Source organism: Fimbriimonadaceae bacterium (assembly GCA_023957775.1).
In the GTDB taxonomy this organism is placed as follows: domain Bacteria; phylum Armatimonadota; class Fimbriimonadia; order Fimbriimonadales; family Fimbriimonadaceae; genus JAMLGR01.
The window spans coordinates 171,716-285,526 of sequence record JAMLGR010000001.1; the positions used below are offsets into that span (position 1 = coordinate 171,716).

The window sequence follows — 113,811 nt, forward strand, 5'->3', positions numbered from 1 at the left end:
GGGTTCTGGCAGGAAGTGGCCGACGCGGCGCGCGCCGCCCCGCTCGACTTCCACCGCAGTCTGCAACCGGAATCCCCCGCCCCCGGTCTGCTGGTGGAGCCCTTCGACTTCCGAGGCATCGCAGGATCGCGACTGCATGGCTGGTTCGCGTATCCCGAGCACGTGCGCCGCGCTCCGGCATTCCTGTGGATTCCCCCCTACGGGCGGGAATCGCTCTTGCCGAACAGCTATGGAACACGGCCAGGCTACGCGAGCCTCAGCTTCAACTTCTTCGGGCACAGCGCGTTCCACCAGGAGGCCTACATCCCGTCCCGCGGCTATTTCGCAGAGGGCGCGGACGACCCCGAGTCCTTCGTTTTCCGGAGCATGGCCCAGGATGCGATGATCGCGGCCCGCGTGCTGCAAGCCCAAATCGAGGTGGACGAGGATCGCATCGGGGCGATGGGGATGAGCCAAGGCGGCGGCATGGCGATTTGGCTTGGGGCGTGGTTGCCCTTCGTCAAGGCTGTGGTGGCCGACATGCCCTTCCTTGGGGCGATGGGGGCCGCTTTGACCCGCAACGCCCACCGGTATCCAATGAAGGAGCTGGTGGACTATGGCGAGTCGGTCCCGCTCGGTGCCGAACGCGTGCTGAACACGTTGAGCTACTTCGATACGATGAACCAAGCCACGAGGTGCCGTGTCCCAACCCGCGTCACCCTGGGTGAGAAGGACCCCGCGGCGCGGCCGGAGAACGTCGAGGCGATCTACCACGCGCTCCCAGGCGAGAAGGAGCTGGTCCGGCTGGACATCGGCCACGACTGGGACCCCCGCATGGTCGAAGGAGGGCGGCGTTGGCTCGACCGGCACCTTCCGACCGTTTGAAGATCGCCCAAGTGGGAAGCTCGCTCTTCGATTGGGGAGGGATCGAGCGGTATGTGGCGTACCTCTCGCAGGGCCTGGCCGCGCGGGGACACGACGTCGACGTCTGGTGCCCTGCGGAATCGCCTTTGGCGCAACGCGCGACCGTCGCGGTGCGGCCCTCCGCGCTCCGGGGACAATTCCGATTCGACCGAATCGGGGGCTTTGTCCGCCTGTTTCGGAAGGGGCGGTACGACGTCGCGCACATCCATTTCAGTCCCGACTTCATCGTGCCCGCGCTCGCGGCGAGACTGCAGCGAGTTCCCCTGGTGGTCATGACCCGGCACGTCGCCTTGCCGTGGAGCCCGTCCAAGGTGCGGCGCTACCTCAGGCTCTTCGACCACATCATCCCCGTTTCCGACGCCGTCGAGAGGCGTCTGCACGAATCAGGGGTCCCAGCGTCGCGCATGACCGTGGCCAAAGCCGGCTGCGAACCCCTTCGACCCAAAGTCGGGCGCGAGGCGGCGCGCGAGGCGCTGGGGATTGCCGAGGGAGATTTTGCCGCCGGGGTGTTCGGACGGCTGGTCAAAGAAAAGGGCGTTGACGTGCTGTTGCGAGCGCAGAGCGTTCCCGACCATGTCCGCTACGAGGTGTTCGGGGAGGGCCCCGAGCTGGATTCGCTGCGCCGGGAGGCAGGCCCGCGCACGACCTTTCGGGGCTTTGTTCCCGACGTGGCCGACGCGATGAACGCGATGGATGCGATCGTCCTGCCGAGCGTCTGGGAAGAGGCGTTCCCCTATGCCGCGCTCGAAGCGATGTCGTTGGGACGCGCCTTGGTGGCGTCCAGGATCGGGGGGCTTCCCGAAGTGGTGGTCGACGGGGAGACGGGGCTCTTGTTCGACCCCGGATCCTCGCCGATGCTCGCCTCGTGTCTGACGCGTCTGGCCGGGGATGCGGACCTCGTCGCCCGACTCGGTGCGGCGGGTCTGGCTTCGCACCGCGCCACGTACGAGCTCGGCCACATGGCGGAGCGGATCGAGAGGGTCTATTTCGCGAACCTAGAACGCTGACCGAGCGTCCGCGATCGCCTTGACCTGCTCCAGCAGTTCACGGGCACGTCCCAACGGCCACTGGGTGGCCGCGTCGGACAGGGCGCGGTCGGGGTCGGGGTGCACCTCGAGGAAGAGCGCGTCGATGCCCACCGCCACGGCGGCGCGGGCCATCGCGGGAATCGACTCGCGCACCCCGCCCGTGGCCGTTCCCGCTCCACCAGGCCGTTGGGCCGAGTGCGAGGCGTCGAAGCACACGGGAACGCCGAACCCGCGCATCGTCTCGAGTCCGGGCATGTCCACCACGAGGGTGTTGTAGCCAAAGCTGGTTCCGCGCTCGGTCAGCATCGTTCCCTTGGCTCCGTAGCCGCGCAGCTTTTCGACGATGTTCTTGGTGTCCCAGGGCGCCAAAAACTGGCCCTTCTTCACGTTCACCGGTTTGCCCGTGTCGGCAGCGGCCCGGAGCAGGTCGCTTTGGCGGCAGAGGAAGGCGGGGATCTGCAGAAGATCCACGCTTTCGGCCACGAGCGCGGCCTGGTTCGGAAGGTGGAGGTCCGTGGTCGTGGGCACACGGAGATCGGCGCCCACCTTTCGGAGGATCGCAAGACCCGCGTCGATGCCAAGGCCGCGCTCCGAGCTCTCGGACGTACGGTTCGCCTTGTCGAAGGACGCCTTGAACACGTAGCCGAAATCCAGTTCTCGGCAGAGTTCCGCCATCTGTCCCGCGACCTCGTCGCACAGGCCCTGGGACTCCGCCATGCACGGCCCGGCGATCAGGACGAGCCTTCCGGCGCCCAGTTCGACCGGCCCCGCAAAGAACGTCTTCAAATCCCCGCGCCCGCCCGCCTGAGCGCGTCCTTCAGCTCCTGCGCGTTGGAAAGGTGGGTTTTGATCTCCGAGCGCTCGCCTCCCGGTTTGTGGAACACGATGTGCGGAAGCCCGACGATGTCGAACATCTTTTGCGTCTGTTTCTGATACTCGGGATCGACGCCGGTGGACCAATCGATGCGGAGGGCGATGACGTCCTTCATGGCTTGGATCGCCTCGGGTTTCTCGAAGACGTTCTTCTCGATCACCTTGCACTCCGCGCACCAGTTGGCGCTGCCATCCACGACGATGACCTTGTTTTGCTTCTTGGCTTGCTCGAACGCCTCGAACGTGAAGGGCTGCCACTGGATCTCGGACAGCGAGCCGCCGCCTCCCAACCTCGAGAGCTCCGCCTGCATGGCCGAGTGGACGCCCTCCTGCCACGCCATGCCGCCCAAGAGTCCGAACCCCAGAATCGCCGCCCCTTTGAGGCCCAGGATGAAGCGGGTGGGGCTCTCCCTGTCGAAGGCGAACAGGTAAACCGCCGACCCGACGTAGAATGCGACCCAAATCCAGGTGACGGCCTCCGGCTGCAAGTTCCTCTCAAACGCCTGCATCAGGTAGTTGAGACCCACGCCGATGACGATCAGTCCGAGCAGCACCTTGACGGTCTTCATCCACCCGCCCGCCTTGGGAAGGGCCTTCGCGCCGCTGGTCGCCGTGCCGAGCACGAGATAGGGAATGCCAATGCCGAGGCCCACGGTCGTGAACATGAGCACCGCCAACGTGGTGTCGCGCAGTTTCGCGGCCTCGGTGAAGACCGCCGCGATCAGGGGACCGGCGCACGGTGCCGCGGCCACGCCGACCAGCAGCCCCATGATCAACGCGCCCACCGGTCCGCTCCTCCCTCGGAGGTGTTTGGTGACGAACGGAGGCAGGGTCAGCTGATAGAGATCGAACATCGAGAGGGCCAGCACGATCATGAGTGCGCCCAAGAAGACCAGGAACCACGTTTGCGTGAACAGCGCTCCAAAGCTGGCGCCCGCCGCGGCGGCGATGCCGCCGGTCAGGCCGTAGGTCAGCGCGATACCCAGCATGTACATCAGCCCCAGTTGCAGGCGCGCAGCCTTGCTGTCGCCCGCCTGGTTCGAGAAGAAACCGATCGTGACGGGGATCAGCGGGTAGACGCACGGGGTGAGGTTGACGGCCAACCCGATCAGGAGCAGGAGGCCGAACAAGATCACGTAGTTCTTGTTCCGGAAACTCTGCTGGAGAAGACCGGCGAGGCCGCCCTCGGTCACCGGCTCCGGTGCCTGCGCTGCCGCCAGATCTTCCTGCGGGGGGCTGGGTTGAGGGGCCGTGACCGAACCCGCGGGAGGCGCCACCGGGTCATTTCCCGACGTTTGGTCCGGGTCGGCAGGCTGAACCGGGGGAGGCGTCGGAGCGCTTCCGACCGTCGCAGTGTCGGGATCGGTTTTGACCGGGGCCGTGTCGGAGACGGGCGGTTTGTCAGGTTGGCCAAGACTGGAACCCTTGGGAGGGGTGTCCCCGCCTTTTGGCGGAGCTGCCACCTCGGTCACCTCGACCGTGAACGGCGCCGACGCCTTCACGGTGCCGGGCGCAAAGCAGTTGTTCGCGTCGCACTGCTGGTAGTCCACGGCGACCGAAACCTTTGCCGCGCCCACCTTGGCCGGCGCCTTGAACACGACCTGGACCTCGGTTCGGCCCGAGTAGACCTTGGCCCTTTCGCCTCCCACCTCCTCGTCGTGGCCCGCGGGGTACTTGACCGAGGAGAAGACGGTTCCGGCGTCGCCTTTCACCACGACGGGCAGTTGGTAGTCCTGCGACGGGGGGTTCTGATACCCGTGGAGCCCAGGCGCGAACGTGATGACGACCGTGCCTTTGACCTCCGCACCGGGTGCGGCTTTGGCCTTGGAGAGCTTGAGTTCGACCTTGGGCGCGTCCTGCGCGCCAGCGAGCGCGGGCACCAGGACGAGCGCAAGAAGGGCGAGGTGGGTGCGAAGGCTATTCCAAAGCATGGCGGGTCACAGGTTCCAATCTTCTAAGCGGAGGGGATGCTCGGAGAGTTCCCAAGCAACGCGGTCAACCCATCATCCCGAACCACTTGCGGAGCTTGTACTTCGTCGTGTCTCGGTTGATCCGGGCGATCGCGTAGGTCAGGGGAACTTCCTTGGGACAGACCTTCACGCAGTTCTGGGCGTTGCCGCAGTTGGTGATGCCCTCTTCGCCCGTCATGAATTCCAAGCGCTCGTCCTCGAGGGTCTGGCCCACGGGATGGAGGTTGAAAAGAAGCGTCGATCCGATCGCCGCCGGGCCGACGAACGAGGAGCGTTCGTTGACCTGCGGACAAGCCTCCAAACAGCAACCACAGGACATGCAACGCGACAAAGCGTAGCGAATGTGGCGCACGTGGTCGTCTTGCGGCGGCGCCATGCCGCGGTCGAAAGAACCGTCGATGGGGACCCAGCCTTTGACCTTCTTCAGCCCCTCGAACATCCGGGATCGATCCACCAGCAAGTCGCGCACGAGCGGAAACTTGGTCATCGGCCGGAGCTCGACGACCAAGGCGTCTCCCTCTACCAAACCGACGTCGTCGATCAACGCCGTGCACGCCTGGCGCACACCGCCGTTGATGTTCATCGAGCAGGCCCCACACACCTCTTCGAGGCATGCCGCTTCCCACGTGACCGGTTCGACGAGTTGTCCCTCGGTGTTGACGGGATTCTTGCGGACTTCCATCAACGCGGAGATCACGTTGAGGTTCTCGCGGTAGGGAATCTCGAACGACTCCCAATAAGGGGCGGCGTCAGCGTCCTTTCGGCGCTGGATTTTCAGTCGGATCGTGTTCGCCATGCGCGTTCCCATGATACCGCTGGGGACGGGAATCGGGAGACGGGAATCGGGAATCGGGAATCGGGAATCTTGACCGTCTCCCGATTCCCGACTCCCGATTCCCGTCCCTTAGGCCCTCGGCTCGGCGATCAGACTCGGAATGCCGTTCAGGTCGTACGGGAGGTTGTAGACCTGGACCGCGGAGGCGCCGCTGTAGTACGGATCGGGGGCCGTGCCCGGAATGACCGCGTTTCGCTTGAGCGACTTCGCATGGGTGTCCGTGAAGTTGGCGTTGAGCACCTCGGAGTGGCGGGCGAAACCGGGGAAGTTCGTGCGGTCGAACGGCCCCGCGGGGGTGCGATAGGGGCTGCCGGCCGGAGCATCCGGATTCAGCACGCCCGCGCCCACGTAATGGGAGTCGTAGAACATGACCGTGTCGACGGGGAATTCGAGTTGCCCCTCGCTGATCGTCGGGTCGGCCCCGAACAGGTTCGGCGGAACGCCCGGATCCTCAAAGAGCGCGAAGTTCGGGGCGAGGCTCGCGATGGTGATGTTCCCTCCGGCCGCACCCGCGTTCTGAAGTCCGATTGAGGCAAGAATCTGCTTCCACTTGATCGCTTCCGGGTCCGAGGGACACTTGTAGATGTCGATGTTCTTGGTGTAGGGCATGATCGCGTCGTACATGGCGAAAACGCGCGCCCCGGTTCCAGGGACGATGATCCCCTGAATCTGGTCCAAAGAGTAGGCGCTCTGGGGGTAGACGCCGTCGTAATCGGTCGTGTACATCGCGACGGCCGTGCCGTTCTGCTTCAGGTTGCTGAGGCAGGAGATCTTCTTGGCAGCTTCCTTTGCCTGCGCGAAGACGGGGAAGAGGATGGCCGCAAGGATCGCGATGATCGCGATGACGACCAAGAGTTCGATGAGAGTGAACGCACGCTTGGAATACATGTGACTGGGAATCCTCCGGTGCGTCGCATCGGCAAGGGCCCAACCCCTGGTTGGCCTCGCACGCAACGCAAACCTCATGATAGCGCATGGTCTGAACGCTCAGGGCTTGCAAATTGCGGGAATCTTCGCAAGCATAGTATTATCTCCAGCACGTACAAGGCCATGTTGATCCAGTCGAAGCGTGGCGAGGCCCCGCGCGTTTCCATCCTTGGCATACCAGTGGACCGCGTCACGATGGACGAGGCCGTGGCGCGCATCGAGGGCTATCTGGCCGTCGATCGGCCCCACATGGTGGTGACCGCCGATTCCAGCGGCATCGTGGCGGCCCAGTCCGACGTGGAGTTCCGCGAGATCCTCCTAAGAGCCGATCTGGTCACACCCGACAGCGTCGGCATCCTCTGGGCGGCGAAGCGCTCTGGCGCGCCGATCGCGGGACGCGTCAGCGGCGTTGATCTGCTGGACTCGTTGTGCGGGCGCAGTGCGGACCGGGGGTATCGCGTCTTCCTGCTCGGCTCGTCTCCGGGAGTCGCCGAGATGGCGGCCGAGCGCCTGCGCCTGCGCCATCCAGGCTGCCTGATCGTGGGGACCCGGCACGGCTATTTTCCACCTGAGAGCGATGAGGTCGTGGCGCGCGAAGTCGCCCAATCACAACCCGATCTCGTGTTCGTTGCCATGGGCATCCCGCGGCAGGAGAAGTTCATCGCCTCCACCCTCCACCTGATGGGTGCGCGGGTGGCAATGGGGGTTGGTGGTTCGCTCGACGTCTTCAGCGGGCGCGTTCGCCGTGCGCCGAAATTGTTTCAGACGCTGCGACTCGAATGGCTGTGGAGGCTCATGCTCAACCCGCGCAAGTACCAGAAGGTGTTGAGCCTTCCCCGATTCGTTTGGATGGTGTTGCGCGACCGATGAAGATCTACACCAAGGGAGGAGATGCCGGCGAGACCGGATTGCTCGGCGGGGGGAGGATTCCGAAGAGCAGCGCCCGGATCGACGCGATTGGAAGCGTCGACGAGGCGAACGCGGCGTTGGGTCTGTGCCGTTCGTCGGCGGGCGACTCCTCGCTCCGCGCCGAGATCGAGTCGATCCAGGAGTGGCTCTTCGACCTGGGCGCGCGCCTGGCCAACCCCAATCCGCCGGACGACAGGGCCCTGGTCGCTCCCGCGGCTTCGCTCGAATCGTCGATCGACCGACAGGAGGAGGAGCTGGCTCCGCTGCGCCAGTTCATCCTTCCCGGCGGCAGCCCGTTCGCATCGCACCTCCACCTGGCGCGCACCTTGATCCGTCGAGCCGAGCGCGCGGTGTTGAATCTCGCGCGCGAATCCGAAGTGCACGACGATTCGCTGATCTTCCTGAACCGTCTTTCTGATTGGGCATTCGTCGCAGCCCGCACCGCAAACCGCGAAGCGAACGTCGAGGATATCAAATGGACCGGAAAACACCGCTCGTCATCATGATCGCCCTGCTGACCGTATCGGTCGGAGCCCAAGAGAGCGCGAAGGTCAGCGCCAGCGGGCTGGTCTCGCGCATGCTCGGCCGCTACTCGGCCGCCTCCAGCATGACGGGCACGATCCGGTTCACCCAGTCCGCCCAGCGCAACTCGGTCACGATCGAGACCACGCTCCAGTACGAGAAGCCCAGCAAGCTGTACATACGCCAGCAGCTTCGGTCGAGCGAGCCCATGACGTGGCTCGTCGTGAGCGACGGAACCCAGTTCTCCTACAACACGCCCGAGAACCTCCCCGGGGCCGCGAACCTGCCGCGCTTGGTGGAGCAGGTCAAACAGAACGACGTCACGCTCGACACCCGCGGCATCTACAAAGCCGCCGCATCGAGCATCGGCGACCGGTCCGCGCCCCTCGACATCGTCATCGGCGATCCGGACGACCTCAAGGGTCTTACGTTTCAGTGGGCAACCCTCGAGTACCGCGGCCAAGTCCTGGTCGGAGACGAGAGGCTGGACCTGATCGCCGGGCGTTGGCGGCCCTATGGGACGGCCCCGGCTCACGGGACCTACGAGATGTATCTCACCCCGTCCGGCGAACTCCGCCGTTACGTGGTCGTCGAAACGGTCGGCGCGGGCCCCGAGAACCCCACGGTCATCGAAGTCCGCAGCGTCTGGGACGTGAATCTGAAGATCGACGGCAAGGTGGATCCGGCCCTGTTCAAGGTCGTCCGCCAACCCCAATAGTTTGGACACGTCAAAACTTTTCTTTGGAGTGGCTATAATCCCCTCATGATCGGGGTCGCCAAAGGCATGCGCTTTTCAGAGGTTCGACAGGGGATGCGCGCACGGGTCGTGAGAGTCCATTCGAGTTCGCCCGAAGTGCGGCGTCTTGAAGAGATGGGCTTGACCGTTGGCACCGAATTCACCGTGGTCAAGGTCGCCCCCTTCGGCGATCCTGTCGAAATCGACCTCCGCGGGTACCGACTCTGTCTGCGGCGCAGGGAATCGGCCGACTTCGAGATCGAGCTCGTGGAGTAGCTCGTTGCCCTCCAACGCCCCTCATCTGGAAGCGGCTCGGCCGCTCGTGGCAATCGTTGGCAATCCCAACGCGGGAAAGACCAGCCTCTTCAACGGCCTGACGGGTTCCTTCCAGAAGGTGGGGAACTACCCGGGTGTGACCGTCGAGAAGGTCGTGGGCTCTCTGCGCCTGGGCGACCGGTCAGTCGAGTGCATCGACGTTCCCGGCCTCTACAGCCTGGAACCCGTTTCCCAGGACGAAGAGGTTGCCGTGGCGGTCCTCAAAGGCCTCTCGCCAGGCACTCCGGCACCCGATCTGCTCCTTTGCGTGCTCGATGCGGGCAATCTCGAGCGCAATCTGTTCTTCTTCGGGCAATTGGCTGAGGCCGGTTACCCGATGGTGGTCGCCCTCACGATGACCGACATCCTGGCGCGTCGGGGTCAAGCGATCGATACGGCCAAGCTGGCGAATCTCCTTGGGGTCGAGGTGGTTCCCGTAATCAGCCATAAGGGAATCGGCCTGGTCGAACTTCGGGAGGCGATCGAGCGCGGTCTGGACACCCCCCGCCGGGCAAACGTCGAATTCGAGTACCCGATCGGCATCGAAACGAAGGTCGCGGCACTTTGCGAACGCCTCGCGCGAGCCGGCATGGACGCCCCCAAGGCGGCCGTGAGGAAGGCGTTGCTGGCCCCTCAACCGGAATCCGACGAGGAGGGATATCCCCTGGAACTCCGGTCCGCGTTCGCGGAGGCGCGCGAGGAGCTGGAGGCCGAGGGACTCTTGCCGCCGAAGATCGAATCGTCGAGTCGCTACGGCTGGGCCCAGATGGTCCAGCGCGCGGTGGTCACCCAATCTTCGCCTGCGCGCCCATCGACCTCGCACCGTCTGGACTGGTTTCTCACGCACCGCGTCTTCGGCCTGGCCGCCTTCGCCTGCATCATGTGCGTGGTCTTCTTGTCCATCTACACCTTGGCCGCGCCGCTGATGGACGTGATGACCGCCGCCTTCGACCAGTTGGCCGCCTGGATCCGTCCACCCCTCGAAGGCGCGCCGGTCGTTCAATCCCTGCTCGCCGACGGGCTCATCGGCGGCGTGGGCACGATGCTGACGTTCCTGCCCCAGATCTGCATCCTTTTCTTCTTCATCGCCGCGCTCGAAGGCACCGGCTATCTCGCCCGTGCGGCCTTCTTGATGGACCGGCTCCTCGGCTGGTGCGGGTTGAACGGACGGGCGTTCATTCCGCTGCTGTCCAGCTTCGCATGCGCCATTCCCGGCATCATGTCCGCGCGCGTCATGCCCGATCCCAAGAGCCGTTTGGCGACCATTCTCGTGGCGCCGCTGATGAGCTGTTCGGCAAGGCTCCCGATCTATCTCCTGCTGATCGGGGCGTTCATCGAACCGCAGTTCGGTCCAATATGGGCGGGCATCGCCCTCTTCGGCATGCACCTGGTGGGCCTGGTGGTCGCCATCCCCGTCGTGTTCGTGCTGAATCGAGGCGTCTTGCGCGGGAAGCGCCTTCCATTCCTGCTTGAGCTGCCCCCGTATCAGTGGCCGAAGTGGCGAGACGTGTGGCTGAGCGTCTACTTCCGCGGCAAGGCGTTCGTCCAAACGGCCGGCACCATCATCGTCGTCCTCAGCGTGGTCATCTGGGCCCTGTCGTACTTTCCCCGGTCCGAAACCGACCTGAAGGCGTACGAAGCGAGGCTCACGGCGGAGCATCCGGAGGCGACGCCGCAAGGCATCCAGCATTCGGTGGACGAGTATGCCCTCGCCCACTCGTTCCTCGGGCGGTTCGGCAAGACGATCGAGCCCGTGTTCGAGCCGGCAGGTTTCGATTGGCGCATTTCCACCGCCATCCTGGCGGCGTTTCCGGCCAGGGAAGTGGTCGTCGCCTCTCTGGGAATCCTCTTCAATCTCGGAGGCGACGTCGATGAGGCGTCCGGCGATCTCCGCTCGGCGCTTCAGTCCGCCAGGTGGCCCGACGGCCGTCCGCTCGTCACGCCCTGGACGGCCGTCGGACTGATGGTGTTCTTCGCCCTATGCTGCCAATGTATGGCCACCCTCGCCACCGTCAAGCGGGAGACGAACAGTTGGAAGTGGGCCGCGTTCATGTTCACGTACATGACCGTGCTCGCCTACCTGTCGGCGGTGGGCATCCACCAACTGGGACGACTGTTCTAGTTTAGAATCGAATGTTCGCGCCGAAGGTCCAACCTCGGAGCGCGCCGTCGGAGCCGGTGTGGTACGAGACCTCCAGAGAGGCCTTGTCCGCCGCCCCGTAGGTGTTCAGCCCGTAGCCAACCGTGTAGCGCTGGGTGAACCCGGACTGGTCCTCGAACTCGTTGTTCCGAGCCTGGGAAGCGCTGTAGCCGATGGCGAAGCGCGTGTAAAAGCCCTTCGCGCCGATGGGTGCGTTCACGCCGATCTGGCCTCGGTACACGTAGCCGTCCGTATCGCCCCCGTGCGTCAACTGCCCCCCGAGCAGCACCGACGGCATCAGCATGATGACCGGCGCTCCCGGCGCGGGCCGTGCGAGAGGAATTTCCAGGCCGATTTCGGGGCCTTCGAGATGGACCCGTTGCGACGCGTTGTTGCGGAAGGTCTCCGTGCGGCCGTAACCGAGCGTGACCCGGAAGGGCAACGCCTTCGCCATTTGGTTGCCGCCGAAAACCTGGGCGGAAGCGGGGGCCGATGCGAGGGCGGCCAAGACGATCGCGAGGGTGGTCTGCTTCATGCGGTGTTGTTCTCCTAGGTTGGGCCCATTTCGGGAGGGCGCCGTGTGTGCCAGTCGGTCGCGCGTTGGAAGTCCCGTGCGACTCGGATGCAGACATTCTCCCTCATTGCGGGGGCGATGATCTGCCCCCCCAGAGGCGCGCCATCCTCAAAACCGATCGGAAACGCGGCCGCAGGCCAACCCAAGAGGTTCGCCGGACCGCCGTCGCCGCCCATCTTCTCGAAGGATTTCTCGAAGCCCTCCGAGAGCGGCACCGCCGCGTGGTAAAAGACCGGCGTGAAGATGCAGTCGCACTGGTCCCACACGGTGTTCGCCTTCAAAGCCTCCGTCCGAAGGCGCATGGCCCAAAGGTAGTCCACGGCCTTGGTCTCCAGCGAGGCCGCGAATCCTGCCACCTGGTGGGGGTCCCTCAACTGGTTGAGCCTCGGGCCGCGGATGAAATGCTCGTGGGCGCTCGCTCCCTCCGCATCGACGATGAGGCCGACCGCGAGGCCATAGGGCAGGTCGGGGTAAGCGACGTCGACCGTCTCGTATCCCAGGCTCCTGAACACGGACAGCGCGTCGGCATAGGCCTTCTCGCACGCCTGGGCGTCGTTGGCTTCGAATGACTCTTTCAACAGGCCGATCCGGGGACGTCGTCCCCGCATGCCGAGGGCCAACTTCTGGCTCAGGGTGCTGGGATCGTGCGGGTCGGGGCCCGCAATGGCCTGCAGAACGGTCGCGCAATCCTCCGCCGAACGGGCCAGCGGTCCGATCTTGTCGAGCGTCCAGCAGAGCGCCATCGCTCCATAGCGGCTGACACGGCCATACGTGGGCCGGAGGCCGGTGACCCCATTGAACGCGCTGGGACAGGTGATGCTCCCGCTGGTCTCGCTCCCAAGGCTGTAGCCCACGCAGCCCAGGGCGGTCGCGGCGCCCGAGCCGGTCGAGGATCCACCGGCCCAGCGGCTTCGGTCCCAGGCGCAGATGCCGGGGCCGGAGGCGCTCGCATCGGGAACCATGTAGTTGCCGCCACCCGCAAGCTCGACCATCGACAACTTGGCCACGAGCACGCCCCCCGCCTCCTGCAGCTTCGCGACCGGCGTTGCGTCGAAATCGAACACCTGGTCGTCGTGCCCCGGCGATCCCCACCTCGTCGGGATTCCCTTGGTGGCTAGGAGATCCTTGACGCCGAACGGGATTCCCAACAAGGGCCCGCGCTCTCCTCCCGCCCGGCGGGCGTCGGCTGCCTTGGCCTGAGCGATCGCGCGCTCTTCCGTGATCTCCGCCACGGCGTTGTGGGCGCGGCCGAGGGTCTCGAGTCGCCGCAGATAGTCCCGCGTCATCTCCACCGAGGAGACCTGCTTGCGTTCGAGCGCCTGCTGCAGTGCGGCGATCGTCGAGTAGGGGCCAAACATCAACGCGCCTCCTCCGTGCTTGGAACGTAGCGCGTGCAAGGTTCGCTGTTCTCCGGAAGGGCGTGCTTCATCCGCTCCTTCGATGCGTCGCGTACGGCCTTGAGCGCCCCACCGACGAGGGGTTTGGATTCCGGCGAGAACGGGGTTGCGAGCTGCTTCTCCAACTCTTCGACCTCCCCCGATTGGGCGGCGGGAACCGCGGCGGCGGCCCCGGCGACCGACGCCAGCCCTGCCGTGAGGGCCACCTTCCCAAAGCGACGGCGCGACATGCGAGACTCCATAACCCGTTCGTTCGACGTCGGCACGGAGTAACCTTCCGGCATGCAGTTGCGCTATGCGCTTGCGTGCGACTACGCCAACGTGACCAACGACGGCCGTCTCAACATCTCGGGGGTCATCGACCGTCTCTACGCGCCCCATTTTCCGGCGGTTCACCGCACCCTGTATCTGGTGGTGTCCATGGAGATCGAGCCCGAGGACGATGGGCAGGAGCGTGAAGTGCACGTCCAACTGATCGACGGCGACGCGCGCACGCTCGCGGACCTTCACGGAAAGATGCGCCTCGGACACGGGGATCGGGTCCTCAACCAGGTGCATGTGTTTCACGACCTGCACTTCATCGAACCCGGCACCTACCGCTTCAACATCTTTCTCGACGGGATCCAGGTGAAGACCTTCGATCTCGATCTGATTCAACTGCCTCAGGGCCCTCCGTCCGAGGGGTCCCCTTGATCCGCGCCCCCGAGGTCGTCGAGGCCCTGGCGCGGTTCGAGGAGGCCCTTTACCGAGCCAACGAGGTCATGAACCTCACCCGGGTGCCTCGCGGGGAGTTCATGACCCGCCACGTCGCAGATTCGCTGCTCGTCGCCGAGTTCGCGGATCGCGGGGCCTCGGTGCTCGACATCGGAACGGGGGCGGGTTTCCCCGCTTGGCCCTTGGCGGCGGTGCGTCCGGACCTTCAGGTCACCGCGCTCGACTCGTCGGGGAAGGCCACGCGGTTCCTGGAACAGCTTCCGCTACCCAATCTGACCGTGGTGAACGCACGGGCCGAAGCGTGGGGAGTGCGCGACCGATTCGACCTCGTCACCGGCCGAGCGGTCGCTCCTCTCGCCCTCCAACTCGAACTGAGCGCGGCGCCTTGCCGGGTGGGCGGGATCGTCCTTCCGATGCGGACTCCGGCCGAAAGGGAAGAGGCCGAGCGCGTTCCCGTCAAGAGGCTCGGGCTCACCCTCGAGTCCCTGGAGGAGCGCGCCGTCCCGGGGACCGACGTGACTCGGTTGCTGCCGGTGTACAGGAAGGTGGAGGCGACGGCACAAACCTACCCGCGCCCGTGGGCGGAAATGCGTCGCAAACCGCTCTAGCAGGGTGATCGAACCGCGCGGGGCTTAACCCGGTTGGTTGGACGTGTCCGCCGTGTCGGCCGGCTTGGCCCTTTCGGCCTCGTTCTCCTTTGCGTGGAGTTCTTCCTGGTAGGACTTCTCGATGACGTTCCGCCCTTCGTGAAGGCCCTTTTGAAGCTCGCCGACACCCTTTCCGACGCCGCGAAGCAACTCGGGAATCTTCTTGCCTCCGAAGAGTACAAGAACGATTACGAGGACGATGAGAAGTTCCTGGCCGCCTAATCCGAACATGTTGGCTCCTTGCCGCTGGGTAGCGATTCAGTATACGTCACGCGATGACGCACCATCGCGTTCCCGAGTTCAATCGTAAAGCCCATCAGTCGATGGAAATCTTCGCCGATCCGCCACGACCGGCCTTGATCGACTGCGAGCCCTTCACGTTCACAACGATCCAATCGCGGTGCTCGTTCATGATCATGGGGCCGGTCGCGCGGTCACGCCGTTTGAACGCCTCGTGGGCGTTGGGCGACGGTTTTTCGACTTCAAAGATCAGCGGCGTGCCCTCGGGGTCCTTGATGTCGGCCAACTTCTTTCCGCCGAGCGCTTCGTTGAACGCAATCCCGGTCATGCCGCTCTCCTGGGTGCAACCCCAGGGTTCGTCGGCCCCCATCGGTTCGATGGGACCGAGTTCATCCTTGGCCTTCTCGGCGATCTTCCGGTAGTAGGGCCTCACGTCGTCCTGCCAAGTCGCGGCTTTGGGCAGGGTTCCATCGTGCTCCTTCGCGTACTCTTCGAGGGCCTCCCGCACGTGCTCGAAAGCGATCCCGCACTGGGCCATCGGCAAGCCCTCTTTGAGTGCGAACTTGCCCACGTTGTAGAGCAGCACCGCGGGAAGGACGCAAACGCAGGCAAAAGCCACAAAGATGATCACGAGGATCAACGGCGTGTTGTTCTTCTTCCCGGGAACGGGTCCCGGCTGGGCGAAAGGAGGAGGTTGGCTCACCGTCCAATTGTACACTTGCAGGTCGTCGAACCCCACTCGGGGTGGGGCTTCTGGACCCTCCGGCCCCCAGGGCTGATCCCGCCGAAAGCGAAATCCCCGCCATGCGGGACCAGCGCCACCCGCTAAACTAACTTCTGATGACCGGATTACGATCGCTCCCCAAGGTCGATGTTCTCGCACAACACCCCGCGTTGTCGTCCTACGCACCCGCCCTGCGTGCCGAGTCGGCCCGCAAGGCCATCGCTTGGGCCAGGACAGAACTCAAGGCAGGACGCGAAGTCGCGCGCGAGGCGATCGAGGCGCGGGCGGAGGCCGAGGCGGGGCGCGCCGCCCAGGCGTCTCTCAGGCCCGTCATCAACGCCTCCGGCGTGATTCTCCATACGGGGCTGGGCAGGGCGCGGCTCGCAGCAGAGGCCGTCGAGCAGATCCGAGCGGCCAGCGCTTCGCACGCGGCGGTGGAGTTCGACCTGGCGGAGGGGACTCGGGGCGACCGCCAAGCCCACGTCGAAACGATGTTGTGCTCGCTCACGGGAGCAGAGGCCGCCCATGTGGTCAACAACGCCGCCGCTGCGGTGTTCCTCTCCTTGGCCTCGGTGGCCTCGGGGAGGGAAGTGGTGCTCTCCCGCGGCCAGATGGTGGAGATCGGAGGCTCCTTCCGGATGCCCGACATCGTGCGAAACAGCGGATGCCGCCTCGTCGAAGTGGGCTGCACCAACAAGACGCGACTGTCGGACTACCGCGAAGCGCTAGGCGAGGAGACGGGCGCCATTCTCCGCTGCCATCCGAGCAACTTCCGCATCGTTGGCTTCGTCGAAGAACCTTCGCTCGGTGAGCTGGTCGCCCTCGCCGACGAGGCTGCCGTGCCCCTCATCGACGACATGGGATCGGGTTGCCTCGTGGACACCCGGCCCTACGGGCTTCCCCATCAGCCGACGCTGCAGGAAGCCGTGGGATCGAAGGCGCACCTGGTTACTGCGAGCGGCGACAAGCTTCTCGGTGGGCCGCAGGCGGGCCTGATCCTCGGACGCAGAGAGTGGGTCGAGCGCGCCAGGCGCCACCCCTTGGCGCGCGCCGTCCGCGTCGACAAACTCACTTTGGCCGGGCTGGAGGCGACGTTGCGCCTCTACCAGCAGGGCCGCCAACAGGAGATTCCGACCCTGCGCTCGCTGGCCCGACCCTTGGACGAGGTTCGCCGCGCGGCGAGGCGACTTGCCAGGGCGTATCCCGGCGCGACCCAGGTGTCCGAGGGCCTTACCGAGGTGGGTGGCGGCTGCGCTCCCGGGATCGGAGTGCCCACCGTCCGCGTCGGGCTCCGTTGCCAAGACCCCGTCCTGCTCGCCAAGACGTTGCGCGAAGCCAACCCTCCGATCGTGGCCCGCATCGAGGACGGGCTCGTGTGGCTGGATCCCCGCACCTTGGACGACGATGAAGTCAGGCTCGCGGGGCGCACGCTGGCCGGCCTGGTGATCGCCCAATGAACCAACTGGCGCAGCTCAACGACCGGGTGCGGGAGTTCCTCACGACCTTGGACGCGCACAACCCCGGCGAGGCCGCCCATGCGCATCGGGTCAGCGTGTACGCGGTCGCCACGGCCGATCGGCTCGGTGTCCGCGAAGACGATCTGATCCACCTCAAGTGGGCGGCCTTGCTCCACGACGTCGGGAAAGTGAGCGTCGATGCCCGTCTGATGCAGAAGCTCGGGAAGCTCGACGAAATCGAACTCGCGGCCCTCCGAGAGCACGCGAGCGCCGCGGAATCGGTGATCGAAGGAACTCTGTGGCTCGTGCCCGCGGCGCCCATGATCCGACACCACCACGAGTGGTGGAACGGGGAAGGCTATCCCGATGGCCTCTCTGGCGAGGCGATCCCCTTGGGCGCTCGGATCATTGGACTGGCCGAAGCCTACGACGTCCTGGTTTCGGATGTGCCTTGGCGGAACCGGCTCGATGAAACCCTTGCTTTGGAGGAGTTGGAGCGATGCAGCGGCAAGCAGTTCGACCCGGTGGTTTTGGATGCCTTCCGCAAAATCCAACCCCTGGTTCAGCCAGCAGACCCAGCCTAGGTGGGTTCAGCCGGCCGCGGCAGGAGATGCCACGCCCGCCAGACGGGCGTGGCACCTCCCCAGTGTCTCAGCCGGCCGCGTGGATCTCGCCCGAGCCCACGATCGATCGCTCGACCTTGCCCGGATTCCCGCTGTAGGCGATGTCGCCGCTGCCTGCGATCGCCCCCTCCAGCGATTCGGTCGCGAACACCGAGACGTCTCCCGAGCCGCTGATCGAAACGTCGGCGTTCTTCGCCTTGAGACCCGAGAGGTCCATGTCGCCCGAGCCCGCAATGGAGGCGTCCACGCTGTCCGCGGTGCCGCGTACGGTGACGTCCCCAGAACCGGCGATGCTCGCCGAGAAGCTCGAGCACTTCACTCCGTCGATCACCGCGTTCGCCGAACCCTTCACGGAGATCTCCTCCAGCGACGGGGCGGTGACGGTCACCTTCAGAGGCGTGCGGGACGAGTAGGACTCTTCGCACGTTATGACGAGCTTGCCGTCTTCGACCTTGGTGATGATCTTCGGGACGATGTTGTCGTCCCCTTCGACCTTGACCGAAACCTTGGGACCGACCTTGGCGACCACATCGGTCGCCCCTTCGACGACGATCCCCTTGAAGTCGGACACCTGCCGCACTTCGCTCGCGGCCTTGCCGGAGCCTTCGATTCGAGGTCCCCCGTCGGAGATCCGGTCGATGACGTGCACCACGCCGCATCCTCCTGCCATCGTCGCAACCGCTGCCAGCGCAACCAAACTCTTGATCATTGAAAACTCCCGCAGACACAACCGGCCCGCTCTTGGAAGTTAACTGCATCGCGGCGAGATTCGCAATCCCGGCGGTCCCAAAGTCCCGGAGATCACTCGGGAGGTTCTTCGTCCGACTCCGGAGGCAACCGGTGCCCGCGCCGCTTGAGCGCGTCGCGCAGGAGAAACTCGATCTCGCCGTTGACGCTGCGCAGATCCTGCTCCGCGAGCCGCTTCAGCTGTCGCCAAAGCGGCTCGGGAATTCGGAGCAGGACGGATTTGCGCTCGGCCATGGTTCCCCTAGTACAGCGACCCTGTGTTCAACACGGGCTGCGCCGAATGGTCGCTGCAGAGCACGACCATCAGGTTCGAGACCATCTGCGCCTTGCGCTCCTCGTCGAGTTTGACGATCTCGTCCTTCTCGATGTGCTTGAGGGCCATGTCCACCATGGTCACCGCGCCCTCGACGATCTTCTGCCGCGCGGCGATGATCGCGGCCGCCTGCTGTCGGCGAAGCATGGCGCTTGCGATTTCCGGCGCGTAGGCCAGGTGGGACAACCGGGCCTCGAGGACCTCCACGCCCGCTCGCGAAAGCCGCTCGCTCAGCTCCTGCGTCAGGTGCTCGGAGACTTCCGAGGTGTTGCGGCGAAGCGAGACCGTGTCGTCTTCCGCGTCGTAAGGATAGGTCGAGGCCGAGTGCCGGACGGCCGTTTCGGACTGCATCATCACGTAGTCGTCGTAGTTGTCCACCTCGAAGGCGGCCTCGAAGGTGTCGCGAACCTTCCACACAACGATCGCCGCGATCTCCACCGGATTGCCCGATAGGTCGTTGACCTTGAGCTTCTCCCCGTTCAGCGTACGCACGCGCAGGGAAAGAGAGCGCTTGGTCATGAAGGGGTTCGTCCAGTGGAATCCGGCGGCCTTCACCGTCCCTTTGTAGCTTCCAAAGAGCAGCAGCACCTTGCTTCCGTTCGGTTCGACGATGAAGAATCCCGGGAGGGTTAGGCTCCAAAGCAGCCAGAAGCCGATCAGTCGTCCGACCTCCATCCCGCCTACCTGCCCTCCCTGATCCGCCATCTGTGCCATCGAGACAATGGACCAAACACCTCCAGCGAACAAGCCGATGCTCACCAACAGCATCAGCCATCCCGGAAGACCCCGAACCTCATACTCGTGTTTCATCTTTCTAGTAGGCTCCTCACCTATCGATATGATATCACACTGATGGCATCCGCCCGCCAAAGGACCCATCGGATTTGCGGAACCGCGGGGAAGTACACTCTTGCGCGTGACGTTCCAAGAGCTGATCCGCCGACTCGACGATTACTGGGCCGCCCAAGGGTGTGCCTTGCTTCAGCCGTTCGATACCGAGGTGGGCGCCGGCACGATGCACCCGGCAACGACGCTGAACTCGTTGGGTCCGCATCCATGGAACGTGGCGTTCGTCCAACCGTCCCGCAGACCCGCGGACGGGCGGTACACGCTGAACCCCATGCGTTCGCAGCGCTACTACCAGTATCAGGTGATCCTCAAGCCCAGCCCCGACAACGTGGTGGACCTGTACATGGGGTCACTCGACGCCCTGGGATTCAACGTGAAGCGAAACGACGTACGGCTGGTCGAGGACGACTGGGAGTCCCCCTCGCTGGGCGCAAGCGGCGTGGGTTGGGAAGTGTGGCTCGACGGCACCGAGATCACCCAGTTCACGTTCTTCCAACAGATGGGCGGAATCGACTGCAACCCCGTGTGCGCCGAGATCACCTACGGCCCGGAGCGGCTTTGCCTGATGGTCAACAAGCAGAACTCGTTCTGGGACGACCTGATGTGGAACGAGACGCTCTCCTACCGCGACGTCAACTACCAGCTCGAGATGCAGGAGAACGTCTACAACTTCGAGGTGGCCTCCACCGACCTCCTGTTCCAACTGTTCGACATGTACGAGGCGGAGTCGAAGCGCGTGATCGAAACGAAGGTCTTTTGGGACGACGCCAAGAGGATTCTCACTTCGCAGGAACCGGAGACTCAGGAAGAAGGAGCCCACGCGCTCGTCTATCCCGCGTTCGAGTTGGCCCTGAAGTGCTCCCACGCGTTCAACCTGCTCGACGCCCGCGGCGCGGTCTCCGCGACCGAGCGTGCGGCCTACATCAACCGTGTTCGCGCGCGGGTTCGGGCGTGCTGCCTCCGGTACGTCGAACAGTTTAAAGCACCCGCAACGACGTAGGGTGCGCCCGTTGCGGGCGTGTCGATGGTCCGAAAGCCCTGTCGCTCGACGCGGGTTTTTGCTACCCTAGTAGCGGGGTTACCAAATGTCAGGACAGGGTTCGACGGGCAACGTGATCGCCGCCTTGGCGAGTTTCTTCATTCCAGGCCTGGGTCAGCTGATCCAGGGCCGGGTGCTTCCCGCGATCGCATTCTTCGTGCTTGCGGGAATCGGGTGGTTCTTCCTGCTCGGATGGGTGTTCCATCTCTGGGCAGTGATCGACGCGGCCGTGTACAAGGGGCGTTAGCACCCGAATTTGGCCTGCGCGTACCCGAGCCACGCATCGGCGCGCATTTCCGATCCAGCAACACGGACCAGGAGCTCCTTGGGGGTGAAGCGCTTGCCTTGGCGGTAGATCTTCTCCGTGAGCCAACCCAGAATCGGCTTGAAGTCGCCCTGCGCCATCCCCTCTTCGGCCTGAGGAAGGTCCTGCTTCAGGGCTTGCCACACCTGGCCGCCGATCAGGTTCCCCATGGCGTAGGTCGGGAAGTAGCCGATCGAACCACGCGACCAGTGCACGTCCTGGAGCACGCCGAGCCCGTCGTGGGGAGGCGTGATCCCGAGATACCGCTCCATTTTCGCGTTCCAGGCGTCGGGTAGGTCACGCACCCGGACTTGCCCGGTCAGCACGTCGCACTCCAGTTCGAACCGCACCTGGATGTGAAGGTTGTAGGTCAGCTCGTCGGAGCCGATGCGCACCGGTCCGGGCTCCACCTTGTTCACCGCGGCGGCAAACCGCTCCGGTCCGACATCGAGCCGCCCCGGAAACGCCTCCTGAAGGAAGGGAAGAGCCCAATTCCAGAAGAAGGGGCTGCGTCCGACGATATTCTCCCAAAGACGCGATTGGCTCTCGTGGATGCCAAGCGAGATGCCGCCGCACAACGGTTGTCGATCCCACTCCTTGGGCGAATTCTGCTCGTAGAGAGCGTGTCCCATCTCGTGCAGCGAGCTGAACACAATGCCCTTGAGGTGGGACGCCGGGCGCGTGGTCATGCGGACGTCGGAGACGGAGAAGTTGGAGCAGAAGGCGTTGGGAGCGACGTCGAGCCGTCCGGATTGGAAGTCAAAGCCGATGCCCTGAAGAATCCGCTCCATCGCGCCACGGAGGACCTGGTCGTCCCAAGGTCCCTCGAGGAACGAGTCGTCCACGTTCGGTCCGGCCTCCTGAATGCGCCGCACCATCGCCGTGATCGGAGGCTGGATCGTTTCAAACATCTTCCGGGCATCCGAGGTCTTCGCCCCCTCTTCGAAGAGGTCCAGCAACGGATCGTAGACGTGCTCCTCGTAACCAAGCGCTTCGGCCGTACGCCCGGCGATGTCGAACAGGCGGGCGTAGTAGGGCTCCATCGGAGCGAAATCGGCCGCTTCTCGAGCGGCTTTCCATACCTCGTACGCCTCGGAGGAGACCGCCGCCTTCTCGACGACCAGAGCCCGGGGCATCTTCCTCTGGAGTTCGGCTTCGCGCTGCAGCACGCGAACGGTGGCCGCATCGTCGGACCCCGGCTCTGCCTCGGACGCGGCACGTTCGAGGAGCGCGGCAAGCTCATCCGAGGTGGCCAGTTCGTGGGCGAGCCGGGCGAGCTGGCCGACGTGCGCCGTGCGCGCCGCAGCGCCGCCGGGAGGCATTCCGACTTGGCGGTCCCAATTCAGGACAGCGGCCGCTTTTTGGAGTGCGTTGAGGGTGGCGTGCCGTTCGAGGAGAGAGGTCTGAGCGCTCACGTGGCGCAGTCTACCGGCCGCCCCGGCGCTAGCGAATCACGATGTTTCCGAGCACCAGATCCCCATCGACGTGGAACACATGCTCGCCCGTGGGCAAGTCGCAGCGCAGGAAGAAGTGATCGGCGACCGTGCGACTGTGGCTGTCCGTCAAGGTCAGGGTGAGGACGACCGGGGTGAAATGAAGCTGGCCCTTGGTTCGAATCGTGGCTACATTCCCCTGGACGGACAGGCTCCCCAGTCTTTCGGCGCTGACCACCACGTCCGGATAGCCCCCGTCCCCCGGGGAAAGGGGGGCATAGCCATCGAGGTCGATGCCCTCCGCGGAGAACAAAAACCGACCGGCGACCCCGCGGCCGTCGGGATTGGCGGACACCTCAAAGCTCGCGGCTCCCGCGCCGTGATGTCCCTCGAACTCCAGCTTCCCGCGACCCTCCACCTGCGGGGGTCCCGCAGCCCAAACGGCGGCGGCGACGACGCCGGCTGCGGACAACAGTGCAAGCTTTTTCAACATCAGGGCTCCCGGTGCGGATGACAGCATGATAACCCCAGATCGTTCGGTATGGCGAACTTTTCGGGGGGTCGTCTCGTTCTGCCACTGGTCGCTTCGTTGGAAAGTTGTGTGACAATGAAGGGAGTTCGTGGGGGAGAAATGTCCATTTTGAGAAGCAAACGCTTTGGGGCCCTGGTGGCCGTGGTCGGGCTGTTTGGGGCGGCGGACGCGCAGTATCCGGCGAACAACGTCGTTCTGAGGAGCCAAGTTTCGCTCAACACGTTCGGCGCCCAGTCGGGCAACGACTGCTGGGGCTACGTTTCGCCTTCGGGCCGAGAGTATGCGCTCATGGGCTGCAACAACAAGCTTGCGATCGTCGAAGTGACCAACCCGTCCGCTCCCAACTACTTCGCGTCCATTTCCCACCCCAGCAGCACGTGGGGCGACATCAAGGTCTACAAGAGTTGCGCCTACGTCGTGACGGAGACCTCCGGCACCGGCATCCAGGTGATCGACCTGTCGAACATCGACAACCACGTGGTCAACCTCGTTCGGACGTTGCCCGCCCCGGATCGATCCCACAACCTCGCCATCGATACGACCAGCGGCTTCCTCTATTCCCTCGGATCGCGTGGCGGATCGGGAACGACCACGTGCTGGGACCTCTCGGTTCCTACCAACCCGGTGCAGGTCGGCTCGGACTCGATGACCAACATCTACATCCACGACGCGCAGATCGTCACCTACACGAGTGGACCCTATGCGGGACGACAGATTTTGTTCGGGAGCGCGGCGAACTTGGGCGCGGTGATCGTGGACGTGACGGACAAGAACAACCCGAGCGTCGTTCGCACTCTGACCTACCCGAGCATCGGATACACGCACCAGGCGTGGCTTTCCGCGGACCGGCACTACCTCTACCTCGACGACGAGATGGACGAGACCGGTTCGGGTTTCACGACCCGGACGATGGTCTTCGACGTCTCCAATTTGGAGCAAGCGTCCCTGGTCACGACCTTCACCTCGGGTGAGTCGGCGATCGACCACAACCTCTATGTGCGCGACGGGTTCATCTTCCAGGCCAACTACCGGAGCGGCCTGCGGATATTCGATGCCAACGACAACCCCACCGCCCCGGTTCAAGTCGGCTTCTTCGACACGTATCCGCCGAACAACAGCACCGGGTTCGACGGCGCGTGGAGCAATTTCCCCTTCTTCCCGAGCGGCACGGTCATCATCAGCGACATCAACCGGGGCCTGTTCGTGGTGGACCCAACGCAAGCCGTCACTCGGTTCGAGGCGCCCACGTCCTATCGGGTACTTCGAGGCATTCCCGTCCAGGGCAACCTCGCCTCGCTGGTCTCCAGCGACGATTCGTACCTCCAGGTGCGCCGCAACCTCGCCGCCGACGAGATCGGCCACGAAATCTGGGTCCAGGTCGAGGGTAGGGCTGTGACGGAGCATCCGAACTCGGTCGCCTTCGTGCTCGAGGCCCGCGCGCAGGCAAGTGGATTCCGACAGGTCCTCGAGTTGTTCGACTTCTCGTCCCGCACGTGGGTCCAGGCGGACGTCCGCTTCGCCGGAACGAGCGACCAGACGATCACCGTCCAGGCGCCCGGTGGTCAGAGCCGGTTCGTCGAACCCGGAACGCGCGCGGTGCGCGCCCGCGTCGGTTGGACGAACGTGGCGGCCGACGTCGCCCAATCGTGGTCCATCTGGATCGATCGCGCGGTCTGGAAGATCGTGCCTTAGAAGCGAGACCCGTTCAGCCGAGCACGCTGAACGGGGTCATGTCGCCCAGCACTTCGTTGGACTCCCCGAGATGGAGCATCTTGGGCGTCACGGGCTCGTCGGACAGGACGAAGGCGGCGATGACCACCCGGTCGCCCGGCGAGAAGTGGTGCGCCGCGCCGCCGTTCATGCCGACTACGCCTTTCGGCCCGGCAAAGGCGTACGTTTGGATGCGGCTGGTGTGATCCACGGCCCAGACGTGCACCAGTTCGCCGTCCTCGATCCCAATCTGGGCGAGGAGGTCGCCATCGATTTCGATGCTGCCCACGTAATCCGGGTTCGCATAGGTCACCCGTGCGTGGTGCAGCTTCGCCTTCAGGAGTTGCTTGAGTTGCATCGACAGTTCTTTAGACGTTCACCGGCGCCTTCGCGCTCGGTTCGATCGCCGGCTCGGTACGTTCGGACGCCTCGGATGCCGAGTGCCTCCGAGGACGTCGGAACCAGGCGGCGATCGCGCAGCCGATCGCCAAGATACCCGTCCCGACCCAGACAAGGATCGTCATCGGCTTGTAGAAGAGCTCCACCGGGTAGGCCGGGCGCTCGCGGTGCAGTTGGATCAACGCGCTCCGGCTCGCCGCATCCATGGCCTGCATCGAAACGAGAACGCCCTGGCCCGTCGAGGCGAAGTGGGGAACCAATCCGCTCTGGGTGAGCTCGAGTTCGGGAGTCACCTCGGCCGAGAGCCCCTCGCCCGGCGCCTCGACCTTGATACGGGCTCCAAAGCGCGTTCCGGGGACGCCGGGCGCGCCCGTGGTCACCATCTCTTCGTACGTGACGCTCAGGCCCGAGAACTGCTTGGTCTCGCCTGGTTTGAGCATCTGCGGCTCCCCGATGTCGAACTCCTCGCTCCGCAGCGTGAAGTAGATGTCGTGCGAGAGGGTTTGGTGGATCGAGGGCCAGACCATCTGGTTCGGCGTCGCTTCGGGAGACTCGGTGTTGCGGAAGTAGAAGAGCCCTGGATCGGCGACGAACTCCTCGCCGTGCCCGCGCAAATCGAACAGCATCTTGTTGTTGCGGTCGAAGAGGAAATCCGACGGGTCTCCCTTTTCGATGGAGCGGCCCTTGTATCGGATCACGTACCCCAAGGCCGACCCCGCGCCGTCCTTTTCGACCAGCACGACCTGCGACTTCTGCTCAAAGCCTCTGGAAACGACCAGCCCCGCCATGAGCACGGCGACGCCGACGTGCGCGAGAAAGCCACCGGCCGAAGAGCGTCCGCGCTTCCAGAGCGACCCCAGGCGCCACAAATTGGCCGCGGCGGCAAAGATGCAAAGGAAGGCGAGGAACAGCACCCACGGCTTCAACGGAACCTGGACGCCTGCGGGAAACGCCACGGTGTCTCCGTTGTACGCGCCGGCGGTCCAATCGGAGCGGTTCATCGCCAGCATGGCCAACCCGATCGTCGCGATGGAGATGCTGAGGACGTTCACCATCTCGCCCAAGGTGGCGCGAAGGGGTTTGGGACGCCATGACAGGAACGGCCCGATCGCCATGAGCATGAGGATCGGCACGAAGAACCAGGAGAGCACCAAGTGGTAGATGTGCTCCTCCACGACGCGGGGTTGGCGTCCCGTCAGGGCCATGAACAGCGGCACGCTCATCCCGATGGCGGTCGACGCAGCCATCGCGCTCAGCAGAAGGACTCCCCAGCGGTAACCGGCCTCGCGATGAACCCCGTCGCCCGCGAGCGGTTTGGCCTCGCTGCGCACCGTGCGGCCACGCACGACCCAAAGGGCCAGGTATCCGAGGAGCGACACGAAGAAGAAGCCCAGCAACACCTTGTGGGCGGTGCTATCCATCTGGGCGAAGCTGTGCACGCTCGCGTCGGCCAGGAACCCGCTCCTCGTGAGGAACGTGCCGTAGACGAACGCGAGGAAGGGAAGGCCCGCGAACAGCAGATTCGTCCCGCCCCAACTGGACCGGGTGCCCTGCACGATCAGGCCGTGGATGAACACCACCAGAAGGAGCCACGGCACAAAGCTCACGTTCTCGACCGGATCCCACATCCAAAAGCCGCCCCAGCCGAGCGTCTCGTAGGCCCAGAAGCCACCCATGCAAAGGCCGACACCAAGCAGCCCCACCCCCGCGATCGCCCAAGGCCGAACGCCCGCGATCCAGGTCGAGGTGCGCGGGCCGACCATCGCTGCGACCGCCCAGCAAAACGGCACGGCCAAACTCCCAAACCCAAGGAAGATCGTGGGGGGGTGGATGACGACCCAGTAATTCTGCAGGGAGGGTGTGAGCCCAGCGCCGGTCGGCGGGACGAGGTTGCCCGCTTCCGGAATCAGGCGAAACGGCGTCTCATAGGCGAGGATGCCGCAGAGGGCGCCCAGAAAGAGGGCGAAGGGGATCGTGAACCAGCGACGGTGCTCCCCGGTCCGGGGCGCGGCCAGGATTCCGAAGAGGGCCGACGTCGTCGCCCAAAGCAGGAAGCTGCCCTCTTGGCCCGCCCAGATGCCCGCGATCTTGTACTTGAGCGCCGTGCTTGCGTCTCCGCGCGAAAACACGTACTGGTACTGGAACTGATCGCCCGCAAACAGCGAGCCGAGGCAGAGGATCGCGCCGAAGACGGTGAAGCCGCCCAGCGTGAACGCCCATCCCCCGAAACGCCCGAAGCGCGCGTGTCTGGGGGCGAGGAGCCAAAAGAGAATCGACGCGGCGAAGAGAGCCAGCCCGGCAAGGACGAGAACCCGACCAGCGGCACCTGCGAAAACCGACCACGCGGGCGCGGTCGGCCACCCAAGGTGCCCAAACTCGCCCACCCGTTAGGCCTTTTTCTCGCCTTCGTAGCGAGACGGACACTTGACCAGCATCTTGTGCGCCTTGAAGACGCCTTCCTTCATCGAACCCACCACGACGACCTGCTTGGCCTCGTTCAGGTTCGAAACGGCGCTGCCCCGATACTCGACCGGTGCCTCGTTGCCTTCGGCATCGCGCACCCGGAACTTCAGAACGCCCTGAGCCATCTGGTTCTCGAGGGATCCGGGAATGATCTCGCCGGCGAGATGGAGGCTCTCGCCCGAAGCGGACTTTGCCTGGGCGACGGTCACATAAGGACTTGCATTGGTGACGAAGGCCGCGACCAGACCTACGATGGCCAGCAACGCGACGACACCGGAAACGATCGCTCCTGTACGGTTTTTCATCGGCTCCTCATTTTAGTCTACGACGGGGGCGCCGCGCTACGTTCTCGGGAACATTCACAGGTTCGCCAGGCGTTGATTGGAATCGAATCGGATAGAATGGACCGTCCCGATGCAGATCTCACGCTCCTTATCTCGAATGACCGCCGGCACCGCCCTCTTGGGCGTCTGCGCGTATCTGGTGTTCGCCCAGGGCGGCGCGGGGACGCCCGCACCGGCGGCCACCCGCCCCGATTGGGGCGTTTTGAACCTGCAGACCAACGTCGGCAGCTTTCGCATCACCGGAACGAAGGACCCCGCGGAGGGTCGTCTCGAAATCCAGTTCACCGGCTCGGTCCTGGTGAGCCAACTCGAGCCCAACGGCACGGTCACCGCGTCCGAGGGGCTGATCAAGGAGTACGACGCCCGAGACCGGAAGGTGTTCTTCGGAACCGGCAAGCTCGTCGTCGAAGGGAAGTTCCGCAAATTCCAGTGGTTTGGCCGGGACATGCAGGCCCGTTTCGTCGGCAAAGGCATCTTCTTGATGTACGGCGAGTTCGACAAGAACCTGGATACGGGCACGTACTGGTACGACGGCAATCCCAAACGCTTCCCCTGGGGCCAGGGCGGACGCACGTTGGCGATCCCGAACGAGGGGGCCAACGTGATCAAGCCGGTTCCCCGCGACCAGGCGGGCGGCGGCGGCGGCTAGGTGCTTCGGCAGACCTTCCTCCACGTGCCGGGCATCGGCCGCAAGATGGAGAGGTCGCTGTGGGAACAGGGCTGCGACGATTGGGATTGTCTGCTCGCCCATCCCGAGCAGTACTCCTTCGGCACGGCTGCGCGCAACGACGTCGTTCGAGAAATCGAACGCTCGCGCCAATGCCTTGAGGAGGGCGTGCACCAGCACTTCCGGCAACCCCTGGGATTGGGGGAGGCGTGGCGCGCCTTTCCCGAGTTTCGCGATCGTTGCGTCTACCTCGACATCGAGACCGACGGCTCGAAGGGCGGCGATTCGGTCACGACGATCGGCATGTGGGACGGGCGCGCGTTCCAGTGTCTGATCAAGGGGCGCGACCTGGAGGAGTTTCGGGACCGCATCAGCCACTATTCGATGATCGTGACGTTCTTCGGGGCCGGCTTCGATCTTCCGGTGCTGGAGCAGCGATTTCCCGGCCTCGTGTTCGACCAGATCCACCTCGATCTCTGCCCGGCGCTGCGCAAGATCGGCTACCGCGGCGGACTCAAGAACATCGAGCGCGTGCTCGGCATTCCGCGTGCGCCGGAGATCGAGCACCTCACGGGTCTCGACGCCGTAAAACTCTGGCGCGCACACCAGTGGCGGGGAAGCGAACGGGCGCTCGAGACCCTGATCGCCTACAACAAGGCGGACGTGGTGAACCTGGAACGGCTCGCCGAGTTCGCTTACGCCCGCCTCCGACGCGACACGCTCGGCGTGGTGCAGCGCACGCTCATTCCCCCTTCCGGGGACTAATTGATATAATAGGGGCGTCAGGTTTCTGTTAGGGTCCGACTGAGTACGCCGCCACGGCTGTCTGAAGTTGAAGCCGAACCGCAAACCGAGCAAACGGGGCTTGGCGGCCTCGGGAGGATTCAATGGCTAACAAGTCGCTATACGTGGGCAATTTGCCCTATTCGTGCACCGAGGCGGACCTCTTGGAAGCGTTCGGTGCCTACGACGCGAGCACGGCGCGCGTGATCGAAGGCCGTGGATTTGGATTCGTCGACGTTCCCGCCGAAAAGGCGGACGACGCGATCGGCGCCATGCACGGTTCCCAACTGGGCGGGCGCACGCTCACGGTCAACGAGGCGCGTCCGCGCGACAACGACCGCGGGGGCGGTGGCGGCGGTCGTGGCCGCTGGTAATCGCTTGACCCGCTTGGTTTGAAAAGGCGCCCCCATCTCTGCGAGGAACGGGCGCCTTTTGCATACCCAAGGCTGGGCATTCACGCCCGTTGAGCGGGCGTGGCACCGGCATCGACCTGCACGCCCGTCGAGCCGCTACACGTCTTCGCCGAACGGCCAGGTGGGCAGTTGGTGCTTCAGCGGGCGGTCTTCCCGGTAGCCAAGCTCGTACTCGGCCTGAACCACGGTGTGGATCTCGTGGGTGCCCTCGTAGATCATCGCCCCGCGGGAATTCCTGAAGTACCGCTCGACGGGGAACTCGTCGATGTAGCCGTAGGCCCCGTGGATCTCGACCGCGTCGTTCGCCGAGCGGAATGCGTTGGCGCAGTTCACCCACTTGGCGAGGCTGACCTCGCGCGTGTGGCGAAGACCCTGGTTCTTCATCCAACCAACCTTCTCGTAAAGGAGCCGGCCGATGTCCCGCGACTGCACCATGTTCGCGATCATCTGCTGCACAAGCTGCTTGCGCCCGATCTCCTCACCCGAGACCTTGCGGGAGCGCGCGTAGGGCACGCACGCGTCGAGGCACGCCTGCACGATGCCGACCGCCCCCGAGGCGACCGTGAAGCGCCCGTGATCCAACGCGGACATCGCGACCTTGAAGCCGTCGCCCTCGTCCCCGATTCGGTTCTCCGCGCCGACGCGCACGTCCTCGAAGAAGATCTGACCCGTGTTGCCCGCCCGCACGCCCAACTTGCCCTCGAGCGGCTTGCTGTGAAAGCCCGGCATCGTTCGATCGACGACGAACGCGGTCAAACCCGCTGCCTTGGACTTGGCCTCGGGGTCGGTGACCGCGACCACCAGGAACTGATCGGCATAGTCGGCAAGGCTGATCCACGTCTTCTCGCCGTTCAGAACGTAGCTGTCTCCATCGCGGACGGCCCGGGTTCGGATGTTGACCGCATCCGAGCCGACGTTGGGTTCGGTGAGGCCGAACGCGCCGAATCGGTCGCCCTTGGCCAGAGCCGGCAGCCATCGGTGTTTCTGCTCGGACGTGCCCCACTGCATCAGCGTCAGACAGTGCAGTCCGCTGTGGACGCTCATGAACACACGCGCGCTCGTGTCCCCGCGCTCCAGCTCCTCGCACACGATGCCAAGGGAGATGTAGTCCGTGTCGGAGCCGCCGTACTTGGCGGGAATCGAGATTCCCGTGAGCCCCGCCTCCGCCAACTTCTCAAGCTGGGATCGGTCCGACGAATGGTTGCGGTCTCGTTCGCGAAGTCCCGGCAGAATCTCTTGGCGCGCGAACTTGAACGCGCTTTCGCGCACCAGTTCGTGCTCGGGGGTGGGCTGGAAATCCATGTTCGGATTCTACCGGGAGCCCCTCCCCTGAAAACGAGAAGGAGGGTGGGAGTCGCTGTCGAAACTTTCTCGGGATAACGCCATGTACTACACCGTGATGAAACGACTCTTGCTGTTCGCAGCGCTCCTCCCCCTCGCCGCCTTTGGCCAGAACAACCCGTTGCTTGGCGGGACCGACAAGTGGTCGTCGGTGCTGACGAACCTCCCCGCGCGGAACCTGGGACCCACGACGATGGGCGGCCGGATCACAGACATTTCGGTGTACGAGAAGGAACCGCGCATCTTCTACGCAGGCTCCGCATCCGGTGGTCTTTGGAAGACGGTGAACGGCGGCATCACGCTTCAACCCGTGTTTGAAAAGGAGGTCGTTGCTTCGATCGGGGCCGTTGCCGTGTGCCAGACCAACCCGGATCTGGTCTGGGTCGGGACCGGCGAACCCACCAGCCGAAACTCCTCGTCGTGGGGTGCTGGCGTCTTCAAATCGGAGGACGGAGGCAAGACCTGGAAGATGATGGGGCTCCCGGAATCGCGCCACATCTCCCGAATCGCGATCGATCCACGGAACCCCGATACGGTGTTCATCGGAGCCCTCGGTCAACTTTGGGGCGCGAACGAAGAGCGGGGCCTGTACAAGACCACCGACGGTGGGAAGTCGTGGAAGAAGGTGCTCTCCGTGGACTCGAACACGGGCGTCGTCGACGTCAAGATCGACCCGTCCGACTCCAAAACCCTCATCGCGGCCACGTGGCAGCGGCTGCGATTCCCCTGGAACTTCATCAGCGGCGGCCCGGGAAGCGCAATCTGGAAATCGACCGACGGTGGCGAAAGCTGGCGGAAGGTCACCAAGGGCCTTCCGACCGATACGCTCGGCCGCATCGGGCTCGACTTCTTCCGCAAGGACCCCAAGATCGTGGTCGCCACGGTCGAGAGCAAGGAGGGAGGCGGCTTCTACAAGAGCAAGGACAAGGGGGAGTCGTGGGCGAGGCTGTCCAACACGAACCCCCGCCCGTTCTACTTCAGCGTTCCGCGCCAAGACCCGCAAGACGAAAACCGGGTGTACGTCGCCGCCGTCCAGCTCTACTCCAGCGACAACGGCGGGGAGCTCTTCCGCACGATGAGAACGAGCGTTCACGTGGACCATCACGCGATGTGGATCGACCCCAACGACAGCAACCACATGCTGATCGGCGAAGACGGCGGCCTTGCCCAGACGCGCGACCGCGGGGACACGTGGGAACACCTCAACATGCCCGACATCGGGCAGTTCTACGCCGTGGCGGTCGACATGCGCAAGCCCTACTGGGTGTACGGCGGGCTGCAGGACAACGGCAGTTGGGGAGCGCCCACCCAAACTTCCCGCGGCGGGGTCTCTTACTTCGACTGGATCAACGTCGGCGGTGGCGATGGGTTCCACGTCCAGGTCGATCCCGAGGACTGGGCCACGGTCTACTCCGAGAGCCAGGGCGGCGCTGTCGGGCGCATCGACCTGCGTGGCGGGTTCCAACGGTCGATTCGGCCGCGAGGGCAGCGCAACGAGTACCGCTTCAACTGGAGCACCCCATTCATCATCTCGCCTCACAACGCAAAGACGCTCTATCTGGGCGGCAACAAGCTGTTCAAGTCCGTGGACCGCGGCGACAACTGGAACACGATCAGCGACGACCTGACCACGAACGACCCCGAGAAGCAGAAACCCGGGGAAGGAAGCGTCAGCCCCGAAGACACGGGAGCGGAGCGGCACTGCACGATCATCACGATCAGCGAGTCGCCCGCCAAGCAGGGGCTTCTGTGGGTGGGGACCGATGACGGCCTGGTCCACATCTCGCGGAACGACGGCGTGAGCTGGGAGAACGTGGTCGGCAACATTTCGGGCCTCCCGGCGAACACCTGGTGCTCGCGCGTGACGGCGTCCGCCTTCGAAGAGGGCCGCGCCTACGCCACGTTCGACGGACACCGCTCGAACGACTACAAGCCCTATGTGTACGTGACCGAGGATTTCGGCAAGACGTGGAAGAGCCTTGCGGGCACGCTGCCCGCCGTGGGTTCGACCTACGTGATCAAAGAGGGCACGCAGAACCCCGACCTGTTGTTCGTGGGAACGGAGACCGGGTTGTTCGTGTCCCTCGACCGAGGGGAGAACTGGACGAAGTACGCCGGCTTGCCGACCGTTCCCGTCCACGACCTCGTGATCCACCCGCGCGAGCTCGATCTTGTGATCGGCACGCACGGACGGAGCATCTGGATCGTGCCCGTGGGCGCCCTCGAGCAACTGACGACCGCCGCCAGGGAGAAGGACGTCGTGCTGTGCAAGCCCGCCGACGTCTACCTCATGGGGCGAACGTCGCGCGGAGGAGACTTCGACGGCGACCGCCTGTTCGTCTCCACCAACACGCAGCCGGGAACGATGATCTGCTACTACCTGAAGGCCGAAGCCACGGGGGTCAAGATCAACATCTCGGATGCCGCAGGCAACTCGGTCGCGGATCTTACCGGCACGGGAGCCGCGGGGCTCAACGCCGTGTCCTGGACGGGGCGCGGAAGGCGGGGATTGGCTGCGGGGGACTACCGGGTCACCCTGACGGTCGGTGAAAACACCTTCCTCACGAGCGTCCGTGTCGAGGATCTCGGCCCCCTCTCGGGCGACGAGGAGTAAGCCGCCCGAAATCTTGGCCTTACCCCCCGCCTAGTTCGGGGGGTTCTCTTCGTGGTCCAGCGTTGCAGGAGGTCGGGGCATGCTGACCGGGGGCCGTGGCCGCTGGGTCGCCCGCCCGGTGCTCGCCTTCTCGCGCACGTTGCGCCGGGCGGCGCGCTCCTCGGCGCCCGGCGTGACGGGCCAGAGGGTCTGGTCCGCCCAGTAGCTCTGGAGGAACTCCGCCCAGACACGCTCGTAGGTTCCCACAGTCTGCTTTGCTATCCGCTCCCAGTTGAAATCCGTTTGGAGCCGCAGTTTGGCCGCCTTCGCAAGACGGGCGGCCCGCACGGGGTCCTCCAAAACCCGGAGAATCGCCCAAGCGAGGGATTCCGAGTTGTTGGCGTAGCTTAACGTGCCGGTCTCGTCGTGCAGGACGACCTCGCTCAACCCGCCCGCGTCCGAGGTCACGACGGGCGCGCCGGCGGCCATCCCTTCGAGAGCCACGATCCCAAACGGCTCGTAAAGGGAAGGGAAGGCCGCGACGTCCGCGATCCGATACACCTGGTGCAGCGACCGGTTGGCCATGAAGCCGGTGAACAGCACCTTCTCCTTGAGCCCGTACCAGCGGACGAAGCGCTCGAACCGCTCTCTATGACCGCCGCCGACGATCAGGAATTTGGTGTTCGGTTCGCGCGCCAGCACGGCGCCCGCGGCGTTCAGGAGGTTCTGAATCCCCTTCTCGCGAACAAATCGGCCGACGTACACTACGATGCGCTCCTCGGGAAGGGCGAACTTCGCCCGCCACGCGGCCCGCTCGGCCTCGGTCCACTCGAACTCGAACTTCGAGGCGTCCACGCCGTTGAAGATCACATCGACCTTGTCCGCGGGGCAGGAGAAGAGCCGCTCCACCTCGCCCCGCATGAACTGGGAGCAGACGATCACGCGCCAAGCCTCGTAGGTCAGCCAGTACTCCTGCTCGTGGATGTACCGCTGGGTATCGTTGTGCACCCCCTGGTTCCGGCCCTCCTCGGTCGCATGGACCGTCGCGACCAGCGGCAGGCTGTACTCGTACTTCAACTCGCGGGCGCTGTCGAGGGAGAGCCAATCGTGCGCGTGGAAAAGGGTCGGCTCGCCACCGGGGCGGAAATCTTCCAGAAGCCGCCGGACGCGCCGCTCGGTCGCCGCGTTGAGCAACTGGATCTCGTGGATGAAATCGTTCGGCTCCTCGTCGAGGTGCACCCGATGCACATGAACCCCGCTGGGTTCCACCTCCTCGTCCGGCGCGAGCGGCGTCTCCTTGGTGACGACGTGCACGGAAACCCCTTGGGACTGGAGCTGTTGCGACAATTCGTAGACGTGCGGACTGATCCCCCCAACGATTCGGGGCGGGTACTCCCAAGAGAGCATGATCACGCGCATCGGCCTTCTCCATCGGTCAACGGTGCGCGCATCGGCTGATTCTACCGGGACGAAGCGGCCTCACTCCGACTCCTCTTCCTCCCTGAGGCTCCCGTGCCGGTAGGCGTAGGCCCGCGACAACTCGACCCCGAAGAAGAAGAGGGAAGCGGAGAAGTACGTCCACAACAGCAGGGCCACCACGGCGCCGGCCGCCCCGTATGCGGCGGAGAAGTTCGAATACTGGAAGTAGAGGGAGACAAGGTGCCGCCCCACTCCGAACCCAAAGGAGACCACCGAGGCGCCAAGCGCCACGTCCTTGAACCGAAGGGCCGGCGCAGGCAATGCCCTCAGGAACAGCGCGAACACCACTCCCCAGAAAGCCAACCCCGCCAGGAAGCTCACTCCCCGGTACAAGGGGAAGGAGGGATCGAGATACGTCCTGGCATGGGAGACGGCCACCGCAAGCGCCGCGTCCAAGCTCATCCAAGCCACCAGGATCACGCCCATCAGCAGCACGATGACGATCGCAGCGAGGCGTTGAAGGGCAAACCCCTTGAGCCCGCCACGCCGGTCGAACGATCCCCAGATCACATTGGTCGCTTCGTGCAGGTGGCCGAACATGGCGGAGGCTCCCCAAAGCATCACGGGCAGGCTGATCAGGGTCGCGGCAAGACCCGTGTGCTGAGAGGCGGTTTGGACGATCAGCGTGTGCAGGAAGTCGGACTGGGCCTTGCCGAACGACTCGCTCACCATCTCGAGGACCGCGTTGCGCACGGTCGCCTCGTCCATGAACATCGAACCCACGCCGATGGCGACCAGCAGAAGCGGCGAGATCGAGAGCAGCGTGTAGAACGTAAAAGCCGCCGCCATGCGGTTCGCCCGATGGCGGCCATAGCCCTCTCCGGCATCCAGGAACACGCCGACGAGGGGGTGATCGGCGACGCTCACGGCCCTTTGGGCGCACCGCCCGCGAGGAGGTCCCTCCCGGTCGACTTCGGCGGCGGCGGAATCCCCATCCACTTGGCCAACGTCGGGGCGACGTCGATCTGTCTGGCTCCCGCCAAGACCGTGCCCGCCGGCACCCCGCCGCCGGACAGGTACAGAATCGCCTTCATCTTCGGCCTCATCGGCCAAAAGCCGTGCGACCCCGCACCGATGGCCGAGCCCTTCTGAACCAGGACGTCCGCAACGCGCGACGAGGGATAGTAACCGGGCGCGAACTCGAGGTAGAGGTCTCCCCCGAGCGGGCCGCCGCCACCCCATTGCGCCGCCTCCTCGCGCGTCCAAACGTGCGTGACGATGGGCTCCTGCGTCGCAGGGTCCCGGGCTGCCAGCAGGGCCTTGGCCGCCTGGTCGAGCAGCTCCGTGCGTTCTCCCGCGGGAACGATGCCGCCCTTGCGCTCCTCTCCGTTCACGACGACGAAGAAGTCGCCGTACGGCGGCGCGAAGACGCGCGTCTGGGCCAACTCGACGTTGTTGGTGATCGTTCGGACCATCAGCCCCGCTTTCTCCAGGGCGAAGTTCACGTTGAAGGTGCGGCCCGTTCCCACCATGCCGTGGTCGCTCACAAGGGCCACCATCGTGTCGCGGTCGACCGCGTCGAGCACGTCGCCCAGCCAATCGTCCTGCAGCATGTACACCTGCTCGTAGAAGGGCCAGATCTTGGCCGCCAACTCCGCGTTGTGGGAGGGGCTGTCAGGGTCCAGAATCCCCATCCACGTGTGGCCGGCGCTGTCCGTCATCGGCGTGTAGTGGGTCAGCAGGTCGGGCTTCCATCGCTTGAGCGCGTAACGGGTGCCCCGCTTGAGGAACTCGCAGTCCAGCCGCACCATCTCGACGACCCGCCGTTCCGCCTCGCCGTCTCCCCCGTTCCACAGGGGCTTTCCGAACATCCCGTTGGCATAGTCGCGGAACATGTCGTCGTGGAATCCGCCGTAAACGTCGGTGTAGCTCTCGATCTCCTCCGTCGTCGCCGCGCCTTGCAGCGCGCTGGTCTTCCGCTGGTAAAGCTCGACCTTAGAAAGGTCGGAGGCCATCGAGAAGAGCCGGAAATAGACGTTCGCCGACATCCCGTCCTCGACGACGTGGAAGGCTGGACTCCAAGCGTCGAGCTTTGTGCTCGCGGGAACGGGTTTGAGGATGCACTCCCCCCGATTGCTGCGACCCGAACGGTTGTGCTGCCGGACCAAGATCGAATCGTAGCCCTGAACCGGGTCTTTGGGATCGTCGAAGAACAGGAAGAAGAACTCCTCGGCCCCGAGCTTTAGGCTGATCTCCCGGTAAGGCCCCTGTCCCTTCGGAAGAGAGGGCCACGACTCGAGCGGAACGACTTGCTTCGAGGCATCGAGCATCTGGCCGGGAAACAGCGGGTGTTCAAACCCTGAAAACGACACGTAGTTCCCCGCGGGCACACCCGCGGCCTTCAGTTCGGCGACGTACGGGTCCTCGGGGTAACTCTGCGTCGCCGACAGAACCACCACCTTCTTCCCAGCCTTGGCGGCCGTGAGATAGATGGGCTCGGCAAGCAACGCGGCCGAGCTGAACCCCGATTGCGTTTCGAGCTGCGTGTGTTCCGACTTGGGAAGCAGAGGCACGCTGTTGCCGGTCACGCCGTTGACATCGCCCCAAGTGCCGGTGAAGATGGCCGCGTGTCCCACGGCCGTCTTGGAGGGAAAGGCCGCGATCATCGACTCCGCGTGCGCACCCTGGCCCATCATCCGCGCGACGTTTGGGAGCTTGCCCTCTTCGAGAAGCCGATCGACGACCCAATCTGCGGCGCCGTCCCAAGAGAGAATGACCGCCTTCTTTTGGGAGAACGCGACGGGCGCGAGGGCTGCGAGGACGGCCACTCCTGCGGCAAGACGTGGGAGGACACGTTTCATACCCCCCGTTTTACCGTCCCGGCCGCCGGCGGTATCTTCTTGGGATGGACAAGAGGGAAGTGACTCGGCGTGAAATCCTGCTGGGAGGAGCCACCGCGTGGGGCGCGGCCGCCCTCTCGCCACTCTCCTTAGCCCAAGCACGATCTCCAAAGCGCGCCCGCAACGTGATCTTCTGCGTTTCCGACGGCATGAGCGCAGGTGTCCCCACCATGGTCGACCACCTCTCGCTGACCAACCGCGGGCGCAACTCGTACTGGGGTTGGCTGATGCAGCAGCCGTTCGCGACCAACGGCCTCCAGGACACGCGCTCGCTGAACTCGCTCGTCACCGACTCCTCGGCCGCCAGCAGCGCGTGGGGAAGCGGGCGCCACATCTGGAACGGCCAGGTGAACATGTTCCCGGACGGCACAAAGCTGGCCACCCTGGCGCAGCTCCTGCACGACAAGGGCGTGCGCGTGGGTCTGGCAAGCACGGCGACCATCACCCATGCGACGCCCGCCGGTTTCGCCGTCAACTGCATGTCGCGGGACGATGAAGCCGCCATCGCGGAGCGCTATCTGGCAGACGAGGCGGTCGACGTCCTTCTGGGCGGCGGGGCGCGCTTCTTCGACGCGTCCTCGCGAAAGGACAAACGCGATCTCACGGGTGAGTTTGCCCGCCTCGGGTTCGAAGTGTGCAGGAGCCGTGGCGAACTCTTGTCGTCGACCAACCAACGGCTCCTTGGCTTGTTTGCCTCAGGACACGTTCCTTACACGGTTGACCGCCAGAACAGCCCGCAGCTCAACGCGACGGTCCCGACCCTTGCGGAAATGACGGGCATCGCGATCGACCGCCTGAGCTCGGGCTCGGACGGCTTCGTGCTGCAGGTCGAAGGGGCGCGGATCGACCATGGGGCCCACTCCAACGACCTCGCGGCGGCCCTTTACGACCAGATGGAGTTCGAGGAGGCCGTGAAGATCGCGGTCGACTTCGCCCAGAAGGACGGGCAGACGCTCGTCGTGGTGACCTCGGACCACGGAAACGGCAATCCGGGACTCAACGGCGCCGGTGCCGAGTACATCGACTCCACCGCGGGACTGCTGCTGGTCAACAACATGAGGGCCAGCTACGGGGAGCTCTTTGCGAAGATCCCACAGCGATTTACAGCAACTCAGTTGCAAGACGCGGTCAAAGAGTGGCTCGGCATCGAGTTGACGGCCGCCGAAGCCGACGCCGTTGTCGCCGCCGGCGGGGGCGCATCTCCCTTCAAGGAGTCCATCTTCTACAGGAGCCTCAACGCGACGCTCGCGGTGATCCTCGGCAACCACACCAAGGTGACATGGACAAGCACCAACCACACGTCGGACCACGTGCTCGTCACCGCGATCGGTCCCGGGCGCGAAGCGTTCGCCGGACTGACGCAGAACACGTCGATGTTCGACATCATCCTGGCCGCGAAGGGCCTGAAGCACTCGAACCCCACGATGACGTTCGAGCAGGCGAAGCCGCTCTACGAAAAGTGGAAGTCGGGCGGGGACGAGTGGGAAACCGCGCACTGGCTCTAAGGTGACCGGGCCGCAACCGTAGGGAAGCCCCCACCTCGCGCAAGCTCTATTCTATGCGACATAATAATGATTATCAGAACGCTCCTGCCGACCAGTTCTCGGCCCTACGGTCTTCTCCGATCGCCCTGAGAAACTGCTCGACTTCTTCGTAGGTGACTTCCCGCGACGCCTCAGGCCACCGTCTCATCGTGCTTTGGAGGACTTGGAGTTGGCGGTCGATATCGAGTCGAGGCCACCTTCCCGCGAGATCCGGGGCGGCAAACACCGCGCCGGCGGCGTCGAACATCACCAGTTCCCAACCCACGGCGGGCGCAACCTTCTCGGCAAAGGCGGAGTCCAGGGACACCAGGGCCGCTTGGCACCCCGTGCGCGATATCAAAGCGCGAAACGCCACGGGGTCGGATTCCGACGCGAAGCCGGACCGTAGGACTTGCTCCGAATGCACCTCCAAGCGGGGATCAAAGTACGGCGTGAGCCCATGGAATTCCAACACGCCCCCCTCCGACATCGTGTTGAAGACGCGGAGCCCCGACCCTCCCAACTCCTTCAGGTACCTCGCACAGCTCAGCGGATAGGCGTTGGGAGCCAACCCCGCGCCGAACACCCGCTTGTCGGACCTCCAGAGGCTGAGCATGTCCGACACCTCGAGCCAGGCACCTGCGGCCAAGCAAGCCAGGAGGCTCACGGCCATCGGCCAACTCAGCCGGACGCTCCCGCCCGTGACGGGCTCCGACCGACGGAGGAGGACGAACGGGATCGCGACGAGCGCGAACAAGGGCAGGTTGCGAACCGACGACAAGGCGAGAAACCCGTGGGTGAGCACGAGAAGCCCCAGGAACGGATCCTTCCGCTTGCGATCGAGCACCCCGATGCCGACGACCGCCGCGCCCAGCATGAAGAAGGCGACCACAGATGTGGCATCGGAGTGGGCGAAGGGGCTCTTCAGCTCCTCGATGACGCCTTGGGCGTAACTGCCCTGGGTCTGGACGAACAGGCGCAAGGGGAACAGCGCGCCCGCGATGCCGTAAGGGTTCATAAGGCATGCCGCCAGCGTCAGCGCGAGGACCCAACCCACCGTCACAATGCGACCCCGTTCCAAGAGTCGAACCGCGCGGACCCCCTCCACGATGGCAAGCTGCAGCACCATCGCAGGCCCCAGAGCGGACAGGGGATGCACGTTCGTCCAAAGCACCTGTAGGGCGGGAAGCGCCCACAGCCACTTCCCTCCCGCTTCCCGCCAACGAACGATAACCGCCAGGTAGACCGCGACGAAGAGGTACGTGGCGATTTCAGGGCGTGGGACGAAACGATCGCTGCAGGAGACGGCTGCGAGCCCGAGAATCGCCGTCCCAAGGAGCGGCGACCTCCAAGCTCGTGCGGTCCAGCCCGAGATCCCGAAGGTCGCGAGGATCGCGAGCGTTTGCAGGGCCGTGACGGCCGCGTAGCCTCCGGCGCGGCAAACGGCGAAGAGGCCCCAGCAGTAGAGCCATCGAAGCTCGAACCAGGGTGCTCCAGGGCTGCCGAAGGTCAGCGTGTCGCGCGCTGGAATCCCCGATTCGGCGACGAGTTGGCCTGTGCGGAGCTGCCAGAAGAAGTCCGCGACGTCGAACCGGTGCCAGGAGAGGGTGGCGATGAAGGCACCGAGGCACACGAAGAGCGTGCCACTCCACCAGCGCTGGCGTCCTCCCATGGGAAGGAGCATAGCGTCCGCCGGTGAGAAAGGTTATCCGGCGAGGCTCAAACCGGAGCCGTTGGACATCCGCTTGTCGAGCTTCTGTGCCGCCTCGTCGCACCGAGCGAGGAGGTCTTCCGCGGTTTGGCCCACGGACGATTCCCGCACGCGGCGAGCGATGAGCAGGGCGGCGGTCGTGAGGCCGGCGATCGCCAGAACGGCCATCAAGGAAGTGGCCGATCCCCGATCGCGAGTACGGCAGGTGCAGGAAGGAGAAGATTGCTCGGACATCGTTGTCACCTTTTTCGACGCTAATCAAAGCATCGGCGGTTCCCCTTCGCGAATTCAGGGTTCTGGACGCGAGCCCGGTAAACTGCGATTCTATGCTCGACACCCTTACCCGGCGACTGTCCGGCATTCTCGGCGGATTGCGCGCGAAGGGGAGGCTGACCGAGTCCGACGTCGCCGACATGCTGAGAGAGGTCCGCGTCGCCCTGCTCGAGGCGGACGTCAACTTCCAGGTGGCGAAGCAGTTTGTCGCCACCGTACGCGAGAAAGCGGTGGGCGAAGACGTGTTCGGAAGCTTGACCGCCGATCAAACGATCGTTCGCCTGGTGCGCGACGAGTTGACCGAGATGCTCGGGGGCAGCGCCGAGCGGTTCCGATGGTCCCCTTCCCCGCCGACCGTGGTGCTGATGTGCGGCCTTCAAGGTTCGGGAAAGACGACGACGGCCGCCAAGCTCGCCAAGTGGATGGCCTCCGAGGGCAAGAAGGCCATGCTCGCCGCGTGCGATGTGCAGCGCCCTGCGGCGGTGAAGCAGCTCCAAGTGCTCGGCGAGTCCATCGACGTGCCCGTCTATGCCGGGGACGCGGGAACCCAGCCGGCGAAGATCGCTCAAGACGCTCTCGCCAGATGCCGCCACTTGATGTTGGACGTGCTGATCGTGGACACGGCCGGACGTCTCACCATCGACGAGCCGCTGATGGAAGAGCTGAAGGCCATCCGCCGGGCCGTGAACCCCACAGAGGTCCTGCTCGTCCTCGACGCGACCGCAGGCCAGGAGGCGGTGAACGTCGCGGAGGCGTTCCACAAGGCCGTCGATGTGACCGGCGCGATCTTCACCAAGCTCGACGGCGACACGAGGGGTGGTGCCGTGCTCAGCGTCCGTGCCGCCACCGGGGTGCCCGTCCGCTACATCGGTCTCGGGGAGCAAGTGGACGCGTTGGACGTCTTCTACCCGGACCGCATGGCCCAGCGGATCTTGGGAATGGGCGACATCCTGGGCATCATCGAGAAGGCCGAGACCGCGCTCGACAAGGACGACGCGAAGGCGCTCGAGGGCAAGATCAAATCGGGCCACCTCGACTTCACCGACATGCTCTCGCAGTTCAAGACCATGCGGAAGATGGGCCCGATCCAGAACGTTCTGAAGATGATCCCCGGGCTTGGGGCGCAGATTCCCGAGGAGGCGCTCAGCCAACTCAACGAGGGGCACCTGAGCCGCATCGAGGCGATCATCCTGAGCATGACTCCCCGCGAAAGGGGCAATCCCGATGTCATCAACGGGTCGCGGCGCAAGCGCATCGCGGCGGGCTCGGGAACGACGGTCGAGGAGGTCAACTCCCTGATCAAGCAGCTCTACGAGATGCGCAAGAACATGAAGCAGCTTGGCAAGATGCAGCAGCGGATGATGAAGCGCGGACGCCGCCGACGCTAATTGTCAGGCGAAGCGGAGTGTGTTGGGGATATAATGGGCGGTTCGCGACGCATGTCGCATCGCGAGCGTGTGCCCGCAAGGGCGATAGGAGACGAAACAGCGAAGTGGTAAAGATTAGATTGCGACGGATTGGCACGAAGGCGCGGCCGTTCTACCGTGTGGTGGTCACCCCGAGCACCGCGGCCCGCAACGGCCGGTTCGTGGAGACCCTGGGCACCTACGACCCCGTTCGAAAGCCCACCCACGTCGAGATCAACGAGGAGCGAGCGCTGCATTGGCTGCTCAGCGGCGCCCAGCCGACCGAGACCACCGCATTCCTCCTCAACCGCATCGGCGTTTTGGACCGGTTCTTCGAGCAGCGGCCCCAGGCCAAGAAGGACTACTCGTTCCTCGACAAGCGCACCGCGGCCATGACCGTGAAATCCGCCATCGAACCCGAGGCCAAGAAGGAGCCTGCGGCCCCGGCGCCCGTCGAGGCCAAGGTCGAGGAGCCGGCCGTGGCCGAGCCCGCGCCTGAAGTCGCCGAGCCGGTCGAGGCCGCGGAGCCCGTCGCAGAGGCCGCCCCCGAGCCGCCCGCGGCCGAAGCCGAAGCCGAGCCCACACCCGAGGCCGAAGCGCCCGTGGAAGAAGAGAAATCCGAATGAGCTACACCCGTCTCGTCGAGCACCTGGTCAAGTCCGTGGTCGAGCAGCCCGATTCCGTGGAGATCGAAGAGCAAGAGGATCGGGGCACGCGCACCTTCTTCGTCCACACGTCTCCCGACGACTTCGGAAAGGTCATCGGAAAGAACGGGCGCGTGGTTTCCGCCATCCGTTGCGTCGTGAGCGCCGTCGCCGCCAAAGAGCGCGAGAAGGCGTTCGTGAAAATCGTCACGGAGTAGCGCCCCACCCGCTGATGCCGCAACCGCTCGTTCGCATCGGCCAGATTGTCGGAGCCTTCGGCCTCCGCGGCGAACTCAAAGTCGAGCCCCTCACCGACTTCCCATCCCGATTTGCGCCCGGTACACGCGTGCGCGTGGGCGAACAGTGGACGTCGATCGCGGCCTGTCGCTGGCACAAGGGGCGCCCGATTCTCCGCCTCGACGGCATCATTTCGATCGACGACGCGGAGCCCTTGAAGTGGCGTTACCTCGAAGCCGAGCAGCAGCCTCCTGAACTGGAAGAGGACGAGTATCTCACCCGTGACCTCATCGGTCTGCTGGTCGTGACCGAAGAGGGAGAAGAGCTTGGCCCCCTCGACGCCGTCGAGCGCTATCCCGCCCAGGACGTCCTGGTCGTGGGCCAGATCCAAATCCCCGCCGTCAAGGCCTTCGTCAAAAGCGTCGATCTCGTCGCGAAGAGGATCGTCGTCGCATTGGTGCCGGGGATGCGGCCTGGCGAAGCCGACGACGAGTAGCCGCAGTTGCAAAGATCCCGTAGGAATCGGAACGCGGGTCGTCCGCTCCCCGTCCGAAAGGACCACGGGCCCTCGGCGGCTCGACCAAGGAGGTCATTCAATGAACTGGAACACGATCGAAGGCAACTGGAAGCAACTCAACGGCCGAATCAAAGAGGCCTGGGGCAAGCTGACCGACGACGAGCTCGACATCATCGGCGGGAAGCGCGATCGGCTTGTGGGGAAGCTGCAAGAGCACTATGGTTGGGCGCAGGAAGAGGCCGAGAAGAAGGTCGACGAGTGGAGCGCGAAGCTCGAAAAAGCACGACGCTAACAAGGCCATGAACCCCGAAAACAAAGTCCTGAAGTTTGCCGGCCTCTCGCTCTTCCTGTTCGGCGCGCTGAGCGCGCTCGGCATCTGGAAGCAGAGTTGCCGGAAGACCAAGCGAGAAGAAAAGCTGGACAAGCGCCTGGAAGACTCGTTCCCGGCCAGCGATGCAACCGCCAAATACTAGTTTGGCAAGGTGGGGCTGACCGCCCGCAGCCCGAGCGCCTCGCGCATGGGTTCCCGAGCGACGGGATGCCCCACCCACCACTCGAACGAAATCGCGGCTTGCTCCGCGAGCAACTGACGTCCGTCGATCGCACGGAGACCCCGCATCCGGGCGTGGCGGAGGAACTCCGTCGCCACCCGCCGATAGACGAGATCGAGAACCGTCGCCCCGCGGGCGACGTGGGCCCACTCCAGCGGCGGCTGCTCGCCGGGCTTGGAGCCCAAAGGCGTGGCATTCACGATCAGGCGACAACCGGCGGGGTCCGGCGTCGGCATGAGTTCCACCTGCCCGTAACGCTGCATCATCGTCAAAAGCGGCCTTGCCCGAACGGCGTTCCGGTTCCAGAGGCGGACCTTCCAACCCGTCTGCATCAGGGCACCCACGACCGAGCGCGCACCAGGGCCCGCTCCGAGGATCAAGGCCGTACCCGCTTCGAAATCCCGCATCAATTCGGTGATCGCGGCCACCTCGGTGTTCTGAGCCCAAATCCCGTTCTCAAGCAGGAGCGTGTTCGCGACGCCCAAAGCCTGAGTGGAGACAAAGAACCGTTCGGCGACCATGGCGGCGTCGACCTTCAGAGCTCCCGAAACGCTGACGCCGCGCACGCCGATTGAGGCCAGGTGCCCTAGCGCCTCGCGAAACTCGTTCTTCGGAACCTCGATGTGCTCGAGATGCAAGGACAGACCCTCGTACCTCGCGCCTTCGCGGAACATCTGCAAGAGGGGTCCCACCTCGGGCTCAGGCCCCAACGCCGCGATCCGCAAATCGACGGGTCCAATTCCGACAAGTTCCTTCCAGTGCACCATCGAGGGGTATCCGTTAGAAGGCCGGCGTGGCCTCCAAGTTCCCCTACCATGCAAGGTTTGGGCCTAGCGGGAAGCAAAAGTCTGCGCCGCGACTTCCCGATCGACCTGCTCGGCCAACGCGTTGTTTTGGACGGCCATCCAGACGCAGAGGACGAGCACGATGGGAACCCACCACACCGACAGCGTTCGTTCGCGCGAAGCGGCCGCACAGGCCTCGGCGCCCACGGGGTGACTTTCCAACCAGGGTTGCTGCACTTGTTCCACGGCTATCTCCCGGGCCCCCGACGGGCCCCAACAAGCACTAGTATACACATGTCTACTATCCGTGTCAAGGGCATCGATTCGGATTCAAAGGACGGCTCCTTCCCTTCCCGGTACACTGGAAGTTCATGTTTCTCGACGAGGTCGTGGTGGAGTTCGTCTCGGGACGAGGCGGCTCGGGAGCGGCGACCTTTCATCGTGAGAAGTTCGTGCCCTACGGCGGGCCGAACGGATCCGATGGCGGGCGCGGCGGCAATGTGGTGCTGATCGCGGATCGGGCGAAGCGCACCCTTTACGACTTCAAGCTCAAGCGGCGTTTTCGGGCCGACGACGGGGAGCCCGCGCGCGGCAACAAGACCGGTCGGGACGCCCAAGACATCGAGATCCACGTGCCGGTCGGCACCCTCGTCACGAACGAGGAGACCGGCGAGCTGATGGCCGACCTCAGCGCCGACGGGATGCGTTTCGTGGTCGCCAAGGGTGGCAAAGGCGGGTACGGAAACCTCCACTACACCTCCAGCGTCCGTCAGGCGCCGACCATTTCCCAAAACGGCGCGCCGGGCGCGGAAGTGGTGGCGCGTCTCGAGCTCAAACTGCTGGCCGACGTCGGCCTGATCGGGCTGCCCAACGCCGGCAAGAGCACCCTGATCGCGCAGATCAGCGCGGCCAAGCCGAAGATCGCGGACTACCCGTTTACGACCATCGTGCCCAATCTCGGGGTCGTCTCCGTCGGCGACGAGACCTTCGTGGTGGCGGACATGCCTGGACTGATCGAAGGCGCCTCCGAGGGCCACGGGCTCGGCCACCAGTTTCTCAAGCACGTCGAACGGACGCGCGTCCTCGTGCACGTGGTCGACGCGTATCCGATCGACGGCACCGACCCCCTCGAGAACTTCGACCTGATCGAGCACGAGCTCGAGCTGTACTCGAAGGATCTGTTCGAACGCACTCGGATCGTCGCGCTCAACAAGATCGATCTCCTACCCCCCGACGCGGTCGACGAGCTTGTCCATGCGCTGCGGGAAAAAGCCATGGACGTCTATCCGATCTCCGCGGTCACCGGGCAAGGCGTGGAGCCGATGCTCTTCGAGGTTCTGCGGTTGCTCAACGAATCCGTGGAACCGGCGAACATCCCCGTTCTGGTCCCGTCTGGCGCGAACGACGACGACGAGGCTTGGGACGTGGAGGTTCGCGGCGACGGATACGCCGTGGTCGGCAAGCGCATCGAGCGACTCGTGGCAATGACCAAGCTCGACAACGACGAGTCCTTGCGCTACCTGCACCGCCGGCTGCAGCGGATCGGGGTGATCGGGCGGCTGCGGGATGCCGGCGCCGAGGACGGCGACACTGTTCGCGTGGGCGACTTCGAGTTCGCGTTCACCGAGGACACGCGATGAGGATCGGCGTCTTTGGCGGCACGTTCGACCCTCCGCACGCCGGGCACCTCGCCTTCGCGATGGCGGCCCGGGACCAGTTGGAGCTCGACGAGGTCCTTTGGATGCCTGCCAACCGGAATCCGGCCAAAGCGGGGCGCAAGCAAACACCGGCCCGGCAACGCCTCGAGATGGTCGGATTGCTCGTCGGCAAGTGCGAGGGGATGGCGGCCAGCGACCTCGAGATCTCCCGGGGAGGAGCGAGCTACGCGGTGGACACCTTGTCGGAGCTCATGCACGCCCAACCCGCCGAGTACTGGTTCCTCGTGGGGGCAGACGCCGTTCGCGAGCTTTCGACCTGGAAGCAGCCCAAGCGCCTGCTGCAACTTTGCCGCCTCGCCGTCGCGATGCGCCCGCCTCTCACGGGCGGGGACGTCCTTGCACGCGTCGATCCCGAGTTCCACTCCAAGATCGACTTCGTCACGCTGGCTGCGAACACGGCCGCGAGCACCGACATCCGGCGCCTGATCGCCACCGGAAAGCCCACGCTCGACCTCGATCCCGCCGTTGCGAGGTATATCGCACAACACAAGCTTTATCGAGATTAGATCTTTCTAAGCGATCCAGATCAACACCATGACCTCAGCAGAAAAAACCAAATCCATCATCCATTTCGTCGAAGACATGAAGGGTGAGCAGATCGAAACGTTGGATGTCCACGAGAAGACGTCGGTGGCCGATACGTTCATCGTTTGCAGCGGCACGAGCGACCGGCACGTCGCTTCGATCGCCGAGCGGGTGGCGGAACGCATGAAGAAGGAACACCAAGAGCCTCCGCTCCGCATCGAGGGAGACAACAGCGGGTGGGTTCTCCAAGACTACGGAGACGTCATCCTCCATGTGATGCGCGACGAGCAGCGACAGTTTTATGACCTGGAGACGCTATGGAAGATGATGCCACGCGACCCGAGTCTGGGGGTCTAGAGCCCGGTCTCGACCCGGCCGAGCGCCTCCGCCAACTCGAGGCCGAGATGCAGAGGCTCAAAGAGGCGCTCGGCGCCCAGGAAGCCGCCTCCGCCCCGAACCCCGACGAACCCGAATCTGAAGAGGCGGAAACGGAGCAAGATCCGGTGAAACTCGCGGAGGCGGAGGATCTTGTGCGACGTGCCATGGTCGCCAAAAGAAGGGGCCAGAAGGAGGAGGCCACTTCCCTGTTCAAAGCGGCGGAGGCGGTGGCCCCCCACGCTCCCGCCGTCCTCGAGGCGCTCGGAGACGATCTCTCCGAACGCGGGCAGACGAAACAGGCGATCGCGGTCTACGCGCGCGCCATCAAAGCGTCCCCTGGGAACATCGGCCTGGAACGCAAGCACGCGAACCTCGCGCTGCGCCTCTCCGGAGCGTTGACGGTGGAGGAGCAGCTCCGCAGCGGCCTCTCCGAGGGAGCTCCGGACAGCGTCGCCAGCGCGAAGGTCGCCGTGCTGCTCTCGGTCTTGATCCCCGGCCTTGGCCAGATGGTCACGAACCGCGTCGGTCTGGGAATCACGATGCTGGCACTGTGGATTTTCGGGTGGGTCCCCGCGCTCACGGTCACCGATGCCGCCGGCCACCGCGCCTTCAGCAACCTGCCCGGCATGTTGATGGGTCGCAGCGGAGCCGACGTTCCGGTGCTGGTCCTACTCGGAGTCGGGGTGGCCGTTCTCGTCCACCTCTCCTCGATCGCCGAGGCCAGCATGCACGTCCCCAAGGGCACGAAGGGCCGCAGACAGCCCGTGGATCGCCCCAAACCTCCGGTGGACCTCCCCTTCGAGTAGGCCTGGTCGGACACGCCCGTCGAGCGGGCGTCGCACCTTCTCCCGGCAGCTACTTCCCCAAGGCTTCGCGCGTCTTTCGCAGCTCTTCGACGAGCGCTTGCTGGGACACCGTGGCCGTCAGATCGCTCCGCGTCCTTTCGATGACCGCCCTGAGCGCATCGCACGTCCTTCGCAGCCCGCCCGTCATTGAGTCCGGGAAGTCGAACGTGATCAGCTCGTCGTAAATCCCCTCCATGAGACCCAGGATGCGCTCGGCCTCGGCGTGGTGGCCGGACCGCATCTCGTCGAGCGCGTAGCGCCGCACCTCGCTGGCGGCTTCCCCCATTCCGTTCAGATAGGCCATCGGCGTGGCGCCCAAATCCTCGGGCTTGGGAAACGGGCGACCGTGGACGATCGCCAACACGGCCGCCGCCTCGACCATCTCCTTCTCCGCATCCGGCAAGTACCCCGCGTGGTACAGCCCCTGATGCGGGCGCAGGGCCTCCCGGGCGGACTCGGCCATGGCCTTGGCCTCGGCCAGCAGGGCCTCCGCCTCGTCGAATTGGTGCCGGTGCACGTGGCGGATGCATTTGGAGGAGAGCTGAATCAGCTTGCGGCACCGCGTCAACCCGGCCTCCCGTGCCTCGTGCATGCCTTGGGCGTGCTCCCTCAGCGACTCGACGATCTGCTCCCAGCCGGTGGAATCCATGGCTGATTATCTCCGGTTCCCTCCATCGGACGCTCGGCTGCCTACATCAGGCCCCGCGAACGAAGGCTCACCCAATCGGGATCGCCCAAGATCACGTGGTCGTGGACCGGGATGTCGAGCGAGCTGCCGACGTCCACGAGCCGCGCCGTCACCTCCAGGTCCTCCGGAGAGGGCGTCGGGTCGCCGCTCGGGTGGTTGTGGACGACCACAAGGCTCGAAGCGCCCTCCCTCACGGCCTCGCGGAACACTTCGCGTGGCCCCACCACGGACATCGTGAGCGTGCCGATGTGGATCGTGGAGATCTTGAGAATCCGGTTTTTTGCGTCGAGAAGCACCGCGACGAAGTGCTCGCGCTTTTCGCTTCGGAGGTGCTCGAGGCGCGCGACCACGTCTTCGGGTCTTGAAACGGAGTCCGGAATCCCCCGGCCACCTCCCGCGGCCCGCCGGCCGAGTTCAAGGAGCGCCTGGTTGCGAAGGGACTCGAACGGCTCCAGGCCCGTCAGCTCGCGGACTTCGTCGGCACCCGCGTCCGAGAGCCGCGCCAGAGGCTCGTACCGCTTGAGGAGCCGGCGTCCGACCTCTTCCGAGACGTCGGTCTCCCTCCGCGCAAAGGCCACGGCGAGCAGATCCACCGTCGTGGAAGCGCGGCAACCCGCCGCCCGCACGCGTTCGAGAGCACCCAAGGTACGTCCATCCATAAGAGGTACCTTCGACGCACGCAAGCGCCTTCCTCCAAGAACGAAGGCCCAAGGCCAAAGCCCCAAGGCCCAAAGCCCAAGGCCCAAGGCCTAACCTACGATGCCGAGAGGCTTCATCGACTTCCACTTCCCACGCGTGAAGTCCGGGAAGTCCATCGAGCGTCCCCGGTGGGCGACCGACGCCTCGCTGAGGGGGCCGACCGAGGACCAGGTGGCCGCGTCGTACACGTCCTGGTCGAGGGGCTCGCCGTTGCGCAGGCAGTAGACGATCCGCCACAGCATCACAAAGTCCATCCCGCCATGGCCGCCCGCCTTCACGGCTTCTTCGCCAACGCGGTTCCACAGGGGGTGCTCGTACTGGTCGTAGAGAGCCTTCAAGTCGTCGCCCTCGCTCCAGTCTTCGGTCGTCTTGGTCTTCCCCTCGATCACGCAACGGTCCGGAAAGCCGCCCCAGGCTCCGGCCGTGCCCTGGATGAAATTGAGCCGCGAGTACGGTCTGGGAAGCTGCTCGTCCCACTGGATCATCAGAGTCCTGCCCAAGACCGTCTTGGCGATCGACGTGTTGAGATCGCCGCAGACGAACTTCTGCTTCCGGCGGATGCTTCCCTCGGGAAAATTCTTCTCCGCGTAGAGGGCGCGCGAACGCGACGGGCAGCTCACCGAGCACAGGAAGTCGAGCCGGTCCCCGCGGTTGATGTTCATGTACTGGGCCACGGGGCCGAGTCCATGCGTGGGGTAGAGGTTGCCGTTGCGTTTCGTGTAGTGCGTCGTGCGCCAGGAGCCCGTGCCCCGCTCGATCTCGTGCATCTGTCCGCGAAGGTCGTGGATGTACGCGGCTTCGCCGTGGAGGAGCTCGCCGAACACGCCTTGGCGGCACATGTTCAGCACCATGAGCTCTTCACGCCCGTAGTTGACGTTCTCCATCATCATGCAGTGCCGCTGCGTCTTCTCGGCGGTGTCCACCAGTTTCCAACAGTCTTCAATCGTGTACGCCGCAGGCACCTCGGTGAACGCGTGCTTTCCGCGCTCCATGGCCCCGACGGCCATCCGGACATGCTCCTCCCAAGGCGTGGCGATGATCACCATGTCGATATCGTCGCGATCGAGCATCCGCTTGAAGTCGTCCGGGCCCTTGGTGTAGGCGGCGGGTTCGGGGCGTCCCTTGTCCACGCAGCGCTTCACGCTGCGCATGCAGGTGGGTTCTTGCGTGTCGCAGATCGCCTTGATCTCGACTCCGTCCATCAGCAGCATCTGCGCGACGTGCCCGCTGCCGCGCGCGCCCACGCCGATGAACGCTGCGCGCACCGTATCGAGTTTGGGGGCATTGAACCCCGCCACCGAACGCCCTTGGGGCGCGGGCGCACCGGGTTGGGACGTGCCTTTGGCGGCGAGGCCGCCGACGGCAACCGTGGCGCCCGCGGCGCCCACGGTCTTAAGAAATTCGCGACGATCGATCTTGTTGGACATGGGTGGTTTGAGTATATCCGCGGGCGAATTGCAAGGTCATACTGAGTTCGTGGCCACGGCCGGATCGATCGAAGGTAAGTCCAAAGAGGCGCGGGGACTCCACTCAGACGGCTTCGCACTCGCGTTCGCCTTCGCCGTTCTCCTCTTTGGGCTCGCAAGCAGCTCCATTTCTAGGCCCCCGAGGGCAGATATTCACCGTGACCTCTCAATCGGCGGCGGGTTGGCCGCCATCGTCCTCGCCTTGCTCACGGCCCGTCCAAGAAGCCGCGAATGGGTCAGCACCATCACACTGCTCCTCGCCGTTGCCGGACTATGGGGGCAATTCGACAACTACCTGGCGAACTACACTGACTATCCTTGGCTCTTTCTCGTGCCAGCACTCCTGTTCTGCACCTTCGGATCCTTGCTGAGGGGTCTCCGAGTAACCGCAACCCTGATGGCACTGATCTTTGTCGCTTGGTTTGGGCCCATCTTGGTGCCTGAAAGGACGGATCTCCCGCTCTCGCAGCGTGAAGGCGACACTGTGGCAACCCTCCGATCGCTCGCCGGGAAGACAGTGATCGAACTCCGAGGACCCGCCGATCGAGACATCGCCGAGATCTTCAACCTCGACACGGTCGACCTCCAGGGACAAGTCGGACCGTTGATCCATTTGGACCTCAAGGGTCGGAGATTCCACATTGAACCGACGGCTCGAAACGTTGTCGTGCTGAGCCCACTCGACGCTCCGAGTTGGGTGCGCAGCATCGGGATTCGCCTGCAGGTTGCGCGATGGCCATCCCAGTCAGCCGTCTCCTTGGAGGTGCCTGCGCCCGGCTCTGGGACGCCAAAACCGCGGGAGGTTCACGAGCAAGGAGGAGGCCTCCAGCTGGCAATTCGAGACGTCCGCATAAGCGAGACGACAAACAGATTGCCCCCGATTCCCTGCATTGCCCTCACGGCAACGACGGGCGGCCTACCCTACGGTGGTTGGCGCGCGCGCAGTCTACGCATTCGAGATCAGGAGGGTCACCTCCTCGAAGGCAACGCTGGAATGGTGATCGGGAAGCACGGGGGCGCGGACGTGTCAATCGAAATCGCACCGATTCCCCGCAATTTGAAGTCCCTCCGGTTCGACCTCTACTCGGACGAGCAACTCGAAGCGGCCACTGTCGCGTTCTCATTTGACAGGGCCCCCTAGGCCTCGTCGAGGCACGCCCGTCGAGCGGGCGTGGCACCCCTCCCATACACGGTTAGTCCCGCATGGGGAGTCCGGTCAGCTGCTTCGGGGCGGCATCCCCGGGCTCTTCCCAAACGCCCTCGGCCTTGAGCAGCGCGATGAGCTCCGCGACCCCCTCTTCCTGAGGGATGTTGTTCTTGACCACCTCGTGGCCCCTGTAGAGCGCGATCTTGCCGCCGGCCTGCCCCACGTAGCCGTAGTCGGCGTCCGCCATCTCGCCCGGGCCGTTCACGATGCAGCCCATCACGGCGATGTCGAGACCGCTCAGGTGGCCCGTGGCCTCCTTGACCTTGCGGAACACGCTCGGAAGGTCGAACTTCGTCCGCCCGCACGAGGGGCACGCGATGAACTCGGTCTTGGTGCGGCGCAGCCCCGTGGCCTGCAGGATGTCGTAGCACACCGAAATCTCGTTCAACGGGTCCTCGGCCAGAGAGACCCGGATCGTGTCGCCGATCCCTTCGTTGAGCAGCGTGGCGATCCCCGCGGTGGATTTGACGCGCGCGTACTGGCCGTCACCGGCCTCGGTCACACCCAGGTGGAGCGGGTAGTCGCTTCGTGAAGCGAACAACCGGTTGGCGGCGAGCATGATGGGTACGCGGCTGGCCTTGAGGGACACCACGATCTCCCGGAAATCGTGCTTCTCGCACAGGCGGATGTACTCGAGGGCGCTCTCCACCATGCCTTCGGGCGTGTCGCCCCACGTCACGAGCATGCGTTCGGCCAGCGAGCCGTGGTTCACGCCGACGCGCATCGCCGTTCCGTGCCGCTTGCACGCCTCGATCACCGGCACGAGGTTGGTCTCGATCGCCTCCAGCTCTTCCCGGTGCTCCTGTTCCGAGTACTCGACGGAGCGCTGGACCCGCTTGTTGAAGACGAACAGCCCCGGGTTGATGCGGACCTTGTCCACGTGCTTCGCCACCTCGACGGCGATCTGCGAGCCTTGGTGGTGCACGTCGGCCACGAGCGCCACGCCCGGCGTCCGTGCGCGAATCTCCTCCAGGCAACGGGCTTCGTTCAGGTTCGGGGTGGTCACTCGGACGATCTCGCACCCCACGGCGTGCAAAGCGAGAATCTGTTCGACGCACGCGCCGATGTTGCGGGTCTCCTCGGTGACCATCGATTGCACGATCACGGGATGTCCGCCGCCGATCGTGTGCGGCCCGACGCGGACGGCTCGGGTGGCGCGTCGCGGATAGTTCGACTCGAGGCTCATACGGCTCCCATTGTGACAGGTGGGGCGGCTCCAGAGGCTAAACTAGGACGGGTTCCGGCAGGACCCCGCCCATCGCGGGACGAACTGGAGAACCTATTCCCTATCGGAGGATCTGAGTGAAGCAGTACAGCGCGGACAAGATACGCAACATCGCCATTGTCGGACACGGCGGAGCGGGCAAAACCATGCTCGTGGAGCACCTGCTCTACACCGCCGGAGCGACCGAGCGCGTGGGGTCCGTGGACGGCGGAAACACGCAGAGCGACTTCGATCCGCTGGAAATCCGCCGAAAGATCAGCCTGTCCGCGAGCGTGGTGCCCCTGGAGTGGAACGACACGAAGATCAACCTCATCGACGTTCCCGGCTACCCCGATTTCATCGGCGACCTGCACGGGGTCGCACGCGTCGTCGAATCCATGATCATCGTGTGCGAGGCCAAGTCCGACCTCGACGTGGGCTTCGAACTCGCGTGGGAGGTCGCCGAGCAGTACGGCTTGGCCCGGTGCATCTTCGTCAACAAGCTGGAGCGGGACAACGCCGACTTCGACGGGCTGATGAACACGCTCCACACGATGTACGGCAAGAAGGTCGTCTCCACCCAGATTCCCATCGGCCACCAGGCCGCGTTCAGCGGCGTGCTCGACCTGCTGAACATGAAGGTGTACAAGGGCCAGGACCGGGGCACCCAGGTCGAAGACGCCCCTGCCGGCTACAAGGAAGAGGCCGCCAAGCGCCGCGAGAAGATGATGGATGCGGCCGCCGAGGGCGACGACGAGTTGATGCTCAAGTATCTCGAGGGCGAAGCGCTCACGACCGAGGAGATCGAGCACGGCCTGCTGGTGGGCGTCGAGACCGGCAAAGTCGTGCCGGTCCTGATCGGGTCCGCACAGACCGGCATCGGTGTGGCGACGCTCCTCGACCGAATCGTCGCAGAGCTTCCCTCCCCCGACGAGTTGCCCAAAGAGATCGACGGCAAGAAGCTGACGCCCGATCCCAAAGGCCCGCTCGCCGCGTTCATTTTCAAGAGCACGGCCGACCCCTACGTCGGCAAGATCAGCTACGCCCGTGTCTTCAGCGGCACGATCAAGGCCGACGACCACGTGCTGAACATGAACACGGGTCAAGACGAGCGCCTGCACAATCTCTTCTATCCGCACGGCAAGGGTCAGGAGCCCGCCACCGAGGTGGTGGCAGGCGACATTTGTGCCATCGCCAAGCTCCAGGACACGCACACCGGAGACACCCTCAGCACCTCGAAGGACAAGATTCAACTCCCCCCGCTGGAGTTTCCCGAACCGATCTACCGCATTGCCATCAAGCCGGCCACCAAGGCCGACGAGGACAAACTGGGCGCCTCGATGCAAAAGTTGCTCGAGGAGGATCCCACGTTCCGCTACACGCGCGATCCCGTGCTGCATCAGGAGTTGCTCGAAGGGATGGGCGACATCCACCTTGAGACCGTCATCGAGAAGCTGAAGTCGAAGTTCGGCGTGACCGTGACCACCGAGGAGGCCAAGGTTCCGTACCTCGAGACCATCCGCAACGGTGCGAAAGCCCAGGGGCGGCACAAGAGGCAGACCGGCGGCAAGGGACAGTTCGGCGACTGCTGGCTCGAACTCGAACCTCTGGCGCGCGGCGAGGGCTTCCAGTTCGAAAACAAGGTCGTGGGCGGCGCGATTCCCAAGAACTTCATCCCAGCGGTTGAGAAGGGCGTGCGCGAGGCCATGGACCACGGATTCCTCGCGGGCTATCCCGTCGTGGACATCCGCGCCACGGTGTACGACGGCAGCTACCACGACGTGGACTCGAGCGAAATGGCGTTCAAGACCGCGGGCGCGATCGCGTTCCGGGCGGCCGCGCAGTCTGCGAACCCCGTGGTGCTCGAACCGGTGCTGAACGTCGAAGTCGACGTGCCCGACGAGTATGTGGGCGATGTCGTGGGAGACTTGAACGGCCGCCGTGGAAGGCTCCAAGGCATGGACGCGAGCGCTCCTGGCAAGCAGCGCGTCAACGCGCAGGTGCCGATGGCGACCATGACCCGGTACGCCCTGGATCTCAGGTCGATCACCAAGGGCCGCGGCCGGTTCTCACAAAGCCTTTCGCACTACGACGAGCTGCCGCACAACGAGCAGCAGAGTCTGGTCGAAGAGTACGAGCGGCAGAAGGCCGCCCACGAGAGCGAGCACTAGTCCGAGTTTAGGTTGGCAAGGCGGGTGAAACGGACGGTGCCACGCCCGCCCGACCGGGCGTGCCCGCGTGAGCCAAATGCCAGCGTCTAGGCCGCCGAGTCCAGGTTGAAGGCGGCCTCGTTTTTGGCGACCTCGGCCTGGACCACGGTGCGAATCACGGCGAGCTGCTCGTCCGGCATCCCCAAAAACGCTTGCGCCATGGGGTCCATGACCATCTCGACCCCAGGTGCTTGGTTCTCATAGCCACACTGATGGGCGAGCGTGTTGGCTGCCGAGACCAGCATCGACGCCTCCTGATGCTTGTCGTCGGCGATGGGGTTGAGGTGGAACTGGATCGCGTGCCGGATGCGCTCGCCCAAACGGAAGCGTTCGGCCATGAGACCGCTCACCTGCGCCTCGTGGAAACCCACGACCTGTTCGAGGATGTCGCACAGGGGTTTCCCCTGCTCCTGGGCGCCTATGATCGCCCGATCCAACTCCGCCGGGCAGAAACGGTCCACGATCATCAACCCCATGTCGTGCATCAACCCCGCGGTGTACGCCTCCTCGGCAAGAGCCGGCGCCTTCATCCGCGCCAAAACCCGCGCGGCGAGTGCCACGGCCAGACTGTGCTTCCAAAACTCCACCTTCGAGAAACGCTGCGAACGGCTGCGACCCGACGAGAAGTTCTGGAACCCGATGCTCACCACCAGACTCCGCACGGTGTTGAGGCCCAACATCGTCACCGCGCGTCCCACGCTGGCAATCGGCTGGCTCGAGTACGCCGCCGAGTTCGAGACCCTCAAGATCTTCCCCGCGATGCTCGCGTCCCGCTCCAGGATGCCTTCCAGCATCCTCGGGCTCGAGGACGGATCGTCGATCGTGTTGAGAACCTCGGTCACCACAGAGGACAACACAGGCAAGTTCTCTGTGCGCGACATCGATAGGGAGAGACTCTCAAGATCCACGTGAGAATTGTTGGCAGAGCGTGGCGATGTCTGGGCTGGTAAATCTACGAGTCGCGCCCGAACAGAACGCCCCTGTCTGGCCCGGGCCAAAGGAACCAGTCGATCCACCTGAGCGTTGTATACTCATGTAATTGAGCATAGAGGCTTCATGGCAAAAGATTACTACGCAATGCTCGGAGTGCCCAAGTCAGCGGATGAGAAGGAGATCAAATCCGCGTACCGCAAGCTTGCCCGCAAGTACCACCCGGACGTCAATCCGAACGACAAGGCCGCCGAGGGCAAGTTCAAGGAGATCAGCGAAGCCTACGAGGTCCTGAGCGACCCCGAGAAGAAGAAGCTGTACGACAAGTTCGGGTCGAACTGGGAGCACGCCCAGCACTTCACGGGAGGAGGCCAACCCCAAGGGGAAGGCGCCCATTTCGAAGCCACCTACGGTGCCCCTGGCGGGTTCGAGAGCATCTTCGAGCAGTTCTTCGCCAACATGGGCCACGAGCAGGGCCAGCCTGGCGTGCGCGCCACGCCGAGCCGCGACGTCGAGAAGGTCGTCGAGCTCTCGCTCGAAGAGATCGACTCCGGCACCAAGCGCACGCTGACGTACCAGTCCCCCGACGCCTGCAAGTCCTGCGATGGCTTGGGTGTCGTCACCCGCAACACCGCCCAGAAGTGCCCCGCCTGCAAGGGCGCAGGGCGCGTGAAGACCGTTTTCGGCATGTCGCAACCATGTCAGGCGTGCGGCGGCTCCGGCGAGCTGCGCGTGGAGACGTGCCCCACATGCAAAGGCGCGGGAACAGTGGCCACCACCAAGACCGTCGAGGTGAAGATCCCCGCCGGCATCTCTGAAGGCAAGAAGCTGCGCGTCCCGGGCAAGGGCGTGGTCGGCACCGGCGGAAGAGCCGGCGACCTCTACGTCGTCATCAAGGAGAAGCCGCACGCCAAGTTCCGCCGGGCGGGCGAGAACCTCGAAGTCGACGTGGATGTCCCCTTCACCGTTGCCGCCCTGGGCGGTGAGATCAAGGTGCCGACGCTGCGTTCCACCGTCTCCATGAAGATTCCGGAAGGCACCCAGAGCGGGCAGATGTTCCGCCTCGCCTCCCAAGGCATCGCCAAACTCGGAGGCACGCGCGGCAACCTGATGGCCCGGATCAAGATCACGGTGCCGAAGAGCCCGACCCAAGAACAGCGCAAGCTTCTCGAGCAACTCGCCAACCTGGAGAAGAGCAAGGTATGACCGGAGACAAGCAACCTGTCTACATGATCGGCGTGGCCGCGCAGCTTTGCGGCGTGCACCCTCAAACCCTTCGCCAATACGAGCGTCTGGGCCTTGTGGTCCCGGCACGGGCCGGCGCCAAGAACCGGCTCTACTGCGAGGCCGACATCCGCAAAGTGCGGCGCATCCAGCGCCTCACCCAGGAGATGGGCGTCAACCTCGCGGGAGTCGAGGTGATCCTCCGCCTCCTCGACGAGATCGAGGAGATCCGCAACGATCTCGAGCAGCAGATGATCGAGTACGTCAAAGACGCCGAGCGCCGCATTCAAGACATGGCGGCGAACTCCTCGATGCCGATCCGCAAGGACGAATCGCTGCTCCCCGTTCCAAACATTCGGCTCCGCTCCAAGAATCTCGATCTGTAGAGGCCGCGGGCACCCTACGGGGACTTCAGAAGAGGGAGACGTCTGCCTTCTGTCAGCGAGCGCCACAGCCACTCGATCGGACCCAGATTGAAGAATCGCAGCCATACGGCGGCAAACACGAGGTCGACGCCCCAAACGCCAAGCACGATCTTCATCTGCTCGACTCGGTCCACGCTTCCAAACATCCCCAATCCCCAGGAGTAGAACACAAACGTGCACGCCACGGTCTGGAGGAGGTAAGCGCTCAGGGCCACTCGCCCAACGGCGGAAACCGCTCGCACAACGCCTGGAAGCCTCCCCGACTCGACCCACATCGCCCCGAGGACCAGGTACCCGAGGCTGAGAATGGGCCCGAAGAACAGCTCCCAGGGCAAGGTGGCGAAGTAGTTGAACGGCAACGGACGAAGGGCCAACGCGAGGGCGTTCAGCGCCAATCCGCCCCCCAATCCCACCAGCAACACCCGGCCGCGCGCCATGGCGTGGGCCCCGGGCTTGAAAAGAAACCCGCTTCGGCCCCAAAGCACTCCCAGACAAAACAGCGGCAGCAGGAACGGCAACATGAGCACCACCGCGGGTCCTCCCGAGCCGGCGAAGACCGTGGCGCGCTGAGCCAACTGCTCGCTGTAGCTCCCCGCCGCAAAGGTCGCCACCTCGGCAGCAGGCGACATCGCTCCGGCGCTCCAAGTTTTGGGCAACGCCCTCATCCCCTCGCTCCACATGGCGACGGCTCCCAAGAAGGCACCCGCCGATGCGAGGAGCGCCAGCGCCGCGCCTGCCACGATCACCCGGCGCAGATTGCGCTCCGAAGCCGTGGCGAGAAAACAAGCAACCGCCGCGGTGCCCGAGTAGATCCAGAGGATGTCCCCGTACCACAGGAACAGGCCGTGGGCCAACCCCAGCAGCGCAAGGTACCCGGTGCGCTTCAAATAGCCCCAAGGCCAAGCGTTGGGGACGGACCTTCGCTTCTCGTACTGCATCCAGATGCCGATCCCGAACAAGACGGCCAGCATCGATCGGAACTTGCCGGTCACCAAAAAGAGCTTGACGACCTCGATCCACTTCTCGACGCTTGTCGGCTCCGACAAGGGGAGGGCCGTACTGAACAAGGGACCGGAAGGCTCGGCGAACGCCGCGATGTTCGCGGGCAAGATGCCCAAAATGGCGATCCCGCGAAGGAAATCCAAGGCCTGGATGCGACCATGGACCGTAGGGGCGACCGCCTGCATACCCCGCAAGTGTAGTGCCCCACCCCGGCGCTTGGCAAGGCCCCCGCCGCAACGTCCAGTCGCCACGGCTCGTCTGTTTAATCATGCTCTTGGCGCCGCTGCTCCTGCTTCTCGCTCCGGTCGTGTCCGATAGGGGAATCGTCTACTCCCATGCAGGAGGCGAATCGCTGGAAATGGACATCCACCGGCCCGCAACTGTGGAGGGAGCCCTTCCCTGCGTCGTGGTCATCCACGGAGGGTCCTGGATCGGTGGCAAACGCGAGGACATGGATGCCCTGGCCAAGGCCCTGGCCGAGAAGGGCCTGGTGGCGGCGAACATCACCTACCGGCTCGCCAAGGCGCCGCAATTCCACCGCTGGCCCGCGATGCTCGACGATGCCCAAACCGCGGTCCGCTTCCTTCGCGCCAATGCGGCCAAATACCACGTGGATCCGATGCGCATGGGCTCCGCCGGCGCCAGCGCGGGAGGCCACCTCGCGCTGTTCCTGGGGTGCCGCGACACGCGCGATCCCGACCCGAAGGAGTACCCCGAAGTCTCAAGCCGGGTGTCGGCCGTCCTCGACCTGTTCGGCCCCACCGACATGACTCAGGACTACCCGCGCAACGTGGCGATCGACTTTCTGTACCAGACCGTTCTGGGCAAGCCGAGGGACAAGGCGGAGGCGGAGATTCGCGATGCGAGCCCCCTTCTGTTCATCGACAAGCGCTCGGCTCCCGTGTTTATCGTGCAAGGGCTCGTGGACCCTCTTGTGAACCCCCATCAGAGCCAGATGCTGGAAGCCAAGCTCAAGGAGATGGGCATCGGGGTTGAGGCGAGGTATGTCGAGGGCATGGGGCACGGAGGCGACCCGAACGACCCCAAGATCGGTGAAGCCTATGCGGCCGGCATCGACTGGATCGCCAAGGAACTTCTCGCCTCCCGCAGAAAGGCTGCCTAACGAAAAAAAGAAGAGCCTCCCTTCGAAGAAGGGCGGGGGCTCCAGGGCCTTTCCGAAGCTAGATGAACCCGATGCGATCGCGCCCGGCGCCGTCTGCGTGCCCCGATGAGTCGGGAGCGCACGCATATCCGAGAGCCAGGAGTTCGTCGGTGTCGAGCGTTTGCGCCACCTCCACACTCAACGCGTTCCGTGGCTCCGCTTTGGGTTCCCCGCTCGGCAAGACGAGTTCTCGCACTTGGATCCTTGACAATTCCTTGTCCACACTCTTTTGACGCAAACAATCCGGGACTTCGTTTGCCGGTTATCGAAGAATCTGCTCCCAATGGGCCTTCCGACCTGAAAAAACCAAGATTATCCCAGGGTGAAGCACATGAAAAAGGGCGCCCGCCGCCGTGGCGGACGCCCTTTCTTGGCGAGGCTACTCCTCGTCCGTCTCACTCTCGGCCGCGGCCATGTCGGCCAGCGACGGGAACGCGAGCGACGAGCTGCCTTCCCCGATGTCGTCTCCCGCCTCGACCAGAGCCGTGAGCGACTGCTCGGCCCAGGCCGGACCGCGCTGCACGTCCACCGCTACGTCGCGGTACGACTTGACGCCGGTTCCGCTTGGGATGAGGCGCCCGATGATCACGTTCTCCTTCAGACCGACGAGCTGATCCTTCTTTCCGCGCACCGCGGCCTCGGTGAGCACGCGGGTCGTCTTCTGGAACGACGCGGCCGAGAGGAACGAGTCGGTGGCGAGCGACGCCTCGGTGATGCCGAGGAGAATCCACGTCGCCGTGGCTTCCTTGGGATCGCGCTCGATGTTGTCCCCGGTGATCGGGTCCACATACTTGATCTTCTTGCCCGCCTGGATCAGCTGTTGCACCCGGTCGTTCTCGCGCTGGAACGCGAACCGGTCCACGATCTGGCCCGGAAGGAACGGCGTGTCGCCCGGCTCCTTGATCTGCCGCTTGCGCAGCATCTGCCGGATGATGACCTCGATGTGCTTGTCGTTGATGTCGACGCCCTGGGCTTTGTAGACGCTCTGCAGGTTCTCGACGAAGTAGTCGTACACCGCAGACGCACCCGCAAGCTCCAACACCTCGTGCGGATCGCGCGGACCTTCGGTGAGGGGGTCGCCCTTGATGATCTTGCCGCCCTTGGTCACCGGCAGCTTTCCGAGCGGCGGCACCAGGATCGGATAGAAGATCGCCACCTTGTCGATGTCGTGCTTGCGGAGCGCCGTCACCGTGGCGGTCGTGAGCTTCTGGCCGTAGAGCTTCTCCAGGCCCGCATCGATCGTCCCGTCCGTGCCCGGCTCCCAAGGCTGCACGTCGTTGAGGTACGCGTCCTTGATCGGTCCGGTCAGCGGCACGGTGGCTTCGATGATGATCCATCGCCCGTAGGACGATTCCTGGATCGCCCGGACCACACCCGTGACCGGGCAGATGATCGCCTTTCCTCGGGGCTGGCGCCGAGCCTCGAAGATCTCCTCGACGCGGACGATGCCGCTCGATTCACCCGTCCAAGCGTAGAAGAAGGTCTTGCGCGAGCGCTCCCAGAGCTTCTTCGATTCGTTGTCGGCTTTCTCGAGCAGCTTCTGGGCGGCCTTGGTCTGCCGTTCGGTCTTCTTCTTGGCCTTTGGATCCTCTTCGTCGATCGTGAGCAGGTCCTTGTCCTTGAAGAAGGACTTGACGACGCTCTCCTGGGACTCGAGCAGCTTCGTGGGATCGAACTGCTTCATGTCCGTGTCGGTCGCGAGGGCGAAGTCCTCCATGAACTGGCGGATGAACTTACCGGTCTTGTACTGGTTCGTACGCGCGATGGTCGCCGAACCCGCGACGCCTCCGGTATGGAACGTCCGCATCGTGAGCTGCGTGCCGGGTTCGCCGATCGACTGTGCGGCGATGATGCCCACTGCAACGCCGACTTCGACGAGGCGGCTCGTCGAGAGGTCGATGCCGTAGCAGCGCGAGCAGATGCCGAGCTCGCGATCGCACGTGAGAGGCGAACGAATGATCGCGCCCAGATCGCCGTGCTCGTTCTGCGAGAATCCGCACGCGATGTACTTGTCGGCCAGTTTGGCCCGCTCCTCTTCGGAGGTGAGCTCTGCCAGCGCCTGCGCGTACCGATTCTCGATCTTTGTGACGGCTTGAGCCTGTTCGCGCGTGATGATCTCGCCCGCGGTCACCACCTCTTCGCCGGTTTCGGGATCCACCATCGTGCCGATGGCTACCCGACCGAACATGCGGTCGCCGATCGGTTCGATGACCTCGCCCTCGTCGACGATGCGGTGGACGAAGATCCCTTCGCTCGTTCCGCAGTCGTGCGCCCGGATGATCACGTCTTGCGAGACGTCCACCAGGCGCCGGGTGAGGTAGCCCGCGTCCGCCGTGCGGAGCGCCGTGTCGGCCAAGCCTTTGCGGGCGCCGTGCGTCGTCACGAAGTACTCGAGCATGCTCAGTCCCTTGTGGAACGAGTTCTTGACCGGCAGCTCGTAGATGACCTCGTTGAACTGGTTGAACATGAGGCCGCGCATGCCGGCGAGCTGGGCAAGCTGCTTCACGCTGCCTCGGGCGCCGGACACGGTGATGATCGACAGCGGGTTGAACTGCGTCAGGCCCGCGACGATCTCCCGACCGATCTCGTCGTACGTCTCTGTCCAGAGGCGGATCAGGCTCAGCGTCATCTCGTTGTACGTGAGCATGCCGCGCCGGAACTGCTGGGCGATCTTCGTCGAACGGTCGTCCGCCGACTGGATGATCTCCTCGCGGCGCTCCGGCGGATCCATGTCCGTGATCGCGACGCTGAGGCCGTACTTGGTGGCCCACGTGAAGCCCATGTCCTTCATGTCGTCCAGCAGGCGGATCGTGCCTTCCATCCCCACGCGGCGATGGCAGACCATGATCATGTCGGCCAGGCTCTTCTTGTCCAGTTCGCGCTGAAGGAACTCGTCGCTGTGCTTCAGCGGATACGGCAGGATGTTGTTGAACACCAGTTGGCCGGGCGTGCACTTGACGATGATCGACTCCCACTCCTGGTCGAGCGCCTGCAGCTGCCGCTGCTCTTCGCCCTCCTCGTCGGTCGTCGTTTCGAACACGTACTCCACGCCGGTGACCGGGTCGCGGTGATCGACCTCCTTGTCGGGTCGGAACACGGGCCGCTGAATCCGCACGCGGACGGGCTCGTTCAGGTGGAGGTGCTCTTCGATTCCGGGCGCATCGAGGAGGAAGATCACCTCTTCGGGTCCCGAGTAGACGCGCGGCGCCGGGTTCTTTTCGGGATCCTTGGCGTGCTTGGCTTCGATCTCTTCGATCTTCGCCTTGCCTTCCCGGCTCACGAACGTGAGCGCGTACGAGCCGAGGATGATGTCCTGCACGGGCGCCATCGTCGGGCGGCCGTCCGCCGCGGAGAACAGGTTCTGCGTCGAGAGCATCAGCACGCGGGCTTCGGCCTGCGCCATGGTGCTCAGAGGCACGTGAACGGCCATCTGGTCGCCGTCGAAGTCCGCGTTGTACGCGTGGCACACCAGCGGGTGGACCTGGATGGCCTTGCCGTCCACCAGGATCGGCTCGAACGCCTGGATGCCGAGCCGGTGCAGCGTCGGAGCGCGGTTGAGGAGCACCGGGTGCTCCTTGATGACCTCTTCGAGGCCGTCCCACACCGCGGGGTGCATCCGGTCGATCATGCGCTTCGCCGTCTTGATGTTCTGCGTGATCTTCTTCTCGACCAGCGTCTTCATCACGAACGGCTTGAACAGCTCGAGCGCCATCTCCTTGGGCAGGCCGCACTGGTGCAGCTTGAGGTGCGGACCGACCACGATGACCGAGCGGCCCGAGTAGTCCACGCGCTTTCCAAGCAGGTTCTTCCGGAACCGCCCCTCTTTGCCCTTGAGCATGTCGCTCAGGGACTTCAGCGGGCGGCTGTTCGAGCCGACCACCGGGCGGGCGCGCCGGCCGTTGTCGATGAGCGCGTCCACGGCCTCCTGGAGGAGTCGCTTCTCATGGTTGATGATCGATTCCGGCGCGTGGATCTCGATGATCTTCTTCAGCCGGTTGTTGCGGTTGATGATGCGGCGGTAGAGGTCGTTGAGGTCCGACGTGGCAAACCGTCCGCCGTCGAGCTGGACCATGGGCCGCAGTTCGGGGCTGATGACGGGAATGACGTCGAGGATCATCGCTCCGGGTTCGCTGCGCGAGTTCAAGAGGGCTTCGGTGATCTCCAGCCGCTTGATGGCGCGGGCGCGCCGCGTGCTGGTGGTCATGATGATCTCTTGGCGCAGCTCGCGGGCGAGCCGGTCGAGGTCGACCCGGCCCAGAAGCTCCTTGATCGCCTCCGCGCCGATGTTGGCCCGCACGAGGACGCGCAGGTCGTCGTTCATCCGGAAGCCGACGGAGTCGAGCATCTTGCTGACCGCGCGGTACTTGTCCTCGTCGATGAGTTGGTTGCGCTCGAGCTTGCCGAGGATCTCGACCGCGAGGTCGAGGTCCTTCAGGCGATCGTCCGCGTCCCGGTATTCGGCGCGAATCCGGTCGTTGACGGCCTTCGAGCGCTCTTTGACGTAGGTGTCGTCGTACTCGTCCCGGTTCTCGTCGAGTTCGGCGGCGAAACGCTGCAGGCTCTCCTCTTCCAGCTCGCGCATCTGCGCCATGAGCCCGGCCTTCTCGATCTCGACCGACTGCCGGATGCCGGGCAGCTTGTCCGCGATGGCGTCCGCATCGATGTCGATGATGATGAACGACGCGAAGTAGATGACCTTCTCGAGCAGGCGCGGGGAGATGTCGAGCAGCATCGAGAGCGGCGAGGGAACGCCCTTGAGGTACCAGATGTGGCACACGGGAGCGGCAAGGTCCACGTGGCCCATGCGCTCGCGGCGCACCTTGCTTCGGGTGACCTCGACGCCGCAGCGCTCGCAGGTGATCCCCTTGTACTTGATCTTCTTATAGCGGCCGCACGCGCACTCCCAGTCCTTCACCGGACCGAAGATGCGCTCGCAGAACAAGCCGTCCCGCTCGGGCTTGAACGTGCGGTAGTTGATCGTTTCGGGCTTCTTGATCTCGCCGTGCGACCAGTTTCGGATCTCCTGGTTGCTGGCAATCCCGATTCGGATTTTGTCGAACAGGCTGACATCTGCCATTCGCTTTTCTCTATCTCCTCAGTTCGCTGGAACACTCCAGCCAAGGCGTCGCGTTGAGAACCTGCCGCAAGGAAGTGCGCCTCCTCCTGCGGCAGGGACTCGATTTAGTTGAAGAACCCGACCGAACGGGCGAGGCGCATATCGTCGCCTCCTCCCAGTTCGTCCAGATCCTTGAGCGGAATCTCTTTGTTCGCCGCGTCCTCCACGGTGACCCGAAGGCACAGCGATCGCAGTTCGTTGACCAAGATCTTGAAGGACTCGGGAATGCCGGGCTCGGCCAACGTCTCGCCCTTGACGATGGACTCGTACGCTTTCACGCGTCCGGTCACGTCGTCGGACTTGATCGTCAGCAGCTCCTGAAGCGTGTACGCCGCGCCGTACGCCTCGAGCGCCCACACTTCCATCTCGCCGAATCGCTGGCCTCCGAACTGCGCCTTTCCACCCAACGGCTGCTGGGTGACGAGCGAGTACGGGCCGATCGATCGCGCGTGGATCTTCTCGTCCGCGAGGTGCTCGAGTTTCAGCATGTAGATGGCGCCCACCGTGATCGGGTTTGGCACCCGGTCGCCGGTTTTGCCGTCGTACACGTCCGACTTGCAGCTCGCCGGGTCGATCCCCGCGCGGCGGAGCGCGTTCTCCTCGATGCGCTTCACCGCGGCCTCGTACACCTCGTTCGCGGCCTTGGCCGGGGCGCCCATCTCGTCGGGCAGCTCTTCGGGGACCCACGTTTCGGGGTCGGCGTCCAGCAGGGCTTGCACGCTTTTCGCCGGCGGCGTGCCCACGATGCGCAGGGCGCGTTCCAGGTGCTCCTGGTCGAGTTCGCGCAACCGTGCGTCGATCTGGGAAAGCATCTCTTCGACCGTCGCGTCCTTCTCGAACGGGATCCGAAGACCCAGCTCCAGATTGGCGTACGCTCCCAGCACCTGACGCCGCATCGAGGTCGCCAGCCGCTCCATCTCTTCGAGCACCTCGTGCTCGGTGGCCCCCTCGAACGCGGGAACCACGTACCGGACGCCGAGGTTCTTCCCGGCATAACCGAGGTGGGTCTCGAGAATCTGGCCGATGTTCATGCGGCTTGGAACGCCGAGCGGGTTCAGGATGATGTCCACGGGCGTGCCGTCCGCCAGGTAAGGCATGTCCTCCACGGAGACGATGCGCGAAATGACGCCCTTGTTCCCGTGGCGGCCGGCCATCTTGTCGCCGACCATCAGCTTGCGCTTCTGGGCGATGTAGACCTGGACCGTCATGTTCGTCCCAGCCGGCAGCTCGTCCCCGGGGATCTGCAGCAGCGGCTCTTCGGTGCGGTCGCAAACGAGGCGATCGCGCTTCTTGGACTCCTTGTAGACGTGGTTGATGCTCGGGCTGAGGTACTTGTACCTGCTGAACACCTTGACGTCCACGACGGTGCCCTTTTCACCGTGCGGCAGCCGGAGCGAAACGTCGCGCGTCTCCTCCGCCTTCTTGCCGAAGATCGCGATGATCAGCCGCTCTTCGGCGGTCATCTCGACCTGGCCTTTGGGAGCGACCTTGCCGACGAGGATGTCCTCGGGCCGTACTTCGGCGCCGATGCGGATGATGCCGTTCTCGTCGAGGTCCTTGAGGGCCTCTTCACCCACGTTGGGGATGTCGCGCGTGATCTCCTCCGGCCCGAGCTTCGTGTCCACGGCCTCGGTCTCGTGACGCTCGATGTGGATCGACGTGTAGACGTCGTCCTTCACCATGCGCTCGGAGATGATGATCGCGTCCTCGTAGTTGTAGCCGCCCCACGGCATGAACGCGACGAGCACGTTCTTGCCAAGCGCGAGGTCGGCCTGATCGCAGCACGGGCCGTCCGCAAGCGGATCGCCCTTGAGCACGCGCTGCCCGGGGACCACGATCGGGCGCTGCGTGAAGCACGTCGATTTGTTCGACTGCACCATGTGCATCAGCGGGTAGTGGTCCAGCGTCTCCTCGTCGATCCGAACGACGATCTCGGTCGAGGTGACCGACTCGACGGTTCCGTCGCGGGATGCGACGACCGCGGCGCCCGAGTCGACCGCCGCGGTGCGCTCGTAACCCGTTCCGACGATCGGCCGCTCCGACCGAAGCAGGGGCACGGCCTGGCGCTGCATGTTCGCGCCCATCAGCGCACGGTTCGCGTCGTCGTTCTCGAGGAAGGGGATCAAGGCCGTGGCGACCGAGATGATCTGCACGGGCGAAACGTCCATGAACTGGACCGCCGCGCGCGCCACGATAGGATAGGCCGCGCCGCCGACGTCGCCGCCGGCGCATCGCACCTGGATGCGATCCTCGAGGATGCGCGCGTGGTCGTCCGTCAACGTGTCCGCCGGAGCGACGAGCTGACCCGTCTCCTCCTGCGCCGTAAGGTAAACGATCTCATCGGTGACCACGCCGTCCACCACCCGCCGGTACGGCGTCATGATGAAGCCGAACTCGTCCACGCGGGCGTGGGTCGTGAGCTGCGAGATCAACCCGATGTTCGGTCCTTCCGGAGTCTCGATGGGGCAGATGCGGCCGTAGTGGGAGCGGTGCACGTCGCGCACTTCGAGCTTGGCGCTGGTTCGCTGGAGGCCACCCGGTCCAAGGCTGGAAAGGCGCCGCTTGTTGGTCAGCTCGCTCAGCGGGTTCGTCTGGTCCATGAACGTGCTGAGCTGGTTGGAGCTGAAGAAGCTCTTGATCGACGCGCTCACGGGCTTGACGCTGAGGATGATGCCCGGAAGCAGGTTGTCCTGGTCGGTGCTGGTCATCCGCTCGCGGGCGACCTTCTCCATCCGGACGAATCCGAGTCGAAGCTGGCTCTGGAGCAGCTCGCCGACGCTGCGCACGCGCTTGTTCTTCAGATCGTCGATGTCGTCGCGCTCCGCATCGCGGCTCAGATACGGCCGCATCGCGAACAGGACGCCCGAAAGGTCCTCGGACGTGAGGTTCCGGACGCCCAGCGGGACGTCGTACCCCAGCTTCTGGTTGAGGAACCGACGGCCAACCTTGCCCAGGTCGTACCGCTTCACATCGAAGAACAGCCCGTAGATCAGCTGCTTGGCCGCCTCCTCGTTGGCCGACTCGCCCGGGCGAAGCCGCTTGTAGATGTCGAGGATGGCTTCCCGAGTCGTGGAGGTGGGGTCCTGATCGAGCGTCGATTCGACGAGGCTGAGCACGTCGAGCACGCGCAGCGACTTGAGCTCCATCGACTCGATCTTCTTCGCCGTCTCGGGCTCGATCCGCTCGAGCCGCTTGATCACGACGCTCTTGCCGTCGGTATCGAGCAGATCCTCGAGCATGCGCTTGCCTGCAAGCTCCTCCGCGGTCGGCGGCGCGAGCTCGACGACCTTGCCGAACGTGAACAGGATCTCCTCGTTGGTCGAAAGGAGCGTGTCCACGAGCACCTTCGAGCCGCGAAGCTCCTCGGGCACCCCGGCGATCACCTCGTCGGTGATCAGGGTTCCGGCCTCGACAAGCACCTCGCCCGTCTCGGGGTCCGCCAACGGATCGACCAGACGCCGATGCGTGGCCGACTCGAGCGGCAACGTGACCTGAACGCGGCCGCGGTCGAAACCGTGCAGGGCCTTGATCAACTGCGTGAGCGGCAGCTTCTTGGTCTGGCTGATCTGCGTCCGGACGACGCCGTTCGCGTCGGATTCGACCTCGAGCCACGGACCCTCGTTCGGGATGATGCGGGCCGAAACGACGACCTGCATCGAACTGTCAACACCCTCCTCGAAGTAGAGGCCCGGCGATCGGGAGAGCTGCGACACGATGACGCGCTCCCGCCCGTTGATGATGAACGTCCCCTTGTCCGTCATCAGTGGCAGATCGCCCAGGTAGACCTCCGACTCGATCACCTCGCGATCCTTGCCGCCGAAGCGGACGATCGCCTTGATGGGCGCCTCGAAGGTCATGTCGCGATCGCGACACTCCTGGAGTGAGTATTTCGGCTCGCTCAGGGTGAAACTGACGAGTTCGATGTAGTTGGTCTGCGTGAAGTCCCAGATGGGAGAGAACGTTTTGAAGAGTTCGGGAAGTCCTTCTTCCAGAAACCACTTGTAACTGTTAAGCTGAAGTTCAATAAGATTGGGTGCCTCGAGGAACCGGCCGATTCTCTTCGAGGACGGTTGGATTACTCTCATCCAGGCCTCCGGACAGGTTTGCGCGAACTTATATCGTACCGAATTCGGCGTCGAAAGTCAATGCTGCGTCGCATCTTTGAGGTTTTCCCAACGCCGCGCCGCGCGCAGACGGGTTGGAAACGCTGACGCCTCACGGGCGCGTCAGCGGCTGCTTCAGCCCGGTTTGAATGCGGGAACGGTCTCCTCAGCCCCGATGAGGGCCACGGCGGGTTCGCCCACCGCTTCGGCGATTCTGCGCGAGACTTTTTCGGCCAGCGCGCGGTCCCAGCCTTCGCCGGCCTCGAGGACGGAGCCCGAGGCGTCGGTGAGCACGTAGGACGGCACGACCGTGAGCCCGTAGGAGCGCGTGACGGCCAGATCCTCATCGATCACTTGGTCCATCGCAATGCCCTGCTCCAAGCAGTAGTCGGTCGTGGTTTCGCGACTGTCCTGGCTGATGCCTGCCACGGTCGCGGACGGGTAGGCGCGCGCCATCCGGTCGAAGAACGGGAGGGCGAATCGGCACGTGGGACATCCGGTGCGCCAAAAGATCACGAGAAGGGGGTGGTTCGCTCGAGCCGCCCTCGTGTCCAGCGAGCCGAGCGTGAAGTCGATGAAGGGAGATCCCTGATGGTCGGTCATGATGGGTGCAGACGCTGTTCGAGAGACTTGCCCTCGCCCAACGACTTTACCAACTCGCGCTGCGTCGATGCCAACTGATCGATCGCGAAGGCCTGGTGCGCCAGCGATTCGCGAAGCTGCCGAACCTCGTGCTCGAGGCGTTGAAGCTCGTCGCCGCCCCCGACGTTCCGGCGGGTGATTTCGGCCATCTTCTGCTGGTGCTTCGCCAAGATCGCGACGATGGGGATCATGAACAGCAGCGACCCCATCATGAAGGGAGCGAGATCTTCGATCACGGCTGCCCTCCCGAGAGCCGCTCGCCCAAATCGGTCGAGCCGCGCGATTGCACGTTGTCGAACAGAATGGCCTGCTGGTGCACCAACTCCTTCAACTCCCGGATCTCGTGGCGCAACGCCGCGATCTCGTGCGAGGCATCCGGCAACCGGGCGCTCTGATGCACGATCTCGGCCATCCGCCTTTGGTGCGCCAAGAGAATCGCAACGATCGGAATCATCAGCGCGAGGATGGGGATGAGGAGGGCAAGGGTTTGCGGGCCAAACATGACGTTCTCCCCCATTTTAGCGCGGCGCGCCGGCCAGGTGGGACCTCTGGCGGCTCTGAGCGAGGTGTCGGCTAGAGGCTTGGAGACAGCCTAGCTGGTGCCTGGGCGCCGATCCAACGGTTGCGTGGCGACCACGAGCGCGGCGCCGAACGCCTTGAAGAGGGCCTCGACGACGTGATGGTCGTTCTCGCCCGCGAGCTTCCGCACGTGGGCGCACAGCCCACCCTGCAGCACGATCCCCCGAAAGAACTCCCGGATGCTCTGCAGTCCGACGTCCGCCACGCGCTCCGTCTCGAAGGGCACGTCCCAAAAGAGCTGTCCGCGCGCACTGGTGTCCAGCGCGACCAGCACGAGGGCGTCGTCCTTCGCGACCGTCGCGCTGCCAATGCGGTTCACCGCTTCCCCGTCGGCGAGCGCTCCCTGGAGCGCCTCGCCCATCGCAATCCCCACCTCCTCGAAGGTGTGGTGCTCGTCGTCCGGCGCGCCCGTGTCCACCTGGACCCCCAAGTCGATCATCGCCTGGTAGGCCATCAGGGCCAACATGCGGTCGAAGAACGGCACGCCCGTTCCCAAATCGCGCTTCGTGCCGCCGTCGAGGTCGAGGACGACGCGGACGCGCACGTTCGCGGCTTCCCTCTCCACTTCGGCGTACCGGATTCCGGGAGCGGTCTTGCTCATGGGGTTCTTATACCTTGGGGGACGGGAATCGGGAGTCGGGAGTCGGGAATCGGGGGGACGGGAATCGGGAGTCGGGAATCGGGAGTCGGGAGTCGGGGGGCGCATGGAATCGGGGGTGGCCGGCGGGGGGCGGAAATTGGGCCCCCTCGTTTCGGAGGAGGCCCTGCTCAACAGGAGGTGCTTTCGGATGCCGACCACCGCTGCGGGGCATGCGCCCCGGGCGTCGCCGTACATCCTCGGCCACATTTGCGATGTCGCTCACGCCATCGTGGGCTGGGAGTTCCAGCCTGTTGAGAGACTCATGGCGACTCTCGCTACGTCTACGGGGTTAGCTGACGGGTTCGGGCCAAGAGTTACCCTAGCGGCCTTTCGGAAAGGCCCCATTCACCCCATGTTTCGGGTCCCCCGCTTCCCTCGAAAGGGAATTAGACGGTTGGCTTCTCAGCCAGGAGTTAGAGTACCAGCAAACAAGGATTGTTCCACGGGAAATCGCATGAAAAGTGCGAGGGGCGTCGGGAATCCCGGGAAGAAGCCCGCCCCCCTTCCCGGTATCATCGGGGCGATGTCCATTCTCGTCGACAAGAACACGCGCGTCGTCGTGGCCGGCATGACGGGCCGCGAAGGCGCCTTCCACACCGAACAGATGATCTCCTACGGCACGCAAGTCGTCGCCGGGGTGACGCCTGGCAAGGGTGGAACCGAGTTTCTTGGGCGCCCCGTGTTCGATACCGTCGAAGAGGCCGTTCGGCAGACCGGTGCCGACGCGGGCCTCATCTTTGTGCCTGCGCCGTATGCCGCGGACTCGGTCCTCGAATGCGAGGCGGCCGGCCTGCCCTTCGTCTCCTTGATCACCGAGGGGATCCCCGTCCAAGACATGCTCCGCGTCGTGAATCGCCTCAAGGCCAACGGCACGTGCCGCCTGCTTGGCGGCAACTGCGCCGGCATCATCACGCCGGGCGAGTGCAAGATGGGCATCATGCCCGGGCACATCTTCGCCCAGGGACCCGTCGGGCTCGTCAGCCGGAGCGGAACCTTGACCTACGAAATCGTGTGGGAGCTGACCCGCGCCGGTCTTGGACAGACGACCTGCGTTGGGATCGGCGGCGATCCGCTCCCCGGCCTGCGCTTCGTCGACATCCTCGAGCTGTTCGAAGCCGATCCCAAGACCGAGGCCGTCGTGATGGTCGGCGAGATCGGCGGCACCGACGAGGAAGCGGGAGCAGAGTTCATCAAGGGCATGAGCAAACCCGTCGTAGCGTTCATCAGCGGCAGGACGGCCCCTCCAGGCAAGCGCATGGGCCACGCTGGCGCGATCGTGACCGGCAACAAGGGCACCGCCGAATCCAAAGTCAACGCCCTCAACGCCGCAGGCGCGGCCGTGGCCGAGTCCACCAACGAAATCGCCCAGCTCGTCAAGGACGCCTTGGGAACGGGAGCCGCCTCGCGGTAAGAACGATGACGCCCTCGCGCGATCGCTACTTCGACCATGCGGCCACCACCCCTGTGGATCCCCGCGTGGTTCGGGAGATGCTTCCCTATCTGGGCGAGGCGTGGGGCAACCCCAGCTCGATCCACGCGTGCGGCCGCCGCGCGAAGCAGGCGGTGGAGCACGCGCGCGAACGGGTCGCCGAACTGCTCGGGGCCGAAGATCCCTCGGAGATCGTGTTCACCGCCGGTGCCTCGGAGGCCAACAACTGGGTGCTCGAGCAGTTCCCCACGGGAGCGGTCGGCCCCTTCGAGCACCCCTCGGTCGCCGCGGTGGCGCGCAAACGCGGCTTCTCGACGTTGGGCAACGACGGCTTCGCCCTGCTCCCTCCGGAGTCGCCGGTGGAGATGGTGTCGGTGATGGCCGTCCAGAACGAGGTGGGCGCGCGCTTCGATCTCGCGCCGCTCCGCAACTGGGCGCCCGTGGCGCACTCCGACGTCACCCAGGCCGTGGGCAAGGTCGAACTGGACCTCGAAGCCGTCGATTTCGCCTCGCTCTCCGCTCACAAGTTCTATGGGCCGATGGGGGTCGGCGCGCTCTACCGTCGCGGAGCCCCGGCCCTCGAACCCCTGATCTACGGCGGCGGCCAGGAGGGTGGCCAGCGGGCCGGCACGCTCAACGTCCCGGGCATCGTGGGATTGGGAGCCGCGTGCGCCCTGGCCTTGGACGAGCGCCAGCAGGACTTCGACCACGCCTCGCACCTCCGGGCGCTGCTTCTGGACGAGTTGCAGGCCCTCGACGAGTGGCGCGCCGTGGAAGCTCCGAGCCAGAGCCCCTTCGTCCTCGCCCTCCTGTTCCACGGAACCGTGGGCGAAACGCTGGTGCTCGAGCTGGATCGGCAGGGCTTCTTCGCAAGCGCCGGCTCGGCGTGCAGCTCGGGAGAACCCCACTCCTGGGCCTCGCTCCGCGCGCTGGACGTCGACGAGTCGTGGGGACGCGGCGCGCTGAGAATCAGTTTTGGCCGTGCGAACACGACCGACTCGACCCGTGACCTCGCCGCCGCCCTCAGGAGCTCGGTTTCCAGTCTGAGGAGGCTCAAACAACACGCTTAGCCGTATCAATGCGAGGAATTGCGGGCACCTTGCAACGGTTGCCTGCGTAAATGCGTCTGAACAGAGTGTTGGCACACAACATGCCGTGAAGACGTGAGTTGCCGGGATGCCGGAGGCACCATGTGGGGTCTCGCTTGACAGGAATAGGTTCGGGTGTTAGTCTAAACAGGTTTAGCAACCACTTGGTCCAGTCCTACGCTACCCCAAGAATCACGCTTCAGTCATGGGATTGGCCCGAATCGACGGCGATCAAGGCTCTTCCGAGGACCGCAACGAGGCGGGATGCCTGCGCGGTATTGGAGGACGATTTAGAGAATGGCAGGAGAAAACGGATTGGCTACGCAACCGCGTAGAGGGCGGGCGATTACGGTCAGGGCACCTGGCCGACACGCCTTCATGGATGGCGCCCCGAACCCAGCCGCCGAGGAGCAGGAGCCCGCTGAAGAGGAGCTTCTAGAATCCGAGGAGGACGAGGAAGAGGAAGAACGTCCCACATCCGACGACTCGGAAGAGCTCGAGATGTGGATGCGGCAGACGCGCCGCGCCTCCCTTCTGACCCCCGAGCAGGAAGTGCACCTCGCCATGCTCGTCCAGGCGACGGAGTTCGCCCTCAAGGGCAAGCACCCCGAGCTGATCAAGCTGCTTCGCCGAGGCGAGATGGCCAAGTTCGGGCACCCCGAGGAGATCACCCAGCCGCTGCTGAACTACCTGTACAGCGAGGGCGAAGAGGCGAAGAAGCACCTGATCGAGTCCAACCTGCGGCTGGTCGTGTCGATCGCGAAGAAGTACAACGCGCGCGGCATCCCTCTCGCGGACCTCATCCAGGAGGGCAACCTGGGCCTGATTCGGGCGGTTGAGAAGTTCGACTGGAGCAAGGGTTTCCGCTTTTCGACGTACGCGACGTGGTGGATTCGACGCGCCATCGCGCGCGCGATCATCAACCAGGGCCGGACCATCCGCATTCCCGTCTACGTCGCCGAACTGATCAACAAGGTCGTCAAGACCGCGAGCCGCCTCCAGCAGGAGCTTCAGCGCGAAGCCACCGAGGAGGAGATCTCCCGCGAGGTGGGTCTCTCCGTGGACCGCGTTCGCGAGATGATGCGCGTGGCCGTGGAACCGATTTCGCTCGAGACTCCCGTGGGAGAGAAGGACAACTCGTCCATCGGCGACTTCGTGCACTCGACGAACATGCCGAACCCGGGCGACGTGACCGTCACCCTGATTCGGCGCGAAGAGATCGACGGCATCCTGGGAAGGCTCACGTCCCGGGAGCGCGACGTCGTGCGCCTCCGCTTCGGATTGGACGACGGGCGCGCCCGAACGCTCGAAGAGGTCGGCACCGAGCTCAACGTGACGCGCGAGCGGGTTCGCCAGATCGAACTTCGCGCGATGAAGAAGCTGCGCCACATCGGCCAAGAGCTCTCGTCGCAAGGGTTCACGATCACGCCTAGCCCGAATTAGTCCTTCGTTTTTGGTCCTTGGTCCTTGGGCGCTCCCCCAAGGACCAAGGGCCAAGGACTAAGAACCAACCCCAGTTGGTCGTGGAACGATTCCCAGTCCCACACGTTGGTCGGCTGCAGCATCGCCTGACGGATCACGGTGGTGGGATCGACCAGGGCGGGGCCGCATGGGATGCTGGCTTGGAGGAGCAGCGCGCGCTTGCCGAGCAGCAGGGCGCAGCCGCACACCTTCACGCCGGTTCGCTCGTCGACGATGTCGTTGGGCGAGACGTGCGTGAAACAGTCCGCCGTGGCACCACCCTTCCCCGCGAACCGGGTCCGCTCTCCCAAAGCCGCGGCGACGCCGCAGGCGCGGAGGGCAGCAATGATCGGGGCCGCCACCCAGCGGTAGGCGACCTTCAGCTCGCGCGGACCGGCCCCAGCCAGCGCCAGCGGGGCCGCCAGGCCCACCGTGAGGTCGTGGCCGTGCAACACGGCCTTCCCACCCGTCGGCCGCATCACCCAAGGAGTGGCTTTCGGGTCCAGCAAGTCTCGCTCCGGCCGCTGAAATCGGCCGAGGCTCACCCACGGCCCGTCCCACCGGTAGACGCGGCAACCCGGCGCCCCGACACCTTCCGCCCGTTCAAAGAGCGCTCGGTCCCGATCCATGTTCGTGCGCCCATCGAGAGGACCATCCTCGACGACCTCGATCACTTCACCGTCACCGTCGCGGTCGCCATGCGATGGTCCGAGCTGTGGGACTTGTGCGAGCCCGCCGCAACCACCCCCATCCCGCGCCGCACCCAAATCTGGTCCACGCGAACGACCGGCGTGTCGTTCGTGCCGGTCGCGCCCCATCCCCTGCCCGCTTCCTCGAAGGTGTCCACGAAGCCCGCGCGAAGCAGGGCCTCGATCGTGCGGTCCGGGGGGGAGTTGAAGTCCCCGCCCACGATCAGCGGAGCGTCTGGGGGCAATCGCCTCAGATAGGACACGATCTCCGCCAACTCTTTGGTCCGCGAACGCTTGTCGCGCGCGTATGCGGCCCAGCACTCCGGATTCCAGTAGTCGAACCGCAACACGGGCGGGCTCAGACGGAGACTGACCACGTAGACGGGAGAGGGGTCCTTGGGACGGGTCCACTTCGCCGCCACGAAGTTGCTCGTCTTCGCGGGAAGCTCCAGCGCCTCGAGCTTCCCCTGGGCAAAGATCGAGGCGTCGAGGCCGGTGACCACGCCCCATCCCTCTTTGCCCCAAACCGTCTCGGCAAGCTGCCGCACCAGCGCCGGGTAGGGCGATTCCTGCAGCAGCACCAACGTGTCCGGCTGGCTGATGGCCTCGACCAGAGCCGCCCCACTCCCCGCCTCGCAGTTGAGGGACGCCACCGAGATCGCGTTCGCGGGCGTCTCGGGCGAAGGCAGAACGGACCGAAGAAGAGGTTTCGCCTCGTCCACGAACACAATCGCGAAAGCGAGCCAGACGACCAACGGGATGAACCCGTGAAGCCGAGACCTTCGGAACGCCCAGAGCGTGGTGACCAGAGCGAGCGGAAGCCAAACCCAAGCCGGCCAGACCGTCAACGCGTAAAGCCCCTCGGGTTCGAGGGCATAGACCGCGGACAACGCGCCGGCAACCAGGACCGAGAGCCACGCGGCGATCAGACCGGAACGCGACGGCGCACGGGCAGGCGTCTTCGAGGGCGTCGCCCGCTTCTTGGCCGGTTTCGCTCGCGATGCCATGGACGATTATGGTCCCTCGAGGGACCACGGACCAAGAACCAACAACGACCCTTAGACTCTGGCGACGGGCTCGCGCTGGGGGCGCCAACGGACGTCGAGGTCCTTCACGGCCTTCGTTTCGTCGAGTCGGCCCACGATCTGCGTTGTCGGTGCGTCATGAAGGAGGTCTGGGTTGTCCTGCGCTTCCCCGCAGATCGCGATCAGCGCGTCGCAGAACGCGTCCAACGTCTCCTTGCACTCCGTCTCGGTCGGCTCGATCATCAAGCACTCCGGCACAATGAGCGGGAAGTAGTTCGTGGGCGGATGGAACCCGTAGTCGATCAGCCGCTTGCTGATATCGAGCGCCCGAACTCCGTTCTCCTTCTTGTAGCGCGACGCGGTCAGCACGCACTCGTGCATGCAGTGGCGATCGTTGGCGGGCGGCAAGACCTCTTTCAAACGCGCCTGAACGTAGTTCGCGTTGAGCACGGCGTACCGGGCGATGTCGGGAAGATACTCGCGCCCCATGGCCAACAGGTAGGTGAGGGCGCGGACCGCCATCAGCGAATTGCCCCAGAACGTGGAGACGCGGCCGATGGAGAGCGGGCGGTCTTCGTCTACGACGACTTCGCGCGCGCTTCCCTTCCCTTCGGCGAACCGCAGCACCGGCGCGGGAAGGAACGGTTCCAAGTGGCTCTTCACGCCGATGGCGCCACAACCCGGACCGCCGCCGCCGTGGGGCGTCGTGAAGGTCTTGTGCAGGTTGAGGTGCATGCAATCGAAGCCCTGATCGCCGGGACGCGTGATCCCGACCATGGCGTTGAAGTTCGCACCGTCGCAAAAGACCTGGCCTCCCGCCGCGTGCACCATCTCGCACACTTTGGCGATGTTGGGCTCGAAGAGACCGAGCGTGGAGGGGTTGGTCACCATGAACGCGGCGACGGTTCCATCGAGCTGCGCGGCCAGGGAGTCGAGGTCCATATCCCCGTTCTCCGCGGTGTCCACGTGCCGCACCTCGTACCCGCAGCGAGCGGCCGAGGCGGGGTTGGTGCCGTGGGCCGAGTCGGGCACCAGCACCACGCGCCGCTGCTTCCCTTCGCCGCGGGACTCGTGGTAGGCCTTGATCAGCATCAGGCACGTCAGCTCGCCATGCGCGCCCGCGACCGGTTGCATCGTGATGGCGTGGAATCCCGTCAGCTCGCTGAGAATCTCCTCCACTTCGGCGATGACGGCGAGGAACCCCTTGGCCGTATCCGCGGGCTGGAGCGGGTGGACGTGGGTGAACCCGGCGAGCCCGGCGGTGCGCTCGTTGATCTTCGGGTTGTACTTCATCGTGCACGAGCCCAGCGGATAGAAGCCGGTCTCGATGCCGTAGTTGATCTGGCTGAGGTTGGTGAAGTGGCGAATCAGGTCCAGCTCCCCAATCTCGGGCAGATTCAGCTCGCGCCTCAACTCGCCGACCGTCGATCTTAGATCGACCTCGGGCGTGTCGGCTTTCGGCACGTTGCATCCGATGCGGCCGGGACGCGATTTCTCGAAGATCAGGGTGGGGGTGGGAACGGTTCGGGTAGGCATGGGCTTACGAAAGGGCGGTTGCGAGTTTGGCGGCGTAGTCGTCGATCTGGGCACGCGTTCGCGTTTCCGTGACGGCGACCAAGAGACAGTCGGCCAGTTCGGGGTAGTGCTGCCCCAGTGGAAGGCCGGCCAGGATGCCCTGGTCCAGCAATCGCTGCTGCACTTCCACGGGGTCCTTGGGAAGGCGAAGCGTGAACTCGCCGAACACCTTGCCGGGGAACCGAAGGCTGGCTCCCGAGTCGGTGAGTCTGGAGATGGCGTACTGCGTGTTGCGCACGGTGCTCTCGGCGACCTGGACCATGCCGTTCTTGCCGAGCGCGCTCATGTAGATCGTCGCGCTCAAGGCCATGAGGGCCTGGTTGGTGCAGATGTTGGACGTGGCCTTCTCCCGCCGGATGTCCTGCTCCCTCGTGCGGAGCGTCATCACGTAGCCGGAGTTGCCGTCGTGGTCCTCGGTGCGTCCCACAATTCGGCCCGGGAGTCGCCTCACGTGCTCCTGGCGGCAAGCGAAAAGTCCAAGTGCGGGGCCCCCGAAACCCATCGCAATGCCGAGCGGCTGCCCCTCGCCCACCACGATGTCCGCCCCGTACTCTCCGGGGGGTTTCAAGAGCGCGCAAGAGGTCGGATCCGCGATCACGACGAGCAACGCGCCGACTCCATCGGCCGCCGCGCGCGCCGCCGCCAGGTCCTCGATGCCGCCGAAGAAGTTCGGAGACTGCACCAACACGCACGCGATCTCTTGGTCGAGCTGGCTGTACTCCTTCGTGAAACCGTCCGTCGCCGGCAGTTCGACGACCTCGAGGTCCATCGACCAACAGTAGGTGTGGAGCACTTGGCGGTAGTGCGGGTGCACGGACTTGCCCACCGCGACCTTGCTCCTGCCCGTCGAGGCGCAGGCGAGCAACGCCGCTTCGGCCGCCGCGGTCGACCCGTCGTACATCGACGCGTTGGCCACGTCCATGCCGTAAAGGTCGGCGATCATCGTCTGGAACTCGTAGATCGTCTGGAGGTAGCCCTGCGATAGCTCCGGCTGGTACGGCGTGTAGGCCGTGAGGAACTCGCCGCGGGAGATCAGCGCGCCGACGCTCGCGGGGATGTACCGGTCGTAGATGCCGGCGCCCAGAAAGCACGCCAGGTCGCTGACCGAGTTCTTGTTCCGTCGGGAGAGTTCGAATAGGCGCCCGAGCAGACGATGCTCGTCCAACGACGGCGGCACGTCGAGCGGCCCCTTGATCCTCAGTTCCTGAGGGATGTCGGCGAAGAGATCTTCGATCGAGCCGACGCCGATCGTCGCCAGCATCTCCTCGCGGTCGGCTTCGGTGTGCGGAATGTAGGGCACGGAATCAGCCTCCGATTTCCTGCTTGTAGGCCTCGGCGTCGAGCAGGGATTCGGCTTGCGAGGAGTCGCTCACGCGCAACTTGACGATCCAACCGTCGCCGTACGGATCGCTGTTGAGAAGCTCGGACTGGGCGCCAAGGGCGGGATTGACCTCGACGACTTCGCCGGACAGCGGAGCGTAGGCGTCCGACACGGTCTTGACGCTCTCCACCGATCCCAGCGAGTCCCCTTTGCCGAGCACCCGGCCGGGCGTTGGCACATCCACGAAGACGATGTCTCCGAGTTCGGATTGGGCAAAGTCGGTGATGCCGATCGTGGCGATGTCGCCTTCGAGGCGAACCCATTCATGGGTCTTGGTGTACTTGAGTTCGGAAGGTACGTTCACGGATTCTCTCCGTGGTCGATTCTACCTGTGTGGGAGGGGTTCGGGAGAGCTTTCCCAGCTCGTGCGCGGGGGTCATTTTCGAGGACGGGTACCGTCACTCCATGCTTCGCGTGCAGTTCGTCACCCTCTTTCCGGACATGGTGCTCCAGGCCGTGGGCCACAGCATGCTTCGACGGGCGTCCGACGCGGGAAGGGTCTCCTTCGAAACGGCCGATCCGCGCGCGTTCACCCACGACAAGCACCGGACCGTGGACGACAAGCCCTTTGCCGGCGGCCCTGGGATGCTCCTCAAGCCGGAGCCGGTGGCGCAGGCCATCGAGTCTCTGGGCGTCGAGGGAGCCGCGGTCGTCTTCACCGAGCCGACGGGCACGCGCTTCGAACAAAGACATGCGCTTGAACTCTCGAAACTTCCGCGGGTCATGTTCGTGTGCGGACACTACGAGGGCATCGACGAACGCGTCCGAACGAGCTACGCGACCCATGCGTTCAGCCTCGGGGACTTCGTCCTCACGGGGGGCGAACTCCCCGCCCTCGTCATGGCCGACGCGATCGTGAGGCTGGTTCCGGGCGTCCTGGGTTCGGAAGAGAGCCTGGCGATCGATTCTCATGCGGACGGCCTGCTGAGCGCCCCCCAGTTCACTCGGCCGGAGGTCTGGAGGGACCTCGAGGTGCCGGGCGTGCTCCTCTCGGGCGACCATCGGGCCGTCGCGCGATGGAAGCGGCAGTGGGCCCTTCGGCTGACGCGGGACGTGCGCCCCGATCTTTTCTGCCGCGCAACGCTGGAGAAAGCGGATCTTGATCTGCTATCATCTTAGGTTCGTGCGCGACAGGCCCGTTTGGGTGTTCGCCACCAGGGACAGAAGCGATGTCGAAAGCTGCCATTCTCGAAAGTGTTGTTCAGGACTGCATGAAGGACGATTTGCCGGTTTTCAAACCCGGCGACACCGTGCGCGCCCACGTCAAAGTGCGTGAGGGCGGCAAGGAGCGGATCCAGATCTTCGAGGGCACCTGCATCGCCGTCAAGCACGGCGGGATCGCCAAGACGATCACGCTTCGCAAGGTCAGCAACAGCGTCGGCGTCGAGCGGACGTTCCCCGTCCACTCCCCGAACGTGGCCAAATTCGAGATTCTTCGCCGGGGCCGCGTGCGCCGCGCCAAGCTGTACTACCTTCGCGACAAGGTCGGCAAGGCCGCGCGCATCAAAGAGCGTCGATAAGTCGTGCTTCACCTTTGGGCCCAAGCCGAAGCGCCCGGAGGGTTTGCCGACACGATCGACAAACTCGCGCGGACTCCCATCAGTGAGATCGTCATCTTCGCGTTGGCCGCGACGGTCGCGCGCATCCTCCTGCACCTGTACATCCGCCGAGTTCCTCCCCACATGCGCAGCGGCCCCTTTGCGATCGCCAAGTTCGGCAACGAGGCGTTCGACGCGATCATCTACGCGCTGATCTTTGTCTTCCTCGTCATCCGCCCCTTCGGAGTGCAGGCGTTCCGCATCCCTTCGGGTTCGATGCTGGAAACGCTCCAGATCAACGACTTCATCGTGGCGAACAAGGCGATCTACCGCTATTCCGATCCCAAACCGGGCGACATCGTCGTCTTCAAACCGCCCACGCGCGCCCTGAGGGACCCCCACGTCGAGCAAGACTTCATCAAGCGGTGCGTCGGGGCGCCGGGCGACGTGGTCGAAGTGAAGGACGACGTGCTCTACCGGAACGGCAAGGCCGTAAACGAACCCTATGTGTCCTTCCTCAGGGAGTCCGGGGACTCGTACCGCCGGCTCTCCGATGAAGAGCGGCGAGAGCAAACCAAGATCGATTACAAGCTGGTGGAGTACCAGGGCAAGTACTGGCCGCTGTCGATCACGGGCGAGTTCGTGAACTCCGGTTTCGGGGTCCAACTGCCTCCCGAGTACATCGTGGACGACCCCCGGCTCATGAAGACCCTCCGCGACCTTCCGCCGGCGCCGATTCCAAAGGGCTTCTATCTGATGATGGGCGACAACCGCTACGGCTCGTACGACGGCCGCTTCTGGGGGCTCGTGCCTCGCGAGGACATCATCGGGCGTTCGGAGTTCATCTGGCTGCCTATCAGCCGCTGGCGCGTCACGCGCTAGGGATCGCTTCAAGGCCACGGTGGCGGCTCGGAGTTTCACGCAAGGAACGCAGGGGGCGCAAGGGGCGCAAAGGGGCCAGGGGTGGGCCTGGTGGGAATCGAACCCACGACCAAGCGGTTATGAGCCGCACGCTCTAACCTCTGAGCTACAGGCCCTGGTTCGCGGATGGTACCTGCCTCGGGTCGAGATCAGGGTCGAATCGTTCCTCTGAAGGGCAGATCCTTCCACGGCGAGGTGTCGAATCGAGAGCGCGGCCCCGGCGCCAGCAACTGAAGAGTCTCCCGCGACCTTCGTTCCGCCGCAGCGTCCCCGAAGGCCAATCCGGTCACGCGCCAGCCTTCGGGTCCCCGCCGCACCTGGATCTCCAACGCGTCCCGGTTGGGGGACTTCAGCCGAAGCGTCCGGGTCTCGCCGCCTCCGGGAAGCTCCACGATGTCCCCGTCCTTGGCGACGAGAGACGTATCCCCCTCCTTGCCGGCGATCAGGTCGAAGAACGGGGAGGCGCTGTCTCCCGCGAACAACTTGAGCACGTCGGGCTCGTGCCAACTTCCCTTGCTCTTCAAGACGTCCGCCTCCTGCAACGAGCCCAGCCGGTCCACGATGCTCCGGTTCTTGTCGCGGAGCCACAGGCCGCCATCGCCCCAAAAGTCCACCATCTCGATCCGCAAGGATCCCGATCCGTCCAGCCAGACTTCCGTGACGCGATCGGCCAGAAAGACGCCCTCGTTGGATTCGCGGGTCTCGCGGTAGATGCGGACGTGCCAGGCGCGGACGGTTCGCAGGTCGTGCAGCACCTCGAGGAGCAACGGCTCGGCCGATCGGTCGGGCTTTGCCCCCGCGGCCCAACCTGGGTGGGCCAGGATCATGACGAGGGCGGCTGCAAAGGTCTTCACCGGTGGGGTTTTACCCGCCGCAACTCGACGGGAACGTATAATCAAACCTCTTCATGGAGACCCCACCCAGCAACGGCGCTGCGACCCGACCCGAGGGAGGCGCCTTCTTTTCTTCGACCCCTCGGAAGATCTTCACCGTTGCCGACTTCTCCGCCGACGAGCGACTGATGATCGAGACGGCGGAACAGTTCAGCCGCAAAGAGATCCTCCCGCTCGCCGAAGCGCTCGACAAGCAGCAGGACGGCCTCATGCCCAGCCTCATCCGCAAGGCCGGCGAACTCGGGTTCTGCGGCGTGGACGCGCCGGAGGCTCACGGCGGCCTCGGCCTCAGCAAGGCCGTCGCGGCTCGGATCATCGAGATGCTCAGCCTCAACGCTTCGTTCAGCGTCACGCTGGGCGTTACCAGCGGTATCGCCCAAATCGGCTTGGTGCTGTTCGGCACCGACGAGCAGAAGGCACGGTTCCTTCCACGGCTGACCTCGGGCGAGTGGATCGGGGCGTACTGCCTCTCCGAAACCGGCTCGGGCAGCGATGCCCTGGCCGCCTCCACGCGCGCCGACCGCGAGGGCGGCCAATACGTGCTCAACGGCACCAAGATGTGGATCTCCAACGCGAAGTGGGCCGACTTCTTCCTCGTCATGGCGAAGGCGGACGGCGAACGCTTCTCCGCCTTCCTCGTCGAGCGGGACACTCCGGGGCTTTCGGTATCGCGCGAAGAGCACAAGATGGGCCTCAAGGGCTCCTCCACGGCGCGCGTGGTGCTTGAAGACGCGCGCATTCCAGCCGGGAACCTCCTCCACGAGGAAGGGTTGGGGCACCACGTCGCGTTCAACGCCCTCAACATCGGCCGGTTCAAACTGTCCGCGATGTCCCTGGGACCGGCCCGCGATGCCATTCGGCTTGCCGCGGCCTACGCCCGCGAGCGGAAGCAGTTCGGCCAATCGATCTCGGAGTTCGGGCTGATCCGCCGCAAGTTCGCCGAGATGGCCGCGCGCTTCTATGCGGCCGAGTCGATGATCTACCGCACGGGCTCCTTGATCGACGGCGCCTTTGCAGCGCACGGAGGTTCCGTGGAAGGCAACCGCCGCGCCGCCGAGGAGTACGCGATCGAGTGCAGCGCGTGCAAGGTGTTTGCCACCGAGGCGGAGGCGTTCATCGTCGACGAGGCGCTCCAGTGCTACGGCGGCTACGGCTTCACTGAGGAGTTTCCCATCGCCCGCCACTACCGGGACGCGCGCGTCAGCCGCATCTACGAGGGCACGAACGAGATCAACCGCTTGTTCATCGCCTCTCGGATCGTGCGCAAGGCGCGGGAGCAAGGCGTGGCGGCGAGAAGCGTCGGAGACTCCTTTGTCTCCGAACTCGCGGGGAAGGCGATCGGACTTCCCCAGGACGACCAGGTCGTCCTGGGAGCCCAATCCGACCTCGTGCTACTTGCCTACGCCGAGCAGTCCGCCCGGCTGCGCGCGGCTCAAAACGGGGGCATGGAACAGCCGCTCTACGAGGCGTTCGCAAGTTGGGCCAACGTGCACGCGGCCGCGGCGTACCAGATGGCGACCGGAGATTCGGTCACGGTCCCCGCTTCCCCCGCCCACGATTGGGAAGCGATCTCCGACGCCGTGTACGAAAGCGGCGGCCCCCCGGTCTAGAGCCTTCGTGAGTCCCTCTCCCCCACAAACCACCAACCACAAACCACAACCTCCGAGAGGTATGCTAGTGCACCAGGTACTAGACGCTGGGCGGTCAACGAGGTCCCCACGGCGCACGCGGAAAAAGAAAGCCCGCGCGGCGCTTTTTTGTTTGGGAAGAGAGATTCGAACGGGCAGCTCGGTCCGTATCTTTCATAGGGGCGCGCCAGCGCGAGTACCGAGGAGAGAGAATGAACGCTAAGGAAGCCGTTGCCTTTGTCAAAGAGAACGAAGCGCAGATCATCGACATCCGGTTCACCGACTTGTTCGGGATGTGGCACCACTTCACCATCCCTGCCGTGGATTTCAGCGAGGACCTCTTTGAGGACGGGCTGGGATTCGACGGCTCGAGCATCCGCGGGTTCAAGAGCATCAACGAGAGCGACATGCTGCTTGTGCCGGATCCGACGACGCTCTTCATCGACCCGTTCGCGGAGTTCACCACCGCCGTGGTGATCTGCCACATCGAAGACCCGCTCACACGCGAGCGGTACGCCCGAGACCCACGATTCGTGGCCGAGAAGGCGGAGCAGTACCTCCGCTCGACGGGCATCGGCGACACGGCCTACCTGGGCCCCGAGGCCGAGTTCTTCCTGTTCGACAGCATGGCCTACGACACCAGCCCCTCAGGCGCGTTCTTCAAGGTCGATGCGGAAGAGGCGTTCTGGAATTCCGGCGACCCCGAGGGTTCGGGGCACACGCTTCGCCAGAAGGGCGGCTACTTCCCCGTCGCGCCGTGCGACAAGCTGCAGGACATCCGAACCGAGATGATGATGCGGATGTTCGACCTGGGCATCCACGTCGAGGTTCACCACCACGAGGTGGGCAGCGCGGGCCAGTGCGAGATCGACATGCGGTTCGACACGCTGGTCAAGATGGCGGACAACATCCAGAAGTACAAGTACGTGGTAAAGAATACGGCCGCCGAGCACGGCCTGATCGCCACGTTCATGCCCAAGCCCATCTATGGGGACAACGGCAGCGGCATGCACGTCCACATCTCCCTTTGGAAGAACGGCGAGACGCAGATGTACGACGAGTCCGGCTATGCGGGGCTCTCGGACACCGCGCGCTATTTCACCGGCGGGATCCTCAAGCACGCGGCCTCTCTCCTCGCGTTCTGCGCCCCGACCACGAACTCGTACCGGCGGCTCGTGCCCGGCTACGAGGCTCCGATCAACCTGATGTACTCGCAGCGCAACCGCTCGGCGTGCGTGCGCATCCCGATGTACAGCAAATCGCCCAAAGCCAAGCGCGTCGAGTTCCGGGCGCCGGACCCCTCGGCGAACCCGTACCTGGCGTTCAGCGCGATCCTGATGGCCGGCCTCGACGGCGTCCAGAACCGCATCGAGCCGCCCAAGCCGATGGACAAGGACCTGTACGAGCTGCCGCCGGAGGAGAAGGCGCAGATCGAGCAGACTCCGGGCTCCCTGCGCGACGCCCTTCTCGCTCTGGAGGCGGACCACGAGTACCTGCTCAAGGGAGACGTGTTCACCAAGGACCTGATCGACACCTACATCAACTACAAGTTGCTCAACGAGTGCGACGCGATCGCGATCCGCCCGCACCCGTACGAGTTCACGCTCTACGCGGACGCGTAGGGGTGTGAGGTGTGAGGTGTGAGGTGTGAAGGCGCTGGGCCTTCATGGATGCCTCCACGTCTTCGATGTGGAGGCATTCCTCTGGCTCCAACACCATCACACCGTCCCAAAGGTGGCGCTCCCTTCCACCGGGATCGTCCTCGACGGACGTTGAGCCATCCTGACCGAATATCCGCGTGGCACGCCGGTGCGCGTCGTACCGTGGCCATTGTGGCGAGCGCCCCTGGATGAACGCAACCCACGTCTCGTGCATCGTCCATCCAGGATGGTGGCTCCACACAAAGGGCAACTCCGCCCCGTGGGCGGCAAAGCCCACGTGCGGATCCTCGGAATGGGAGGGTGTGTGGTCGAATCGCACCATCCACGTCTGGCCCCCACGCGATGCGTGCGCTTCTGCGAATCGGACGCTGGGAATCCAATACTCCTCCGCGGTGAGAAGTCGCACCTTCCGTACCAGGGTCGACATCCCCGGAAACGCCTCCCGGTACCTGGCTTCCATCGCCGACACCTTGGAGAAATCCAGGTTGGAAACCTCTCGGGAACGTATCGGTAAGTCTGCATCGGCCGGTGCCAGGAACGCGATGCTCTCGTCGCGGTTGGTCCCGATGAGAAGGGGGACCGTCCCTTCGACCATGTCGACCGGGCGTTTGGGCAGGTAATCGCCTCCCACCAGGGGCCGGAATGGGAAGTTGTGGGCATAGCGGGCATCCAGCCGGTTTTGGCCCTCGAGGATGGCTTCGGCCGGCATCGAGAGGAGCTGATTGGCATCGGACGTCCGGAGGTCGAGGGCTGCCAATAGGCCACGCACCACCTCGCCAGCGGAGTCCTCCGAATGGATCGTTTGACCGCTTCCGCTCTCCATGATCGCTCTTGAGAAGAGCCCCCGAGCACTCTTTGCGGCCATCAGCGCCGCGACATCCTTCGCGCCCGCAGATTGTCCTGCAATCGTCACCTGGGATGGATCGCCTCCGAAAGCCTCGGCGTTCTCGCGAATCCACCGGAGCGCCGCTTCAAGATCCCGGATGCCGTTGTCACCGGTACCGACGTAGGGTTCGCCGAGAACGTCGCCAAGTTCAAGGAACCCGAACGCGCCCAGGCGGTAGGCGACCAGCACGACGACGATTCCTTCGCGGGCAAAGAGCCCACCATTGTCTCCCGCGGCTCCGCCTTCGTTGCCGCCTCCGTGGATCCACATAAGCACGGGAAACGGCCCAGGGCCGCTGGGAGCCCAAACGTTGAGGTAGAGGCAGTCCTCGGATCCGTTCGCGCCGGGCTGCATGGCGGGCAGCGCCTTTTGGAAAGCGTCGCGAACGCCGGTCCAGGGCTGGGGTGGAAGGGGAGGCCGGAAGCGGTTCCTGCCCGTCGGGGGCAACGCGAAGGGGACTTTCCGAAACACCCGCAGGCCGTCCTCCACCGTGCCCCGCAGGTCCCCCTGGCGAGTCGTCACCGTCGGACCCTGAGCGTCGAACAGCCTCCCGGGAGCCAAGGCGACTCCAAGCGAGAGGCTCAGGAAGGTCCGCCGATCCATCGCCACACCACAAGGCTACCCTTGCCACCTTGCCACCGTTGCCGGCACCACCCACGCGTCAATGGCGTTCACGTTAGAAAGACCCTACTGACCTTGCGCAAGCCCACCAGGCTGGCCGACCTGGAAGGTTGGACCCAAACAGTGGGCCTATCCAGTCGGACCCGTTGGTAACGCGGCGGCCTGCGGTACGGGGTAGACCGCCACAGTGCCCTCCCAGAACGCGACGGCAACGCGCTTGCCGTCAGGCGAAAAAGACAGGAAGCGTACGGGGTACTCCGAGCCCCCCTCTCGTCCCCCCCAGCGCTCGAGTACTTTGCCCGCCGGCATCGCGTACAGCTGGACGTAGTTCGTGTGGTGTCCGGTCACCAGCAGTCGCCCATCGGGCGAGAACTCCGCCGCGACGACCTGCCAGATCACGAGCACCACGATCATGCCGCCGTCAGAGCCGTCATCCAATTTGCAAACTAGTTCTATACTAGTTAGATGAACACAGTTGGGATCTTCGAGGCGAAGACGCATCTTTCGGACCTGCTCAAGCGGGTGGAGGCCGGGGCTCATATCACGATCACGCGCCACGGTGCGCCGATCGCGCTACTCGTTCCCATCGGGGAGCCGGCAGGGGGACCGGGCGTGGAAGAGGCCATCGCCGCGATAAGAATTCTCCGCGCACAGCATTCCGGGAGCGGCGTCGCCGCTGAGGAGATCCGCTCTTGGATCGAAGAGGGCCGAGAGTGAGGACGTTCGTGTTGGACGCCTCGGTCGCGCTGACTTGGCTCCTTGGTGACGGGTCGGACCCCATCGCCGAGCGCGTGCTGGATCGGCTCAAGGACCGTTCGGCGCTTGTACCTGCCATCTGGGAGCTGGAGGTGGCGAACGGACTCGTCGTTGCGGAGCGAACGAAGCGAAGCACACTCGCGCGGTCCACCCGCTTCCTCGAACTTCTCGCAGCCCTGCCGATCGAGACCGACGCGGCGGCCCGCGGCGCTGCCCTGCTGCCGATCGCCCGCAAGGCGAACGTCAGCGTCTACGACGCCGGCTACCTAGAGCTTGCGATGCGCACGGGCGCGCCCCTCGCCACGATAGATCGCCGCCTGAAAGCGGCGGCGGAGACGTTGGGAGTCGCTTCCCTCTGACGCCGAACCAGGTCACTTGCTGCCTAACTGTTCTGCCGATCAGCGACGTTTGAAGAGTTGCTTTGGAACCTCGCCGGACGACGGGACGAAGCGGTGATGCGAGCCGTCTGGCGATTCGATGTACACGGAACCACAGGCGTAGCACTGCCACACGCACAGCATCGTGTACTCGCGCCACGCCATGCAGGCCCGGTCCTTGTCTTGAGGTGTGGGTCCGGACCTCTCAATCGCGTCGTCGACCTTGCCGGAGAACTCGTCGTACTCCTGATCCGGGATGAAGTACGCCCGGTACGACAGATTGTCCGTCGCTGAAATCAACCGGCCTTCGCCGCAGTCGCATGTTATGTCCAAGTTCCGCATGGATCTTAAGATGACGCACTACGTTGCCGATATGCGGCGCGCGCAACATCGAAAGCCACACAATCCGAACGGTTTCGCTTCGGGCAGGCGCCCGACAAATCCGATTCGGCCCGTGATCGCCATCTTCAATTTCCAAACCTCCTGCCAAGGCCACCCGGGGTCGCCAACCCTCGATGGCCGTCCTATCACGGCCTTCGTGGAGCGACCCGAACTCTCATTTCGGAATGCAATTCTCCCGATGACGCCCAAGGGGCGGGAAACGGCAGTGGTAGCATGGCGGGCATGCCTCTCAAAGCCGCCCTCAAGGAGCAGGTTCACGCTGCCATCGCGATGCTCGTGGACTGCGTCGAGAAGTGCCCCGAGGATCTCTGGGTCTCGCCTTCGCGCAAGGACGTCGAGCCGGACGATCCCAGGCACTTCTGCATCCGCAACTTCTGGCGCATCGCGTTCCACGGCATCTACTTCACCCACCTCTACATGCTGCAGAGCGTCGAGTTGTTCCAGCGGCCCAAAGGGCTGGCGGTCGGCGACCGCGACGAGTTCGCCCCCTTGTGGAACCTGGACCGCGATCCCTTCGACCTGCCCGAAGAGTGCGAGCCACCCACCAGGCAGGAGATGCTCGACTACATCGCCCATGTCGACGCCCTGGTCGACCCGACGGTGGACGGTCTGGATCTCGAATCCCCCGAGTCGGGCGTGCCCTGGTACAAGAACTTCCCCAAGCTGAACCACGAACTCCTGACCCTTAGGCATCTCCAAGGCCATGTGGGCCAGCTCTCGGAGTTGCTGATGGCGCGGCAGATCGACACGAACTGGGTGAGCCGGGTCAAGAAACCTTAGGCCGGGCATGAGCAAGGTAGCTCAAACGCCCGCAAACCATCACAAACGGAAGCACTCCTCCGCCGGCCGGAGAACCCGGTCCATCCACAACGGCCGCCGCAGCGGCCCCTGGGCGGGCTTCGTCTTCCCCAGCCACTCGCGGTACACCTCCATCGACTTGCCCGTGTCCACCACCACGTCCCCGTAGCGGTCGTCCCGACCCGCCTTCTCGACCACTACCCGCTGATGCCAGCAGTGCTGGCCGCTCACCGGGTCGGGCTGGACGCCGAACGTGAGGTTCTGGTGCACGCCGCCGTCGGTCCACCAGATGCGGCCGGTGTCCTTGTCGGAGCTGGCGTACGGACCGATGCCTTCCGTCCGGCGGAACCGCACGACGCCGCCCGACAACTCCTCGCGCACGACCTTGGGCGCGGCCTGCTGGTCGGTGGCGTTCCCGTCGAACAGCCGCCAGCGACCCAGATGGTGCGAACACGCCACCACGCCGGGGCGCAGCCCCTCCGTGACCCACGCCTTGTTCACGTAGTGCCCGATGCGGGTTTTCACCTTCACCAGATCGCCCGTCTTCACCCCCAACCGCGCCGCGTCGGAGGGGTTGAACCATACCGGGTTCGCGTTCGACAGCTCGTACAACCACTTCGAATTCGCCGAGCGGGTGTGGATGAGCGTCGGGATGCGGAACGTGGGCACCAGCACAAATTCGAACTCTCCCGGCTTCTGGTCGCCCCGGTGCACGTGGGTGCGCACGTAGCCCGGCATCGCCTGCTCCTCCCAGCCCCACTCCTTCATCGTCGGGCTGTACAGCTCGAGCTTGCCCGACGGGGTCTTGAAGCCGTGCCCGTAGTCGTGGTACGCGTCCTTCTTCACCTCGAACGCCCCGTACTTGCTCATGTACCCGTAAGGGCTCAGGCCCTCGGAGGCGGCGGCTTCCGGCAGCCCCGGCACGGAGTTCTCGAAGATCCACGAGTAGTACTCCTTCAAGGTCACCTTCTCGCCGGGGCGGTAGGGCGACTCGTAATGCTTGCGGATGCCCAGCGAACCGTCGGGGTCGACGCGCCACGACAGCTCGATCCAGAACTCGGCCTCCTCCCATACCTCGCCGGGGTTCGCTTGGTAGGTGAACGCGATCGTCTCGCCCATCCGCTCGCGCGCGACGCGGAGCACGGGCTGGCGGAAGCCGATCCACTTCGAGGCGTGTGTCTCCTGGCTCATCAAGTCGTGCCGCTCGGCGCCGTTGCCCATGGGCAGCACGTAGTCCGCGTACTGCGCGGTCTCGCTCCACACGGGGGTCAGGGCCGCGTGCAGGCCGACCTTGGACTCGTCGCGCAGCATCTTCTCCCACATCAGGCCATCGGGGTTCGTCCACACCGGGTTGTACACACGGGTGAAGTACACGTCGAGCTTGCCGCGGCCTTCCTCGAGGAAGTGAGGAAGCAGAAACGAGAGTTCGTGGTACGCGAGCGGCCACTCCTTCGGATACAGAAGCTCGCTCCACACCTTCTGGGGCTCGGGCTTGCTGAAGGGGGCGGGCACGTACTTGTTGTCCGAGTGGAGGTTCGTGCCGCCTTCGGTGCCCACCGCGCCCGCCAGCACCGTGAGGAGCTGAAGGCACCGCGCGACCTGCCAGCCGCCCTCGTTGCCCGCCGCGGCGTTGCGCCACACGTGCGTGGCGAAGGCCGAGCCCGCCGCGCCGATCTCGCGGGCGACGGTCCGAACGACCTCGGCGTCCACCCCGCACTCTTCGGCCGCGGCTTCGGGCGTGTAGGGTGCGTAGTGGTCTTTCAAGGCACCCAGGAAAGCGTCGAAGGAGGGCCCGGGCGCCGCCTCGGGGGAGCTCCACAAGGGCGACTCTTCGGAACCGATCTCGTCTTTTGACTCCTCAGGTCGTTCGCCGGTGAGGAAGCCGTAGGTGGCCTCCCAATTCACGTTCTGCTGCAAGAACCCGCGGTCGATCAGATTCTCCTGGAGCATCACGTTCGCGATCGCCAGCAGCAGGAAGGGCTCGGTGCCGGGCCATGGGGCCAGCCAATAGTCCGCCTTGGTGGCGGTGTTCGAAAGGCGCACGTCCACCACGGCGATCTTCGCGCCGCGGGTCTTCCCTTCCATGATCCGCTGCGCGTGCGGGTTGAAGTAGTGGCCCGTTTCCAGGTGCGCCGAGAGCATGAGGATGAACTTCGCGTTCGCATGGTCGGGCGACGGGCGGTCCGAACCCGACCAGAGCGCGTAGCCCACGCGCGCGGAGGCGGAGCAGACGTTCGTGTGGCTGTTGTGCCCGTCGATGCCCCACGACTGCAGCACGCGGTTCACGTATCCGTCCTCGCCCGGCCGGCCCACGTGGTACATGATCTCCTTCTGCCGGTTTTCGAGCAGCGCCTTGCGGATGCGCGCCGCGAACGTGTCCAACACCTCGTGCCACGTGGTCTTCTCGAACTTGCCGGAGCCCCTCGGCCCCACGCGCCTCATGGGATAGAGGATGCGGTTCGGATCCTCGATCTGGTTGATGGTGGCGGGCCCTTTCGCGCAGTTCTTCCCCCTCGAGCCGGGGTGGTACGGGTTGCCTTCGAGCTTGCGGACCTTGAGGTTCTCCTTGTCCACGAACGCCATCAGCCCGCATGCCGCCTCGCAGTTGAAGCAGATGGTGGGCACGAGCATCGACCGCCGCTCGACCTTCTTCGGCCACGCGTCGGGGTCGTAGTCGACGAACTCGTCCCACTGGGACTCGGGGGGAAAGGACTCGAGGGGCGTGGTGTCCATGGGGGCTTCGATTATCCCTGATCGAGTCCTCCCTGCGGGCCTGATAGGGGTGCAGGCCTCTACCGATCGCCCCACGAGCACTCCCCAGGTACAATGGAACCATGGCGCGGAGAGGTTGGACCATCCGGGTGGGAGATCGGTCCCAGCTTGAAGCCGAACGCCTCGAAGCGTGGCGTCGGATGGCGCCTAACGAGAGGCTTCGGGAATACGAGAAACTCCTCGCGATCTGGTGGGCAGGCAGTGAGTCGCGACTTCGAAGATCTGTTCGCATCGTTAGCCGACCACAACGTTGAGTTCCTGGTCGTGGGCTCGACCTTGCTCGCGTTTTATGGAAGGCCGAGGTACACCGAGGACATCGATCTCTGGGTCCGCAGATCGGGTGCCAACCTCGAAAACCTGGCCGATGCACTCGATGCGTTCGGGCTCGAGGTTGACCGCGAGGCGATCCGAGGTCTCGCCCAACCCAGCGATCAAATGATCGTTCTCGGTGCCGCTCCTCAGGTCGTCGATCTTCTCAACGACTTAGAGGGGCTCGATTTCGAATCCGCTTGGAGGAGCCGCCAATCCGCCACCCTCTTTGGTTCGAATGTCTTCGTTCTCAGTCGCCAAGACTTCGTCGCATCCAAAAAGGCGGCCGGCCGGCCAAAGGACCTTGCCGACCTAGCGCTCCTGCAAGAGGTCGAAGAAGCAGATTCGGATTAGAGCTTGTGCTCGCTTGAAGCCGAAGGCTCTTCAGGCGTTGGCGAAGAGATAACCCCCTACGAGAGCGGCGGCAGTTGGCCCGCCCGTACGAACGCGTGCTCGTAGAGATAGAGGCCAACAAGGGCAGGGACCCACGCCCAGAACGGGGCGAGAACCACCAGGACCACGGCGGAGGCGAGCAACCAAAGGGACGCGTCGAAGGCGGGAACGACCCCAAGCCTTACCTTGCGTAGGAAACCCACGGCTTGGCTCGCGTTGGCCGTGGGGTGCGGAGCCGTGAGCTCTCGAAACACAAATTGAAGATGACCCACGATGGCCACAACGGCGACCGTCTTGAGCACCCAACCAGGATTCGCCTCAAGCGCGAGAGCAACCACGCTCCCGCACAAGACCGCCTGCACCAACAGGTGCGGCAGGAGCTGCTTGCTCTCCCACAGATCCCTTCCCTTGCACTGAGCGAACAGGAACGCGGTGTAGCCGGCCGCCAGGAGGGCGACGGGCCAGTTCAGGAGGCGAAGCCCTTCGACCAGCCCCCCCGTCCAGTGCACCGCGCGAGAGCCTGCGGCCACCGCAACGCCGGTCGGCTGAGGAAAGGCGACTTGCGCCACAAGGGTCGCCACGATCAGGAGGGAGAACACGGTCAGCACCATTCCCCCTTTCACCAGCCATGACTTGAAGTTCGGGCGTGTCAGCATGGTGTAGAATTTGCCGGGCTTCGCCAAGTCCTCGACCAAGAGAAAGAGGGTGATCAGCGTGAACAGAAGCGCCCCTGCCTCGTACCGCCAATCCGTCGCCCCCCGTGCGGCAAACGGCGCCATCAGCACAAGACCGGCGGCAAGCCCCTTCGTCAAGAGGTAAAGCGCGACCGGCCAGCCCCACTCGACTTTGTGGTCGGTGTCGAGCGCCAGCAGCGCTTCGGCTTGCGACTGTCCGCTGCGGTCCGCCAGTTCGGGTTTGCGTGCAGGGTCTTCGCTCCACAGAAAGGCTCCCCGCCGCTCCGCGACACCCGGCTCCAAAGCCGCGGGGCTCGCGCCGATGTAGCGCACGTTCGGGCCGGTCTTCTGCTCGGGCCTGCGCGTCTTGGTCTCGTGCTGCTTGAGCATCAGCGACACGCGCGAGGTGGGATCGTGGAAGTCGCCCGGCACGATCGCCCCGACGGGGCACACGGTCACGCACGCGGGCTCCAGCCCCCTCTCCACGCGGTGCGCGCAGAAATGGCACTTCTCCACCGCGCCCTTGTCCTCGTTGAGATACAGCGCGTCGTACGGGCAAGCCTGCATGCACGCTCGGCACCCGATGCACGCGTCCCGGTCCACATCCACGATGCCGTCGGGGCGCTTTTTGAGCGCGTTGACCGGGCAGATCGTCACGCACGGCGCGTCGGTGCAGTGGTTGCAGCGCTGCACGAGAAAGTTGCGCTTCACGTCGGGGTACTTGCCCACCTCGACGTACTTCACCGAGGTGCGGAAGTTCCCCAGCGGCACGCCGTTCTCAGCCTTGCACGCCGTGGTGCACGCGTGGCACCCGATGCACGTGTCCTGGTTGATGACGAAGCCGTACTGCATGGGGGAGTGACTTCCTAAAAGGACACGTCGATCGGTTCTTCCTTGCCGGAGTCGCTGCTCTTGTACATGGCGTCAAAGATCGCGTTGAGGATCAGGCCCTCTTCTCCGGGGACCGGCGACGTGCCGCCTTGCAAGATCGCGTCGATGAAGGCATGCACCTCGGCCGTGTAGGCGGACTCCACTTTCGGCACGTTGATCGGTTTCAAGTTGAAGAGCTGCTTGTCCTGTTCGGTGAAGATCGAGACCGCGTCGTCGCCCCACCCCTTCACAATGGCGCCGGCCTTGGTTCCGAAGAGCTGCGTCGCGAACGGATCCCCGTCCAAATTGCCCATGAAGCTGCTCTCCAGCACGACCACGGCCCCGTTGTCGAACTTGATCAGGCCCACGGCGAAATCCTCCACGGTGAAGGCCGCCCGATCGTAGTCGCCCCAGTTGTTGAAAAGCTCGGGATTGGTGCCCAGCATGTTCCACGTCTTGGCGCTCGCGCTCACGGGTTTCGGATAGCCCATGAGGTGGAGCGTCATGTCGAGGATGTGCACCCCGATGTCGATCAGCGGGCCGCCACCCTGTTTCTCCTTGTCGATGAACACGCCCCACCCCGGCACGCCCCGTCGCCGCAGCGCCTGGGCGCGCGCGTAGTAGATGTCGCCCATATGGCCGGCGTCGATGTACTCCTTCATGAAGCGCATCGGACCGCTGAACCGCTGCTGAAGGGCAACCTGCAGGATCTTCCCACTGTCCCGCGCCGCCTGACACATCGCTCGGGACTCCGCGGCATTCATCGCAAGCGGCTTCTCGCACAGCACGTGCTTGCCCGCTTGGAGCGCCCGCACCGTCGGGTCCTTGTGCACGGCGTTCGGCGTCGTCACCGAAACCGCGTCGATCTCGGGGTCTGCGATCAAGTCCCGGTAGTCCTTGTAGGTCCGCGTGACGCCGAACTTCGTTTTCGCCGCCTTCTCTGCGACCGGGTCGATATCGCAAATCGCGACGATCTCGCACTTCTCGGCAAGGCCGGTGTAAGCCGGCATGTGGCACGTTTGCGCAATGCTCCCGGTCCCGATGATCCCAACACGCACTTTCCGATCCATGAACTGCTCCTTCCCCGTCCGCCGGACGAGATTACCGAGGCGTGCCGCTCGGATGCGTCTCCGCTTCCGCCAAAGCTTGCTCGTCCGGCACCTCGTCCTCCGGAGCACGCGGACCGTTTCGGACCGCCAACCACGATCCGCCGATCGCAATCACCGCCATCCCCAGCCAAAAGAGCCACGAAGGCATCTCGGGCACTTCGAACGGTAACGGCGCACCGGGATGCCCGCCATCGTACCAACGCACGAACGAGTGGCCCGAGATGAACACGAGTTTGAGCCCAGCCCACCCGACCAGCACGTACGCAACGTGGTCGAGAACGGGGTACTTCTCCAAGATCCGGATGAAATAGGACGCGGCGAACCGCAAGATCACAATCCCGAGGATCGCCCCCGCGATCACCACCCAGAGCTTGTCGGGATGCCGCACCGTATCCACTACGGCCACGGCGACGATCACGCTGTCCAGCGCGAAGGCCGTGTCCACCAGGTTCAGGTACACGACCGTGGCCCAAAAGCCCATCTTCTTGCCCTTGATCTCCTTCTCCGACGCGTGGTCGATGAAGTGCTTGACCGGGAGGTACAGAAGATAGATGGCGCCGATGAGTTGGAGCCACCAGAACGAGATGATGAAGGCGGCCAGCAGGATCGCCGCGGAGCGCAGGATGAACGCCCCCCCGAGCCCGTACATCAGCGCCTTGCGCTGCATGTCCCGCGGCAGGTGCCGCACCATGATCGCAAGCACCAGAGCGTTGTCCGCCGAGAGCAGGGCCTCGAGAAGAATGAGGAATCCAACGGTGGCGAGGTCGCCCCACTCAAACAACTGACCGAACATAAATAGTGAAATCGCAACCCGCGGGAACTGCCACGGCCTCGTGGGTATTGTGTCACATTGGGTCCGGGGTCAGACGCCCTCGACTGCCAGGAAGAAGTTCGCCATGCCGACCTACGTGTACGAGTGCCGCACCTGCGAAAAGGTGTTTGAAGTAGAGCAGAGGATCGTCGAAGACGCACTGAAGGATTGCGACTGCGGATCCAAGGGCTCCCTGCGAAGGCTGATCCAGCCGAGCGCCGTCATGTTCAAGGGCTCCGGCTTCCACATCAACGATTACTCGAGCCCCGCGCCGAGTGCCTCCGAGCCCAAGGCCGAAGCGCCGGCCTGCTCCGGCGAACCCTCCAGCTGAGGGGTTTGCGGTCCTGCGCCGGAGGCGTAGGAGCATCTTTCTCGCGGTAACCCCTGGGGTTCAGGGCGGCGCGCGAGCGCGCGCGCTCCCATGCCTCTTTGCCTATGAGGCGGCGGGTTCGGGCTCTTTCTTCTTGCGGGCGCGCTTCTTCGTGCCGCCCACACCCATCTCGACGCCGACCGCACCCTCGGTGAAGCTCGCCTTGACCTTGATGCGGCGGCTCACCTCTCCGGCCGACACGGTCGCCCAATTCGCGCGGTCGAGGGCCCACTGCCAACCGATGTCGGTGGGCGAGTAGAGGTACTCGACCCCCTCCTGAAGCACATCGCTCAGCATAGCCTTCAGGTCGTCGCGACCCTCCAGCACCTTCTCGCCCGCTGAAAGATTGGGCGTCAAGCCTACCGTGATCACCACGGGCTCTTCTTCGGGAGAGTTCTTTGTGCGCTTGGGCGCGTTGGCCTCCAACTGCTCGCTCACCGCTTCCAACTGGGCCGACATGGCTTTCGTCAGCTTCTCGTAATCGTCGGGCCACTGCATCTGCTTGCCTTCATAAAGAGCCAGCGCGTGGCGCCCGGCCAGCGTCAAGGCGCTCGCCAGCAACGCGGCGTCGGCCGGCTTCAGTTTCGGATAGGACTTGCGGACGCTGTCCAGCGCAGTTTCAAGCTTGGTGAGATGACAGGTGATCAAACGGACTCCTCGTACAGGCGTAACCGGCGGAGATTTGCCGCGGCGGGTGCGCCATAATCTGCTTAGTTTACCTGCCCGGAGGATTTCAGTGAAGGTATCAGCACTCGTAGGGACCGCGATCGGAGCCATGCTCCTCGCCGGATGCGGCGGGCCGAAGGACAACGCATCGGCATCGAATGAAACTCCCGACGGCAAGCCGGCCGCCAAGCAGCTTGTGGTCGGAATCGTCTTCGACAGCGGCGGCCGCGGCGACAAGTCGTTCAACGACAGCGCCTGGGCGGGTGTCGAACGGGCGCAGAAGGACTTCGGCATCCTCGAGCGGTCGGTCGAGAGCAAGAGCGAGAAGGATTACGAACCCAATCTCGAGGCCCTCGCCGAACAGGGCGCCGACTTGGTCGTGGGGGTCGGCATCAACATGAAGGCCGCCATGGAGAAGGTCGCTCCCAAGTTCAAAAACACGAAGTTTGCGATCGTGGACGCGTCGGTGGCAGCGGACAACGTGCGCTCCCTCCTGTTCAAGGAGGAGGAGGGCAGCTTCCTCGCGGGCTACCTCGCCGGCCTGATGACCAAGACCAAGAAGCTCGGGTTCGTAGGCGGCATGGAACTGCCCCTCATCAAGAAGTTCCAGGCGGGCTACGAAGCGGGCGCCAAAACCGCGGACAAGGGCGTGGAAGTGCTGCCCGCCAAGTACACGGGGAGTTGGGACAACGTCGACTACGCGAAGGTGGCGGCCCTTTCGCTCATCAACGCCGGCGCCGACATCGTGTACCACGCGGCAGGCCGCGCAGGCTTGGGCGTGATCAGCGCCGCCAAGGAGAAGGGCGTTTACGCGATCGGAGTGGACAGCGACCAGGACGACATCGCCGAGGGCAGCGTCCTGACCAGCATGATCAAGCGCGTCGACGAGGCGGTCTACCAGACGATCAAAGACCTCCGAGACGGGGCCTTCACGCCCGGAGACAAGATTTACGACCTCAAGGCGGGCGGCGTAGGGCTCTCCGAGATGCGGTTCACCAAAGAGGCCATCGGACCGGAGAAGCTCGCCCAGGTGCAAGCGATCTCCGACAAGATCGCATCCGGCGAACTGAAGGTGCCCTCGTCCGCGGAGGAGCTGCAGACGTATCTGTCGGGCCTCTAACGGATTCCTTTCGCGAACCGGAGCCATCGCCTCTCGAGCGAGCGACGGAGTTTGTGCCACGGGGACATGTATCCCGCAGGATGCGTGTCCTCGTACGTTTCGAGCCACTTCAGGGTGTCGAGCTGCCGCCAATAGGCGAGGTTGCTCACATACCGTCCCGCGTGGAACACGATCGGACGAATCAGGCGCAGGTCCCTTCCCCGCTTGACGAACGCACACTCTCCTCGCATCACGTCCAACCTCAACTTGCCCACCAGGCCCACCGGCGTGTTCATCAAATCCTCCTCGTCTGGAATCAGCCTGCCAAGGCCCGTTCGCACGAGGGCGACCGAAACGCACGGCTCATCCGGGACCTGGCCCCGAAACGACTCGAAACCCGTCGACCCGTACGCCTGGGCGACGGCATGGACCTCGCTCCGGATCGCTTCGAACTCGGGGCCCCGCTCGTAGTAGATCAAGCCGCCGTTGAACCGGAACAAACGATCCAACCCCAATCGCGGAAGCAATTCCGGAAGTTCGCCGTACCAGTGCCCGTCGTACACGGGACGCCCTTGCACCGCCATCGGGGCTCCGTCGCAAAGCTCCCACACACGGTCCAGACGTTCAAACGCCAGGCAGTCGGAGTCCAGAAACAGCACCTTCTGCGCCGAGGCACCCGCCAGGGCGTCCAGCTTGCGCAGGTACGGTGGCACGCCGACCGTCGGGGCAACCACCTCGTCGAACCACCGCGCCACCCCCGGCACGTCGAGATCGGTCATGAGCACCCGAGGAGTGGTGTCGCCCGCGAGGCTCAAAGAGCGCGCAAGCCCCAGGGCCATCTCCACGTAGCGCGGACTGCCCGTCGCCACCGTGTAGACGATGCGCCCGCTCAACCGCGCCCTCGAAACCATCGCAGATACCGGCGCTGGACGGAACGCTCGAGCTTCTGCCAGGGCGACATGTAGCCGGGGGGATGGCGATCCTCGTAACGCTCGAGCCACTCGAGGCGCTCCACCTGCTTCCAGTAGGTCACGAAGTTCACGTACCGTGCCGCATGGAACACGAAGGGTCGCACGCGACGCACCGCGTGCCGGCGGCACACGAACGAGCACTCGCCCTCCAACACGTTCATCCGCAAAGGCCCGATCAGGCCGACGGCCGTGTTCATGAACTCCGTCTCGTCGGGAACGATCTCCCCAAGGCCCGTCTCGACCATCGCCAGGGCGACGCACACCTCTTCCGAGGCGCCGCCTCGGAAACGCTCGAAACCGGTCGTGTCGAAGGCGCCCTCGATCTCCCGGGCGCGCGCGATCAACGCCTGGGCGTCGGGATGTCTCTCGTAGTAGATCAGACCTCCATTGAACGCCGGCAACGACTCCAATCCCCGCTCGCGGCAGATGGCGGCTCGGTCTGCGCCGTGCCATTGCCCCTCCGCGGACCGATGCCCGACGACGACGAACGGTTTGCCGCGCAAGGCCTCGAAGATAGGCTCCAAGCGGCGGAAGGCCAAGGAGTCACTGTCGATCGAGAGCACATGGTCGGCGTCGGTCTCTTCGAGGGCCACCAGCTTGTCGAGCGCCGAGCGCGGCTCCTTGGGTTTGAGAACCTGCGCGAAACGGCGGGTCCAGTCGAACCCGTCCAAGTCCGTCAAGACCGCCCGGGGGGTCGTATCCCCGATGAGGTCGAGGGATCGAGCCAGCGCCATGGCCATGCGCCCGTACTTCGGGCGCCCGCGGGCCACGGTGAAGACGATCCGGCTCATGGGGCGCAGTTTACAGGACCGTTGGTCACGTCTCCCCTTCCTCTCGAGCCGACTTGGCGCACAATAGACCCTATGATCGACTGGAAGCTGGGCATCGTCGCCTGCACCGCCGTTTCGGCGGGCGTGTTCGCCACCCAAAGGGGCCCGTCGGCCGCCTTGGACGAGGTGCCCGAGAATCCCACGTACGCGGAGCACATCGCGCCCATGCTGAACGACCACTGCGTGGAATGCCATCGCCCCGGGGAGGTCGCACCCTTCTCGCTGATCGGATACGCCGAGGCCTCGAAGCGCGCCCCCATGCTCGCCTACATCACGGAGAAGAAGCGCATGCCGCCGTGGAAGCCCGTGCACGGATTCGGGGAGTTTCTGGACGAGAACCGACTGTCCGACGTGGAAATCGCGACCCTCAAGAAGTGGGCCGACAACGGAGCCCCCCGCGGGGACGCGTCGAAGGAGCCCACACCACCCAGCTTCTCTTCGGAGTGGTCTCTGGGCGAACCCGACCTCATCCTCACCACCAAGCGGCCCTTCCAACTCCATGCGGAAGGGCAGGACGTCTACCGCAACTTCGTCCTCAAGACCGATTTCAAGGAGACCCGGTGGGTCCAGGCCATGGACGTCCGACCGGGAAACAAGGCGATCGTGCACCACGTGATCGCCTTCGTCGACACCAAGGGCCGTTCGGCCGAACTTGAGAAGCGCTCCAACGACGGCCAGGAGGGGTACACGACCTTTGGCGGACCCGGTTTCAACCCCGACTCCTCCTTCGGGGGATGGGCCCCCGGACTTCGCGCCAAACGCACGGCGACCGGCACGGCGTTCAAGCTCGAACCCGGCGCGACGGTCGTGATGCAGGTCCACTACCACCCCAACGGCAAGCCCGAATCCGACCAGACGAGACTCGCGCTCTACTTCGCCAAAGAGCCGGTCCGCAAGGAGATGCGCCTCGCGTGGATGGCCAACCCCCTCTTCCGCATCCCCGCCGGCGCCAAGAGCCACGAAGTCAAGCTCGAGTATCCGATTCCCGCGGATGTCACGGTCTGGGCGGTGATGCCCCACATGCACCTGCTGGGGCGGACGATGAAGGCGGAGGCGCTGCTTCCCGACGGCTCGGTCAAGCCCATCGTCTACATCGACGATTGGGACTTCAACTGGCAGATGAACTACACGTTGAAGGAGCCGTTGAAGCTCCCGCGCGGCTCGCGGGTGCGGGTGGTCGGCACGTACGACAACTCGTCCGACAATCCCTACAACCCGAACAACCCGCCGAAGCCGATCACGTGGGGCGAGGAGACGACCGACGAGATGTTCCTGTTCATCGCCGCATACACGGTCGATGCCGAGCGGTTGGGCGACCGGTAGCCTCAGCCGCCGGTCGGTTTCACGCGATCGGGCGGCCCGGCCTCGATCGACTGGGCGCTGAGATTGAGCGCGACGTAGGGTCGGTTGGCGAGACCGCCTTCGCGACCGTGGCCAGGCATGACTTTGAAGTGCGCCTCGATCTTCGTGCCGTGGAGACGCACGACGCGCCGAATCGCCAAGCGCCCCTCCTTGGGCTCCAGCACGTGAAACTCGATCAGAAACGGCTTTTTAGATCCCGCCAGTTGGTCGAGCCGGTCGGCCTCGGCGATATCGAAGCGGATGGAGATCGGATTTTCTGGCGTGGGCCGCTGGGCGGACTCTGCGAAGATGGGCGCCGTCAATCCCCACACCGCCAACGGCGCGGGCTTCCCCTCCGCGGTCTTCAACGGCTTGCCCTCGACCCACAGGTACGCACGGTGCATCAGTTCGGCGTCGGATGCCCATGCGTTGAGGGCGAGGGCGAAGATTGAGAGCACAAGTGTCAGCATCGGTGCACTTCCAACTTGTTAGACGTCTTGAAGTGGGACTTGATGCGCCGGCGCGGATCAGTTCTTCGAAGGCGCGAGTTCCCGGTCTTCCACGGCAGCCTTGGGCAGCTTGGCCGGGACGAGCGTCGAGACGCCGGGTTCCTGCATCGTGATGCCCAGCCAAACGGGGGCGGCTTCGATCGTGGTCGGGTTGTGGGTGATCACCACGAACTGCGACGTCGCGGAGAAGTCCCGCAGGAGTGCCACGAAGCGCTCCACATTGCGGCCGTCCAGCGGCGCGTCGACCTCGTCGAGCACCACCAGCGGGCTTGGTTTGACTTTGAGAAGGGCGAACAGAAATGCCGTCGCGCACAGCGACCGCTCGCCGCCGGAGAGCAGTTCCAGCCGTTGCTGCTTCTTCCCGGGCAGTTGGACCTCGATTTCGATGCCGCTCTCCAACACGTTGTTGGGGGTGCTGAGGCTGATCTTTCCCACTCCGCCGCCGAACAGCTTCTCGAACACCTCGGTGAAGGCGACCTCCAAGGCATCCATGGTCGCGAGGAATTTGTCCCGCGTCAGGGCGTCGAGTTCGCGGACGCTGCCTTCCACCTGCTCGATCCCCTCTTCGATATCCGCTTTTTGGGCGGTTAGCTCGTCGCACCGCTCGCTCAGGCGCTCGAAGGCCTCGATGGCGCCCACATTCACGTCGCCCATCGCCCTCAGTTCGCGGCGCAGCCTGCCGACGACCGTTGCGGCGTCTGCGGGAAGCTCCACCGCGTGCTCCTGCTCCAGCGCGTCTTCTTCGGTGAGGCCGTACTCTTCGACCAGCCTCTGGAGAGAGGCGGCTCGTTTGGCGTCGGCACGGGCGCGGCCGAGCTCCGCCTGGTGTGCGGCGTCGCCGCACGACTGCGCGTTCTGCCTCGCGGCCTTGGCGTCCTCCGCGAACTGGAAGCTCTGCTGCAGCATGCCCGCCTTCTTCTCTTGGGCCGCGGCCAGTTCGGCGTCCGCCTTGGCTTTGCGTTCCTGCGCCTGCGTCAGTTCCGCACGCTCGCGTTCGATTTCCTGGCGCGCCTTGGAACGCTCGGGTTCGAGGTTGTCGAGCTTGCGCGCGCGCATCGAATCCGCTTCTTCCGCGGCGATCAGCCGCCGTTCTGCCTGTTGGAGCCGGAGCGCCGCCTGGCGCAGCCGCTCTTCGGCCTCGCGGAGTCGCTCCTCGGCTTGTTCCGCATCGGCGCTCCGTGCCGCAAGCTGCTTCAGCAGCGCATCCCGGCGCGACTCGAGGGCGGCCACTTCAGGGTCGGCAAGCGCTTCTTCAGCTTGCTGCGAGAGCTGCTCTCGCTCGAGTTCGAGTTTCTTGTGGGCCCGCATGGCGCCCTCGAGCTCCTGCTGCAGGTTCGCGTGCCAGTTTCTCCGCTCCTGGTGCTCGTCCGCCGCCTCCGCGATTTCCGCGCGGAGCGCTCGGAGGGCCTGCTCGTCGGTCTCCCGACGCTCGCGCGCGGCCGCCACTTCCTTCTCCGACTTGGCGAGCTTCCGTTCGAGATCCGCGATGGCACGCCGCACCTCGACCAGATCGGATTTGCGCTGCACGAGTCCATAGCTGGTCTTGCCCGAATGGCCGCCGGTGACGGCGCCGCTTCCGTGGACAACCTCCCCTTCCAGGGTGACCAGTCGGCTCCATCCGTGGGTGCGAGCCAGTTTGAGAGCAAGGTCCAAGGTCTCGACGACGAGCACGCGCCCGAGAAGGCTGTCGACGACCGGTCGATGCGCCGAGATGCAGGTCACCAGCTCGCTCGCCCGGCCCACGACCCCTTTCTCGGTCAGCACCCGCCGCAGTTCCGAGGAGGGCTCCATCGGTCGCATCAACGGGATCGGCTGGAACGTGGCGCGCCCTCGTCGCTGATCCTTCAGGTAGGCGATGGCGCGTTTGGCGGAATCCTCGTCCGGCACGATCAAGTCGTTCGAAGCGGCGCCCAGGGCCGTTTCGATCGCCACGGCAAGCTCCTTGTCGACCTCGATCGCCTCGGCCACCGGCACGAACTTCCCTTCCAGCTTTCCGTTCTCGGCGGCCTCCATCACGGCGCGGGCGCCTTGGTTGAGTCCCTCGTGCGTTTCGATCGTGGCCTCGATCCCGCGCGCCCGTCCTTCCAGCGCCGCCTTTTCGGCGAGCCAGCGCCGCGACTCCTGGGCGTGGCGGTCGTCCTCTTCGCGCGCGGCCTGCAGCGCCTCTTCGAGTTGAGCGGCCTTGCCGCGCGAATCCGCAAGCGCCGATTCGATCTCCTGAAGCGCTGCCAGGGCTTCGTCGACCCCGCGCTGAAGGTCCGGAAGCCCGGCGTCGATCCCCGCCAGCTCGCGGACGATCTCCTTCTCGCGTCCCTTCCGGTGGGCGCGCTCGGCCTCGGCCTTCAAGCGACGCGACTCCACCTCGCGGCCAGAGGCCAGCTCCTTCTCGGCCCGTGCGAGCTGCTCGCGAAGGGCGCTGGCGTCGTCGCCCGCCCCCGAACATTCGGCCCGAACGCGCTCCAGGTTCGCCCGCTCGATCTCCTCTTCCGCCCGGAACGCCTCGGCCTCCTGTCGGACCTCCTCGATGCGGGTTCGCGACGCCTCCGACTCCTCGCCGAGGTTCTTCTCCAGTTCGGACAGGTTCTCAAGCCGCTGTTCGCCGAGCTTGAGACCCGCTTCTGCCCGCTGAATGGCGGTCAATGCGGATTGCTGTTCGCCCCGAATCCCGTCCATCTGGCGCTCGAGCTCGCTGACCGCCTCCGCGACGCGCCGCATGTCGCGCTCGAGGTTCTCCGCGCGGGACGATTCCTTGCCGACCAGCTCCATCGACTCCTGCACGGCCACTTCGAGCCGCTCGACCTCGCGCAGGGCCCGCGCCACCTCGACGATGAGCAAGCCGGATTCCACCTCGCGGAGACTCGTTTGCGCCGTCTTGTAACGACGCGCGACCTCGGCCTCCTCCCGCAGCGGCTCGCGCTGGGCTTCGATCTCGTGAAGGATGTCCCGTACGCGATCGAGATGCGTGCGCGCCGACTGCAGCCGACGCAGCGATTCGACCTTGCGCGCCCGGTAGCGCTGGACGCCGGCGGCCTCGTCGACCCAGCCCCGTCGGTCTTCCGGAGAGGCGGCAAGCGCCTGGTCGATCTCCTTCTGCCCGACGATCGCGTAACCGGCGCGGCCCAATCCGCTGTCCGCTAGAAGGTCGAAGATGTCCCGCAGACGGCACGATTGCCGGTTGATCGAGTAGTCGCTGTCCCCGTTGCGCGTGAGCCGGCGCGTGATGGAGACCTCGCTGGCTTCGATGGGCAGGGCGCCGTCCTCGTTGTCGAACAACAGCGTCACTTCCGCGTAGCCGACGGGCTTGCGCTTGGAACTGCCGCTGAAGATCACGTCCTGGTTCGTGCCCGCACGAAGCTGCCGGGGCGTCCCCTCACCAAGACCCCAGAGGATGGCGTCGACCAGGTTCGACTTGCCGCACCCGTTCGGGCCGACGACGGCGATGATGTCGCCCTCGACATCGATCTCGGTCTTGTCGGCGAAGGTCTTGAATCCGAAGAGCTTGACGCGCTTGAGTCGCATGGTTGGGTTCGTTCCTAATCAGACGGCTCAGCGGGGCCGGACGGACGCGCCAGGTGAAAGATTTCCATCGCGCGTGTGTCCAGATACTCATCGGAGCCGAGTCGGGCGATCGGCCGGAAGCCATCGTGCACCAAGCGCCGCCCGTCCCACAGGTCGGCGCGCACGTGCATCCGCAACACCTCGCCCACCATGTAGTTCGCGGAGCCGGGCCCGTCGCCGTGGCGGAGGATCTGGAAGAGCGAGCACTCGAACTGCACGGGGCTTTGCGCGACGCGCGGCGGTCTGACCGTCACGGACGGGATCGGGTCGAAGCCCGCGACGCTCCACTCGTCAAAGCCTTGGGGGTAGCTGAAGGACGTTGCGTTCATGCCCGCCGCCATCTCCCGCACCACGAAATTCACGACAAACTCGCCCGTGGACTCCGCGTTTTTCAGGCTGTCCTTCCACTGGCCCGATCCCTTGGTCGATGCCGAGACCATGATGCTCGCCGGTTCGTTTCCGCCGGCCATGAAGAACGAGAAGGGCGCGAGGTTCGCGGCGCCCTCGGAGTCCAGGGTGCTGACCAGCGCGATGGGCCGAGGTTGCACCGCGCCGACAAGGAGATCGTAACGCTGCGACGCGCTGAGTTCGGCTGCGACCAACGACACGAATTCCCCGCTCACCCACCCATTATGCCGATCCCTCCAACTCCGGGGGAGCGCGAGGAGGGCTTGAGAACGTATTGCAATAAGGAGGAGAAACATGACGACGATTTCCGCGGCCCTGTTGGCCCTCACCTTGACGGCGCCCCAGGGCCCAACGGCGAGCAACTACGAAAAGGCGCTGGTGCTGAAGGAGGTTCGGCGCGTCGGGTTCCTCCCGCCTCAGATCTTGGTCCTTCGGGACAGCGCGTGGTCGGTGCGGCAGGCGAACGACGTCTACGACGCCCAGATCGAACGGCTCGACGAGCGCGATGCCGAGCTGGAGACGCTGGTGCAGAGGCTGGCCGCGGGCGCCGCGGTGTCCGACGACCTGCAGGCGCGGCTGGACGAGGCCACCCGAGCCCGCAAGGACGCCTTCCAGGCGTGGGACCAGCGCGTCACGGCCGCGGTCACCAAGGTCTTGGCCACGTTCAGCGACGAGCAGAAGTACATGCTGGGCGTTCCCGAACGCACCCGCCAGTCCATCGAGAGCACGTGGCAGCAGGTCCAGTCGGCGACCGGCGACCAGTGGGACCGCCTCGTGCGCAGCCTCTCCTCGCGGCTGATGCGGGACCAGTACAACCAGCTCCGCCAAGCCAACGGCGGCAGCTCGGACCGAGGCCGCGGCGAAGATCGTCGGGACCGCAGCCGCGAGTCGCGCGCCATGCGCGACGAGATGGAGCGCCAAGGCCGCGCCTACCTCTCCAACGTGCGCAACGGAAACCCAACCCTGGTCAAGTCCTTCAAGCAGCTCCTCGCCGAAAGCTACATGCGGGACGGCGAAATAGAAGCGAACCTGAGGGGGCTGATCCGAGCCGTCATCACGGCCCCCGGGGCGCCGGAGGCCTTGGACGACGCCGTCCGCGCACGGTAGCCCAACTGACAGCGCGCCGATGTATGCTCGAACCGATGTTCGGTTCCTCTTCCCTCGGCGCGCTGCCTATCCTTCGCCCCTATCGCTCGAAGCGCTCCTCGAGCTTCGACCCCAGCGGCAACAACTCCGACTGGTGGACCCTCGAACCCGGGCGACGGCTCACCCTGCTTGAGACGGCCAAACCCGGCGTCGTACGCCACATCTGGATGACGGTCGGAAACGACGACCTCTTCCCAAGGCGCATGGTGCTGCGCATGTGGTGGGACGGCGAGGACTCGCCAAGCGTCGAGGTGCCGTTGGGAGACTTCTTCGGGATCGGCCACGGGATCTTCAAGAACTTCGTCAGCGCGCCCCTTCAGATGAGCCCCCAAGACGGGCGTGGCATGAACTGCTGGTGGCCCATGCCCTTCTCAAGCGCCCGCATCGAGCTGCACAGCGAGTGCGAGAACGCCGCGAACGTCTACTTCTACATCGACTACGAGGAGCACGAGGCCCCGCCTCCAGCCGAGGTCGGACGGTTCCACGCCGAGTGGCGCCGGGAAGCCAAGACCGAGGGCTGGCTGACCGAGCGGCTCGACGGGGAGAACCTGTGGGAGATCTGGAGTCGGAAACCGAACGTCACCGGCGAGGACAACTACGTGATTCTCGAAGCGCGCGGATCGGGCGTCTACGTGGGCTGTCACCTCGACGTGGACGTGTTCGAGCGCCAGGGCAACGACTGGTACGGAGAGGGAGACGACATGATCTTCATCGATGGGGAATCCTGGCCCCCTTCGCTCCACGGGACCGGAACCGAGGATTACTTCAACACCGCCTTCTGCCCCCGACAGGAGTACAACGCCCCGTATCACGGACTGACCCTCTATTCGGGGAATTCGGAGTGGCCTTGGAGCGGCAAGAACTCGATGTATCGCTATCACATCGAGGATCCCGTCCGCTTCCACGAGAGCATTCGGGTGACCATCGAGCACGGCCATGCCAACAAGCTGTCCAACGACTACTCCAGCACGGCCTACTGGTACCAGACCGAGCCGCACGCGCCCTTCCCACCCCTTCTGCCCGTGGAGGCGCGGATGCCGCGTCCCTGAGCCTGGGGCAAGGCGTCATAATCGGGCCATGTCCACAACCTTGGAGCGGCTGAAGAGCCGCATGTACGACGTCGATGCGCTCAACTCCGCCATCGGCATGATGGATTGGGACCAGCAGACGTACATGCCCCACGGCGGCGGCGAGGCCCGTTCCGAGCACGTCGGCATCCTGAGCCGCATGCGGCACGAGCTTTTCGCGAGCGACCAGACCGGAGCGTTGCTGGAAGGTGCGGCCGGCGAAGTCGATCCTGGCAGCGAGGACGCGGCGATGCTTCGGGTGGTCAAACGGGACTTCGACCTCAGCACCAAACTGCCGGCCGAGTTTGTCGCCGAGAAGTCACGCCTCTCGTCCCAGGCTCACGAGCTGTGGGTCAAGGCCAGAAAGGCCAACGACTTCGCGGGATTCGCACCGATTTTGGAGAGGATGTTCGAGATCGCCCGGCGTGAGGCCGAGTACCTGGGCTACACGGATCACATCTACGACGCGTTGCTCGACCAGTACGAGGAGGGAGCGACGGCAGCCGACGCCCGGCGCATGTTCGAGGCGATCAAGGAGCCGCTTGTGGCCCTGGTGAAGGAGATCGCCGCCTCGCCGAACCAGCCCGACGACTCCGGGCTCACCGGCGAGTGGTCCACCGAGGGCCAGAAGGCGTTCACCGAGATGCTGGTCAAAGCCATCGGCTTCGACATGGAGAGGGGGAGGCAGGACACGGCCGCGCACCCGTTCTGCGGCGGATGGTCCGTCTCGGACGTCCGGCTCACCACTCGATTCCAAAAGGATCTGCGCTCGGCGATCTTCGGGTCTCTCCACGAGGCCGGTCACGGCATGTACGAGCAGGGCTCGCCCCTCGCCTGGGACAGAACGCCGCTTGCGGGCGGCGTTTCGCTGGGCCTGCACGAGAGCCAGAGCCGGTTATGGGAGAACATCGTGGGGCGGAGCAGACCGTTTTGGGAGTGCTTCCTGCCGAACCTCCAAGCCACCTTCCCCAAGATCGCGCAGTACGACGTGGATTCGTTCACGCGAGCGGTGAACAAGGTCAAGCCCAGCCTGATCCGCGTGGAGGCCGACGAAGTCACCTACAACCTGCACATCCTCGTCCGCTTCGAACTCGAGTGCGACCTGCTGACGGGCTCGCTGGCGGTCAAGGACCTTCCCGACGCGTGGAACGCCAAGTACGAGGCGTACCTCGGGGTCACCCCTCCAACCGATGCGGACGGCTGCCTGCAGGACGTCCACTGGTCGGGCGCGCTCATCGGGTACTTCCCCACCTACTCGATGGGGAACCTGCTCTCCTATCAGATATGGAGAGTCCTTCAGAAGGATCTTGGGGACACCGACGCGCTCATCCGCGAGGGCAAGTTCGCTCCGATTCTCGAGTGGCTGCAGCAGAAGATCTACCGCCAGGGGAAGCGCTTCCCGCCCAAGGAGCTGGTGCAGCGAGTCACCGGCAAACCGATGGGAGCCGACGATCTGCTCGAGGGCCTCAACACGAAGTACCGAGGGTTGTACGGCCTGTGACGGAGCTTGCCACCCTGCTCGAAGAGTCCGGCGCGATCCTGCACGGCCACTTCCTGCTGACGAGCGGGAGACACTCGGCCGTCTACTTCGAGAAGTTCAGGGTGTTGGAACAGCCCCGGGTCCTCAGCGCGCTCTGCGCCGAAATCGCGCAACGCTTCGACGGCCAGGTCGACGTGGTGATGGGGCCGACCACCGGCGGAATCATCATCGCGTTCGAGGTGGCCCGCCAAATGGGATTGCCCGCTCTGTACGTGGAGAGCGAGGAGGGCGTGCGCACCCTTCGCCGAGGCGCCGCACTAAGTCCCGGTGCGCGCGTTCTCGTCGTGGACGACGTCCTGACGACAGGACGCTCAGTGCGCGAGGTGCTCGCGCTTGTCGATGCGGCCGGGGCCGTCCCGAAGGGCGTCGGCGTGCTCATCGACCGCTCGGAGACCGAACCCGATTTCGGCTGTCCCCTGTTCGCCGCGCACCGCGTAGAGGCGGTGAGCTACCCGGCGGACTCGCTCCCCGATTGGCTCGCCGAGATCCCGGTGACCAAGCCCGGCACGCGCAAGGAGGCGAAAGCGTAGCGATGGCGACCGTTGCCGATGCTTTGGAGGCCCTGGAGGTCGTTGCGCCCAAGCGGTATGCGTTCGCTTGGGACCGTATCGGACTTCAGACGGGCGACCGGAACGCGGCCCTGACACGCGCGGTCGTCTCCCTCGACAGCAGCCGCGAAGCAGCAGGCTTCGCGGCGGCTTCCGGCGCCGAGCTGCTGCTGGCCCACCACCCACTCATTTGGGAACCCGTGGAGCGCATCGATCCCGCTTCGCGGCCGGGCGACGCGCTCTCGCTGCTGCTCGCCTCGAACATCGCCTTCGTGGCCGCCCATACGAACTGGGACGCCGCACCGGGCGGAATCAACGACACGCTGGCTCGGCTGCTCGGCGTCGAAGCGTGTGCGCCGTTCGGCGCCGCCGGCGAGTCCTCCGAGCTCAAGGTCGTGGTGTTTGTTCCGGCGAGCCACGCCGAGAGCGTGGTCGACGCCCTCGCGGATGCCGGTTGCGGGACGCTGGGGGCTTACCAGCGGTGCGCGTTCTTCGGCGAGGGCCGCGGAACCTACGAGCCGCAACCCGGCGCCAATCCAATGGTCGGCACGGTCGGCTCGCGCGAGCACGTCGACGAGCTGCGCGTGGAGATGCGCGTTCCGCGGGAGCGGCTTGCCGCCGCTCGCGCCGCGTTGAAGCGAGCCCATCCGTACGACGAGCCGGCGGCCGACTGGTTCGTCCTCGAACCGGATCGCGCGATGCCCACCGGCCGCGTGGGGACCCTTCGAGAACCGATGCTGTTCGGCGCGTTCGTCGAGAAGTGCGACGAGCGGCTGGACACTCGGTCGTTGGCATGGGGCGATCCCGCCCTCCAGGTGCGACGGGTCGCTCTGGTCGGAGGTGCGGCCGATGGAGAGTGGAGGGCCGCCCGAGAAGCGGGAGCGGACGTGCTGGTGACGGGCGAGGTGCGCCAGCACAACGCGCTCGAGGCGTCGGAGTGTGGATTCTCCCTCATCCAGGCGGGCCACTTCGCGACGGAGAACCCTGGGTGCGTCGCCCTGAGGGACGCCATGGAGCGGTGCCTCCCCGAAGTCGAGTGGCTTCACTGGGAGCCGTCGCCCGGACAGAGCGGACGGCCGCTCGTCGCGACGCAACCTCGCCCATCTCAGGGTGCTTGAAGGGAATCTGGTAGCCCGGACGGGACTCGAACCCGCGACCTCCGCCTTGAAAGGGCGGCATCCTAACCACTAGACGACCGGGCCCAGCAGAGGCTCTATTCTGGCGCATCGGCCGAGTCGAACTCAAGGAGCCGTCGCCCACAACGCAAAAGGTCCGCCTCCGAGGCGGACCTTTTGCCAGAGAATCGTGCCGGGCGACTCTAGCCTCCGTCCGCCTTGTGCTCCTCGCTCTTCTCGGCGGCTTTCACGGCGGCCGACTTCGCCGGGGCGGTCTCTTCCTTCTTCGCCGGGGCGGTCTCCTTCTTCGTCTCGGTTGCCGGCTTCGTCACCGCGACTCGGCGGGCGCCCGCATACCTTCGCTGGTAGTAGCCCTCGTTGAT

The 113,811-nt window shown here is 64.8% G+C and carries 111 protein-coding genes, 2 tRNA genes, 1 pseudogene and 1 riboswitch (2 of these 115 only partly in view); of the genes and pseudogenes, 54 read left to right on the plus strand and 60 right to left on the minus strand.

The annotated features are described in order from the left end of the window. Positions 1-864: the 3' portion of an acetylxylan esterase gene (locus tag M9921_00790; GenBank protein MCO5295371.1), read on the plus strand. 39 nt of this gene lie to the left of the window's left edge; 864 of the gene's 903 nt are visible here — the last part of the coding sequence; the start codon falls outside the window, past its left edge; the stop codon is at positions 862-864. Beyond that, positions 834-1,910, plus strand: a complete 1,077-nt coding sequence (locus M9921_00795; protein ID MCO5295372.1) for a glycosyltransferase family 4 protein — start codon at positions 834-836, stop codon at positions 1,908-1,910. Before M9921_00790 ends, M9921_00795 begins: the two co-directional genes overlap by 31 nt. On the opposite strand, the gene kdsA is transcribed toward M9921_00795, so the two are convergent. The 4 genes from kdsA to M9921_00815 all read right to left on the minus strand — a co-directional run bounded on the left by kdsA (position 1,899) and on the right by M9921_00815 (position 6,497). Beyond that, positions 1,899-2,717, minus strand: coding sequence for a 3-deoxy-8-phosphooctulonate synthase (gene kdsA, locus M9921_00800; protein ID MCO5295373.1), 819 nt, complete (start codon positions 2,715-2,717; stop codon positions 1,899-1,901). The genes M9921_00795 and kdsA overlap by 12 nt on opposite strands. After that, entirely contained in the window at positions 2,714-4,735 is a 2,022-nt protein-coding gene (locus M9921_00805; GenBank protein ID MCO5295374.1) for a thioredoxin family protein, read from the minus strand. Before M9921_00805 ends, kdsA begins: the two co-directional genes overlap by 4 nt. A gap of 64 nt (positions 4,736-4,799) precedes the next feature. After that, positions 4,800-5,570, minus strand: a complete 771-nt coding sequence (gene sdhB, locus M9921_00810) for a succinate dehydrogenase iron-sulfur subunit (protein MCO5295375.1) — start codon at positions 5,568-5,570, stop codon at positions 4,800-4,802. 108 nt (positions 5,571-5,678) lie between these two features. After that, entirely contained in the window at positions 5,679-6,497 is an 819-nt protein-coding gene (locus M9921_00815; GenBank protein ID MCO5295376.1) for a prepilin-type N-terminal cleavage/methylation domain-containing protein, read from the minus strand. Between the two features lie 162 nt (positions 6,498-6,659). Between M9921_00815 and M9921_00820 the strand changes: the two genes are divergently transcribed. From M9921_00820 to feoB, 5 genes are read left to right on the plus strand one after another with little or no spacing between them, the layout of a single operon-like run. Further along, a complete protein-coding gene (locus M9921_00820) occupies positions 6,660-7,406 on the plus strand; it encodes a WecB/TagA/CpsF family glycosyltransferase (GenBank protein MCO5295377.1) in 747 nt (248 codons plus the stop codon). After that, the gene (locus M9921_00825) at positions 7,403-7,951 is read left to right on the plus strand and encodes a cob(I)yrinic acid a,c-diamide adenosyltransferase (GenBank protein ID MCO5295378.1); all 549 of its coding nucleotides are present in this window, start codon (positions 7,403-7,405) and stop codon (positions 7,949-7,951) included. The genes M9921_00820 and M9921_00825 overlap by 4 nt, the downstream gene beginning before the upstream one ends. Continuing rightward, positions 7,921-8,685 carry a hypothetical protein gene (locus M9921_00830; protein MCO5295379.1) on the plus strand — a complete coding sequence of 255 codons (765 nt, stop codon included), beginning with the start codon at positions 7,921-7,923 and terminating at the stop codon, positions 8,683-8,685. Before M9921_00825 ends, M9921_00830 begins: the two co-directional genes overlap by 31 nt. Positions 8,686-8,730: 45 nt before the next feature. After that, positions 8,731-8,979 carry a ferrous iron transport protein A gene (locus M9921_00835; GenBank protein MCO5295380.1) on the plus strand — a complete coding sequence of 83 codons (249 nt, stop codon included), beginning with the start codon at positions 8,731-8,733 and terminating at the stop codon, positions 8,977-8,979. A gap of 46 nt (positions 8,980-9,025) precedes the next feature. Beyond that, the gene (gene feoB, locus M9921_00840) at positions 9,026-11,140 is read left to right on the plus strand and encodes a ferrous iron transport protein B (GenBank protein ID MCO5295381.1); all 2,115 of its coding nucleotides are present in this window, start codon (positions 9,026-9,028) and stop codon (positions 11,138-11,140) included. Between the two features lies 1 nt (position 11,141). Here feoB and M9921_00845 read toward each other — a convergent pair whose 3' ends face one another. From M9921_00845 to M9921_00855, 3 genes are read right to left on the minus strand one after another with little or no spacing between them, the layout of a single operon-like run. Beyond that, complete coding sequence (locus M9921_00845; protein MCO5295382.1) at positions 11,142-11,693, minus strand: hypothetical protein; 552 nt, start codon at positions 11,691-11,693, stop codon at positions 11,142-11,144. 14 nt (positions 11,694-11,707) lie between these two features. Beyond that, entirely contained in the window at positions 11,708-13,090 is a 1,383-nt protein-coding gene (locus M9921_00850) for an amidase (protein ID MCO5295383.1), read from the minus strand. Continuing rightward, the gene (locus M9921_00855; protein MCO5295384.1) at positions 13,090-13,359 is read right to left on the minus strand and encodes a hypothetical protein; all 270 of its coding nucleotides are present in this window, start codon (positions 13,357-13,359) and stop codon (positions 13,090-13,092) included. Before M9921_00855 ends, M9921_00850 begins: the two co-directional genes overlap by 1 nt. A gap of 52 nt (positions 13,360-13,411) precedes the next feature. Between M9921_00855 and M9921_00860 the strand changes: the two genes are divergently transcribed. Then, entirely contained in the window at positions 13,412-13,822 is a 411-nt protein-coding gene (locus M9921_00860; GenBank protein MCO5295385.1) for a hypothetical protein, read from the plus strand. Next, positions 13,819-14,451 (plus strand): 16S rRNA (guanine(527)-N(7))-methyltransferase RsmG, encoded by a 633-nt coding sequence (gene rsmG, locus M9921_00865; protein ID MCO5295386.1) that lies wholly within the window; start codon positions 13,819-13,821, stop codon positions 14,449-14,451. Before M9921_00860 ends, rsmG begins: the two co-directional genes overlap by 4 nt. Before the next feature lie 24 nt (positions 14,452-14,475). Here the strand turns inward: rsmG and M9921_00870 are convergent, their stop codons facing one another. Beyond that, positions 14,476-14,721, minus strand: coding sequence for a twin-arginine translocase TatA/TatE family subunit (locus M9921_00870; protein ID MCO5295387.1), 246 nt, complete (start codon positions 14,719-14,721; stop codon positions 14,476-14,478). 85 nt (positions 14,722-14,806) lie between these two features. Beyond that, entirely contained in the window at positions 14,807-15,433 is a 627-nt protein-coding gene (locus M9921_00875; GenBank protein MCO5295388.1) for a hypothetical protein, read from the minus strand. Between the two features lie 137 nt (positions 15,434-15,570). Here M9921_00875 and selA point away from each other — a divergent pair, with 137 nt between their 5' ends. Both selA and M9921_00885 read left to right on the plus strand, forming a co-directional pair. Then, on the plus strand, positions 15,571-16,911 hold the full coding sequence (gene selA / locus M9921_00880) for an L-seryl-tRNA(Sec) selenium transferase (protein MCO5295389.1): 1,341 nt from the start codon (positions 15,571-15,573) through the stop codon (positions 16,909-16,911). Beyond that, on the plus strand, positions 16,908-17,495 hold the full coding sequence (locus M9921_00885) for an HD domain-containing protein (protein MCO5295390.1): 588 nt from the start codon (positions 16,908-16,910) through the stop codon (positions 17,493-17,495). Before selA ends, M9921_00885 begins: the two co-directional genes overlap by 4 nt. A gap of 67 nt (positions 17,496-17,562) precedes the next feature. On the opposite strand, the gene M9921_00890 is transcribed toward M9921_00885, so the two are convergent. From M9921_00890 to M9921_00900, 3 genes are all read right to left on the minus strand, one after another. Beyond that, a complete protein-coding gene (locus tag M9921_00890) occupies positions 17,563-18,243 on the minus strand; it encodes a DUF2807 domain-containing protein (protein MCO5295391.1) in 681 nt (226 codons plus the stop codon). 92 nt (positions 18,244-18,335) lie between these two features. After that, positions 18,336-18,515: an Arc family DNA-binding protein gene (locus tag M9921_00895; protein ID MCO5295392.1), complete on the minus strand. Its 180-nt coding sequence runs from the start codon at positions 18,513-18,515 to the stop codon at positions 18,336-18,338. Positions 18,516-18,522: 7 nt separating this feature from the next. Next, complete coding sequence (locus M9921_00900) at positions 18,523-19,404, minus strand: SPFH domain-containing protein (GenBank protein MCO5295393.1); 882 nt, start codon at positions 19,402-19,404, stop codon at positions 18,523-18,525. A 106-nt stretch (positions 19,405-19,510) separates the two neighbouring features. Here M9921_00900 and M9921_00905 point away from each other — a divergent pair, with 106 nt between their 5' ends. Then, on the plus strand, positions 19,511-20,443 hold the full coding sequence (locus M9921_00905) for a glycine--tRNA ligase subunit alpha (protein ID MCO5295394.1): 933 nt from the start codon (positions 19,511-19,513) through the stop codon (positions 20,441-20,443). An 85-nt stretch (positions 20,444-20,528) separates the two neighbouring features. Beyond that, positions 20,529-20,729, plus strand: coding sequence for a hypothetical protein (locus M9921_00910; protein ID MCO5295395.1), 201 nt, complete (start codon positions 20,529-20,531; stop codon positions 20,727-20,729). On the opposite strand, the gene M9921_00915 is transcribed toward M9921_00910, so the two are convergent. Both M9921_00915 and M9921_00920 read right to left on the minus strand, forming a co-directional pair. After that, positions 20,726-22,201: a carboxypeptidase M32 gene (locus tag M9921_00915; GenBank protein ID MCO5295396.1), complete on the minus strand. Its 1,476-nt coding sequence runs from the start codon at positions 22,199-22,201 to the stop codon at positions 20,726-20,728. The two genes, M9921_00910 and M9921_00915, sit on opposite strands and share 4 nt — an antisense overlap. A 28-nt stretch (positions 22,202-22,229) precedes the next feature. After that, entirely contained in the window at positions 22,230-22,712 is a 483-nt protein-coding gene (locus tag M9921_00920) for a hypothetical protein (protein MCO5295397.1), read from the minus strand. A 138-nt stretch (positions 22,713-22,850) separates the two neighbouring features. On the opposite strand from M9921_00920, the gene M9921_00925 reads away from it, so the two are divergent. Beyond that, entirely contained in the window at positions 22,851-24,443 is a 1,593-nt protein-coding gene (locus tag M9921_00925) for a choice-of-anchor B family protein (protein ID MCO5295398.1), read from the plus strand. A 13-nt stretch (positions 24,444-24,456) separates the two neighbouring features. Here the strand turns inward: M9921_00925 and M9921_00930 are convergent, their stop codons facing one another. Genes M9921_00930 through M9921_00940 form a run of 3 tightly spaced genes read right to left on the minus strand, consistent with a single transcriptional unit; the run spans position 24,457 to position 27,628 of the window. Continuing rightward, positions 24,457-24,819 (minus strand): aspartate 1-decarboxylase, encoded by a 363-nt coding sequence (locus tag M9921_00930; protein ID MCO5295399.1) that lies wholly within the window; start codon positions 24,817-24,819, stop codon positions 24,457-24,459. A gap of 10 nt (positions 24,820-24,829) precedes the next feature. Beyond that, the gene (gene ccsA / locus M9921_00935; protein MCO5295400.1) at positions 24,830-27,244 is read right to left on the minus strand and encodes a cytochrome c biogenesis protein CcsA; all 2,415 of its coding nucleotides are present in this window, start codon (positions 27,242-27,244) and stop codon (positions 24,830-24,832) included. A 3-nt stretch (positions 27,245-27,247) separates the two neighbouring features. Continuing rightward, positions 27,248-27,628, minus strand: coding sequence for a cytochrome c maturation protein CcmE (locus M9921_00940; GenBank protein ID MCO5295401.1), 381 nt, complete (start codon positions 27,626-27,628; stop codon positions 27,248-27,250). Positions 27,629-27,764: 136 nt separating this feature from the next. Here M9921_00940 and M9921_00945 point away from each other — a divergent pair, with 136 nt between their 5' ends. The 3 genes from M9921_00945 to M9921_00955 all read left to right on the plus strand — a co-directional run bounded on the left by M9921_00945 (position 27,765) and on the right by M9921_00955 (position 29,491). Further along, positions 27,765-28,316: a hypothetical protein gene (locus M9921_00945; GenBank protein MCO5295402.1), complete on the plus strand. Its 552-nt coding sequence runs from the start codon at positions 27,765-27,767 to the stop codon at positions 28,314-28,316. Continuing rightward, positions 28,317-29,099, plus strand: coding sequence for a ribonuclease H-like domain-containing protein (locus M9921_00950; GenBank protein MCO5295403.1), 783 nt, complete (start codon positions 28,317-28,319; stop codon positions 29,097-29,099). 122 nt (positions 29,100-29,221) lie between these two features. Next, the gene (locus tag M9921_00955; protein ID MCO5295404.1) at positions 29,222-29,491 is read left to right on the plus strand and encodes an RNA-binding protein; all 270 of its coding nucleotides are present in this window, start codon (positions 29,222-29,224) and stop codon (positions 29,489-29,491) included. A 135-nt stretch (positions 29,492-29,626) separates the two neighbouring features. On the opposite strand, the gene M9921_00960 is transcribed toward M9921_00955, so the two are convergent. Next, positions 29,627-30,832: an acyl-CoA dehydrogenase family protein gene (locus M9921_00960; GenBank protein ID MCO5295405.1), complete on the minus strand. Its 1,206-nt coding sequence runs from the start codon at positions 30,830-30,832 to the stop codon at positions 29,627-29,629. A 97-nt stretch (positions 30,833-30,929) separates the two neighbouring features. Between M9921_00960 and M9921_00965 the strand changes: the two genes are divergently transcribed. Beyond that, the gene (locus tag M9921_00965; GenBank protein MCO5295406.1) at positions 30,930-33,485 is read left to right on the plus strand and encodes a hypothetical protein; all 2,556 of its coding nucleotides are present in this window, start codon (positions 30,930-30,932) and stop codon (positions 33,483-33,485) included. 30 nt (positions 33,486-33,515) lie between these two features. Here M9921_00965 and M9921_00970 read toward each other — a convergent pair whose 3' ends face one another. Genes M9921_00970 through M9921_00980 form a run of 3 tightly spaced genes read right to left on the minus strand, consistent with a single transcriptional unit; the run spans position 33,516 to position 37,744 of the window. Further along, positions 33,516-34,883: a glycosyltransferase family 4 protein gene (locus M9921_00970; GenBank protein MCO5295407.1), complete on the minus strand. Its 1,368-nt coding sequence runs from the start codon at positions 34,881-34,883 to the stop codon at positions 33,516-33,518. Positions 34,884-34,943: 60 nt separating this feature from the next. Further along, the gene (locus tag M9921_00975; GenBank protein MCO5295408.1) at positions 34,944-35,810 is read right to left on the minus strand and encodes a YihY/virulence factor BrkB family protein; all 867 of its coding nucleotides are present in this window, start codon (positions 35,808-35,810) and stop codon (positions 34,944-34,946) included. Continuing rightward, entirely contained in the window at positions 35,807-37,744 is a 1,938-nt protein-coding gene (locus M9921_00980) for an alkaline phosphatase family protein (protein ID MCO5295409.1), read from the minus strand. The genes M9921_00975 and M9921_00980 overlap by 4 nt, the downstream gene beginning before the upstream one ends. A 44-nt stretch (positions 37,745-37,788) precedes the next feature. Here M9921_00980 and M9921_00985 point away from each other — a divergent pair, with 44 nt between their 5' ends. Continuing rightward, positions 37,789-39,288: an alkaline phosphatase gene (locus M9921_00985; protein ID MCO5295410.1), complete on the plus strand. Its 1,500-nt coding sequence runs from the start codon at positions 37,789-37,791 to the stop codon at positions 39,286-39,288. Positions 39,289-39,361: 73 nt separating this feature from the next. On the opposite strand, the gene M9921_00990 is transcribed toward M9921_00985, so the two are convergent. Both M9921_00990 and M9921_00995 read right to left on the minus strand, forming a co-directional pair. Then, positions 39,362-40,978 (minus strand): hypothetical protein, encoded by a 1,617-nt coding sequence (locus M9921_00990; protein ID MCO5295411.1) that lies wholly within the window; start codon positions 40,976-40,978, stop codon positions 39,362-39,364. Between the two features lie 33 nt (positions 40,979-41,011). Next, positions 41,012-41,185 carry a hypothetical protein gene (locus tag M9921_00995; protein MCO5295412.1) on the minus strand — a complete coding sequence of 58 codons (174 nt, stop codon included), beginning with the start codon at positions 41,183-41,185 and terminating at the stop codon, positions 41,012-41,014. A 158-nt stretch (positions 41,186-41,343) separates the two neighbouring features. On the opposite strand from M9921_00995, the gene ffh reads away from it, so the two are divergent. From ffh to M9921_01025, 6 genes and pseudogenes are all read left to right on the plus strand, one after another. After that, entirely contained in the window at positions 41,344-42,678 is a 1,335-nt protein-coding gene (gene ffh, locus M9921_01000; protein MCO5295413.1) for a signal recognition particle protein, read from the plus strand. Between the two features lie 104 nt (positions 42,679-42,782). Beyond that, positions 42,783-43,052: pseudogene (gene rpsP / locus M9921_01005) on the plus strand (30S ribosomal protein S16). Positions 43,053-43,318: 266 nt separating this feature from the next. Further along, a complete protein-coding gene (locus M9921_01010; GenBank protein ID MCO5295414.1) occupies positions 43,319-43,558 on the plus strand; it encodes a KH domain-containing protein in 240 nt (79 codons plus the stop codon). Positions 43,559-43,572: 14 nt separating this feature from the next. Further along, the gene (gene rimM / locus M9921_01015; protein MCO5295415.1) at positions 43,573-44,073 is read left to right on the plus strand and encodes a ribosome maturation factor RimM; all 501 of its coding nucleotides are present in this window, start codon (positions 43,573-43,575) and stop codon (positions 44,071-44,073) included. Between the two features lie 100 nt (positions 44,074-44,173). Then, complete coding sequence (locus M9921_01020) at positions 44,174-44,386, plus strand: CsbD family protein (protein MCO5295416.1); 213 nt, start codon at positions 44,174-44,176, stop codon at positions 44,384-44,386. 7 nt (positions 44,387-44,393) lie between these two features. Beyond that, positions 44,394-44,567, plus strand: coding sequence for a hypothetical protein (locus tag M9921_01025; protein ID MCO5295417.1), 174 nt, complete (start codon positions 44,394-44,396; stop codon positions 44,565-44,567). Here the strand turns inward: M9921_01025 and M9921_01030 are convergent. Next, entirely contained in the window at positions 44,564-45,412 is an 849-nt protein-coding gene (locus tag M9921_01030) for a hypothetical protein (GenBank protein MCO5295418.1), read from the minus strand. The genes M9921_01025 and M9921_01030 overlap by 4 nt on opposite strands. Before the next feature lie 63 nt (positions 45,413-45,475). Beyond that, positions 45,476-45,676 (minus strand): hypothetical protein, encoded by a 201-nt coding sequence (locus M9921_01035; protein MCO5295419.1) that lies wholly within the window; start codon positions 45,674-45,676, stop codon positions 45,476-45,478. Positions 45,677-45,801: 125 nt separating this feature from the next. Here M9921_01035 and obgE point away from each other — a divergent pair, with 125 nt between their 5' ends. The 4 genes from obgE to M9921_01055 are packed head-to-tail and all read left to right on the plus strand — an operon-like array spanning position 45,802 to position 48,857. Further along, positions 45,802-47,070, plus strand: coding sequence for a GTPase ObgE (gene obgE / locus M9921_01040; GenBank protein ID MCO5295420.1), 1,269 nt, complete (start codon positions 45,802-45,804; stop codon positions 47,068-47,070). Next, the gene (gene nadD, locus M9921_01045; protein MCO5295421.1) at positions 47,067-47,654 is read left to right on the plus strand and encodes a nicotinate-nucleotide adenylyltransferase; all 588 of its coding nucleotides are present in this window, start codon (positions 47,067-47,069) and stop codon (positions 47,652-47,654) included. The genes obgE and nadD overlap by 4 nt, the downstream gene beginning before the upstream one ends. Before the next feature lie 28 nt (positions 47,655-47,682). Beyond that, complete coding sequence (rsfS, locus tag M9921_01050; GenBank protein ID MCO5295422.1) at positions 47,683-48,030, plus strand: ribosome silencing factor; 348 nt, start codon at positions 47,683-47,685, stop codon at positions 48,028-48,030. Further along, positions 47,991-48,857 carry a hypothetical protein gene (locus M9921_01055; protein MCO5295423.1) on the plus strand — a complete coding sequence of 289 codons (867 nt, stop codon included), beginning with the start codon at positions 47,991-47,993 and terminating at the stop codon, positions 48,855-48,857. Before rsfS ends, M9921_01055 begins: the two co-directional genes overlap by 40 nt. 49 nt (positions 48,858-48,906) lie before the next feature. On the opposite strand, the gene M9921_01060 is transcribed toward M9921_01055, so the two are convergent. The 3 genes from M9921_01060 to M9921_01070 all read right to left on the minus strand — a co-directional run bounded on the left by M9921_01060 (position 48,907) and on the right by M9921_01070 (position 51,710). Beyond that, a complete protein-coding gene (locus M9921_01060) occupies positions 48,907-49,545 on the minus strand; it encodes a hypothetical protein (protein MCO5295424.1) in 639 nt (212 codons plus the stop codon). A 41-nt stretch (positions 49,546-49,586) separates the two neighbouring features. Next, on the minus strand, positions 49,587-50,243 hold the full coding sequence (radC, locus tag M9921_01065) for a DNA repair protein RadC (protein ID MCO5295425.1): 657 nt from the start codon (positions 50,241-50,243) through the stop codon (positions 49,587-49,589). Positions 50,244-50,333: 90 nt separating this feature from the next. Next, positions 50,334-51,710, minus strand: coding sequence for a Gfo/Idh/MocA family oxidoreductase (locus tag M9921_01070; protein ID MCO5295426.1), 1,377 nt, complete (start codon positions 51,708-51,710; stop codon positions 50,334-50,336). 49 nt (positions 51,711-51,759) lie between these two features. Between M9921_01070 and M9921_01075 the strand changes: the two genes are divergently transcribed. Then, complete coding sequence (locus M9921_01075) at positions 51,760-52,890, plus strand: hypothetical protein (protein ID MCO5295427.1); 1,131 nt, start codon at positions 51,760-51,762, stop codon at positions 52,888-52,890. Positions 52,891-52,942: 52 nt separating this feature from the next. Here the strand turns inward: M9921_01075 and ispG are convergent, their stop codons facing one another. Next, a complete protein-coding gene (ispG, locus tag M9921_01080; protein MCO5295428.1) occupies positions 52,943-54,142 on the minus strand; it encodes a (E)-4-hydroxy-3-methylbut-2-enyl-diphosphate synthase in 1,200 nt (399 codons plus the stop codon). A gap of 116 nt (positions 54,143-54,258) precedes the next feature. Between ispG and fusA the strand changes: the two genes are divergently transcribed. Further along, positions 54,259-56,331 (plus strand): elongation factor G, encoded by a 2,073-nt coding sequence (gene fusA, locus M9921_01085; protein ID MCO5295429.1) that lies wholly within the window; start codon positions 54,259-54,261, stop codon positions 56,329-56,331. A gap of 86 nt (positions 56,332-56,417) precedes the next feature. On the opposite strand, the gene M9921_01090 is transcribed toward fusA, so the two are convergent. After that, entirely contained in the window at positions 56,418-57,212 is a 795-nt protein-coding gene (locus M9921_01090) for an HDOD domain-containing protein (protein ID MCO5295430.1), read from the minus strand. Between the two features lie 235 nt (positions 57,213-57,447). On the opposite strand from M9921_01090, the gene M9921_01095 reads away from it, so the two are divergent. Further along, the gene (locus tag M9921_01095) at positions 57,448-58,506 is read left to right on the plus strand and encodes a J domain-containing protein (protein ID MCO5295431.1); all 1,059 of its coding nucleotides are present in this window, start codon (positions 57,448-57,450) and stop codon (positions 58,504-58,506) included. Further along, positions 58,503-58,910: a helix-turn-helix transcriptional regulator gene (locus M9921_01100; protein ID MCO5295432.1), complete on the plus strand. Its 408-nt coding sequence runs from the start codon at positions 58,503-58,505 to the stop codon at positions 58,908-58,910. Before M9921_01095 ends, M9921_01100 begins: the two co-directional genes overlap by 4 nt. A gap of 14 nt (positions 58,911-58,924) precedes the next feature. Here the strand turns inward: M9921_01100 and M9921_01105 are convergent, their stop codons facing one another. Then, on the minus strand, positions 58,925-60,136 hold the full coding sequence (locus M9921_01105; protein MCO5295433.1) for a DUF418 domain-containing protein: 1,212 nt from the start codon (positions 60,134-60,136) through the stop codon (positions 58,925-58,927). Positions 60,137-60,225: 89 nt separating this feature from the next. On the opposite strand from M9921_01105, the gene M9921_01110 reads away from it, so the two are divergent. Further along, positions 60,226-61,074, plus strand: coding sequence for an alpha/beta hydrolase (locus tag M9921_01110; GenBank protein MCO5295434.1), 849 nt, complete (start codon positions 60,226-60,228; stop codon positions 61,072-61,074). Between the two features lie 58 nt (positions 61,075-61,132). Here the strand turns inward: M9921_01110 and M9921_01115 are convergent, their stop codons facing one another. The 7 genes from M9921_01115 to M9921_01145 form a co-directional block, all read right to left on the minus strand. Next, complete coding sequence (locus tag M9921_01115; protein MCO5295435.1) at positions 61,133-61,309, minus strand: hypothetical protein; 177 nt, start codon at positions 61,307-61,309, stop codon at positions 61,133-61,135. A gap of 183 nt (positions 61,310-61,492) precedes the next feature. Further along, positions 61,493-66,190, minus strand: a complete 4,698-nt coding sequence (rpoC, locus tag M9921_01120) for a DNA-directed RNA polymerase subunit beta' (protein MCO5295436.1) — start codon at positions 66,188-66,190, stop codon at positions 61,493-61,495. 104 nt (positions 66,191-66,294) lie between these two features. Beyond that, positions 66,295-70,314, minus strand: coding sequence for a DNA-directed RNA polymerase subunit beta (gene rpoB / locus M9921_01125; protein MCO5295437.1), 4,020 nt, complete (start codon positions 70,312-70,314; stop codon positions 66,295-66,297). A 153-nt stretch (positions 70,315-70,467) separates the two neighbouring features. Continuing rightward, the gene (locus tag M9921_01130; GenBank protein ID MCO5295438.1) at positions 70,468-70,935 is read right to left on the minus strand and encodes a redoxin family protein; all 468 of its coding nucleotides are present in this window, start codon (positions 70,933-70,935) and stop codon (positions 70,468-70,470) included. Further along, positions 70,932-71,210, minus strand: a complete 279-nt coding sequence (locus M9921_01135) for a hypothetical protein (protein MCO5295439.1) — start codon at positions 71,208-71,210, stop codon at positions 70,932-70,934. Before M9921_01135 ends, M9921_01130 begins: the two co-directional genes overlap by 4 nt. Then, entirely contained in the window at positions 71,207-71,476 is a 270-nt protein-coding gene (locus M9921_01140) for a hypothetical protein (GenBank protein ID MCO5295440.1), read from the minus strand. Before M9921_01140 ends, M9921_01135 begins: the two co-directional genes overlap by 4 nt. 90 nt (positions 71,477-71,566) lie before the next feature. Then, positions 71,567-72,154, minus strand: coding sequence for a hypothetical protein (locus M9921_01145; GenBank protein MCO5295441.1), 588 nt, complete (start codon positions 72,152-72,154; stop codon positions 71,567-71,569). A gap of 303 nt (positions 72,155-72,457) precedes the next feature. Further along, positions 72,458-72,596: riboswitch (cyclic di-AMP (ydaO/yuaA leader) on the minus strand. A 120-nt stretch (positions 72,597-72,716) separates the two neighbouring features. Between M9921_01145 and sucD the strand changes: the two genes are divergently transcribed. The 3 genes from sucD to M9921_01160 all read left to right on the plus strand — a co-directional run bounded on the left by sucD (position 72,717) and on the right by M9921_01160 (position 76,153). Continuing rightward, positions 72,717-73,604 (plus strand): succinate--CoA ligase subunit alpha, encoded by an 888-nt coding sequence (gene sucD / locus M9921_01150; GenBank protein MCO5295442.1) that lies wholly within the window; start codon positions 72,717-72,719, stop codon positions 73,602-73,604. 5 nt (positions 73,605-73,609) lie between these two features. Beyond that, complete coding sequence (locus M9921_01155; GenBank protein ID MCO5295443.1) at positions 73,610-74,692, plus strand: cysteine desulfurase; 1,083 nt, start codon at positions 73,610-73,612, stop codon at positions 74,690-74,692. A 396-nt stretch (positions 74,693-75,088) separates the two neighbouring features. After that, the gene (locus tag M9921_01160) at positions 75,089-76,153 is read left to right on the plus strand and encodes a sigma-70 family RNA polymerase sigma factor (GenBank protein ID MCO5295444.1); all 1,065 of its coding nucleotides are present in this window, start codon (positions 75,089-75,091) and stop codon (positions 76,151-76,153) included. Here M9921_01160 and M9921_01165 read toward each other — a convergent pair. The 5 genes from M9921_01165 to gcvH are packed head-to-tail and all read right to left on the minus strand — an operon-like array spanning position 76,150 to position 81,145. Further along, positions 76,150-76,845, minus strand: coding sequence for a hypothetical protein (locus M9921_01165; GenBank protein MCO5295445.1), 696 nt, complete (start codon positions 76,843-76,845; stop codon positions 76,150-76,152). The genes M9921_01160 and M9921_01165 overlap by 4 nt on opposite strands. Next, the gene (locus tag M9921_01170; protein ID MCO5295446.1) at positions 76,842-77,867 is read right to left on the minus strand and encodes an endonuclease/exonuclease/phosphatase family protein; all 1,026 of its coding nucleotides are present in this window, start codon (positions 77,865-77,867) and stop codon (positions 76,842-76,844) included. Before M9921_01170 ends, M9921_01165 begins: the two co-directional genes overlap by 4 nt. Before the next feature lie 51 nt (positions 77,868-77,918). Further along, complete coding sequence (gcvPB, locus tag M9921_01175; protein MCO5295447.1) at positions 77,919-79,421, minus strand: aminomethyl-transferring glycine dehydrogenase subunit GcvPB; 1,503 nt, start codon at positions 79,419-79,421, stop codon at positions 77,919-77,921. Positions 79,422-79,425: 4 nt separating this feature from the next. Then, a complete protein-coding gene (gcvPA, locus tag M9921_01180) occupies positions 79,426-80,760 on the minus strand; it encodes an aminomethyl-transferring glycine dehydrogenase subunit GcvPA (protein MCO5295448.1) in 1,335 nt (444 codons plus the stop codon). Positions 80,761-80,764: 4 nt separating this feature from the next. Continuing rightward, positions 80,765-81,145, minus strand: coding sequence for a glycine cleavage system protein GcvH (gcvH, locus tag M9921_01185; GenBank protein ID MCO5295449.1), 381 nt, complete (start codon positions 81,143-81,145; stop codon positions 80,765-80,767). A gap of 101 nt (positions 81,146-81,246) precedes the next feature. On the opposite strand from gcvH, the gene trmD reads away from it, so the two are divergent. From trmD to lepB, 3 genes are read left to right on the plus strand one after another with little or no spacing between them, the layout of a single operon-like run. Beyond that, positions 81,247-81,960 (plus strand): tRNA (guanosine(37)-N1)-methyltransferase TrmD, encoded by a 714-nt coding sequence (gene trmD / locus M9921_01190; GenBank protein MCO5295450.1) that lies wholly within the window; start codon positions 81,247-81,249, stop codon positions 81,958-81,960. A 50-nt stretch (positions 81,961-82,010) separates the two neighbouring features. Next, positions 82,011-82,361: a 50S ribosomal protein L19 gene (gene rplS, locus M9921_01195; protein MCO5295451.1), complete on the plus strand. Its 351-nt coding sequence runs from the start codon at positions 82,011-82,013 to the stop codon at positions 82,359-82,361. Positions 82,362-82,364: 3 nt separating this feature from the next. Further along, a complete protein-coding gene (lepB, locus tag M9921_01200; protein ID MCO5295452.1) occupies positions 82,365-83,261 on the plus strand; it encodes a signal peptidase I in 897 nt (298 codons plus the stop codon). A gap of 82 nt (positions 83,262-83,343) precedes the next feature. Here the strand turns inward: lepB and M9921_01205 are convergent. Together M9921_01205 and M9921_01210 are read right to left on the minus strand one after the other, a co-directional pair. Then, positions 83,344-83,416 (minus strand) — tRNA-Ile (locus tag M9921_01205). A gap of 33 nt (positions 83,417-83,449) precedes the next feature. After that, positions 83,450-84,154 carry a hypothetical protein gene (locus M9921_01210; protein MCO5295453.1) on the minus strand — a complete coding sequence of 235 codons (705 nt, stop codon included), beginning with the start codon at positions 84,152-84,154 and terminating at the stop codon, positions 83,450-83,452. A 53-nt stretch (positions 84,155-84,207) separates the two neighbouring features. Between M9921_01210 and M9921_01215 the strand changes: the two genes are divergently transcribed. Together M9921_01215 and glnA are read left to right on the plus strand one after the other, a co-directional pair. Further along, positions 84,208-85,803, plus strand: a complete 1,596-nt coding sequence (locus tag M9921_01215; protein ID MCO5295454.1) for an acyl-CoA dehydrogenase family protein — start codon at positions 84,208-84,210, stop codon at positions 85,801-85,803. Between the two features lie 230 nt (positions 85,804-86,033). Further along, on the plus strand, positions 86,034-87,443 hold the full coding sequence (gene glnA / locus M9921_01220; protein MCO5295455.1) for a type I glutamate--ammonia ligase: 1,410 nt from the start codon (positions 86,034-86,036) through the stop codon (positions 87,441-87,443). Here glnA and M9921_01225 read toward each other — a convergent pair. Together M9921_01225 and M9921_01230 are read right to left on the minus strand one after the other, a co-directional pair. After that, positions 87,421-88,971, minus strand: a complete 1,551-nt coding sequence (locus tag M9921_01225; GenBank protein ID MCO5295456.1) for a carboxylesterase family protein — start codon at positions 88,969-88,971, stop codon at positions 87,421-87,423. The genes glnA and M9921_01225 overlap by 23 nt on opposite strands. Positions 88,972-89,118: 147 nt before the next feature. Then, on the minus strand, positions 89,119-89,427 hold the full coding sequence (locus tag M9921_01230) for a hypothetical protein (protein MCO5295457.1): 309 nt from the start codon (positions 89,425-89,427) through the stop codon (positions 89,119-89,121). A 27-nt stretch (positions 89,428-89,454) separates the two neighbouring features. Here M9921_01230 and M9921_01235 point away from each other — a divergent pair, with 27 nt between their 5' ends. Both M9921_01235 and M9921_01240 read left to right on the plus strand, forming a co-directional pair. Beyond that, entirely contained in the window at positions 89,455-89,706 is a 252-nt protein-coding gene (locus M9921_01235; protein MCO5295458.1) for a type II toxin-antitoxin system prevent-host-death family antitoxin, read from the plus strand. Continuing rightward, a complete protein-coding gene (locus M9921_01240) occupies positions 89,703-90,104 on the plus strand; it encodes a type II toxin-antitoxin system VapC family toxin (protein ID MCO5295459.1) in 402 nt (133 codons plus the stop codon). The genes M9921_01235 and M9921_01240 overlap by 4 nt, the downstream gene beginning before the upstream one ends. 39 nt (positions 90,105-90,143) lie before the next feature. Here the strand turns inward: M9921_01240 and M9921_01245 are convergent, their stop codons facing one another. Continuing rightward, entirely contained in the window at positions 90,144-90,464 is a 321-nt protein-coding gene (locus M9921_01245; GenBank protein ID MCO5295460.1) for a hypothetical protein, read from the minus strand. A gap of 282 nt (positions 90,465-90,746) precedes the next feature. Between M9921_01245 and M9921_01250 the strand changes: the two genes are divergently transcribed. Then, positions 90,747-91,304 (plus strand): hypothetical protein, encoded by a 558-nt coding sequence (locus M9921_01250; protein MCO5295461.1) that lies wholly within the window; start codon positions 90,747-90,749, stop codon positions 91,302-91,304. 39 nt (positions 91,305-91,343) lie between these two features. Here the strand turns inward: M9921_01250 and M9921_01255 are convergent, their stop codons facing one another. Beyond that, the gene (locus M9921_01255; GenBank protein ID MCO5295462.1) at positions 91,344-94,055 is read right to left on the minus strand and encodes a molybdopterin-dependent oxidoreductase; all 2,712 of its coding nucleotides are present in this window, start codon (positions 94,053-94,055) and stop codon (positions 91,344-91,346) included. Between the two features lie 240 nt (positions 94,056-94,295). Between M9921_01255 and M9921_01260 the strand changes: the two genes are divergently transcribed. Then, positions 94,296-94,757, plus strand: coding sequence for a nucleotidyltransferase (locus M9921_01260; GenBank protein ID MCO5295463.1), 462 nt, complete (start codon positions 94,296-94,298; stop codon positions 94,755-94,757). A 56-nt stretch (positions 94,758-94,813) separates the two neighbouring features. On the opposite strand, the gene nrfD is transcribed toward M9921_01260, so the two are convergent. Genes nrfD through M9921_01275 form a run of 3 tightly spaced genes read right to left on the minus strand, consistent with a single transcriptional unit; the run spans position 94,814 to position 98,242 of the window. Further along, positions 94,814-96,322, minus strand: a complete 1,509-nt coding sequence (gene nrfD, locus M9921_01265) for a polysulfide reductase NrfD (GenBank protein ID MCO5295464.1) — start codon at positions 96,320-96,322, stop codon at positions 94,814-94,816. A 14-nt stretch (positions 96,323-96,336) separates the two neighbouring features. Continuing rightward, a complete protein-coding gene (locus tag M9921_01270) occupies positions 96,337-97,410 on the minus strand; it encodes a Gfo/Idh/MocA family oxidoreductase (GenBank protein MCO5295465.1) in 1,074 nt (357 codons plus the stop codon). 31 nt (positions 97,411-97,441) lie between these two features. Next, positions 97,442-98,242 (minus strand): hypothetical protein, encoded by an 801-nt coding sequence (locus tag M9921_01275; GenBank protein ID MCO5295466.1) that lies wholly within the window; start codon positions 98,240-98,242, stop codon positions 97,442-97,444. A gap of 103 nt (positions 98,243-98,345) precedes the next feature. On the opposite strand from M9921_01275, the gene M9921_01280 reads away from it, so the two are divergent. Next, positions 98,346-98,591, plus strand: a complete 246-nt coding sequence (locus M9921_01280; protein ID MCO5295467.1) for a hypothetical protein — start codon at positions 98,346-98,348, stop codon at positions 98,589-98,591. Between the two features lie 102 nt (positions 98,592-98,693). Here the strand turns inward: M9921_01280 and M9921_01285 are convergent, their stop codons facing one another. After that, complete coding sequence (locus tag M9921_01285; protein ID MCO5295468.1) at positions 98,694-99,278, minus strand: hypothetical protein; 585 nt, start codon at positions 99,276-99,278, stop codon at positions 98,694-98,696. 88 nt (positions 99,279-99,366) lie between these two features. On the opposite strand from M9921_01285, the gene M9921_01290 reads away from it, so the two are divergent. Then, a complete protein-coding gene (locus M9921_01290) occupies positions 99,367-100,416 on the plus strand; it encodes a BMP family ABC transporter substrate-binding protein (GenBank protein MCO5295469.1) in 1,050 nt (349 codons plus the stop codon). On the opposite strand, the gene M9921_01295 is transcribed toward M9921_01290, so the two are convergent. Both M9921_01295 and M9921_01300 read right to left on the minus strand, forming a co-directional pair. Further along, on the minus strand, positions 100,413-101,288 hold the full coding sequence (locus M9921_01295; GenBank protein MCO5295470.1) for a hypothetical protein: 876 nt from the start codon (positions 101,286-101,288) through the stop codon (positions 100,413-100,415). The genes M9921_01290 and M9921_01295 overlap by 4 nt on opposite strands. Beyond that, a complete protein-coding gene (locus M9921_01300; GenBank protein MCO5295471.1) occupies positions 101,285-102,157 on the minus strand; it encodes a hypothetical protein in 873 nt (290 codons plus the stop codon). The genes M9921_01295 and M9921_01300 overlap by 4 nt, the downstream gene beginning before the upstream one ends. Before the next feature lie 72 nt (positions 102,158-102,229). On the opposite strand from M9921_01300, the gene M9921_01305 reads away from it, so the two are divergent. Then, complete coding sequence (locus M9921_01305) at positions 102,230-103,519, plus strand: hypothetical protein (GenBank protein MCO5295472.1); 1,290 nt, start codon at positions 102,230-102,232, stop codon at positions 103,517-103,519. Positions 103,520-103,521: 2 nt separating this feature from the next. Here the strand turns inward: M9921_01305 and M9921_01310 are convergent, their stop codons facing one another. The 3 genes from M9921_01310 to M9921_01320 are packed head-to-tail and all read right to left on the minus strand — an operon-like array spanning position 103,522 to position 108,227. After that, positions 103,522-104,007 (minus strand): hypothetical protein, encoded by a 486-nt coding sequence (locus M9921_01310; GenBank protein ID MCO5295473.1) that lies wholly within the window; start codon positions 104,005-104,007, stop codon positions 103,522-103,524. A 57-nt stretch (positions 104,008-104,064) separates the two neighbouring features. Continuing rightward, a complete protein-coding gene (smc, locus tag M9921_01315) occupies positions 104,065-107,565 on the minus strand; it encodes a chromosome segregation protein SMC (GenBank protein ID MCO5295474.1) in 3,501 nt (1,166 codons plus the stop codon). 14 nt (positions 107,566-107,579) lie between these two features. Continuing rightward, positions 107,580-108,227 carry a flavin reductase family protein gene (locus M9921_01320; protein ID MCO5295475.1) on the minus strand — a complete coding sequence of 216 codons (648 nt, stop codon included), beginning with the start codon at positions 108,225-108,227 and terminating at the stop codon, positions 107,580-107,582. Positions 108,228-108,306: 79 nt separating this feature from the next. Between M9921_01320 and M9921_01325 the strand changes: the two genes are divergently transcribed. From M9921_01325 to M9921_01345, 5 genes are read left to right on the plus strand one after another with little or no spacing between them, the layout of a single operon-like run. Continuing rightward, complete coding sequence (locus M9921_01325) at positions 108,307-109,119, plus strand: hypothetical protein (GenBank protein MCO5295476.1); 813 nt, start codon at positions 108,307-108,309, stop codon at positions 109,117-109,119. 35 nt (positions 109,120-109,154) lie between these two features. Next, positions 109,155-110,207, plus strand: a complete 1,053-nt coding sequence (locus M9921_01330; GenBank protein ID MCO5295477.1) for a DUF2961 domain-containing protein — start codon at positions 109,155-109,157, stop codon at positions 110,205-110,207. Positions 110,208-110,235: 28 nt separating this feature from the next. Further along, positions 110,236-111,726, plus strand: coding sequence for a carboxypeptidase M32 (locus tag M9921_01335; GenBank protein ID MCO5295478.1), 1,491 nt, complete (start codon positions 110,236-110,238; stop codon positions 111,724-111,726). Then, positions 111,723-112,295: an orotate phosphoribosyltransferase gene (gene pyrE / locus M9921_01340; protein ID MCO5295479.1), complete on the plus strand. Its 573-nt coding sequence runs from the start codon at positions 111,723-111,725 to the stop codon at positions 112,293-112,295. Before M9921_01335 ends, pyrE begins: the two co-directional genes overlap by 4 nt. Positions 112,296-112,297: 2 nt before the next feature. Continuing rightward, on the plus strand, positions 112,298-113,431 hold the full coding sequence (locus tag M9921_01345) for a Nif3-like dinuclear metal center hexameric protein (GenBank protein MCO5295480.1): 1,134 nt from the start codon (positions 112,298-112,300) through the stop codon (positions 113,429-113,431). Positions 113,432-113,439: 8 nt separating this feature from the next. Here the strand turns inward: M9921_01345 and M9921_01350 are convergent. Continuing rightward, positions 113,440-113,515, minus strand: a tRNA-Glu gene (locus M9921_01350). A gap of 116 nt (positions 113,516-113,631) precedes the next feature. Beyond that, positions 113,632-113,811: the 3' end of an NlpC/P60 family protein gene (locus tag M9921_01355; GenBank protein ID MCO5295481.1), read on the minus strand. 1,104 nt of this gene lie beyond the right edge of the window; the window shows 180 of its 1,284 coding nt (coding positions 1,105-1,284); its start codon lies beyond the right edge, outside the window — the gene reads right to left on this strand; its stop codon occupies positions 113,632-113,634.

Coding starts and splice junctions, on each gene's coding strand:
- M9921_01310 (MCO5295473.1), bottom strand. CDS start 104,007: ATGCTGACACTTGTGCTCTCAATCTTCGCCCTCGCCCTCAACGCATGG.
- M9921_01235 (MCO5295458.1), top strand. CDS start 89,455: ATGAACACAGTTGGGATCTTCGAGGCGAAGACGCATCTTTCGGACCTG.
- M9921_01140 (MCO5295440.1), bottom strand. CDS start 71,476: ATGTTTGGCCCGCAAACCCTTGCCCTCCTCATCCCCATCCTCGCGCTG.
- M9921_00980 (MCO5295409.1), bottom strand. CDS start 37,744: ATGAAACGTGTCCTCCCACGTCTTGCCGCAGGAGTGGCCGTCCTCGCA.
- M9921_00850 (MCO5295383.1), bottom strand. CDS start 13,090: ATGTTTGGCCCCTACTCGACGATCGCCGCACTGCAGCAGGCGCTCGAA.
- M9921_01055 (MCO5295423.1), top strand. CDS start 47,991: ATGGAAGATGATGCCACGCGACCCGAGTCTGGGGGTCTAGAGCCCGGT.
- M9921_01145 (MCO5295441.1), bottom strand. CDS start 72,154: ATGAGCAAGACCGCTCCCGGAATCCGGTACGCCGAAGTGGAGAGGGAA.
- rimM (MCO5295415.1), top strand. CDS start 43,573: ATGCCGCAACCGCTCGTTCGCATCGGCCAGATTGTCGGAGCCTTCGGC.
- radC (MCO5295425.1), bottom strand. CDS start 50,243: ATGGATGGACGTACCTTGGGTGCTCTCGAACGCGTGCGGGCGGCGGGT.
- M9921_00920 (MCO5295397.1), bottom strand. CDS start 22,712: ATGTTGAAAAAGCTTGCACTGTTGTCCGCAGCCGGCGTCGTCGCCGCC.
- M9921_00985 (MCO5295410.1), top strand. CDS start 37,789: ATGGACAAGAGGGAAGTGACTCGGCGTGAAATCCTGCTGGGAGGAGCC.
- M9921_01345 (MCO5295480.1), top strand. CDS start 112,298: ATGGCGACCGTTGCCGATGCTTTGGAGGCCCTGGAGGTCGTTGCGCCC.
- M9921_00945 (MCO5295402.1), top strand. CDS start 27,765: ATGACCGCCGGCACCGCCCTCTTGGGCGTCTGCGCGTATCTGGTGTTC.
- M9921_00815 (MCO5295376.1), bottom strand. CDS start 6,497: ATGTATTCCAAGCGTGCGTTCACTCTCATCGAACTCTTGGTCGTCATC.
- smc (MCO5295474.1), bottom strand. CDS start 107,565: ATGCGACTCAAGCGCGTCAAGCTCTTCGGATTCAAGACCTTCGCCGAC.
- M9921_00860 (MCO5295385.1), top strand. CDS start 13,412: ATGCAGTTGCGCTATGCGCTTGCGTGCGACTACGCCAACGTGACCAAC.
- ispG (MCO5295428.1), bottom strand. CDS start 54,142: ATGAGCCTCGAGTCGAACTATCCGCGACGCGCCACCCGAGCCGTCCGC.
- M9921_01245 (MCO5295460.1), bottom strand. CDS start 90,464: ATGCGGAACTTGGACATAACATGCGACTGCGGCGAAGGCCGGTTGATT.
- trmD (MCO5295450.1), top strand. CDS start 81,247: ATGCTTCGCGTGCAGTTCGTCACCCTCTTTCCGGACATGGTGCTCCAG.
- M9921_00900 (MCO5295393.1), bottom strand. CDS start 19,404: ATGAAACACGAGTATGAGGTTCGGGGTCTTCCGGGATGGCTGATGCTG.
- gcvPB (MCO5295447.1), bottom strand. CDS start 79,421: ATGCCTACCCGAACCGTTCCCACCCCCACCCTGATCTTCGAGAAATCG.
- M9921_00965 (MCO5295406.1), top strand. CDS start 30,930: ATGAAACGACTCTTGCTGTTCGCAGCGCTCCTCCCCCTCGCCGCCTTT.
- M9921_01225 (MCO5295456.1), bottom strand. CDS start 88,971: ATGGATCGGCGGACCTTCCTGAGCCTCTCGCTTGGAGTCGCCTTGGCT.
- M9921_01060 (MCO5295424.1), bottom strand. CDS start 49,545: ATGGATTCCACCGGCTGGGAGCAGATCGTCGAGTCGCTGAGGGAGCAC.
- M9921_01170 (MCO5295446.1), bottom strand. CDS start 77,867: ATGGCATCGCGAGCGAAACCGGCCAAGAAGCGGGCGACGCCCTCGAAG.
- M9921_01070 (MCO5295426.1), bottom strand. CDS start 51,710: ATGTCCAACAAGATCGATCGTCGCGAATTTCTTAAGACCGTGGGCGCC.
- M9921_01010 (MCO5295414.1), top strand. CDS start 43,319: ATGAGCTACACCCGTCTCGTCGAGCACCTGGTCAAGTCCGTGGTCGAG.
- M9921_00995 (MCO5295412.1), bottom strand. CDS start 41,185: ATGGCCGTTCTGGCGATCGCCGGCCTCACGACCGCCGCCCTGCTCATC.
- M9921_01325 (MCO5295476.1), top strand. CDS start 108,307: ATGACGACGATTTCCGCGGCCCTGTTGGCCCTCACCTTGACGGCGCCC.
- M9921_00990 (MCO5295411.1), bottom strand. CDS start 40,978: ATGGGAGGACGCCAGCGCTGGTGGAGTGGCACGCTCTTCGTGTGCCTC.
- nadD (MCO5295421.1), top strand. CDS start 47,067: ATGAGGATCGGCGTCTTTGGCGGCACGTTCGACCCTCCGCACGCCGGG.
- M9921_01025 (MCO5295417.1), top strand. CDS start 44,394: ATGAACCCCGAAAACAAAGTCCTGAAGTTTGCCGGCCTCTCGCTCTTC.
- nrfD (MCO5295464.1), bottom strand. CDS start 96,322: ATGCAGTACGGCTTCGTCATCAACCAGGACACGTGCATCGGGTGCCAC.
- M9921_01255 (MCO5295462.1), bottom strand. CDS start 94,055: ATGGACACCACGCCCCTCGAGTCCTTTCCCCCCGAGTCCCAGTGGGAC.
- M9921_01330 (MCO5295477.1), top strand. CDS start 109,155: ATGTTCGGTTCCTCTTCCCTCGGCGCGCTGCCTATCCTTCGCCCCTAT.
- M9921_01095 (MCO5295431.1), top strand. CDS start 57,448: ATGCTCGGAGTGCCCAAGTCAGCGGATGAGAAGGAGATCAAATCCGCG.
- M9921_00970 (MCO5295407.1), bottom strand. CDS start 34,883: ATGCGCGTGATCATGCTCTCTTGGGAGTACCCGCCCCGAATCGTTGGG.
- glnA (MCO5295455.1), top strand. CDS start 86,034: ATGAACGCTAAGGAAGCCGTTGCCTTTGTCAAAGAGAACGAAGCGCAG.
- M9921_00870 (MCO5295387.1), bottom strand. CDS start 14,721: ATGTTCGGATTAGGCGGCCAGGAACTTCTCATCGTCCTCGTAATCGTT.
- M9921_00855 (MCO5295384.1), bottom strand. CDS start 13,359: ATGTCGCGCCGTCGCTTTGGGAAGGTGGCCCTCACGGCAGGGCTGGCG.
- M9921_01300 (MCO5295471.1), bottom strand. CDS start 102,157: ATGAGCCGGATCGTCTTCACCGTGGCCCGCGGGCGCCCGAAGTACGGG.
- M9921_01105 (MCO5295433.1), bottom strand. CDS start 60,136: ATGCAGGCGGTCGCCCCTACGGTCCATGGTCGCATCCAGGCCTTGGAT.
- M9921_01270 (MCO5295465.1), bottom strand. CDS start 97,410: ATGGATCGGAAAGTGCGTGTTGGGATCATCGGGACCGGGAGCATTGCG.
- rplS (MCO5295451.1), top strand. CDS start 82,011: ATGTCGAAAGCTGCCATTCTCGAAAGTGTTGTTCAGGACTGCATGAAG.
- ffh (MCO5295413.1), top strand. CDS start 41,344: ATGCTCGACACCCTTACCCGGCGACTGTCCGGCATTCTCGGCGGATTG.
- M9921_00830 (MCO5295379.1), top strand. CDS start 7,921: ATGGACCGGAAAACACCGCTCGTCATCATGATCGCCCTGCTGACCGTA.
- M9921_01280 (MCO5295467.1), top strand. CDS start 98,346: ATGCCGACCTACGTGTACGAGTGCCGCACCTGCGAAAAGGTGTTTGAA.
- M9921_01020 (MCO5295416.1), top strand. CDS start 44,174: ATGAACTGGAACACGATCGAAGGCAACTGGAAGCAACTCAACGGCCGA.
- selA (MCO5295389.1), top strand. CDS start 15,571: ATGACCGGATTACGATCGCTCCCCAAGGTCGATGTTCTCGCACAACAC.
- M9921_00960 (MCO5295405.1), bottom strand. CDS start 30,832: ATGGATTTCCAGCCCACCCCCGAGCACGAACTGGTGCGCGAAAGCGCG.
- rpoC (MCO5295436.1), bottom strand. CDS start 66,190: ATGGCAGATGTCAGCCTGTTCGACAAAATCCGAATCGGGATTGCCAGC.
- M9921_01155 (MCO5295443.1), top strand. CDS start 73,610: ATGACGCCCTCGCGCGATCGCTACTTCGACCATGCGGCCACCACCCCT.
- M9921_00895 (MCO5295392.1), bottom strand. CDS start 18,515: ATGGCCGAGCGCAAATCCGTCCTGCTCCGAATTCCCGAGCCGCTTTGG.
- M9921_00940 (MCO5295401.1), bottom strand. CDS start 27,628: ATGAAAAACCGTACAGGAGCGATCGTTTCCGGTGTCGTCGCGTTGCTG.
- M9921_00925 (MCO5295398.1), top strand. CDS start 22,851: ATGTCCATTTTGAGAAGCAAACGCTTTGGGGCCCTGGTGGCCGTGGTC.
- M9921_00890 (MCO5295391.1), bottom strand. CDS start 18,243: ATGATCAAGAGTTTGGTTGCGCTGGCAGCGGTTGCGACGATGGCAGGA.
- sucD (MCO5295442.1), top strand. CDS start 72,717: ATGTCCATTCTCGTCGACAAGAACACGCGCGTCGTCGTGGCCGGCATG.
- M9921_01305 (MCO5295472.1), top strand. CDS start 102,230: ATGATCGACTGGAAGCTGGGCATCGTCGCCTGCACCGCCGTTTCGGCG.
- M9921_01130 (MCO5295438.1), bottom strand. CDS start 70,935: ATGACCGACCATCAGGGATCTCCCTTCATCGACTTCACGCTCGGCTCG.
- M9921_00955 (MCO5295404.1), top strand. CDS start 29,222: ATGGCTAACAAGTCGCTATACGTGGGCAATTTGCCCTATTCGTGCACC.
- M9921_00825 (MCO5295378.1), top strand. CDS start 7,403: ATGAAGATCTACACCAAGGGAGGAGATGCCGGCGAGACCGGATTGCTC.
- M9921_01215 (MCO5295454.1), top strand. CDS start 84,208: ATGGAGACCCCACCCAGCAACGGCGCTGCGACCCGACCCGAGGGAGGC.
- M9921_00885 (MCO5295390.1), top strand. CDS start 16,908: ATGAACCAACTGGCGCAGCTCAACGACCGGGTGCGGGAGTTCCTCACG.
- M9921_01160 (MCO5295444.1), top strand. CDS start 75,089: ATGGATGGCGCCCCGAACCCAGCCGCCGAGGAGCAGGAGCCCGCTGAA.
- obgE (MCO5295420.1), top strand. CDS start 45,802: ATGTTTCTCGACGAGGTCGTGGTGGAGTTCGTCTCGGGACGAGGCGGC.
- M9921_01030 (MCO5295418.1), bottom strand. CDS start 45,412: ATGGTGCACTGGAAGGAACTTGTCGGAATTGGACCCGTCGATTTGCGG.
- rsfS (MCO5295422.1), top strand. CDS start 47,683: ATGACCTCAGCAGAAAAAACCAAATCCATCATCCATTTCGTCGAAGAC.
- M9921_00805 (MCO5295374.1), bottom strand. CDS start 4,735: ATGCTTTGGAATAGCCTTCGCACCCACCTCGCCCTTCTTGCGCTCGTC.
- M9921_00845 (MCO5295382.1), bottom strand. CDS start 11,693: ATGAAGCAGACCACCCTCGCGATCGTCTTGGCCGCCCTCGCATCGGCC.
- M9921_01335 (MCO5295478.1), top strand. CDS start 110,236: ATGTCCACAACCTTGGAGCGGCTGAAGAGCCGCATGTACGACGTCGAT.
- M9921_00910 (MCO5295395.1), top strand. CDS start 20,529: ATGTCAGGACAGGGTTCGACGGGCAACGTGATCGCCGCCTTGGCGAGT.
- M9921_01275 (MCO5295466.1), bottom strand. CDS start 98,242: ATGTTCGGTCAGTTGTTTGAGTGGGGCGACCTCGCCACCGTTGGATTC.
- M9921_00820 (MCO5295377.1), top strand. CDS start 6,660: ATGTTGATCCAGTCGAAGCGTGGCGAGGCCCCGCGCGTTTCCATCCTT.
- M9921_01250 (MCO5295461.1), top strand. CDS start 90,747: ATGCCTCTCAAAGCCGCCCTCAAGGAGCAGGTTCACGCTGCCATCGCG.
- M9921_00930 (MCO5295399.1), bottom strand. CDS start 24,819: ATGCAACTCAAGCAACTCCTGAAGGCGAAGCTGCACCACGCACGGGTG.
- M9921_01100 (MCO5295432.1), top strand. CDS start 58,503: ATGACCGGAGACAAGCAACCTGTCTACATGATCGGCGTGGCCGCGCAG.
- rpoB (MCO5295437.1), bottom strand. CDS start 70,314: ATGAGAGTAATCCAACCGTCCTCGAAGAGAATCGGCCGGTTCCTCGAG.
- sdhB (MCO5295375.1), bottom strand. CDS start 5,570: ATGGCGAACACGATCCGACTGAAAATCCAGCGCCGAAAGGACGCTGAC.
- M9921_00835 (MCO5295380.1), top strand. CDS start 8,731: ATGATCGGGGTCGCCAAAGGCATGCGCTTTTCAGAGGTTCGACAGGGG.